We start from the raw sequence: 115,343 nt of genomic DNA on the forward strand, positions 1-115,343 counted from the left end.
GCTTAAAAACCGTCAACTTATTCTAGGACGGGACATGATTAACAATCAGGGAATGTAACCTTTAAATTTGCAATATGTGAAGAGTCTTTCTTGTTAACTATTATTATTCCAACCCTAAATGAATCTAAGTCTGGTTATCTGAAAAAGTTATTAGATGCTTATAAGCCAACGCCAGAGATAGAGATTGTGTGCGTTGACGGAGGAAGCCTTGATAATACCCTTGAGCTAATAAAAGTGGCTGGGGTCCGTTTAATCGAAACGGGTTTAGCCTCCCGGGCTGCTCGGTTAAATGTAGGAATTCAAGAAGCCACGTATGAGATGGTACTGCTAAATCATCCAAGAAGCCTAGTAGAAATAGCGGGTATCAAGGCATTAATCATGGCCAATAAGCACTTAAGTTGGGGGGCGTTTACCCATAGGTTTGATAATTCACACCCGCTACTTAGGTTCACCTCTTGGTACTCAAATTATATGCGGGGAGATAAGCGAGGCATATATTATTTAGACCACTGTATTTTTGCTAACAAACAACTTTTACTTGAAGTTGGCTTATTACCCGATATTGATATTTTTGAAGACACAGCACTGTGTTTACGCCTGAACAAGAAAGCCAAGGGCATACGTTTGCCTTATATTAGTGAAACCTCTGCAATTCGTTTTGAAACTGCTGGGATCTATTCGCAAGCCATAAAAAACCAATATATTAAGTGGCTTTATTATTTTAACCGTTCAGATAAAAAAATGAACAGCATGTATGAAAAAGGCTTAGAGCTAAACACTGAATATGAGGCAAACAAAAAACAAAAGTAGGTTTGATTTTTAAGGCTACTGAATTGTGACAAATAACATTATTTAGCTTTATATTCTTGATAGCTCAAAAGGAATTTAAGCCTCTGTGGTTAATTAGTGTGTCTAATAGAAAATAGTTTGTGCGGGTTATACCGCATCTTCACCTTCTTCACCGGTTCGAATACGTATGGCTCTTTCCATGTCATAAACAAATATTTTGCCATCACCTATTTTACCACTTTGTGCTTTTTCGATGATGACTTCTAGGCAGCGGTCGACCTCTTTGTCGGTGATAACAATTTCAAGTTTAACTTTTGGTATAAAGTCGACCTTATATTCAGCGCCTCGATAAGTATCGATATGGCCCCTCTGTCTTCCGTATCCTTTCACTTCGGTAACGGTAAGGCCTGAAATACCTGCTTCCAATAACGCTTCTCTTACTTCGTCTAGCTTAAATGGCTTAATTATCGCTTCAATCTTTTTCATGGGTTATTCTACTTCTCACTATTCTCAGATAATACAAAAGCTTGTGATAGTTCTTGGCTATCTCTATTGATCCTATAGAATTGATTTATATCATTTAATTTACAAATTGTTAACAAAACTTTTGATAATTAAATGCATTACTAGATAGACCAAAGAGTGAATAACATGAAATAATTGTTCACTGTTCCTTAAATATCCCCAAAGAAAAGTAATCCACTATGAGTATGATAAAACGTCTGATCCTGCTAATAACTATCACCTTTGTTAGTGTTGGTATTGATCAAGGCACTAAACTGTTTGCCGCTGAAAATTTACCTAAATATGAAATGACGAGTTATCTTGCTGATACTTTGCGCATTGGTTACGTTGAGAATACGGGCGCTTTTTTAGGTTTAGGCAGTGATTTACCTGATAATGTCAGATTTTGGATATTTGTTTTTGCTGTCGGTGTGATTTTACTGGCTTTGTTAATTTATATCATCAGAACAAAAACTCAAACCGCTTATGCTTTGGGGTCTTTGTCACTTATTTTCTCTGGTGGTATCAGTAATTTTTACGATAGAGCTATGAATAACGGTGCGGTGATTGATTTTTTAAATATAGGGGTAGGGTCATTAAGAACGGGGATATTTAACGTAGCTGATATGGCCATTATGTTAGGTGTTTTTTTATTATTGTTTGCTAAAGAAAAGCAGGATACACCTCCTAAAGGCGCATAATTTTGTCTGTTAAAAAAAGCGTCAAAAAGGGTGTTTATCAATCGCCTTTGAGTAAGCTCTATTCTAGGCAACAACCTAAGGTGAAAGCCAAAAAGGGCATGGCTAGACTATTGTTGATCTATGCTGAAAATGATCCTAAACGCATTGCTGCCTTGATTCAAAAATGGATGAGAGAGTGAAATGAGTATCTTAAGTGATGATATCAGGTCTTGAGAGTAAGCATTTAATGCAGTTAGAGATAGGTACAGAGAATGAATGTAAACAGTGATTTTATTTTACATCCAAATAGCGAATTTGAGTGAAAAAATGAGTTACAAACATTGTTTTTAAATGATGTTAAATTATCTGCTGAAGATCAAAACGTGCTCAAAGCGTGTACAACAGAAGATCATGAATCAGTTGGTTTAATAGGCTGTTTATTAAATGATGGTACGTATGTCAATAAAGCAAGGCTCATTATCGCTAGCAACAATCAATACAATGATGAGTTAGCATATAGGGCAACCGCGCTTTTATCTTGTACAGAAAGCGAACTTCAGGCACTTATTGAGGTTTTATCTGATATTTACATTATGAAGTTTGAACAGATAAGCGCATACGAAAATAGAGTCTATGGAATACTTTTTGACGTACTAAACTAATACCCTAGCTCAAATAGGGCTGGAGTTTCACTAACTGTAGCACTGTTGTCACGATAGGCTTGACACAATGCTACCTATAAAATCTGGTTAGGTTTAATATTCAATTGAGTAGAAGGTGAAAATGAATCGCTACCTTATGGCTGTAATGGTTTTAATTATGTTTGGTTTGCAATCCGCTTGCAGTACGTCAGTATCACAAGACCCCAAGTCTACAAAAAACACAAATAGTCTTATTGTTATTGCTTGCAATGAGTTCGAATGGAACGATGTTGCAAACCTAGTTGCTCCATACCAAAGTGACATCTTACAGGTGGCTTTGTTACATCAGGCGCAATCAAGTGGTTATCGTTTATCAGCCGCTGCAGAGCAAGCTTTGGCTGATGGCGAGCACATGCCGAGTTCAGTTAAAGTCTTGCTGCAGTCTATTGTCGATGCAAGGTGTTAATTTGACTCGATTTCTAATGCTGTGTCTTCAAAGTCAACTCCATCCCAACCAGTCTTCATGAAGTTTCTTATATTGCCATGATCACTACCTTCTGGGTGTTTAAGTACATCATCTCGGTAGTAGGTACCAAATAAATGTAGAGTTTGAGCTTCTGTTAATTGATTTAACTTTGCAAAGTAGAATATCTTACATGAGCCTTCGTTAGTGCCAGCTAAATTAGTTAAGTCACCGTTGGAAAATTGGCTAGGTGTATAATTGTAATGGTTATTTATCACATCCATCACTTGGGCAAACTCCACTTGGGTGGGCGCAGTTTTTACTTGGTTTAATAAGTTTTCAAGAGTCATTAACATTCCTAAATGTGTGATTGGTTACATACCTTGATCGTTATGGTGCAATCAATATGTTTGAGTAGTTTATTTACAAAATTGGGGACTTGAATTTGACAGTCTGGGGCAGCAGGATTCACTTTTACTAAAATATCGCATTGCTCTAATGTAATTTGCTGACGAACAAAGAAAATATTAAGGTCATCTAAATTATCTAATGATGCATTTACAGGCACTAAACCTATAACGTCATGGCTATCAGAAATTGGAGCATAGCTTGCCCCGTTTATCTCCCTTTTAAGGGTAATACCTTGAAACTTGTCTAGTTTGAGCAAACGAAAAAAAACCTCTGTCTTGATATTAGTTCTCCTAATCTTAAGGCTTCAATTGATTAACTTTCATATTCGAGTGGGTCGCTAACCTGATTCTCACTAAAGGCTTCTAGCCTTTCTTGGCAAGCGCCACACTTTCCACAGGCTTTTTCGCGGCCGTTATAACATGTCCATGTTTGGTTGTAGTCTAAGTTCATTTCTAACCCAGCCGTTAAAATTGCGGTTTTACTGACGTCTAGGTAAGGCGTGACAATTTCGACAGCTTCATAGTTTGCAATGGCACATACGTCATTCATTTTATGTACAAATTCTGGGCGGCAATCAGGATAGATAGCATGATCACCTGAATGGGCACCATAGAATACTTTATTAGCATTAATCGATACCGCATAACCCACAGCCATAGATAACAAAATCATGTTACGGTTTGGCACCACTGTGGTTTTCATGCTGTCTTCTTCATAATGGCCTTCAGCTACATCAATATCAGATGTGAGCGAAGAGCCACCAATGAGTTGGTTTATAGCCGAAATATCAACAATTTTGTGGTGTACACCTAAATTTGAACAAGCTCTTGCGGCATACTCTAGTTCTTTTTTATGTCTTTGACCGTAGTCAAATGATAAGGCAAAAACGTCGAAACCTTGTTTAACTGCGAGGTTTAGGACAGTAAAAGAGTCCATTCCCCCGGAAAAAATAACCACTACCTTTTGTGACATGGGCTTTGCTTCTTTATAATCAGATAATAAGGTTTATTTTAAGTGATTTAACGGTGAATTCCCACAGCGGGAGGCAGCTAGATCCAAAGGAAAGTAATTGAGTTTGTATAAAATTAATGAAGTGTTTGAGTCTTTACAAGGGGAGGGCAGTTATACAGGCCTTCCCTCAATTTTTGTACGCCTACAAGGGTGTCCTGTTGGGTGCCCTTGGTGTGATACTAAGCACACATGGGAAGTCGACCCTGACTCAATAGCCACTAGCACTAGGGTCATGGCTGAAACCAGCGAGTCAAATAGTTGGTTTGAACAAACAGCGCAACAATTGATTGAGCTATTTGAGCGCTATGGTTATGTGGCTAAGCATGTGGTTATTACGGGCGGTGAGCCATGTATGTATGATTTAACCGAATTAACATCTTATTTAATTGGCCTTGGATACTCAGTTCAGATTGAAACAAGTGGCACCTATGAAATACATTGCCATAAAGGTACTTGGGTAACGGTTTCGCCTAAAGTGAATATGCCAGGTGGTAGGCCCGTACTTAAAAGCGCCATGTTAAGAGCTAATGAAATTAAGCACCCAATTGCCATGCAAAAACATGTTGATGAGTTGGACCAAGTATTAAGCTTATTAGAGGATGGGTCTACGCCACAAATTTACCTGCAACCGATTAGTCAGCAGAAAAGAGCCACAGAGCTTGCAATTAAAACCTGTATCGCCCGCAATTGGCGTTTGTCTTTACAAACCCATAAGTTTATTGGCATTGAGTAATTAAATATTGCAAAGTGTTAAGTTCGCCATGTGGCATTGGTTACCTATTTATTATGGTAAATATTAATTGAAGTTTATCCTTGGACTTATTATATGAGTTTTTTATATAAAATCAGTACGTTACAAATATTTACGCTTATATTGGGGTTTAGTTGCAGTGATACCAATGGTGCATCTTGGAAAATCACTTATCCAAGCCCAGATGTCGATTCAGATATTATGACGACTTACCCTGTAGAGTTGTTAACCCTAGCACTGGATCAAACTGGGGTGAATTATGAGTTAAATCCTTCTAGTAACCAGTTAACTAAGATAAAAGCATTAAACCGTCTCGAAGATAACCGTGAGGTTAATTTAGTGTGGGGTATGACTAGTATTCAACGGGAAGAGAATTTACACCCCATACGCATTCCTCTATTCAAAGGATTAATTGGATGGCGGCTATTATTAATACGTGACGATATGTCTGAGCGTTTTAAATATATTCAAAGTCTAGAGCATTTGATTAAATTATCACCTGTCCAAGGAAGAGATTGGCCAGATACAAAAATACTAAGATCTAACGGATTCGACGTAATAGTTAACCAAGGGCAGGGTAATCTTTTAAATATGTTAGCTACAGCGCAAGGAGATTTTTACCCCCGTTCATTAGCTGAAATTTGGCATGAACTCGAATCCCTTGAAGGAACTAAAGGGTTATCTGTTCAACCAACATTGGGGATACGTTATCCTGCCGCTGTTTATTTTTTTGTGAACAAAAATAATAGCCCTCTAGCACATTTGATTGAAGTAGGTTTAGAGAAAGCCATTAAAAATGGTAATTTTGAAGAATTGTTTTTGAAAACCTTTCAGGGTTACATTGAAAGAGCAGATTTGAAAAATAGAAATTTTTATTACTTAGAGAATACTTTTTTACCTAAAGACACACCTTTGCAGCGTGAAGAGTTGTGGTTTCAACAGGAGCACAAATGAATATTTTACTAAAACAAATGGTAAAGTTAACGTCATGCTTAGTGGTGTGCTCTATAACCAGTAGTTGTTCGGTATTAGGTTTTGCCGCTGATATTGGGCTGGCTAATGTATTAGAGCCGGTTCGAGATGCGAATACCAATGCTACTTCAAATCAAAAGGTCGTGAACCGTTCTCGTAACCAGTTTCCACTTGTTTTCACCGTTGAGGGAATGAAACAAGACGCAAAAATTATTAGTGGTTTTTTGGGCAGCTATAAAGCCAGCGCTTCGGATACTCAAGAGAGTGAATCACAACCACAAAAAGTCACTGGCTGTAACCATGTGATTGAAGGCAAACAGCAGTGTTACCCTAGTAGTTATTATCAAGATATGTATATTAAAACTAGTAGCGGCGAGAAAGAATTTTAGCGGTACCGCGAACCTTTTCTAGGTTCAAGGCGAGATATTAAACACTCTATTAAATTAAGGTTGAGGTGGGATGAAAAGTTCCCAAGGGGCTGTTAGTGCCAACCCCTTGGGATTTTATCAAGGTAGCTTGATACTATTTTTTCTTGATCACTGTAACGTTCATTTCTTCGACTTTTTTGTCGGATAAGAGTGATGGAGCGTTAAAGAGTAAGTCTTCGCTGGTGCCTGTTTTCGGGAACACCATAACTTCACGAATAGAGTTTTTCTTACCTAACAACATCATTAGACGGTCAATACCCCAGGCGATCCCGCCATGTGGTGGCGCGCCATAATGGAAGGCTTTATACAAAGTACCCACACTTTTCAGCATCTCGTCTTTGTTGTATCCCATGTTTTTATAGGTCGCTTCTAATATCTCAGGTTTATGGGCACGGACTGAGCCCCCACCAATTTCGTAACCATTTAGCACCAAATCGTATTGCTGGGCGATGATAGTGCCAATTTCGTCGTCTTTGCCGTTCATGTGTTTCTCTATGTCGGCAATAGCTGGCATCGAGAACGGGTTGTGGGTAAAGGTCCATCTGCCATCATCTGTTTTCTCAAACATAGGGAAATCAACTACCCATGCCGGTCGCAGCTCTTTAGGGTCGATTAACTTGAGCATTTTGCCAAGCTCTTGGCGCACTACATCCAAGGCCTTGTTTGCCACGGCATAACTGGCCGCCGAGAAAAACACCACGTCGCCAACTTGGGCGTCGCTAGCTGCAATTATTTTAGCTGCTATGTCTTCCCCTAAAAATTTAATGATTGGCGATTGCAGATCGTCTTCGTTGACAAATATATACGCAAGTCCACCCAGGCCATTTTGCTGGGCCAGAGCTGTAAGGTTTTCGATTTGTCCTTTGGATAAACGCTTACCGCCTTGTTCTTCGGCAGACACCTTAATGCATTTAACAATACCGCCTTGTTCAATTGGCTTACTGAACACTTGGAAGCTGGTATCTTTAACAATGTCAGTGATGTCTTGCATTTGCAGGCCAAAACGCAAATCAGGGCGGTCACATCCGTATTTATCCATGGCGTCTTTGTAAGTGATGACTGCAAAGTCATGTAACTTCCATTTTTTACCATAAATTTTTCTCACCACTGTATTAAACATCTTAGTGTTTAAGTCGATGATATCCTGCATGCTGGCATAGGCCATTTCGATATCTAATTGGGTAAACTCTGGTTGACGGTCGCCCCTTGAATCTTCGTCTCTGAAACAGCGGGCTACTTGGAAGTACTTTTCGTAACCGCTGACCATGATCATTTGTTTAAACTGCTGGGGGGCTTGTGGCAGCGTATAAAATGCGCCCGCTTCTTTGCGACTTGGTACAATAAACTCTCTAGCACCTTCATCGGTTCCAGCACTTAAGATAGGCGTTTCCATTTCTAAGAAGCCTTCATCATCAAGCATATCTCTAATGAGTTTGATCACCTTATGGCGGTCGATAATGACTTTGCGGACTTCTTTGTTTCTGTGATCTAAATACTTGTGCTGAAAGCGAATGTTTTCGTTGGTTTTTGTGGCTCTGGCGATTTCAAAAGGCAAGCTTCTCGCTAGGTTTAAAATCTCTAGCTTGCTTGTTTCAAGCTCAATAGTACCGGTTCTTAAACCAGGGTTGTAATCGTCTTCTCGGCGCTGAACTACGATACCAGTCGCTGCTATCACCGATTCAGCTTTTAAGGTAACTAGTTCATCAAAGTTAGGGAAGCTTTCACGACTCAAGCGTACTTGGAATATTTGGTAGCTAGAATCACGCAAATCGATGAACATTAAATCACCGTGATCTCGGACACTGGCGACCCAACCCGACAGGGTGACTTCTTGAGAAAGTGATTGCTCTGATAATTCAGATATTTTATGGGTACGATAGTGATTTTTAACAATAAGTGGCGTTTCAGGCAGCACTTCTTCTGCTTGTTTCACGCTTTGCTTGTCGCTGCCTTTTACTGTGTTTTGCACATTGTCGCTAGATGCCGAGGCATTACTGCTGCCAGAGGCATTCACAGCGTTTAAAATACCTTCTCGAATGACTTTACCCGACGCGCCTTTACCAATAATGGCAATGACTTTACCCACTAGAATTCCGGCTTTACCTTGGTTACCGGCTTTTATGTCGCTGGCAATGGCGGCATTATTCTCGATAACAGTATCAATCGCGTCAGCTATTTGCTGTTCTGAAATACTGTTTTCTTGGAAGTACTTTTTATAATCAAAACTTGCGTCTTTTAAATATTCGCTAACGGCTTTTTGTACCAATACTGAGTTAACTTTACCGTCTTTAAATTGGCTGAAAATATCCGTAAGCACTGCCGTGTCATGGATGTTTTTGTAGTCGTCAGCCGGGATCACATTCACTAAGGTACGGGCGATAAATAACGGGTCTTTTAGGACATGGTTGATATCCATAAAGGTTTTGGCACGCACTGCTTCAGCCGTAAAAAACTTAGCATCTTGGGGCACTACACCCCCTTCGATCAAGATAGACTCAATGGCAAAAGGTAAGGTCTCTAAATCCACTTCAATTGCGCTGACTACCTGTGAAATATCCACAAAGGGTAAGTCTGGCTCAGAGATAAAACGGTAATCCGCTTCAAACTCTTTTTTACGCATGACTTTAGTTTGTTTTAGTTCTTCATCCCATAGCACTGTGGTTTGGTCAGGGCGAAATACTTCGTGCTCAATATAATAGTTAAGCTGTTTTTCAACTTCTTCTTTTAACGATTCGACCATAAACTTAAATGAGTTTAAGTTTTTGATTTCAGTTCGTGGGTTGAGGTCGTTGGTATGTCTTTTACGCAAAGACACAGACACATCTGACTTAAACTCACCTTTTTCAAGGTTAGCCTCAGAGATACCAATACCTTGCACTATACGCTGAATATATTGAGCGTAGGTAGACGCATCTTCGATGTTGCGCATACAAGGATCTGTCACGATTTCAATAAGCGGCACGCCTGCTTTATTGAAATCAACCAAAGATACATCTCGTTCATGCATAAGCTTAGCGGCATCTTCTTCAATATGTACTTGAGTTAAACTAACGGTAAATTGTGAACCATCTTTACGGAAACACGACACTTCACCATCTGGGATTACCGGATTATGAAATTGGGTGATTTGAATATTTTTGGGATTGTCAGGATACTCGTAATGTTTACGGTCCCACGAAATCACCGGATTGCTAAAAGTAGACTTAACTGCTTTGCCGAAATAAATGGCTTTAGTAATGGCTTCTTTGTTGATGGCAGGTAGTACACCCATTTGCCCGGTACACACAGAACAGATATTGTGATTAGGCGTATCAGACTCTTCATTTGGACACGCACAAAATAACTTAGTTTTAGTGTTTAAGCGCACATGAGTTTCAAGACCAATAACCAGTTCTAGGTCGTGTTTTTCGAGTAAATCGTTTAAATAATCCAGTTCCATTATAGTGTTTCTTCTAGCAAGTGAGCGAACTGTAAAACACGCTCATCGTCGGTTTTAGCTGCTGTAATTTGAATACCTGTAGCGGTACCATGGGGCACGGTTAAGGTGGGCAGTTGCCCTAGACTAAATCCAACTGTGAAGGCATCGGATAAATACATAGCCATGGGATCTTTAAGACCGTCTCCCACTTTAGGCGGTAAGCCTGGTGTCACCGGCGATAACACAATATCCACATCATTAAAAAAGCCTTCGAAATCTGCAGAAAGCTTGTCTCGAACCGCCAAACTTTTAAGATAAATGGCGTCTGAGAAACCCTGAGATAACACTTGGTTACCGCCAACTATTCTGCGCTTGCTCTCTTCGGAAAAATTCTCAGAGCGGGTCACTGCATAACTTTCAATTAAGTTTTCTGCCTCGATACGATTACCGTAATTGGTGCCATCTAGTCGTGACAGGTTAGATGCGGTTTCTGCCATGGCTAAAATGTAATAGGTTGAAATTAACGCCTCTGCATCTATGAAATCGAGAGGTTTAACTTCTATTCCTTTGGCTTTTAATTTTTCAAGGGTCGCCATAAAGTCAGCTTTAATAGATGCGTCCATCGCATCGTTTTCAAGCAGGTTTTTAAAGTAACCAACTGTCTTAACACTGCCAGTATCCGCTAACCCAGCTTCATTTATTGGCGCTGACTCATAGGTCGTTTGGTCTTTAACATCTTTGCCACTTATAGTGTTAAGCACAATGCGGATATCTTCTACGCTTTTTGCTAACGGGCCCACGCAATCGGTTGAGGAGGCATAAGCCATTAAACCATAGCGAGAAATACGACCATAAGTTGGCTTTAAACCATATACTCCATTGTAACCAGCGGGTTGTCGCACTGAACCACCTGTATCGCCACCGATTGAAAATACCGTATAGTCCTTAGCGACATTTACCGCTGAACCACCACTTGAACCGCCTGCCACTAATGCCGAATCTTTGGCATTGTTAACTGGGCCAAAAATACTATTTTCATTAGATGAACCATGACCAAAGCTATCACAGTTTTCTTTTACAATTGGAATCGCCCCCGCATCGATAAGCTTTTGAATCGCACTTGCGGTATACGCTGATTTATATTGTTTTAGAAAATCAGAACTGGCAGTGGTAAACGTGCCTTGTAGCATAAAGACATCTTTGACCCCAAAAGGTATGCCTTCCAGTAGTCCTATGTTTTCTCCATTAGCAATTTTTGTATCCACTGCTTGGGCTTGTTTTAGTGCGTTTGCATCAAGCAAAGCATTAACACTGCCGTGGGAGTTTTGTTTTAGCAAATCGAGTCGTTGCTGAACTAAATCAACACAGCTAATTTGCTTGCTGATTAATTGTTGGTGAATGTGTTTTATTTGAGATTGCATAGGTTAGGCTTCTATTACTTTTGCCACGACTAAATAGCCGTTTTTTTCTTGAGGAAAGTTTTCTACTATGAGCTGTTTTTCTAAGTCACTTGCTTGAACAACCATGTCTTCTCTAAGCTGTTCAATAGGTACTGCGTTCTGATTATTATTACCCGATGAGCCAGTAGTCGATAAATCAGAATTTTTAATCACTTCAAATAACTTATTAATTGTCTCTGAAGGCTTTGCGCCTTTAATACTCGACAATACATCGACAGTCATAGTTTTATTCATTGTTATTTCATTACCTTGTGGCATTTTCGTGCAATAAGCACATCTAACTAACCAAAAAAAACCTTCCGGATTTGGAAGGTTTTTTGTTTTTAAATACTGAGAAACCTTCCGAACCTAATAGTTAAGATTATTACCATTCCAATTATTATTTAACGCGTTGTTTAACATTACATTTGGCTCTATTAGGTACAGGTGGTTGAATTGCAAAGAAGTATACACTAATTCCTATACCAAATTTACCATTTTTAATGGCTGTTTGGAGCATACCTTATGCACTTTTTTATGAAGCGTTCGCTTTGTTTATTTATGCGCTGTGCTTATTTTTATTCTCTTCGTTTACGGGCCATAGCTTCGCCACAGAGCATTCGCTGCGCTCATGGCATCCATGCCTTTTTTCAAACAGCATCCTTGCTGCTCGATTTACTTTTTGCCAACAGCAGCAAAAAGTAAACAAAAAGTGCCGCGCTCCACAAAACTCTTCTCCCAATTTTAATTGAAATTTAGCAGGTCGCTTTTCATGCGTTCCCGACGCACAAAAACTCAATTGGCTATCCATGCCAATTGCCCTACTAAATTTTCAATAAAACTGGCGAGTATTCAGTCACGAAAAAATCAAAAGCATGCGCTTCGCTCACTGTCATCTCGGTAACTGCGTCCTGCGTTACCCTACCTTCCACCATCCTTGGTGGTTCCATGACATTTTTCACTCTAACCCCTTTGAGCTAGTGACTCTTTCTTCAACAGCCAAGAAAGAGTAACTAAAAAAAGGCCGCGCTATAACCAAGTTCTTATGCCTGCGCGACTTGTCAAATGCAGGCCGCAATGATTTGTTCAGTACAATTTATTGCTTCAATTATACCCTTGTAATTTATCCTGTATTTGCCCACCTTGCTCAGCGAACTTGGATACGCGATAAAATCAAAAGCATGGCTAAAGGAGTGGGTATGTGGTTAGTAAACATACAAAAGAATAGATAGAACTTGTAGGTTGGGCTTTAGCCTGAAGAATCCCCACAGCAATGAATAGTAAGTGATTGAAATTTGGTATTATTTATTTCACAACAAAATAACAATAACCAAACTCAACCACTATGAAAGTACTATCAGATTTATTTACCCTAGATTCAAGTGTGTTAGACCCTCGCATTACCACATCACTTTTTACTGCAGCCAAGAGTGTTGTAAATGGCTCAGTATTAGCTTTAACGGCATTAGGTCGCAATGTGGCTAGCGATAATGGTGTAATGGAGAAACACAGTATCAAACGCGTTGATAGATTGTTAGGCAACCCTCGTCTACACGATGTTATTCCACAGTATTATCAAATCATTCAGAAATTATTTATTACTGAGAAACATCCGTTGATCCATATTGATTGGTCAACGGTGTACAACTATAACTTCGTGATGTTAAGAGCGGCCATCTCGATTAAAGGTCGAGCCATTGCATTGTATGAAGAAGTTCACCCTGAAGAGCAACATGCTCAACCAGCGATCCATAAAAAATTTCTAGTGGCACTGGCTAAACTATTACCGGCTGATTGCGAACCTATTATCTGTACTGATGCAGGGTTTAAAATACCTTGGTTCAAGGAAGTACAACGATACAATTGGTATTGGCTGGCCAGAACGCGGGGCACGGTGAAATGTAAATTTGAAACAGAAGAAGAGTGGCATTACGTGAGTCATTGCCATGCTTGGGCAACATCCAAAGCTACCGAACTTCCTCCTTTCGCTTTGTCTAAATCAAGTCAATATAGTTGTCGTGGGGTGTTGTTCAAAGGTAAGAGCCAACAACGACATAATCTAAATCGCAAAGGTGTGGTGACGAAAGACAATATTAATAAGCGTCATAGTAAGTCTGCCAAAGAGCCATGGTTTCTAGTATCAAACCTCCCTGAAACTCAATACCCACCTCACCAGTTGGTAAGTTTATATAAGCGCAGAATGACTATCGAAGAATCGTTCAGAGATTGCAAAAATGAATATTACGGACTGGGATTATCGCGCAGTCTAAGTCGTTGTGAGAAACGACTACAAGTTATGTTACTGGTGGCAATGATGGTACAGTTTTATCTATATTGTGTTGGTAAAGCGGCTGAAAATCAGGGATACCATCTGCACTTTCAAGCCAACACCATCACTAATAGAAGAGTGTTATCCTATGGATACTTGGGATTAAGGCTTATTAAACATAGGCGTTATGATGTTTCAAAGGAAATGATACTTGATGCAATAAAGGCTCTTGTGGAGGATGCGAAATGTTCATGAGCCTGTGGGGATCCTTCAGGCTTTAGCCCATCAGCTTATGTAGCGGCGATTATTTTGTTGTTTTTAGTGGAGTTAAAAATAGACTGATTCAATTTATGTCATTGTTTTTAATAGAGTTAAAGTGGTGGCTGCAAATATAATATTCTGTATTTATCCAAAGTAGTGGTTTCTATATGGCCAGCCAATAAAAATTCCCCTTTGAAAACCAATAAGTATATGAAAAGATGAAACAAATTAATTGCCAGAATCATTATTCCGTTTATTCCTAAAGTGGCTTAAACGTGCGGTCTGGCTAATATACTGTTATGTTTCTGAAAGGAGTCTTTGATAATTCATGGCGAAGAGAAAAATATTAACCATCGGATTTTCGCTTTGTGATGAAGCTACCGAAAGCTGTGACTTTAACTCTGATCTATCTCTGCTAGATTGGGATATTATTCTATTTAAACCAGATATAAGCGATTTTTTAAGTTATGAATACACATACAAAGGCAAGCCCTGTCTTTCTGACGACAGCTCCTTTCAGCTTAAGGAACAAGCTGAACATTGGCGTCGAGAAATAAAGGCAGCAGTAGAAAGTGGAAAACTGGTAATTGTCTATTTATCTGACTTAAACGAGATAAGCATTGCAACCGGGGAAAAAAGTTTTTCAGGCACAGGAAGAAATCAAAAGACAACAAGAATTGTTACCGATTACAACAATTACCACACGATCCCCTTGGATGTAAAGCCAGTAAAAACTAATGGTGTGGAAATAAAACTATCTGCAAAAAATTCTGAGGTGATATCAGCGTACTGGCGCGAGTTCTCATCTGTTTCCACATATAAAGTATTGTTAAATGATGAGATCAAGCCATGCTTGGTCACAAAGCATGGTGACAAGGCTGTTGGCACAATTGTAAGAACAAAGAACTCTACTGGTACTTTGGCGCTACTGCCTGATATTGATTTTTACTCACCCCAATTTTTTGATGAGGAAGACGAGTGGACTGCTGATGCAAAGCAATTTGCCGCTAGGTTTATTAAAACAGTTGTAGCACTTGATAAGTCTTTACGAGGTTCTGGCGAAGTAACTCCCGAGCCAGAATGGGCCAAAGAGATTGGGTTCAAGTTAAAAGAAGAAAGTATAACAACTGAAAAATTATTAAAAGTAGAGACAAAACTTGAATCAATTCAGGCTGAAAAAGAGGTTCTTATTGGAAAAATTAAGGACTTAGGCCGACTTAGAAACTTATTGTTCGAAAAAGGAAAGCCATTAGAGTATGCAATTCTAGATGCGCTAAAAATAATTGGTTTTGAAGTGTCGCAATATGAAGATGGCGAGTCGGAATTTGACGCTGTTTTTGAATCTAAGGAGGGGCGATTAATTGGAGAGGCCGAAGGTAAAGATAGTAAGGCTTTAAATATTGATAAGCTCAGACAATTGGCACTCAATATACATGAAGATTTGGAGCGTGAAGAAGTTGAATCTCCTGCTAAATCCGTTTTGTTCGGGAATGCGTTTAGATTAGTTCCACTTGGTGAAAGAAGTGAGCCTTTTACTACAAAATGTATCTCAGCCGCGAGCACTAGCTCAACTGCCTTAGTTTTTACGCCTGACTTGTTCCGGGTCGCAAAATATTTATCAGATAATCGAGATAGCCGATTTGCGACAAAGTGCAGGAAATCGCTCATGACCACCATTGGAAGAGTAGTGTTTCCAGAAACCCCAAAAATAGGAAGTAAGCCCTAAATATGTCACAAGGAATAAAAGGGGTCAGATCCAGATTAAGTACTATATTCTTGTAAATGGATATTTAGGGATGATTAAAAGTGCCAAGAAAACCAAGGGCATCTTTTATAGCATGGATGCGACTTATGCCCGATTCGACATTAAAGGGTAGGTATTCTTAGGTTCAGAATGTTTGTGGAGCACGGGCCTTTTTGCATACTTTTTGCGACTGTTGGTAAAAAGTCTGTCGAGCCTCAGCAATTTATGCAGACATCCATGATAATAAAAAGCCAGCAAAATGCTGGCTTAGAAACTGTCAACTTATTCTAGGATGGAATAAATCATTAATCCTAAAACTTTCAAGTGTTAAGTGTAAGTACACTTGTCTTACTAATACGATGACGATAAATTTCTCGAAGATATTTAATCGCATTCTTCACATGATTGACATCTAAACGAATATCGTTAATTGATACAAAGTTTTGCGGACTTTCGATTAACTCACGATATTTTTTCTCGTACATTGGTTTAATAGCATACCAATTTGTATCAAGAATTTTTGCTGGGTTTTCATAAGCCGTAAAATACTTGTCAATAATAGAATCATCAAATTCATCTTCTTGAATCATATTGATAATGGCTTGATCGATTTCATTTGTATACCGATACTCATCACGAGCAAAACAACGCTTCATATAAGCTACCATGAGAGTTAAAAAGTCATCACTTAAACAAGGGCTCTTAGCAATAAGTGTCGTCAAAGATAAGTTTGCCGATGCGCCTATTACCAATGCATAACGCTTCAAGGTTGTATTAGGAAACAGTTTATTCAAATGCATTTTTAGTCGATTTAATGCTGTGAACGACAACTTATAGTCTCGCGGTAAAGAGATAATCGATACGATAGACGAACAGTTTTTAAAGAAGTGCAAATGATTTAGTGTACTTGCATCAAACCCACTTTTTCGATATTCCTTAATGGCGTCACGGTACTTTTCTGATTCCACAGGCAGTACACTTACCCCTTCAATCGCAGAGGTGGCAGAGTTAAAATGCGGTAACTCTATAGAGCGGCAGAACAAATCATCTATATCTACGCTATCTTGGCGAACATCCTGATTCACTACACTTTCAGCATAAGCAATAGCGACAGGGCCTGCTAAGCTCATAAATAAGTCATTGGCATCAAGACGGATTGTTTCAGAGATATCAATACCCGCTCGACGGAAATAATCCTCATCATAATCGGTTGTGACAGCTTGAGCGGTAAGAATGTTAAAAATTTGCTGAGAAATGTACTGGTTTGCATATTTTTCCATTAAATTAACATCTATGCTATCAGCATCACCGCCATTTTCTTCTTCTGCATAACGCATTATATCGTTAGATATCAACATCATAGAGTTCCAAGGACGAATGCGCCCCATTACATCGGCTGGTAACTCGTCATTATTTCGCTCTTCATTGTAAGAAAAATTCCATTCTTCAGAGATATATTTTGTTAAAAGACGACCTGCATTGATGTGAAGGGCTTCAGATATATCTACATTTTTTCCTGATATATTCGGTAATATACAAATACCAGACGTAAAAATAGGTTCAAATACAAAACTATGACGCTTGTCGGCAAGTTGATTTTGCCCCGAATGATAATCAAATGTTTTACTGAGATAAGAAAACTGCTGTGCCAAACCAAATTCAGATGCCATACCCGAACCAGTCCCTCCTCCGGCACTAAATATATAGAAGTAAAGGCGAGATTGATTCGCTTTGATACCACACGAATCAACAAGATAAGAATGAAGTTGTCTCCATTCTTCATTTATAAAGGTTGTCGCATCTTTATTAAGAATAATTTTAGCTAAATACTGACCTAATATAGGTGCATTACCTGCTCCACCAGCATGAACCTCAGAAAGGTCCATAAACTGCAGCTTTTTATATTCCTCTAAAAACTGGACGCGACCTTCATCATTAGAAAAACGAATTCGGCCTTCTATGTCTTTATCTAAGTCGCCCAATAAAACAATTGGCTCAATGAGGAAAACAGGCTTAAATCCTTCTTTATTCTCCATTGGTAAGTGCTTACGAATCCAGCGTAATGGACGAAATTCTTGCTCGTTATCCGTAAGATCTTCGTTTTCCACTTCTTTCATATAATTCGCCCTTGCTTCATATACTAAAGAAGCAAGGTCTAACGCAATATTAGAACCACAGCGCCCTAAACCAATAAGACAAACAGAAGGAAAAAAACGATCTGTGACGTCTTCTTCATCTGTTATAGGAGGATGAATTTTGTTTCGGACGGCATCTAAGTTTCCTAAAATTTTTTCTAGATTTGTCTCTGTAAAATAGAGGTGTTCTATTGGCGTTTTTTCTTGGCTCATGCGGCATCCTTATTCAAAGCAGTTTTTAAAAGAAGCTGTGTGTATTAGTAAATTAATAACAACTAAATATGTAGGCTAAGAAGTAACCGGATATCTAATTTTATTTCTACAAACATTATCATCCTTGTATGAAAATGACACTAATATGCTCAGTTGGAATATAAAATAAATACAAATTTTGTACAATTGAAGTTGACCAGTACATCCTGCGAAAGAATAAATAGTTATCATGGGGGCCCACCAAATTTATGCAATATGCCAATAATTTGATGGGGAAATTGTAGCTGCAGTAGGTTAAAAGCATCGGCTTCGTCATTGATTAATCAAGAGTGTGAGGCAGCTAAACTGAGGTTGTAGTCGAGTGTTTGATTTGTGAGGCTCTCCCAGGCTGCGAGCCTATTGATTGAAAAGCCAAATGCAGCCTATATTTAGAGAACGCCTGATTGAAACGATTTTTATGAATATTTCTAAAACTTAGATTTAAAATAAATGGATAAATTTCTGACTTTATTACTAATAGAAAGATTATCAGTTTGATAATCAATGTTTATGATTTTGTACTCTAATCCGAACGCATCATTATCATTGTGATCATAATCTAGACTCAATGCATAATACACATTGTTATCATCTAATTGATTATTTTCATTGGACAGTGCTGTGGTATCTTTTTTTATATTCATCCTCCATGAAGAGACTCCTAAGTGGCCATATAAGGTAAAATTCTTCAGTAAATTTACCCCATACTTGATACCTATATCGAATGACTTTGTTGTTAAGTGGCTATCTTGTTCTATCGATTCTTCATCAATGTAACTACCGACAGACTCCTTGTAGTCATTTAAGGATAGTTCTAACTTTAAGTTTTCAATTAACCTATATTCAGCTCTTATCCCTAGTGAAAAATCATCTCCTTTTACTGAATCATTACCATTAAAGCTTGTACGTTGATGTGACTGGCCTAGTGATATATCTAATGAAAGATCTTTAGAGGCAAGGGCGGAAAAAGATAAAGTTGTAAAAACAACACCTAAAAATAATATTTTCATACAGTTCCATTTAGAAAAAATAATATGCAATTGTGTACTAGAAGCCTGTCAGTTTATGGCTAAATATTTTGCCATAAACCATTGGTTTAGTGAAGTATTTTAACTACATCGGGAGTCTCTTCTAAGTAGCCAAAATGTAATTCCACTTTATTTGGCAAGTCGTGCAGGTATTAAAATTTGGTCGGAGCGAGACTTTTCTCGTTTTTGAAAAAAAAGAGCTTCGCCCAGCAGGGATGCTGGGCGAAAATTCACAACGGATTACGCTGAACGAAGTGAATAATTACTTTTGTCTTTGAAACTCACTGGTTTCAGCCCAATTTGGCCAGTCATCAGAAGATAAAAGGTCATAACCGACTTCAAATAGCAACTGTGCATCTTCCTCTATACCTGATAAATCCAAGCTTTCACGGAATTGATCGCAGACTTGGTGATAACAACCCCTAACGATGACATTAGTTCGTTTACGATATTGAGCGGTTGCTTCGTCAATAGGTACCTCACCGCCTTTAGCGTAAAGTGCAGGCACGCCTTGTTTAGCGAAGCTGAAGTGATCAGAACGATAATAGTATCCTGCTTCTGGGTGCCCTTCCTCAACAAGATAGCGATTTTGGCGTTTTGCAGCTTTTGCTAGGTAGGTTTCTAGCTCTGATTTACCCATACCAATAACGGCGACATCTTTGGTTTTACCCAGTACGCTCATGGCATCCATATTGATATTTGCCACTGTTTTGTCCAGTGGAACAATAGGGTGTTCAGAGTAGTACTTTGAACCTAATAGACCTTGCTCTTCAGCGGTTACAATCAAAAATGTTGTTGAGCGTTGCGGTTTAATATTTAAGTTTGCATAGGCTTTAGCCATGACTAAGGCAGCAGCCACTCCAGTGGCGTTGTCATGGGCGCCATTATATATTTGGTCGCCTTCTTTGGTTTCGTCTTTACCTAGGTGATCCCAATGTGCGGTAAATATTACGTGTTCATCAGGGCTATCTGCACCAGGTAATGATGCAATAACGTTGTAACTTTCAGACGTTTTGAAACTATTTTTAACGGTTACTGAGGCTTTTAAGTTTAATGCTTTGTTGTAAGGGCCTGCTTTAGCAAGCTCTTTTTCAGCAGTAAAGTCTAGCCCAGCATCAGCAAATACTTTTTGTGCAGACTCCAAGGTTAACCAACCCTCAACGGCTACTCTATCGGCATTGCCATTTTTGCTGACTAACCCATACTGTGCTCCGCTCCAGCTATTGGCTACCACAGACCAACCATAAGATGCAGGTTTGGTTTCGTGAACAATAATGGCGGCTTCTGCTCCTTGGCGACTGGCTTCTTCATATTTGTAGCTCCAGCGTCCATAATAGGTCATGGTTTTGCCTTGAAACTTACCACTTGCTGGATTTTCGAAGCCTGGATCATTAACTAATATCACGACGGTTTTACCTTTTACATCAAGGCCTTCGTAGTCATTCCAGTTATATTCTGGGGCATTTACGCCGTAGCCAACAAAAACTAAGTCTGATTCTTTAAGCTCAACTAAGTTCTGTTCTCGTTTAGTAGAAGCAATCATGCCTTCTTTATAGGCGAAATGGTTGTCGCCGATAGTAAGGGTCATATCTGGATCTGCAGTCATTTCTATCAATTCAACGGGCTGCAAGTAACTATCACCATTACCCGGTTGGTAGCCAAGAGCTTTAAATTCAGACACTAGATAATCAAGGGTTTTTTGCTCACCAATGGTGGTGGGGAGGCGGCCTTCATATTCATCAGACGCTAAGGTTTTAATGTGCGTCTTTAAGTCTTGGGTATTAATTTGCGTGTAAACTTCATCAAAATTGTCGACTTGGGGTGTTTCTGTAGTTTGACTATTTTGACAAGCAGATAATGTAAAAATTGTGATTAGGCTAAGTGCCCACATCATGTGGCAAGTTTTCATGAAATTGCTCTTGTAGTTTCAAAGTTAAGTGATTATAAAGCGTCTTTTATACCCATGCTATTTTATTTGTTAGGTGACATTACCCACTATGTTTTGGTTAGATGACTTTATAAAACAACTACCTATGTTGCCTTTGCAACAGCTTGAAGATAATTTTGAGTTGACTCAGTTTTCTGACTGGCCAAATGCAGCGGGCTTAAATCTGTTAAAAAAATATATTCCCGATCCCCTTACTGATATACCAGAGTTTGTATGTCAGTCTGAGCTTGTCGCAACAGACAAGTACTATGAACAAATCATTTACGAGCAAGGCGTCATTCCTACTAGGCCCAGTGGCTGGCATGACTTATTCAATGGTCTTATTTGGCTGCAGTTTCCTAAAACTAAGAGGTTACTTAATGAGCTGCATATAGTGGACATTAACCAGTATGGAGTATCGCCTAGAACCTTGAGGCGCAATAATTTAACACACTTTGATGAATGTGGTGTGGTAATTACCTATCAAGCGAGTGCAGCAAATAGGGAGTTGATAGCGGCACTAAAGTCACATCAGTGGCAACAGGTGTTTGTTGAAAATAGGCAAAAATGGGGTTTGGAGTTAAATAGTTTTATGTTTGGCCATGCAAACTTAGAAATGTTGTTAAACCCATTTATTGGGTTAACAGGAAAGTGGCTGGCCGTTGAGGTTGATGAAGAGTTTCAAAGTTTACCCTATCAATCACAATTGTTAGCAGTAGACACTAAGCTGAACTCTTTGATTAAAGAGCAACATATTTTTTGTGAAAAGAAACCTTTGTCGCCGCTACCTTTGTTAGGCATCCCAGAAGTGTGGGATGCCAACTTAGCACCAAGCTTTTATGAAAATACAGATTACTTTAGGCCTAAGCCTCAAAGTAGCAGCATCAACGCCCAAGCACCCCAGATTACTATATAGGGGGCGGTGGCTATGATGTAGGTTTTCTTGATGGGCAGTTGTGTCCACTGGCTTAAACCAACGGCAATTAAATACATCACCCATATAGACTCTAAGCGAACAGATTGAGCCAGTGAAAACCACGGAGAGCTCATTTCTAATCCAAAAATAAAAGCCAATGATGTAGGCCCTAAACTTATTGGAGATAATTGAGGGTCTTGTGAAAAAGCTAAAATAATTAACGCAATGATACTAGTGAATATAGATGGAATACTGGTCCACCATGCAAAACCATACCAATCGGTATAACCTTGAACACATTCTTCATCTGACTTAGTGGTGATATTTAGATATAAAGCCAACACAGCATTGGCAATAATGTTCGCTAACACAGCGCCAATTAGGCTGGCCCATAAAAGTTGTGGTTGGTTCATGGCTTTAGCCATATTTTCTTGCTCAAGTGGGCTTAAATCGCCAGCCGTTGATTGGATCACCAAGTCCCTATACCAATCAAAATCTATGAAGCTAAAGTATAAATAAATGGGTATGGCGGTTATTAGTGAGATAACTATAAAGGGTATCCAAGACCAATTGTGAGTTTCTTTAATGGTGGCAAATACTTGATTTGGCTTAATAAAAACATCTTTCATGGCCTGAAATGGATTACTGACTGGTTGCATATAACTCCCCGAATAATGATTTAGTGAAACACTTTTTTATTTATTTCTTATTGTTACATAATTTTTTTACTGAACGCATGTAATAATTTTTTGATTTGGGTGACTATAGGTCATGTCAGTTTTGAAACAGGAATATGGAATGATAGAAATTAAGCAGTTAGCAAAGAAGTTTGCCGTTGAAAACCCCAAAAAACTCAGTGAGCAAGAAAAGAAAGACCCAAGGTTAAAAGGGCGATTTTTTCATTCGGTACAAGATGTTTCTTTTAGTTGTCAAAAGGGCGAGGTTTTGGGCTTGCTTGGGCCTAATGGTGCCGGTAAAACCACCACTTTGCGAATGTTATCTACTGCCCTGAAACCTGACTCAGGGAGTGTTGAGATTAGTGGTGAAAATGTTTTGACTCATCCTGTCATTGCCCGTAAAAAAATAGGATTTTTATCGGGTACTACAGGGCTTTATGGCCGTTTGACTGGCCGTGAAAATATTCATTACTTTGGTCAATTACATGGCATGTCGGAAGAACTTATCGCCCAGCGTATTGAAGAATTAGCAGATTTATTAGATATGCACACATTTTTAGATAGGCGTTCTGAAAATTTCTCAACGGGCATGAAGCAAAAAATAGCTATCGCAAGGGCTGTTGTGCATTCTCCAGAATTAGTTATTTTGGATGAGCCTACAACTGGGTTAGATATTATGGCGACTCAAACTGTGCTTAATTTTATCAGAAGGTTAAAGGCACAAGGTACGCCCGTTATTTTCTCAACACACCACTTAGATGAAGTAGAAGAATTGTGCGAAAAAGTCACAGTTATTGACCAAGGTAAGACCATGTTTGATGGTGATATTGATACATTTAAAGGTTTGGCTGATGGTTCGTTACATCAGTCATTTATGGCTGCCATCCAAACAACAGCTAGCGAATAGGGAGATAGGAATATGTGGTTAGTTTTTTTTAAAGAGCTCAAAGAGTTACTCAGAGATCGTAAAACCTTATTTTTTATGATTGCGCTACCCTTACTTATTTTCCCTGTTATTTTTGGTATAGCTGGCTTTGTTAGTAAACAGGCGATTGATAAAGCAGAAAGTAAAATCCTAAATTACGGCATTGTTGGTGCAGAGTATGCGCCAGATATTGTTGAAGAGTTACAACAACCCGATAAGTTCAACTTAATAGACATAGCTGCAGATGATGATTACAAAACCATTATTCGCAATGAAACCGTGGACTTTGTATTGGTGATCCCAGAAAACTATTCAAATGACGTACTTCAAAATGGACAGGCAACTATTAAGTTGTACTTTAATGATGCTGGCCTAAACCTTGTTTATAGACGGGTTAATGAAATAGTAGAAAGTCAGTCAGAGCTATTTCAGCAAAGTGCATTTTCAACCTTAGGGCTAAATGAAAGCCAGCAGGACGCCTTAATTAAGCCTATCGAGCTAGAAAGGGTAAATACAGCCGATACTCGTGAAAATTGGGGCGAGAAGATAGGTGGAATGCTTCCTTATCTGTTAATTATTTTGTGCTTGCAGGGTGCTATGTTCCCAGCAACAGATATTGGCGCAGGTGAAAAAGAAAGAGGTACATTAGAGACCTTGCTTATTTCCCCTATTGATAGAAACAAAATTGTATTAGGCAAGTTCTTAACAATTAGTTTTGCTGGTGCTATGACAGCCTTGATTACTGTGGTGAGTATGGCCATTTGGGGGCTGGTGCTGAGTCAAGGCATGGCGATTCAGATTGTCGCTGATTTTATGGCGCAAATAGGCATTCTAGATTTTGTCTTAATATTCTTAATGTTAGTACCTGTAGTGGCGATATTTGCTGCTGTGTTACTGAGCATTTCTATTTATGCCAAGAGTTTTAAAGAAGCACAAAGTTACATGGGGCCTATGATGATATTTGTTATTGTGCCTATTATGCTGTCTATTTTACCAGGGGTAGAATTGAAAGGTGGCTGGGCTTGGGTACCAATAACCAATGTGTCTTTAGCTATGAAAGAGCTGGTGAAAGGCACAATGGATTATTTTCAGTTATTTGCTATTTTTGGCTCAACTGTGGTTATCGCAGGTGCCTTATTTGCTTTTTGTGTGTACTGGTTTAACAAAGAGAAGGTGTTGTTTAGATAAGGTTTACAAAGTATCAAGGCTTAGTTTCTTTTGCCTTGATACTTTGGGGTTTAAAAAATGCTAATTAGTATTTAGCGCATAAATTTGCTGGCTGTCTTTTTATATCAGCCAGCCCACTTCTCCCCATCCACATACTAGTTAATTTTAAATACTGACTTTTTCCTCGCAATATAAGTTGTTTGGATTGAATAGCATCGTTTAATGCTTGCCATCCCATATAAACTTTTGTCAATGTTTCTACCGATGCCTCTATTTGTACGTCAACATTGAAATTATTATCTATTATGCAAAGCTCAATTTCATTTTGGGTGAAGACTAACCAAGTATGCTGAAACTTAGGCTTTTGCTCTGGCATATAAAAATTAACGACAAAAGGCGTGGGGAGTTCTGGATGAGGCTTTGCACTGCGACGAATATTCCACATTAAGTGGTCAGCATCTATATCCAATAAAGAGGGTTCTATTTGTAGCCACTCTTGGCTCCACATAGCCATATCTTTTACAACTGCACATAATGCATGGCCGGCGGGAGTTAACTGGTATTGGTCGTAAGTGTGTTTTTGTTTTTGTTTGGTAATTAGGCCGCGACTTTTGAACTCTTTTAAACGAGTCGATAGTAATGTTCGAGACATTCTGGATACGCCCCTACTTATATCATTAAACGAGCTGGCACCGAACATGAGCTCTCGTAAAATTAATACCGACCAGCGAGTGCATACAAATTCTGCTGCGAGCGCTAACGGACAATACTGCCCATAACTTCCTGTTTTACTCATATCATTTCCTAGTTTGTTAGCTTGAGAATCATTTTATTACGTAGCTAATTATTGTAGCTAGTACACTTTTTAGACTGGTTGTAGCAAAAATGCCATGAAATACTGACACGGATTTTAATATTGAATTAGTCGTTAGCCCCTCTTGACCCAAGTCATACTTGTTAGTGAGGAAGCTTAGTATTGAAAAGGAGAGTTAATATGAAAATGTCTAAAAAATGGTGTAAAAACGTGGCCAAGTATTTGGTAATTATTTGGTATTTTGCTTTAGGTATTAGCCAGGGGGCGTTTGCTGATGTAATTACCCAATGGAACCAAACCAGCTTAACAGTTGTAACCAATGTCAAAATGTCTCCAGGGCATGCTAATAGAGCTATAGCATTGGTACACACAGCTATATATGAAGCATGTAATGCAATTACGCAACGTTATGTAGAGAGTGAGTTTGCGATTAAAGCTCACCCTCAAGCTTCTATTGAGGCCGCGGTAGCTAGTGCAAGCCACCAAATGTTACTGGCTATTGTTCCTCAACAAGCAGATGTAATAAATCAAGCTTATCAAGAAGCCTTAGGAAAGCTCTCAAATGGGGCTGCTAAGCAAGACGGTATTCTAGTTGGCCAAAGTGCGGCTAAATCTGTGCTTCAGAACAGAGAGGGGGATGTGGATGCTTACCCTGATACGTACCGGCCTATTACGAGTGCTGGTATATATGTACCAACTACTTTACCTGCGGCTTCTTTCTGGTCAAAGCGTATACCTTGGCTGTTAACGTCTGTTAGTCAGTTTCGTGCTGCGCCCCCTCCTCAGTTAGAAAGTGTTGACTGGGCTCGTGATTTCAATGAAGTTAAACGATTGGGGCGAGTTGACAGTCAAAGTAGAACGGCAGAACAAACTAAGGTTGCCAAGTTTTGGCAAGCTACTTTGCCTCCAATTTACCACGGTATTATTGATTCGGTTGTGAGTATGCCGAATAGAGATATCACACAAAATGCGAGGTTTTTTGCTGCATCCACCAGAGCAATAGACGATGCATTGATAGCGGTATTTGAAGCCAAATATTACTATCATTTTTGGAGGCCAATAACCGCGATTAGAAATGCTGACATAGATAATAATCCAGACACTAGTCTCGATCCAAGTTGGCAGCCTTATATTCCCACGCCTATGCATCCTGAATATCCATGTGCACACTGCGTCGTAGCATCAACACTCGGCAATGTTATAAAGGCTGAACTAGGTAATATACCCACACCTATACTATCCACGCAAAGCTCTACAGCTAATAATGAGCAACGTAGCTGGGACAATATAGATGAATTTATGCAGGAGGTATCAAGTGCACGAATCTACGATGGTGTACATTATCGTTTTTCAACAGAAGCAGGTGTAAAAATGGGGGAAGAAATAGCGCGCTTAGCGGTAAGAACTTATTATCAATAACTATATGTTTAGTCGAATGCAAGAAAAAGGTCCTTAAGGACCTTTTTGTGATTGTTTGGTATTTTTGAACAATATTAGAGACTCAGTCTCGGCAAGCCATTGCCGCAACGACGCAATTCTTTCCGGCTTGTTTAGCTTTGTATAGAGCCTCATCGGCTCGAGAAAAAATCCCTATTTGTGAGTCACCCTTACGATAAGTGGCTGTGCCAATACTGCTAGATATATTGTGCTTAGCGAGTAGAGGATCATTTGAAATAGCCATCCGTACACGTTCAGCTATTAAGCTATTCACCTTGTCGTCAGCATCTGGTAATAAGCAACAAAACTCGTCACCTCCAAACCTAAAGGCGAAATCTGACTCCCTTAAACTAGACAGTATGGTATTTGCGCAAGCCACTAATACTTTGTCACCTTCATGGTGACCATGAGTGTCGTTTACTTGTTTAAAATTATCCATATCCATCACTAGCAGCCCGAAAGGCTCATGACGCCTGTCTGCCTGATTGGCTAGCCTAGCAATAGTTTCATTGTAGCTTGCACGGTTTCCCAATGAGGTTAAGAAATCCTTCATGGCAAACTGCTTCATTTTATGGTGTTCTAATGCGTTCTTGAAAGGGTAGCTAAAATTCATATGCATTTGCTGCAAAATTTGCCAAGCGCGAATGGAAACTGGCTGGCTAAAAGTGTAATGCATAGTGGCGAAGTTTATACCTAAGTGGGTACAGTTTAGCGATTTGATATAAGGTTTTTGAGGCGTCTTGCCAAAGCATACTTGATTGTCTTCAAACTGGATTTTTAACTCTGACAATTGTAGTGTGGTACTCAACTGTTCAAAGTAGAGTTCGCTAAGCTCAGTTAAATCAATGGTTGTGAGTAATGTCTGTATAAATTGGTTGAGCTGATTATGATCGAGTTTATGCCTTGACTCCTGGCTAGATGGCTCAAGGTTAAAGAATGAATCTTTAAGACTAGAGTCATATACTTGATTAAGTTGCTCCAACATATTCTCCTGCCAAAATTTTGGCGACTTGCTTGACTAAATTTATTACTTGTTGGGCATTGAGCAAATATTGTGCCTACTGCAAAGTTTTGATGTTTTCGTTTCTTTTTTAATCATATTAGATAGGGAAAAATATCGTAATGCATGGAAATCTAGGTAATGTTCTTATTTTAATGTCAGTGGCTGTAGTGGCCGTCTGGTTATTTAAACGAATCAACCTTCCCCCTATTTTGGCTTATTTGTTTTGTGGCATCCTAGCCGGGCCTGATCTACTTTCTTTGTTTGAGCATCCTGAAGATATGCAAAATTTTGCTGAGCTGGGGATAGTATTTTTACTCTTTTCATTAGGGTTAGAGTTTTCGTTGCCAAAAATGTTAGCCATGCGGCATTTGGTGTTTGGTGTAGGCTTAGGGCAGATGTTACTGACCACACTTGTATTCATGGTGATCGCTTATCTTATTGGGTTTGATATAAAAGCATCTCTGGTCATTGGTGGTGTAGTGGCGCTTTCATCAACAGCTATTGTTATAAAGCAAACTAGTGACTTGGGCATTCTAAATACACCAAGAGCTCAAATTGCAGTGAGTATTTTGTTGTTACAAGATTTGGCTGTGGTTCCGCTATTGATACTGGTGCCGTTGCTCGCTGCTGACTCTGAACAAAGCTTAAGTATTGCTATATCTATGGCATTTCTTAAAGGAGTCTTGGTCGTAGGGATTTTATTATCCATAGGAAAGTGGGTGTTGCCTAAAGTATTTAGTGAGGTAGCACGAACCCGCACTGATGAGTTGTTTGTACTCACTACAATTATGGTGGCACTAATGGCTGCGGGACTAGCCTTTTCATTCGGTTTATCTATGGCTCTTGGGGCATTTCTAGCTGGAATGATGTTAGGAGAGAGTCAATATAAACATCAACTAGAAGCCGATATTCGACCATTTCGCGATATATTAATGGGCTTATTCTTTATCACCATAGGGATGCGTTTAGAGTTACATAATATACCAGGTCAAATACACTGGGCACTTGTGGGTTTAGTAAGCATTGTAATATTAAAAGTATTACTTATTAGAGTGTCTGCTTGGATCTTTAAATTAGGTAGCCAAGATGCTTGGGCTGCGGGGATTAAGCTTTGCCAAATGGGTGAGTTTAGTTTTGTCATTGCTGCACTTGCGGTAGATCATAATTTATTAACTTCAGAGCAAGGCTCTTTATTGTTAACTATAGGTGTTATCAGTATGGCTTTTACACCTTGGTTAGTGGATAAAAGCCCTGTTTTAGCCAAAGCGTTTAGTCCAGAACCATTACCCGATTGCAAAGGTGCAGAGCAGCTTTCTTCTCATGATAAAGAATTAACTGATCATGTGCTCATATTTGGTTTTGGGCGAGTAGGGCAGTCAGTTAGTCGACTCTTAAAAATAGAGGCGATACCTTACATGGTGGTTGATGCCGATCCAACTCGAGTACAAGAAAGTCAAAGTGCGGGTGAGCCAGTCTATTTTGGTGATGTTAAGCAAAAAGATATCTTACGAGCGGTTGGTATAGAGCGAGCTAAACTAGTGTTGATCACCTTTGATCAGCATGACAAGGCGATGGCAGTCATTCAGTTAATCTCAAGTTTATATCCTGATTTACCCATTGTAGTGAGAACCCGTAAAGACTACCGCATGGATGAGCTCTTAAATGCTGGCGCGACTCAAGTGGTCCCAGAAATTATAGAGGGGAGTTTAATGTTGGTCACTCAAGTGTTACAGATGTCTGGTGTGCCCATGTCACGAATTTTAAAGCGAGTTCGTAAAGAACGAAAAGGCCATTATGGTAATATGCACGGCTTTTTTCCTGGTGAAACTACTGAGATGGATTATGTTAAGCAAGACAAGTTAGAGTTTATGCACGCAGTTATTTTAACTGCTAGTGCCTTTGCGGTAGGTAAACCTTTGCATGTTCTCGATACACAGCGCATGCGAATTAATATTAAAGGTCTCAGGCGTGATAACAATGAATTGCCTGCCCCAGATGGCAATATAGAATTACTAGAAGGTGATGTGTTAGTGATTACCGGAAAACCCCGAAGAGTAGAAAGAGCAGAACGTTTTTTATTGGAAGGACATTAAAATTTTAGTTGAGAGATACCTCTAGAAATAATGGAACGACTGTTATGTATTAGTGTGCAATGTAAATTAAACATTGCACAATAAATAAACAACACTATACTGTATGTATAAACAGTTGTTTTTTTTGGAGGGCTTTATGTATAAACATTTCAATCCTATCAATTATGCTAATAGTTATTTTGTAGATTCAGAACGCTATTTTGAGAGCGACTTATGTACTCAATCTCAAGTTAGCTCAGAGCTTGAAAGTGGCGAGAATAGCGTGTTATCTCGAATGGAAAATCTTAGAGCTTTTGCTAGGCAACAACGGCATAAAAAGTTAAAAGCCGAAGGGATGCAAACTAGTTTTTGTTTTTAAATCTTGGTTGGAGTTCAAATTTTATACGCAGATTTTAAGGCCTGCTGCACCTTCACCATAGGAGCCATACCCCTAGCTCTCTGTTTGCCTCTAGTGTATTTGTTACGCCTGACTTTAAAAATTAGAGTTACATATTTTCCTCAGCCTATGAAATTAGCTTAATCGACTAATAAAATAAGCCATTCGCCGTGAAAAGCTTTAAACTAGACAGATATTTAAGGTTGCTTTAGCCAACTATTACCTAGGATTACTATGATCAATAATGATGTATTACGCCGAGTGCGTTATATTTTCGATTTCAATGATGCAAAAATGATAGATATTTTTGCTCAAGCTGACTATCCCGCCACAGTTGCACAGTTGCATTCTTGGTTACGAAAAGACGATGATCCGGCATTTGTTGAAATAACAGATATTCAATTTTCATTATTTCTAAATGGCTTGATCAATACTAATCGCGGTAAACGAGAAGGAGTTGAAGCGCCAGTTGAGCGTAGGCTTACTAACAATATTATTTTTATGAAGTTAAAAATAGCATTAAATATGCAAGCTGAAGCTGTATTAGAAGCAATGGATTTAAGTGGCTTTAAAATAAGTAAACATGAGTTAAGTGCGCTATTTAGAAAGCCTGAGAACCGACAATATCGTGCTTGTAATGATCAAATATTACGTAATTTTTTAAAGGGTTTACAATTAAAAATTCGGGGTGACAGTTAACTTATAAGCCACGATCTGCCCCAATTATACAAGGACTAAACGTGATGGTTTTTGTACTAGTTTAGCTTTTGTATGAGTGGGGGCCTATCAACAATACTAAATAGATAAGAAGCTGCGGAGCTCTTCTTGTCTTGCTAGGCCATCTTTCATTCCTAGGTTGATAAGTTCACGACAAAATTCTTTTTCAAATAATAAGTAACTTAGTAGGCTAGTGTCTGACTTATCATGCAAGCCTAACATTCGAAGTAACATTTTTATCCCTGAGGGCATTTTATGAAAGTGCTTTGCGGCCATTTCATTAAAATTAATTGATGGGTTCACAACCATACAGTCTATGGTTTTTAACTGAGTTTGTTGCTGTTGTTTGTAGGTCATATGGGCGATGGTTTGATTAATTCTGGTTAGTCTTTCTAAATCTGCATTGAGCGTATCTGCGAAAATAGTATCTAGTAAGTGGCCAGCAATCGCTATGCTACTTGGGTATCTACTCATATCTGTAAATCGTGAGCGTTTTTCTGGTTGTTCAACCCCAATGATGAGTATTTTTTCAGCTCCTAAATGTATTGCGGGGCTTAGGGGGGATAATTGATGTACTGAACCATCCCCCATAAATTCTCCCATCATTTTTACAGGGGGAAATAGCAAGGGTATAGCAGAAGATGCCATTAAATGTTCTGAGTTTAACGTGCAGGGAACCCCTCGTCTCTTTTCTCTGTACCAAGGCTGTATATCATTTTGGCCTTGATAAAAGCTAATAGAGTCATGGCTTGAATAGCTAGAGGCATTGATGCTGATTGCTCGTAAGTAACCTCTGGATAAATTGCGGTCTATGCGATGAAAGTCTAATCGTTCACGAATTAGTCGCCTTAGAGGTTGATTATTCAATAAACTAGATGGGTTCTTTTGACTTTGCTCTGTTTGAAAACTACTTAAGAAATTAAGCGATAAATGTTTAAAAACATCGCGGATCCCACTGTCATAGACCTGGCGAGTGTTAAAGTTTTTCCAAACCCACTCTAGTTTTCGAAGGCCTAAATGATAACAAGATGCATAACAAGCTAAACCTGTAGCATTAATTGCACCAGCAGAATTTCCACAAACAACAGGAAATGGTAAGCCCTGATTTCTCGGTAAAAAAGTACCTATGGCTTTTAATACACCTAGTTGATAAGCGGCTCTGGCGCCGCCACCTGATAATAATAATGCGTATTGATTACGGTCTGACAACAACTTTTCCTTACAAAATGAGGCTTAAACCTTCTGCTGCTGCAAACAGCTGTAAATCAGCACCACCTATTTCTATGACATCTTGACAGTGACTTTCAATTTCTGCAATTTCGTCATCTGTACGGATGTGATCATGGCTATATAAGGCCATACGTTTTGCTCGACACCCCATAGCTAATTTAACTGCTTCCTCTGCGACAGAATGCCCCCAACCAGCTTTTGCTGGCATGTCTGCTAGCATATATTGGGCATCGTGGATCACTAAGTCTGCGTCTTGACTGAAACTAACCCAGTCTAAGAAATCAGTATTCTTTTTGTAAGGAGGGTACAACTCATTATCTGTAATATACGCCACTTTTTTGCCATCCGCTTGTACACAAAAAGAGCTGCCGCCGCCAGGGTGGTTCATGGCTAGTCGTGTAATGGTTGCTGATCCAATTTTCCAACTATGAATATCTTCGTCTTGGGGCACAATTTTTATATTGGAGCGTAAAGTTTTGTAATCAACAGGGAAATAACTACCACTCATTTGTTCTAGAATCGCGTTATGTTCATTGTGTGTGGTTTGCCCTGGGGTAATCAAAATATTTCGATTAGGTTGATAGATAGGGGCGAAAAAAGGAAACCCTTGTATATGATCCCAATGATTATGGGTAATGAGTAGATGAATATCATTGGTTTGCTTGATGAGTTTGTCACCTAGCTTTTTTATCCCAGTCCCCGCGTCCAAAATAATATCTGTGCCATCATCTAAATTGATGTGTACACAAGCAGTGTTACCGCCATATTTGATAAATTCTGGCCCAGGAGAGGGGCAGGAACCCCGCACACCATAAAAGGTTACTTGCATTTATTGTCTCATTCCGAAATAGATTACATCCGTGAAGTTAAACATTATCACTAAAGCATAGGCCTATTAAGTATAAACTTAAAATTAATCGTATGAGGTAAAGTAATTGAGTCCTGACATATGACATTATTTACTTAATAAAAAAGCGCCCTAAGGCGCTTTTAGTTTACCGATTTAAAAGGGGGCTTTTTATAAAGCACTCACAAAATTTACTAACTCGTTTAACTCTAGTAATTGTTTTTCACCGCTTCTACGGTTTTTGTATTCTACTTTTTGTTCGTCTAAGTTACGCTCACCAATAACGATTGTATGGGGAATGCCTATTAACTCCATATCGTTAAACATGACGCCTGGGCGTTCTTTTCTATCATCAAACAACACTTCAATTCCTGCCTCAGTTAGCTGAGTATAAAGGGCTTCGGCTGTTTCTTGAATACGATGCGATTTATGCATATTCATTGGGATTAACGCTATTTTGAAAGGTGCGATAGCATCAGGCCAAATAATACCGTACTTGTCATGGTTTTGCTCTATGGCGGCGGCTACAATACGAGATACGCCAATACCATAACACCCCATGGTGAGTATTTTATGTTTACCATTTTCATCTAAAACACCACAGCCTAATGCTTGAGAGTACTTGTCACCAAGTTGAAAAATATGTCCAACTTCTATTCCCCTCTTGATCTCTAATGTTCCTTTACCATCTGGTGATAAATCACCTACTTCTGCATTGCGAATATCTGCAACTTCAAAGCTTGCTACATCCCGAGACCAGTTTGTTCCTGTGTAATGAAAGTCAGTTTCATTGGCTCCACAAACGAAATCAGCTAAGTGGGCTGCGTCTCTGTCAACAATGACAGGTACTGGTAAACCTACAGGGCCAATAGAGCCTATCGTACAGTTTAATGTATCTTCAATTTGTTGCTCAGTTGCCATAGTCAGTGGTGCCAATACACCTGCTAATTTCTCTGCTTTGATTTCATTGAGTTTGTGGTCGCCACGTAAAACTAAGGCCACTATACCTTGCTTGCCTGCATCATCTGGTTCAGCTAAAACCACTAAAGTTTTTACTGATTGACTAGGGGGGACATCTAAATATTTTGAAACTGCTTCAATAGTTTTTTGATCAGGTGTAGCTACCTTTTCAAGAGGCTTGGTGGCTGCGGGGCAATCTCCTTGAGGCGCAAGTGCACTTGCCATTTCAATATTAGCGGCATAATCAGACTGATTACTAAACACAATGTCGTCTTCACCTGATTCAGCCAATACATGAAACTCATGTGAGGCACTACCTCCAATGGAGCCATTATCAGCGATTACTGGGCGGTAATTTAAGCCGATTTTTTCGAAAACTTTACAATAAGCCTGAAACATAGTGTCGTAGGTTGATTCAAGACAGCTTTGATCCATGTGAAAAGAGTAAGCGTCTTTCATGGTGAATTCACGGCCACGCATAATGCCAAACCTAGGACGCACTTCATCGCGAAACTTTGTTTGTATTTGGTATACATTTAGAGGTAACTGTTTGTAGCTGCTTACTTCATTTTTAACCAAGCTAGTGATGACTTCTTCGTGTGTTGGACCTAATACGAAGTCTCTAGAATGCCTATCTTTTATCCTTAGTAGCTCTGGACCATACTCGTCCCAACGACCAGACTCTTGCCATAGGTCAGCGGGTTGAACAACGGGCATTAATACCTCAATTGAACCGGCGTTATTCATTTCTTCACGCACGATATTGGCGACTTTATTTAAAACACGCAATCCAGATGGTAACCATGTATAAAGCCCTGATGCTAATTTTCTGACCATACCTGCACGTAGCATTAACTGGTGGCTAATAACTTCTGCATCTGCTGGGGTTTCTTTTTGCGTCGATAATAAATATTTACTTGTGCGCATGAAGGTAAATGTCTCTAAGGGTTGAAGTGAAAAATGGCCGACATTCTACCAGTAGGTTCTCATCCGCCAAAGCCATATTTTAGCTATCCATAAATTATTTTTTTTGAACGGTTAGCACTATGTTTACCTGCTTGGAAACTCTCCATTGAATATTTAAATCATACAAGCTCATGCCGTATATCTTATCTGGCTCTGTGGTCTTATGATAAGCCGGTCTGGGGTCTTGAGCTAACACCTCTTTAACCAGTGTTTTTAAGCTTGGATAATGGCTTTCTAGCTTGCTTAATTGATTAAATGCGTCATTTGAAAACTCAACCTGCATCAATTCTGGTGCGGTCTGCGCTAACTCGCTCTTCGCTTCAATTAGGTTGTCGGCATAGGGCACGTAAGGCTTAATGTCCACGATGGGGGTTTCATCAAGCAAATCTATCCCGCTGACTCTCAAACAAAGTTGATTATTGTGACAGTCTACAGAGGCGAACTTTACAACCGACATGCCTATGGCATTTGGGCGAAATGTACTGCGACTAGCGAACACGCCTTGTTTCTGGTTGCCACCTAAGCGAGGTGGGCGTACCAGAGGTTTAAACCCTTGCTCAGCGGTTTTATGAAAATGAAAGAGTAGCCATAAATGGCTAAACTTTTCTATTCCTCGTAAGTAGTTCGGGTCGTTAAATTCTTTCTCAAACTCGATAACACCTATGGCGCTTTGTACTAAACCGGGCTGCCGTGGGATCGCAAATTTTTCTTGATAAGGAGTACGGATTTTGCCTATTGGTTGGATGGCAATATTCATGTTCTTCGTTACTGAGTTAACTAGGTGTTTGGATTATAAGGATATAAATAAATAAAAACAGGCATAACCCTTTGATGGCAATCTTATAATCCTTTGGATACCATGCTTTTATTCTGATCCATAAGGTTGTTATTTGTGTTTGAGCTCAAGGTTTCTAAAAGTCATTTTTTATCTCACATTTTTTTGAAAGAGTTGATAGACGAGCATGGGTTAAAGTCATTTACGCTAGCTGATGATGCCATTTTTTCTGTTGAGCCTATTTCTGGTGGAGCGCATAGCGATAAGCTCTTGCCGGAGTCAGATGACAATAAAGTTTTCGAAAAATTACTGATATTCTGTGAAGGGTTGCATTTGCAACAATTACACCTGATTAGTCTTGCATTGCATGATTACCTAGAAGCTGCCATTTATAACGTGGTGCGGGTTGATGGCGTCTCAGGGTTTGCAATTTGTGCTCAGGTCAAGGTTGTCCAATCACAAGGGATTAAAGCTCAAATTGAAAAGGTTGCTAACCAATTGAGTGTTGAATTATGTTGGTTTAATCAGGTTCCCACTTTAACTCAACCTGGGCTGTTACTTATGGATATGGATAGCACAGTCATCGCGGTCGAGTGTATTGATGAGATTGCAGAGTTAGCGGGTGTGGGTACTGAAGTTTCAGAAGTCACGGCTCGTGCTATGAAAGGTGAATTGGACTTTGCTCAAAGTTTACGTACCAGAGTGTCATGTTTGCAGGGAGCCGATGAAGCTATTTTGCAGCAAGTTCGCGATGCATTGCCATTAATGCCTGGCGTCGCTAACTTAGTTGAGATACTGAAAAAGTATAATTGGAAGGTAGCTATTGCATCGGGTGGTTTTACTTACTTTGCGGATTACTTAGCGCAAAGGTTAGCCCTAGATGCAGCGGTTGCAAACGGATTAGATATAGTTGATGGTAAATTAACAGGCAACCTTGTTGGGCGTATTATCGATGCAGAGGTTAAAGCAGAGACTTTAGACACATTAGCTAAGAAGTGGGATATTCCTGTCACGCAAACTATTGCTATGGGTGATGGTGCAAATGATTTAGTCATGATGAATGCCGCTGCATTAGGTGTAGGGTTGCATGCTAAACCTGTTGTCAGAGAAAAGGCCGATATGGCTATTCGAAGAGGTGGGTTAGATACTTTATTGTGGGTGTTGGCTGCGAACTAAATATAATAGAACCTCAAAGTAAACATACCTTGAGGTTCTTTTATCTGCATTAGATTAGCGGGGCGTGCCTAACACTATACCTTTCGCCATATATATATCGTCATACATCAGACCTCCATTACCATAGGGCTTTTTAATCGAACCAGTGTTACTAATGGTCATAAAGTAGAGCAATGGTAATTCTCGCTTCATCCTAAACTTCGCGTATTCAAATGCTTTTTCTTGTTCAACAAACTCGCCACCACGGACATATAAATCATAACTTTGCCCACCCTCATCATGGGGTGCGTTATTAATCACGTACCATAGTTCGTACCACTGTTGGGTTTCTAATGGTTTAGCTGGTCGTTGTGATGTTAGATGAGAAATATTGTGGTAAGCCTTGTTGTCGCCCATAACCATTAGCGTACCGTCATTTTTGTAGCCATTGGATTCGAATTTATCTGTTACTCGGATCATAGGCTCAAAGCTGTTGTAATGGTTTTCTTGAATGTCACTAGGGGATAAGTTACTCAATCCAAATGAGTGGTTGTTAGGAAAATACTCTACTTTGATGCGGGTATAAAATGTATATGTTTCACCTAGTTCTACTACTTGAGGGAGTGCTTTAAACGTGATGGCTTTTCTATTTCCAATCACTCCCTCTGCCGCAGGTTTCTTTATTAAATAATGATTGTTTAAGGCTAGTTCTTTACGCACCTCAGTGACTTGAGGCTTATCAACAAATGGGGTTGTTTGATTATCAGTATCCATTTTCTGCCATGTTTTGATGGCGTTAGGCTGCTCAAAATCATCTATGGGTAGCCATGGGCTTGCAGTGTTTATAGAGGTACATTGGGCTAATAAACACATCATTAAGCTACTAAATATTAGCTTCAAAAAAATTTTCATGGTAAATGCTACTTTAAGTTTTTAGTAATTGCTCTATACCCACCTGTTTTATTTTGTGGGTTGGCGGTGTTTTGTGGTTGATCAAGATGACACTTTCGGTGAATTCAAAACGGCGTAATACTTCGTCAGTCACATCAACTAAATCACCGATGCCAGACACGTTCCATAATTGGTCTTCTAGTGCTTTTGCTTTGTGTAGAGCATAGATACCTACGTACTGCAGTTCAGCTTGCATGGTTTCAAAGTCGGGTCTTCCGGTAGGGCCAAGGAACACCTTTATCGCAATAAATTGCCCTCTTTGTAGGGCTTGTGCGATAAACTCTCTACGATGTTCGGTGCTGGTAAACTGCTCTGAAAATGCGCTTTCTATTGCATCCTTTGTTGTTTCTTGACTGGGGTCAAAAGCAACAAATAGCTCTCGCATGTCTGGCTTGTCACTGGGTCGTTTAGTTTTCATCGTGTGAGTAATAAACTCATGTTGCGATTTGTTACTTCTAAATATGGGATATAAATTAACCATATCGAGTTCTGTCTGAAACGTTAGTAAGTTATAAATTCGGTTTTTCGTTACACCAGTAGCCGCAGCATCTGCTATGTAATTAGTCGCGTCCTTACTGAGGAAAAATGCTGTGTTGACTATGTTTTCTGTATAAATATTACGTAAAGCCTCACCAATTCCTGGCACCTCTTCTTCATCTCTGAAAGACTTTAATTTTGAACGATTAGATTTTATCAATGCTTCAAAAAAGCGCTTGGCTGTTTTATTTTCATCAGTCACAACGTTTTGTAAATGTAATACATACCTGTCTTTTGAGACATTACGAATAACGTAAGGTAAATCCGACAACGTAAATTTATTGGTAACTTTTTGTAGCTGCGGAAAGGTTAAGGAAATTTGTGTTTCCTTAGAAATCGACAAAGGAGCGTTCAATTCAACCCTCAAACCCAGAGTAGAAAAGTCTTCTGTGTTCCCTTCAAAAACATTATTTTCAATTTTTACTTTTACAGAGGTGCGCAGTAAAAATCGAGTTTCACGTCTTTGGTTAAAGTACTTGAAGCGATAAACGGTAACCACTGCTGGAGGTTTATTTCTAGGGTGGCCAAATATTTTTAATTTTGCTAATTGTTCCCGTTTAACTGGGTGTTTTTGATAATGTTCTGTGCTTATGTCGTCTGTCACATTGGTTAAAACAGCAATATAAGACAGATTTTTCAATCTCGACATTAGACGAGGGGAAGGTTTCTGATTTTGTTTTTTTACATTGTCGTTAATTGAATTTGAAATAGACAAAGGACGATAACTTTGTGTAGGAACCATATCAGTTAACTGTAATTTATAGATACGCCAACTCACTTTGCGAGCCCCAAATCCTAAAAATAAATTTTTTAAAGCGGGTCTTTTATCTAATTCATGATGAGTTGCAGAATAGAAATAAATCTTGCCATCATTAATGTGATTAAACACATAAATAAATAACTCTTGTTGGCCTTTATTAAGGGATAGAGCATGTTTTATGCGGTCCTCAGTTAATAAATAGCCAATTTTTAGATCTTGTATTTCATTGGCCCAATACTGAATTTCTTCCCTATTACAATCATTTGCCAAAGCATACCTAGGGGTGTACTCACCATCTACACAGTCTATAAAAACTGGAATCGAAGCAAAGTTTGGAATGTAATATTGTTCGTAGGTTTTATTTTGAATGGCTGTAAAGGTGTTGTCTAAATTAACTTTATAGCGTCTTTTATTACCATGAATAAAATGCTCAAAGAACTTGTCAAATACAGGGTTAGGGATATCAAGTTGACGTATTAAATTAATTCGTTGGTCGTGTTGAGCCGACTCTACGTTTTTGATTACATAGGCAATACCTTGGCGTTTATCTAGCGAGTATTCTTTCTCTAGGCCTCTAAATTGGATCGAAAGCCGTTCGCCCTCTTTTAGCAAGTGCTCTTTACTGGTTTTAACTTTCAAACCGTTAACAGAAATATCTATGGTGGTGGCTTGTACGCTTTTATTTTGACTCGTAAACATTTCAATACTGACTGAAAAGTTCATTCTTTCTTCGCCCCTTTGAGCGAAATTACCAAATTTTAGAAGCGGCGCCCTATAAGTCTTACTTGTATCTGTTTCTTTTGGGGGGCTATTCTTTTCATTTTTGGCCTGTTCCTGATCTTTTTTGTGCATAACCCGATAGTTGTTTTCGGTGTTAGTCACTGCCTCATAGACGCCAATAGTATATTCGCCAAAAATCCTTACTTGTCGTTCAAATGTTTCAATTGCTATATCATCTAAGTAATGAAGCTTATTATGGTGCTCAAAAGATCTACATTTTCCTGACACTAAACCTCGTAAGTCAATTAAGCGGGTACATGGTCGAGCTAGACGCATAAGCTCCATTTTAATTAAAAATCGTTTTTCTTTGGGAATTGCAGACGCGACTTGATTGAGTACTTGGTTAAACTCAGGCTCATGTATCATGGGCTTAAGTTGTTCAATAATGTTGGCGTATTGTTCTATATCTTGGCTCATGGAATAGGATTTAACTTATAATATTTGTTATCGGTCTTATCTCAGAAAAGTTGATTTGTTTTTATCTGATAATTTTTCGCAATTCATTCTATAAAATATGATAATTAATTGATAATCATCAAATTTAATATCTTAAATAAAAAGACAAAAATAATATGGCGAAACAAAAAACTGCCTATGTGTGTTCCGATTGTGGAACAGAGTATCCCCGTTGGCAAGGGCAATGTAATGATTGTAAGGCATGGAACACTATCAGCGAGTTTGTAATTGCTAGTAGTGCTAGTTCTAGTCGTAATCTAGGCGGTTATTCGGGCCAAACCCAAGCTGTGGTTGAGACATTAGATAGCATTGATTTACAAGCGTTACCTAGATTTGAGTCTGGATATAAAGAACTAGATAGAGTGCTGGGTGGGGGAATAGTACCAGGCTCTGCCATGTTAATTGGGGGCTCACCAGGGGCAGGTAAAAGTACTATGTTGCTTCAAGTTATGTGTCAAATGGCAAATAATAAGAGTGCGCTGTACGTCACCGGTGAAGAATCTTTACAACAAGTTGCTTTACGGGCGCAGCGCTTAGGTTTAGCTAAAGATAAATTGAAATTACTCGCCGAAACAAACGTTGAGACCATCTGCCAATTAGCTTTGCAGCATAAACCTGAGCTTATGGTTATAGATTCTATTCAAGTTATGCAAGTTGCCGATGTTCAGTCTGCACCGGGCAGTGTATCGCAGGTAAGAGAAAGCGCAGCCTTTTTAACACGCTTTGCTAAGCAGCAGCATATCGCAATGTTTTTGGTAGGGCACGTGACTAAAGAAGGCAGTTTAGCAGGGCCTAAGGTACTAGAGCACTGTATTGACTGTTCAATGATGTTAGAAGGCGAAAGTGATAGTCGCTACCGTACCCTTAGAAGTAACAAAAATAGGTTTGGTGCGGTGAACGAACTGGGTGTTTTTGCTATGACAGAGAAAGGGCTGCGTGAAGTCAGTAATCCCTCCGCTATATTTTTAAGCCGAGAAGAACAGCAGTCTCCTGGTAGTATTGTTATGGTGGTATGGGAAGGCACTCGGCCACTCTTAGTTGAAATACAAGCTTTAGTTGATTATTCGCAAATGGCGAATCCTAAACGAGTTGCTGTTGGCTTAGAGCAAAACCGTTTATCTATGTTGTTAGCAGTATTGCATCGTCACGGCAATGTACAAATGAATGATCAAGATGTGTTCGCTAACGTGGTGGGTGGGGTAAAGGTAGCTGAAACAAGTGCTGATTTAGCGTTATTGTTAGCTATCGTATCCAGCTTTCAAAATAAAACCTTAGATAAAGATTTAATTGCATTTGGTGAAGTAGGATTAGCGGGTGAAATTAGGCCGGTGCCAAATGGTTCAGAACGGATTAGTGAGGCCGCAAAGCATGGCTTTAAACGCGCCATAGTTCCTAAGGCTAATGTGCCTAAACAAGGAGTGGTTGGGATTGAGATTATAGGTGTGTCACGGTTATCAGATGCCCTTGAAGCATTATAAATTGCACTTTTTAATAATGTTCAACACAATTTGAATGTAATGAACATTATTCACTTTTTAGCAGCCAGCTATATGCTTTCTAGATGTAGCTCTACTTGTTTCAGTTCATAATCTAAAAGGCTGTTGATAGCCTCCATTGCACTACTTGCTATGATGAAAAAAGTATCAGATTTAATCTTTACTTTAGTACAGTCTATGAACTCCAATTTTATAGTTGAAGTAAGATTTAAACACTCTTCTGAAGCTTTAAGTAACAACTGAGACTGTTCTTTTGAATGGGCTCCTTTGTTTTTGAATTGTTTAAATACAGTAGAAGAAAGTTCTGTAATCTTTTTTTCTAAATAACCTAATTTCACTTTATCTACTTGGGTACTTGCCCCTGTAGCCGCAATAGCTACTCCCATTGCTCTAGATTGCCCAATATACTCTGCCGTAAAAGGTAGCTCTCTCCATAGCAACGAAATATTAGGTAGTGACTCAAAGGAGCTTTTATTAAAATGTTCGTGTTCTGCTAAGTCTTCGAATAAGTAAAGTAAATTAGCTATCAGATGGGTATGCTGGATGAAACTCTTCTCTAGAGTTAAATTAGCTGCCGAGTTTTCTAACCTTGGCCAGTGATCGGAAAATCCAAGCCAGCGTTCTTGATTGGTTATGAATGGCTCAGAGTTTAGTTCTTCTATTAGTGGTTTTAATTGTGTTTGAATTCCTGTTATGACTTGCTTCGCTTGTTGGTCACCCTTGATATTCGCAGCGTTTTTACCTCGGTGTTTTTGTAACAAAGAGATTAATAATTTTAGCCTTTTCACTTTTGTTAAAATATGCCGATTTTGTTGCAACTCTCGTTTGTTTTTTAAACCATTTAATATTAGTAGTGATACAGCGATAATTGTTAGCCCTGTGAGCATGAACGTAAGATTCACTAACGGTTCTCCTTGGTTGAAGAAGTTACATTTTTGAGATGTTGGGCTAATTCTGTTGTTTGTTCAGCAATTTTTGCATTGGCTTGAGATATCCCAACTACCTCAGATAAGTGCTTTGATATTTCTTTTGTGGCTATATTTTGTTGTTCAGTATTTGTAGATATTACTGTTATCTGGGATTTCACTTGGTCCGACTCTGAGAAGATGTCGGTTAGGTTATGTTTAGCTTCATCGGCTTTTATTACACAAGCTTCGGTAAGGTCAAAAACTTTTGACATACTAGCTTCCACACTGGCACTGCGTTTAGTAACCCCTCCCATACTTCCAATTATATTTGTTGCTGTTTCTTGACTCACACTCGCTAAGGAGCGCACTTCATCGGCAACTACAGCAAAGCCTCTTCCTTGATCTCCAGCTCTTGCAGCTTCAATAGATGCATTTAATGCAAGCAAATTGGTTTGTTCGGCTATCTTCTGAATATCATTAGTTAGTGTTAATACATGTTCACTACTTTCGTTAAGCTCTTTAATTGCAGAGAGTGTTTGAGCTGCTTCTTGCGTGACAATATCTATCTCTGTACCTAAGTCATTTAATTGCATACTGCCATTTTGCGCTAAGTCGCAAGCTTTTGTTGCTGAACATTCAACGGTTGATATTTTTTCCACTACATCTTGCAATGAATTACTCATTTGCGTAACTGCTGCTGCGCTTAAATTTGTAGAGTCTGATTGTTTAGTGACGTTATCTGATACAGCTAAAGCAGACGCGGTCACTTGTTGTGATGAATAGCGAATTTCAGCTACTTGTTCTGTAAGTTCCGCTATGCGCCTATCTGCTTCTCGAACTAAAGTATGGAACTGACTATCTATATCATTGAAAAAAATGGTGTTACAGCTAAGTTCGCGGTAATCATGTTCGGCCTTTGCTGCTTCAGATAACTGTAAGTGAAAACTACGTAAATCATTCGCAATACAGATAAAAGAGGCACTTACGAGCCAGATAATGAGAGCACCAACAAACCAATTAACTAGGTAATGGTTATAATACTCATCTTGGATCAGGTACAGAACTGAAAATACCACGATAACCCAGATACTTATCAGGCTGACTTTTACGCTCATTAGCTTAAACGTTAAGGTAAGTGGATAAGCTAACAAGTTTTTCATTATATTCCTATCTAGCCAATCAATAGCTAAAATTGAGAAGCTTCTTTTTAATTTCCTAAGTCTCAAAACTTTACTGCTAAATTCCGGTAAATAAAATTCTTTTTTAATAGGAGGTATAAATTTTTACTCTAAAAAAAACCGGCAATTTTCATTGCCGGCTCTCAATATAGCTTTAACTCGCTTAGAAGCGTTTCTTAACTGTTACTCCGAATGTTGCAGGTTCAGACATATAAGCATTCAATTTTCCTTCTTGTAAAGGGGCATTAAAATTAGTTCGATTGATATATTCTTCGTCTAGTACATTGCGTCCCCAGGCTATTAAATCCATATCGTATTCTTCAAAGTTCATGAAAAACCTAAAGTTGACGACATTGTAAGCGTCTTGCACCGCGTAAGGGTCATTACTGCCGTCAAGTACAATGTCGCTAGTATGGCTAAAGTCACCTTGTACATACGCATATATTCCATCGGAGATCTCAAAGTCTTTCTTCACGCTAACTACTGCGTAATGCTTAGGCTCACCACCTGGTCTGTCACCTGAGCGATCACAGAATTGATCATCTTCATTTTGACGACCAGGGTCGTCTATACCTGTATGCCAAGTGTAAGCCACCCAACAGTTTCCACCTTCGAATGTTTTATATTCGGCATCAACAAAAGCGTAAGCAAGGTTAACTTCTAAATCTTCAATCGGTAGCCATGTTGCTTCTACTTCAAATCCAGATATCTCGTAATCACCAGCATTTTGTAAGTTAAAGCCGTTCCCTGTAAAGGTATTCGCTTGGAAGTCTTCCACTGTAGTGTAATGAGCTGCAGCATTAACTCTTAGGTTGTTTTCTGGAAAATCTTTTTTGATGCCAATTTCTAGTGACTCTGATGTTTCAGCATCAAATAGTGGATCAAATCCATCGGCTATGCGGTCGGTGTTGGTTCCACCAGATTTATAACCAGTACCGTATGAGCCATACACTAAGGTGCCACGACTAGGCTGCCAACTCAGTTTTAGTGAGCCGGTGATTTGGTCGTCTTCGATGGTTTCAATAATATCCGAGCGACTTGCGGTGGTTGCGCCAAGAGACTGAAATCCCCAACCTGCAGTTTGGAAGGGTAAAAGAGCAGCTAGATCTTCAGCACTAGGTGCTTGTCCACCTGCTAAGGCTGCACCAATATTACCTGCGGCAACACCAGCAGCGCCTGCTCCTATAATTAACTCAGTGGTGCTGTTAAAAAACTCAGGTGACTGACTACCATCAGCAAGGTTTTCACTAAAAATGGTGGCTAAGTCTTTTGTTTCGTCTGTGTAACGTAACCCGGCGGTTAAGGTCAATGTGTCGCTTAACTCATAGTCAAATTGTCCAAATACAGCATAACTCTCATGTTTTTGTTTTGCTTGGTGGTCGAACCCCGTTCCGGCTGGTGCTGCATCTGCCACAGGTGCTACGGCGCCACCAGTGGCTGCACTTATGGCGTTAATACCAGCAAATAAATCGTCTAATGCGCCCCCTAACGAAGACATATAAAACTCATTGAAGAAGGTGTCTGTATATAAGCTGTAATCTAAGTCTAAATCTTGAGTAAAGTAGTAGGCGCCTAAAATATAGTTTAGGTTATCACCCGTATAGTCGATGCGTATTTCTTGAGAGAACGAGCTCTGTTTGGAGTCATTGTAAGTTCCGAACAAATTAGCATCGGTGAAGTCTGTGTCGATATTATCGAAAGACTCAAAATTTCGGTAAGCAGAGATTGAAACGAGTGTGTAGTTTTCATCTAGCTCCCAATCAACTTCTGCAGATAACCCTTTATCTGTCATGGTTGACTCAGGTAAAAAAGAAACGGCCACTTCTCTATCGTAGAAGGCATCACCACCGGCAAACACTGTACCACCTAATAATGGTAAAGCTAGGTCAGAGCCAATCTCACCATCTGGATTGATGGCGGCATTGCTTAATTGAACCGGTGCCCCACAGCAAATTTCATCGATATCAGCATAGTCAGCAATAATACGTACAGATACATCATCGTTCGGTGTATACAAGGCTTGAACGCGCGCGCCCCAACGGTTTCTATCGTTCAATAAATTTTTGCCCGTTTCTGAGCCATTTCCCACACTGTCTATGGTACCGTCTCGTTGACTACCAAATGCGGTGACACGAAAAGCCAATACATCTTCTATGGCTGAAATCGAAGTGGCCCCAGATAAATTCAATAGACCATAATTACCGACAGTAGCTTCAACAAAACTATCTCCACCATCATGACTAGGTGCTACTGTTGATACTAATATAGCTCCAGAAGGGGTGTTTTTACCAAAAAGGGTACCTTGTGGGCCACGCAATACTTCAACTGCCGCCACGTCTACTAGGTTATTGATCATAGAGTTCTGACGAGCGCGATACACTCCATCGACATATAAGCCGACCGAAGACTCAAGGCCAAAGTTTTGAGACGAGGTGCCGACTCCGCGAATTGAAAAGCTTGAGTTGGTAGCACTTTGGCTTTGAAATGCCCCTAGACCAGGAACATTAGTTTGTAGGTCATACATGTCTTTTATGACGGCTTCAGCCATTTCATCACCCGTAAATGCTGTGACTGATACGGGAACTTCTTGCAGGTTTTGAGTACGCTTTTGTGCCGTAACTGTGATGGTTTCTAAGGCTGTTTCAGGCTCTGCTTCTTGAGCGATAGTTGAAGCGTGATTTAGTGTGAAGGTCAATCCGATTAAAGCAGCTAAGGCTTTAGGTTTAAAATTCTTAGGTAGCTGTTGTTTCATAGTGGCTCTCTTATTAGCTAGTAATACAAGTCTAGTTTTCACTTTCTACTTGAGATTTTTTTGATACTTGAATCAATTTCAGCGTCACTGCTCTTTCGGATTCACTCATCAGACCTGTACCTTATCAAGCTTACCAATAACAAGTAAATAATAAGTTTAATAAATGTTAATAATATTATTTTAACTTAACCTATAAGTTACATTTATTGGTGTTAGAAAATGTCTATAAAATTTAGGCCAACCCCAGTAAAAATAAATGGTTGCCTGTAAAAGCAACCATTCCCTAGTTTTTACTATAATCTAAATAAATGATTTTTGATTAAAATAATAAATTCAACTAATAATGATATTGCGAATAGTATCAAGTGAAGTAGATACATTTAGTTGGAAATCATGTGGCTGAGTTTTACATAGTTCGTCATGGACAGGCGTCTTTCGGAGCGGAAAATTACGATAAATTGAGTGACTTAGGCCATCAACAAGCTAAATGGCTAGGGGACTATTTTAGACGTAAAAATATAAATTTTGACCGTGTTTTTAGAGGCGATATGGTCCGCCATAAAGAAACTATGGAGGGGATCCTTACATACGCAAACAATAATCCAACCGAGAATATTGACCTTGGGTTTAATGAGTTTGACTTTCAGAACATAGTCGATGCTTACTTATCACTTCACCCCGAGCAAACTTTAGCTGCTGATTCAGAGCCTGCACTGTTTTACCGCCTTCTTAAGCAATCAATGCTGTCGTGGTCACTAAATAAACTACCAACAGAATCTCTAAATGAGACATGGGGAGACTTTAAAACTAGGGTTAATAAAGCGTTAGATGCAGTGTGTGATACCCAGTCTAAACTTCCCATTTTAATCGTTAGCTCCGGAGGAGTTATTTCGATGCTATTAAGTCTAGTGTTGGAGTTAAAAACTCATTATGTGATGGAGTTGAACATGCAAGTACGCAACACCAGTTTTACCCATTTTTACTTCAATAAAAACGGCATACGGCTGTCTAGTTTTAACAATATCCCACATCTGGAAAATTTGCATAAACCAGACGTCATCACCTTTAGTTAAAAGGAAAATTTTATGAATTTTGAATACTCAGATAAGTCTCAAGAGTTAATTAAACGTTTAGAAGACTTTATGGATGAACATGTTTATCCCATAGAACAGGAATACACTGACGCAGTGCATAATAGCGAAGACCGCTGGACTACGCCGGCAGTAATGGAGGAGCTAAAACGAAAAGCTAAATGTGCCGGTTTGTGGAATTTGTTTTTACCTAAAGATTATCTACCTTATGGTGCGGGGTTGAGTAACCTTGAATATGCTCCCCTGTGCGAAATCATGGGGCGCTCATTGTGGAGTGCGGAAATCTTTAATTGCAGTGCGCCAGACACCGGAAATATGGAAGTATTAGCACGTTATGGCTCAGAGGAAGACAAGCAAAAATGGTTAATACCTTTACTTGAAGGTGAAATTCGTTCTGCTTTTGCAATGACAGAGCCAGCGGTTGCCTCATCTGATGCGACTAATATCGAAACCTCTATTCAAAGAGATGGTGATGAATACGTGATTAATGGCCGTAAGTGGTATACCAGTGGCGCCATGAATACGAACTGTAAAATTATGGTGGTGATGGGTAAAACTGATCCAAGTGCGCCAAAACATCAGCAACAATCTCAAGTTCTAGTGCCTTTGGACACGCCTGGGGTTACTGTGGTTAGGCCTTTGGCTGCTATGGGGCATTATGATGAACCTATTGGCCATGCAGAGGTATTGTTTGAAAACGTAAGAGTGCCTGCTGCAAACTTACTCGTTGGTGAGGGCGAAGGGTTCGCGATTGCACAAGGACGTTTGGGACCTGGGCGAATTCATCATTGTATGAGACTTATAGGGTGTGCGCAGCGAGCCTTAGATATGGCGTGTGAACGAGTTGAAAGTAGAATTGCATTTGGTAAACCTTTAAGTAAACAGCAGTCCATCAGAGAGCGAATTGCACAAATGCACTGTGATATTGAGCAAGCGAGGCTGCTGACATTAAAAGCTGCCGACAATATGGATAAACACGGGAATAAAGTGAGCAAGAACATTATTGCAGCTATAAAAATTGTTGCTCCAACTATGGCATGTAAGGTCATTGACCAAGCTATTCAAATGTTTGGTGCAGGTGGAACCAGCCAAGATTATGTGTTGTCTGCGACTTATGCGTATGCGCGAACTATCAAGCTTGCCGATGGTCCAGACGAAGTTCACATGATGCAATTAGGGCGTAACTTGATTGCAGAAAAAAATGCTTAGGCCCGAAATGTTAATGAGTAATTTAAGGACCTTATGATGAGCAATATTACCGCTGTAGATAAACTAGATGAGCTAAAACTCACTGAATATTTAACCCAGAATATTGATGATTTTAGTGGTCCATTGAAAGCCACTAAGTTTGCTGGAGGGCAGTCTAATCCTACGTTTAAATTAGAAACGCCTAAAACCACTTATGTGCTTAGACGTCAACCTCCAGGCAAACTGCTTAAGTCTGCCCATGCCGTAGACCGTGAATATCGAGTGCTAGATGCGTTAGTAGACTCTAATGTTCCTGTCGCTAAGGTCTATCACTTGTGCGAAGACACGTCCTTAATTGGCAGTATGTTTTATGTGATGGAATACGTGGAAGGCAGGGTGTTTTGGAATAGTGCGCTTCCTGAAATTTCAGACAAGCTTACCCGTACGCAAATGTATCAAAACATGGCTGAGGTTATGGCTTCGCTACATAGCGTTGATATAGAAAAAGCAGGCCTACATGATTACGGCAAGCCAGGAAATTATTTTGAACGCCAGTTTAGCCGCTGGAGTAAACAGTATCAGTTATCTATAACTCAAGATACTCCAGAGATGGATAAGCTTATTAGTTGGCTTGAGAAAAACCTACCCGCTGACGATGGCAAAGTGTCTTTGGTGCATGGCGATTATCGTATGGATAACTTGATGTTTCATCCGAGTGAGCCAAAAGTTATTGCTGTTTTAGATTGGGAATTGTCAACTCTAGGGCACCCTTATGCTGACCTTGCTTATCAATGTATGCAGCTACGTTTGCCTGATAATGTGGGTAAGGCCACAGGGCTTGGTGGTATTGACCGAGCGAAACTAGGTATACCTGATGAGGCTGATTATGTTGCTAGCTACTGTGATTTGATGGGTATCGATAAAATCGAAAATTGGAATTTTTATTTGGCATTTAGCTTTTTTAGGTTAGCTGCGATTGCGCAGGGTGTAGCGAAGAGAGCTGAAGATGGCAATGCTTCAAACAAAGAAGCACAAGCAGTGGGAGGCATGGTAAAGCCTCTTGCCCAATACGCCTTGCAATTAACCCAGTAATAATTAGGAAAACGTAATGAAAGCGATAGTTTGTAATGAATTTGCTTCTGTAGAAGCACTAAAGTATCAAGAAGTCCCCGATCCTAAAGCCAAAGAAGGGCAAGTGGTAGTCGACATTAAAGCGGTGGGCGTGAATTTTCCTGATGGGCTATTAGTTCAAGGGTTATACCAAATGAAACCGGCTTTCCCATTTATACCCGGTAGTGAAGTGGCCGGTGTTATTAGTGAAGTCGGTGAAGGGGTGAGCCATTTAAAAGTAGGGATGCGTGTTATCGCCCTGTGTATGCTCGGAGGCTATGCTGAAAAAGTAGCTTGCCCAGCAACCCATGTATTACCCATACCTGATGAAATTCCAGATGAAGAAGCAGCAGCTTTAGTGACAGCCCATGCTACTGCCCATCATGGATTAAAACAAAGAGCGCAAATCAAACCAGGCGAAACGTTATTGGTCACTGGAGCAGCTGGTGGCACTGGATTAGCTGCGGTGCAAATTGGTAAAGAAATGGGAGCAAAGGTGATTGCTGTTTGTTCTACCCAAGAAAAGCTAGATATCGCTAAAGCAAATGGCGCTGATATTCTGATTAATTACACAAATACTGACCTGAAAACGGCTATTAAAGACGTCACAAATGGTAAAGGTGTTGATGTGGTTTATGAGTGTGTAGGCGGAGATACGTTTCATGCTTGTTCACGAAGTATGGCTTGGAACGGTCGCTTGTTGGTGGTGGGCTTTGCTGGAGGGACCATACCAGAACTTCCAGTAAATTTATCTTTAGTAAAAGGGTACTCGGTGGTTGGAGTATTTTGGGGCTCATTTACCCAGCATCAACCACAAGACTTTGCTGCAAATATGCAAGAGCTGTTAACTTGGTATGTGCAAGGAAAAGTAAAGGTAGTGGTGGATCAAGTGGTACCACTTAAAGATGCTAAAGACGGTTTAAACAAAGTTATGAACCGAGAAGTAAAAGGTAAAGTTTCACTCAAGCCGTAAATTACCAAATTTGAGATGAAAAAAAGGCCTCAAAAGAGGCCTTTCCACGGTAATTACTTGATTCAAAGTAATATACCCACCATGTTGAACTGCTAGTTCATGGTAGAACGAACTTAGTTCAAATAGTTAAAATCGGTCGTATAAAGCCGCACTATTTAATATTGTAGATCGAGATAAGTTGTTGCCATCATTACAAGAAATATTAGCGTAATGCTCTTTTAGTTTTGATTTAAAATCTGGCTTTACATGTTTCAGTTTTTTACCTAGCTCACCTTTGTTATCAGCTTTGACTATGGTGCAATTGTTTTCAAATGTTTCGCCAATATTAGCTTGAGCATAACCGCTACTTAATGCAGTAATACAGGCAATAGTGAGAGACATTCTAACTGTTTTCAACATGGCTAGCTCCTAGGATTTTTTCTTTCAAATTTAATTTGAAACGCTTTATCTTTTCGATGCATCGATTAAAGCTCAAACCACAAGATTTAAAAATCTATATGAAAATACATAGGTATGGTGAAATATATCATCTCTATGAAAACGCTATTTTGTCCTATTTTAAGAATGGCTGTCTTTGTTGTGTTCTTTATCTATAACGATTTGATTAAAATAATTATTTTTAATTTGTTACAGTGGGTGTCTCTGTAAGTATTTCGCAAACTAAAACTCCCCCAACAAATCAAGGCTGAAAGGTGGGGGATGATAAGCAGCAAAAGCTCAAAGTTAGCTATTGATGCTATATCACTTGTAGAGCCATAGCTATAATTGCAAATGGGTTTTCCACTTTACGTTCATTGATAATTAATTGCATAGTAGATCCCTTTCATTGTTATGCTAACACTTTGTCCTAGCCGCATTTTTTTGCGGCGAATTTAAGCAACTTGTTACAAGCAATTATTAACTGACGCTGCCTTTGGTTTTATTTATATCTACTAGAGTTTTCTCCAAGTAAGTAAAAGTAAGCATTATCGCAAATTGTAAACAAGCGAAAATAACAACAGAGAATGGTGAACTTGATAGCATGCTTTCTGTTATTTTTTCTGAACTGTTAGCCAAATAAATATCCACAAATACTAGAAAAAGGAATAGTCCTGAAACATAAAGAACAACCTTGATTTTTGCACTTCGCAGCTTTTTGATTACTTCATCATCACTCATTTAAAACTCCTTTTTAATTTTTGCTCGTAACAGTATATTGGCCAGATCGCACGTTTAAGCCTCTGTAGGAGTAAACGGAATAATGATCCTGGCACTTAATTTATTTCATCTTTTCACATAGTCATTGGTTTTCAAAGGGTAATTTTTATTAGCTTTCCATCTAGATACCACGACTCTGGATAAATACAGGATATGAAACTTAGCCTCACCACTTTTAACTCTATTAAAAACAATGCCTTAAGCTAAACCGTTTTTACTTTGAATAAAAAAGTGTCAATGACACATTTTATCTTCGCAATGTACTCTGATTTATACCATTAAATTATCTGATGATGTTGTTCTTAAAAATCAATTATCTTTTATGTTTCTTTTTGATAATAATTCTCATTATCAAATTAAAACTGTTATTGAGTAACACATTATGAAAAAGACAATTACCTTTGCTTGTTTACACTTTACCGTAGCGTTTACGGTCACTTATTTATTAACTGGCAGTGCAGTTATCGGTGGTGCAGTGGCCCTTGTTGAGCCAGCTGTTAATACAGTTGTATTCTACTTTCACGAACGTGTATGGAAAAAGTTTGAAAGCCAAGAAACCAATAAAGTTAATGACAATTCTGAGCAGGGTTTCTCATCAAATGATATGACATTGGCATCTTAACTTGCCAAGGTTAAGGTTAGAGGGGGAGGTGGGCTTTTAGGTTTTTAATAACCTAGAATGTCTTTGTTTGGCATTTCACCGCTGAAAGGGGGTGCATTCCTCTAAAAGGTTGGAAGTTAATAAATAGTGGAATACGCCCCCTTTATTCCTAGTAAAAAGTTTACTCTGACCCTAGTTACTCCCTCCCGAATAGTTTTAACTTTATAAATATGGTAGGTGCCATATAGCTTTGGCTTGTTTTGCTAAATATTTTTGCCTGGCATTTAGATTATCTTGATTCCACTTTTGAAAACCAAAACGCTTAGTTAACTCATATCTACTGGCTTTATAAACTTCTGATTTTGTATCAAAATCTTTGTTACCAATAATTCGGTTTTTATCTGGTTCTAGTAATGTAAAGTTACCTAACCTGTAAATGAAACTTTCTTCAATGTCTTTAGGAAAATCATTACTCCATTCTTCTGATGGGTTTTCAGGTAAAACATGTTCTAAAGAGCCATTATCAAACTCAAAATCTATTACATGATCGGATAAGTGGTTTTCGATGCTATAAATAATATAACGAGCTAACTTAGCAGACCGTTTAGTTCTGATAGATTTAGAATAAAAGTTACGTTCAAAGTCTTCATCGTTGCCATATAACGATTGTAAAATATTAAATATATCTCTTGCAGTTTTTACTGTGCCTGCATTGATTGCTTTACAAGCATCATTATATTTTGATTCAAGAGCATTAGGGTTTAAGCCCGAGATAACCATATATCTAAAAGATATGACTGAACAAATTCTTAATGTACCTATCCAATCATCATGATCTAAATATAAATATGCATTTATCAATAAGGGGTAACACTGAGTTACATTAAATAAATTCAACTCCCTGATATGTTTTTTTACTTTTTCATCACCTTCCCACAATTGATGATTAGCATCACTTAACGCGGCATAAACTTCGGAAACCTCACTCATACTATTTAATAGTTCAAATGCAGTTTTAGGGGTATTTATATATCTTTTTACTGTTTTAAATAACTCTTTTTCTTGAATTAATCCATTTTGCATCATCCAATAATGACGTAGGAATTTTGGAAATCCTGAATATGAGACGTGATTAATAGTCACATTCCAAATATTTTTAACATGACTTTTATCTGATTCATCTACAATCGAAAATAAGTAATTTTTAAGTAGGTCGGTGACAGATAAATCTAACCCCCTATCATTTAAAGTTTCAAAAATGAGATAAGCACTTAAGTCATCTGTGGCTGTAATTTGAATAAATAATAAGCTGTCTGAAATGTACTCAACAAAAGAGATTAATGATGAAACATCTTCATTTTTAAATACTTCTTCTTTAATCAGCTCTTTATAATAATTAAAACACTCAAAAAGTAATTTATTGCTTTTAATTGCAGATTTGATGTTTATAGGCTTTCTAAAGTTAGTCAAGTATGTTGAGAAGAATGGATTATTACTTTCATTTAACTCTATTTTATTTTCATAATTTAATGAAGACAGTGATTTTTTACCAATAAAATCAGTAATTAATAAATCTATTCTTTTTTCATTATTTTCGACATCAATTTCTCGTTTTACGAGACCTTTTAATGTATCAACAACAGCCAAAACTAAGATAGTAAGTGTTGTTAAACGTTGTTGCCCATCAATAATGTCGTATTGCTTTTTATGTCTAGAAACTAATACGACTGACCCCATATAGTGCTTAGACTCATTTTGTCTGTTTGCATCTATATCTAACCAAAGGTCATGCCACTGGGTTTTATTCCACGAATAATCTCTTTGATATAAAGGGACTTTGAATTTATTGTCACCTTTGATTATTCCACCAAAAGTATCAGTCTCTGCATTTAAAAAATTTTCTGCTGACAATACCAACTCTCCTTGTAAAAACTAACGCCGCCATCAGTGGCGGACTAGCTGTTTATTGTTTTGTGCATCAATGGCGTGGCCATGCAAAATAAGAGCGACGGCTAGGCTGTGAAAGCCTCGCAGTGGCTAAGCTGCATAGCCTTGTTATGTTTTGTTGAAATATTCATCTGGATTTAAAGTGATATATCTTTGCAACAAAATCGGCTCATGCCTGTCATTCAAATGAACTTTTGCTTGTAAAACATATGCACCGTTTGCAAGCTCCTTTAAAAGGAAATTGTTTTGTCTTTGCGATCTACTTTGTATAGGTTCTGGATAGCTCTCGTGTAAAAAGTATTCTACGTATTTAACATTATCCAGCGCACCCTTATAATATGAGTCAAGTTTGACTCGAATATCATAGTGCGGTAATCCTTCTAATCCAGTTCTTTCCTGAAATTCTGCCTGCTTATGCTCTCTTAGAAAAGCAGCATGATTAAGGTAAACATAATCTGCTGGGAGTTTCTGTGATGTATTTAGCTCAGTTTTCTGCACCTCCCCTGATTCAAAGGCGACTTTAGAAGGCTCAACGGAAAGCTCAACGAATTCATTTACTTTGAAAGAAAATCCGCTCCCCGATTTCTTTGCAAAAGTTAGAAGATTCCACGCAAAAATTAGTGCTGACACGATGATTAAAAACTCAAATAGCTTAAATATATGTTCCATTATGATCCTGATGGTCATCGTTAATAGTTCTAAGAAAAATAAATATAACAGTATATTAGCCAAGCCACACGATTGAGCCGTTCTAGGAATAAACGGAATAATGATTCTGGCATTTAGTTTATTTCATCTTTTCATATAGTTATTGGTTTTCAAAGGGGAATTTTTATTGGCTTGCCATGTAGATGCCACGACTCTGGTTAAATACAGAGTGTTGTATTTGCGGCTTTCAAAATAACTTGATTAAAAACAATGACCTAAGTTAGGTGATGTCTATTATTTAATAATTTCCAATTAAAAACAGCAAAATATTTATCGCTAGGTGAGCTGACGGGCTGAAGCCCGACCTACCAGTTTTATATGCTTTTTTCTGTGATTAAAGGGAATGTTCGGTATGTGTAGCAGATGATGGTTGAGCAGTGCGAATGTTATGTAAGCGTAGCGCATAGGTAATTCAAGGGAGTTAACTAAGAAGGCGCAGTACTTATCTAAACCTCAACAATCAAAAACAAAAAAACGAAGCCTAAGCTTCGTTTTTTTAACAGTTTTAATGAAACTAGTAAGTTTTACTTACTGTGCCTTTGTTTTAATACGCCAACCACATCAGACAGATTCAAGTCACTGGCTTGAAGCAATACAAGTAGGTGATATAGCAAGTCGGCGGATTCGTTTTTAAGTTCTTCTAGGTCTTTTACTGTGGCGGCTAGGGCGGTTTCTACGCCTTCTTCACCAACTTTTTGAGCAATGCGTTTTATGCCTTTGCTGTAAAGATGGGCTGTGTAGCTAGAGTCGGCATCGGCACCTTTACGTGAGGCAATGACTTGCTCTAAGTCTGCGATAAAGCTTATGTCAGCAGATTGGCTGTCGAACCAGCAGGTTTCTGTACCTGTGTGGCACGTGGGGCCAATTGGGTTGACTAGCGCTAGGATAGAGTCATTGTCACAGTCGCAGGTGATTTCCACTAAGTTAAGGCTGTTGCCTGATTCTTCACCTTTGGTCCATAAACGTTGTTTAGAGCGGCTAAAGAAGGTGACTAGCCCAGTATCAAGGGTTTTATCTAGGGCGTCTTGGTTCATGTATCCTTGCATCAATACTTTACCACTTACGGCGTTTTGTACGACACATGGGATAAGGTTGTCCATTTTATCCCAGGCTAATTTTTCGACATTTTGCTTTGTAATTATCATCTTAATCTCTTATGGCGATATCTTGCTCGCGCAAGTAGGCCTTTAATTCTGGAATAGGAATTATACCTTTGTGAAATACCGAGGCGGCGAGTGCGCCATCAACATCAGCTTGTTGAAAAACATCGGTAAAGTGCACTTTTTCGCCGGCTCCGCCAGAGGCGATTAAAGGCACGGTACAGTTAGCGCGAATAGCTTTTAATTGGGCAATATCATAGCCTTTGCGAACGCCGTCTTGGTTCATGCAATTAAGTACTATTTCACCGGCACCGCGTTTTTGAACTTCTTTTACCCAGTCGGCTGTTTCCCAAGCGGTAACTTGAGTACGGCTTTCGTCACCTGTGTATTGGTGAACTTGGTATTTCCCGGTTTCTGCATTAAAAAAGCTATCTATGCCTACTACTACGCATTGTTGGCCGTAGGTGTCGTGCAGGCGAGTAATAAGCTCAGGATCAGCCAGAGCAGGGGAGTTGACCGATATTTTATCGGCACCCATTTCAAGTATTTTGCCTGCATCTGCAACGGTTTTTATGCCGCCGGCCACACAAAATGGAATATCGATAACTTGGGCTATGCGCGTAACCCAACTTTTATCCACTACGCGTTGGTCGCTTGATGCGGTGATATCATAAAAAACTAACTCATCGGCACCTTGTTCAGCGTACTGTTGAGCAAGTGGCACTATGTCGCCAATGATTTCGTGATTACGAAATTTAACTCCTTTGACTACCTTGCCGTCTTTTACATCTAGGCAAGGGATAATACGTCTAGCTAACATAACAGGCCTTATTTAACTCGGGTTAACCAATTGTGGGTGTCTGGCGCTTTACCCCATTGGATATCATTTAGCGCTTGGCGTAACTTTTGGGTGATTGGCCCGTGTTCACCGCTACCTACTGTGTGCTCTTTATCATTGTGAATAAGGGTGCCAACAGAAGTTAGTACTGCAGCTGTACCCGACAAGGCCGCTTCTACACCAGGTTTTGCAGCCCGTTGTAACAGCTCATCAACCGACAACTGGGTTTCGGTAACTTTCATCCCAAGGTCGGCGGCTAAGGTTAGAATAGAGCTACGAGTTACGCCGTGTAGAAAGCTTGAGTCGAGTGCTTTGGTTATGATTTCGTTGCCATCTATGAGTAAGAAGTTAGCTGCGCCTGTTTCTTGTACATCGCCGTTAGGGCAAAACAAAATTTGGTCTGCTTGTACCTCTTCTTTAGCGGCAATAATGGGCCCTAGTGCGCTGGCATAGTTACCACCACTTTTTATCATGCCCATGTGCGGCGCACAGCGCATGCCGGTTTCGTCTAGTAATACTCTTAGTGGCTTAGCGCCCCCTGCAAAGTAGTCACCTACTGGTGAAATCAGCACATACAACATAGAGTTAATACTCGGTGCTGCTGCTTTACCAATAGCGGCTTCGGTACCAATATGGGTTGGGCGAATATACATTGAGCCTGGAGGCTCAGGGATTTCGCTACTGTACTGACTCACTATGTCTAAAATCATTTGTGACACTTGAGACTGGTCAATATCAGGTAAAGAAAGCAAGCGGCTGCTTTGATCAAAGCGGTCAATGTTTTGATCCATGCGGAAAATATGCACACTGCCGTCAGCATGTTTAAAGGCTTTTAAGCCTTCAAAACAGGTACTTGAATAATGTAATACGTGAGCGCCGGGGTGCAATTGAATGCTATTGGAGTCAACAATTTCAGGTGTGCTCCACTGGTTATTTTCAAAGGTAGCGAGAGCCATTTTAGGCATAAACACTGTACCAAAAGCCGCCATGATAATTTCCTAATTCGTTATATAATTTTGTTATTCGCTTGTTTGTCTATTGTAAAGCAATCTTAGGGTTAACTTGTAGTATTCCAGCAAGATATTGCTTGCTCGACTGTAAACTTACCTTCTAGTAAGGCTCGCCCTAAAATTACGCCACTTACTTTAGTGGGCTTGAGTATGGCAATGTCATCAAGCTTGCCTATACCACCAGACGCTTGCCAACCTACAGTTGGGAAACGCTCGGTCATTTCTGTGTATAGCTGGTGGTTAGCGCCTTGTAAGGTGCCATCTCGGCTGATGTCGGTACACAGCACATGTTTGGCACCCACTGATAAAAAGTCTTCGAGTAGGGCTTCTATTGATACCCCTGAGTTTTCTTGCCAGCCGTGAGTAGCAATAAACTTGTTACCTGACTCATCAATATTAATATCTAAAGCGAGTACTATGGCATCGGCACCATATTTAGTGATCCAACCTTTTACGAGTTCAGGCTCTTTAACTGCCAACGAACCAATTACTACGCGCTTTACGCCTATCTCTAGGAGTTGGGCTACGTCTTGCTCGCTACGAATACCGCCACCTGCTTGAAACTGCATACGGCCTGTGGCCACCATTTTTGCAATTAAATCTAATTGGCGTTTACTGGTATCTTTTGCACCTGTTAAATCAACAATATGCAACCATTCAGCCCCTTGATCTGCGTAGCTATTTACTACATCAATAGGGTCTAATTTGTATTCTGTTTTTTGCTCGTAATCGCCTTGGTATAAACGTACGACTGAACCTTCAATTAAATCTATGGCTGGGATGATCATATTTTATTTACTAACCTTTCTCATTCGCTGGGTTTATAACTCAATGAAGTTTTTTAATAGCTGTGACCCTACATCGCTAGAGCGTTCTGGGTGAAACTGCACACCAAAAAAGTTGTCTTTGTGTAGGGCGGCTGAAAAGTCCATGCCGTATTGGCAGCTTGCCATAGTAAAATCTGAGATACCGACAGCAAAACTATGTACAAAGTAAAAGTAGCTGTTGGCATCTATGCCTTTAAATAGGGGCGCGTCTGCTACAGGGGTAACGGTATTCCAGCCCATGTGAGGCAGGCGTAAATCACCCACTTGCATGCGTTTTACTTGGCCTGGTATTAAACCTAGGCACTCGGTGCTCTCGGTTAAGCTTTCTTCTGATGCTTCAACCATTAACTGCATACCTAAACAAATGCCAAGTACTGGCTGGGTTAACTTTTGTACACAGCTAACCAATTGCTTTTGTTTTATGCTGGCCATAGCCGCGTTGGCACTGCCTACGCCGGGTAAAAATACCTTGTCGGCTGTTTGAATCACTTGAGTGTCATCACTCACAGTCACGTTTACACCTAAACGTTCGACTGCAAATTTCACCGAAGATATATTGGCGCACCCTGTATTCACTATTACTATTTGCTGTGCTTTCGTCATTACAAAGCACCTTTACTGCTTGGTAATGCTTCACCTTGCTTATGGATTGCTTGGCGTAATGCCCGGCCAAATACTTTAAACAAGCTTTCTACCTGATGGTGCGCATTGCCCTCTGTGGTAGACAAGTGCAGCGACAGTCCCATGGCTTGTGCTATCGAATAGAAAAAGTGAGGCACCATTTCAGTTGCCATTTCGCCTACTTGGTCACGGCTAAATTCTGCTTCAAATTTTAGGTGAGGGCGGTTAGAAATATCTAAAATACATTCTGCGCGGCATTCATCCATAGGTAAGGCAAAACCAAAACGGCCAATACCACGTTTGTCGCCTAGGGCTTTTTTCATGGCTTCACCAAGGGCAAGGGCGGTGTCTTCTACACTGTGGTGGTCATCTATGTGTAAATCACCATCTGTGGTGAGTGTTAGCTCAAAGCCACCGTGGGTGGCTATTTGATCTAGCATGTGATCAAAAAATCCTAACCCTGTTTCTATGGTTGATTTTGCCGTTGAGTCTAAATCAACAGTAACGTTTATATTGGTTTCTGAGGTTTTACGGACCACAGTGGCCACTCGGCTTGATGCAAGTAGTTGCTTTTCTATGGCCAGCCAGTTGTTATCATGTGGGTGATATTTAATACCGACTATGCCCATGTTTTCTGCAAGCTGCATATCTGTGTCGCGGTCGCCAATCACAAAAGAGCGAGTAAAGTCGACTTTACCTTGCTGTAAGTAGTCTTTTACTAAACCCAGTTTTGGCTTGCGACAGGTGCAGTTGTCTTCGTCAAAGTGAGGGCAAATGAGTACGTCGTCAAACACCACGCCTTGGCTACTAAAAAAGTCCATCATTTTATTGTGGGGTAAATCAAAGTCAGCCTGAGGAAAACTATCTGTACCTAGTCCATCTTGGTTAGATACCATGACAAGACGAAACCCATTTTGTTGCAACTTAAGTAAGACGGGTAATACTTGTGGCTCGAAAACCAGTTTTTCTAATGTATCAAGTTGTTTGTCGATAGCGGGCTCTTCAACTAGGGTGCCGTCTCGGTCGATAAAAAGAATAGGCTGCTGGCTCATGCTAATGGTTCCTGCTGTGCAAAAAAGTCTGTCAGTAATGACAAAAGCTTTTCATTTTGTTGTTGATTGCCAAGGGTAATGCGAAGGCAATTATCTAAATTAATTTGTTTTGACTGATCGCGTATCAAGACTGAGTTGGCGACCAAAAAGTCCATTATTGCTTGTTTTAATGGGTGACGAAATAAAATGAAATTCGCTTTATCATCGCCCACAAGTGTTACTTCTGGAAACTTGGTTAATTGCTGTTTCAAGTGTTCTTTTTGGCCGTGCAAATAGTCTACTTGCTCGGCCATTAACGCTAGCCCCTTTGGGCTTAAGGCTTGTGCGGCAATTTGCGCTACAGGCTCTGGCATAGGATAAGGAGCAATTACCTTCATTATGCTTTGAATTACATCTTGATTTGCCAAGGTAAACCCACAGCGAATCCCTGCTAAAGCAAAGGCTTTAGACAGTGTCCGCAGTACCACTAGGTTAGGATATTGCGCCAGTTCTTTTGTCCAAGTATTGGCGGCATCAAACTCAATATAGGCTTCGTCTACCACAACCAGCGCTGAGTCAGCAAAGTGCTCTAGAACTTCAGTTAACTGTGCTTTATCTACCGATGTGCCAGTTGGATTATTAGGCGAGCAAATAAATACCAGGTTAACCTTGTTTTTGAAGGTTTTTATGGTGTCGATATCTAATGAAAAATCTTCATTTAATACCGCTTTACTCACCCCTACATTGCAGGTTTCGGCACTGATGGCATACATACCATAAGTAGGTGGGCAGATTAAGATGCTGTCTTTGCCTGGTGTGCAAAACGTACGAATCAGTAATTCAATCCCTTCATCTGCGCCGCGAGTGACTACTATTTGGTCTTTCTCAACGCCTGCATATTCTGCGTAAGGCAAAATAACACTTGGTGGCTGACAGTCTGGATAACGATTAAAGTGAGCTGGATCGACGTCGTAATCGTTGGCAAAAGGTGACTCGTTGGCATTTAGCCAGATTTCGCTGTCGCTGTCACCGCCCGCAAAAATGCGGCGTGCTGACTCATAGGGCTTTAAAGCCTTAAGGTTTTCGCATACTAGTTTGTTGACTAACTCACTCATTCTGTCACCTCAGTGTTTAATCTAAGGGCTACGGCTTGTCTGTGGGCGTCTAAACCTTCGGCATCTGCAAGGTCCATAATGGCGTTGCCAATATTTTGAAGCCCTTGGTAACTCAGTTCTTGCACTGTAAATCTGCGCATAAAATCTGCTAGGCCTAAGCTAGAGTAATTGCGAGCATAGCCATAGGTGGGCAATACGTGATTGGTGCCACTGGCGTAATCTCCCGCTGACTCTGGCGACCACTTGCCTACAAATATTGAGCCGGCATTGGTAAGTTTACCTAAGCTGTCACGGGCATTTTCTATTTGTACAATTAAGTGCTCGGGTGCATAGCGGTTACTTACTTCAAAGGCTTGCTCTAGGCTGCCTGTTAAAATGTAACGGCTGTGCTTGACGGCTTTTTCGGCAATTTCTTTACGGCTTAGGGTATCAAGCTGTAAGTCTACCTGCTGTTTTACTGCTTTGATTAAGGTTTCGCTATCAGACACTAATACTGCTTGTGAATCAGCGCCGTGCTCTGCCTGAGACAGTAAATCAGATGCCACAAAAACTGGGTTGGCGTCTTTATCTGCAATCACTAGCACTTCAGATGGGCCAGCTGGCATATCGATAGCAGGGCCTGCTGGAATGCGGCTTACTTGTTGTTTAGCTTCGGTGACAAAGCTATTACCTGGCCCAAATATTTTATCGACTTTAGCAATAGACTCAGTACCTAATGCCATAGCAGCAATGGCTTGTGCGCCGCCTACTAGGTAGATTTCGTCAATGCCACAAAGACTGGCTGCGTAGCGAATTTCTACTGCGATTTCACCATCTTTATTGGGTGGCGTACACAATACTTTGCGAGGGCAGCCCGCTACTTGTGCTGTTGCCCCAAGCATTAGCACAGTTGATGGTAGTGGCGCAGTGCCCCCTGGAATGTATAAGCCTACCGATGCCAGTGGTGCATGTTTAAGCTCGCATACCACTCCTGGGGTAGTTTCTACTTCTATGTCTTCTGGATACTGAGCTTCATGAAACGCGTAAATATTGGCGTACGCTTGGTCTATGGCCCATTTAACTTCTGGCTTTAATGCGCTAGCAAAGGTGTCTTGTTCGTCTTGAGCAAGGCGTAATGATTCAAGCTTAGCCCCGTCAAAGCGTTCGGTTAGTTGCTTTAAGGCATGATCGCCATGGTCTGCAACTTGTTGAATAATATCTGCAACCGCCTCACTTAAAGAGCGGTTATCAGACAAGGCTGGTCGACTTAGTAATTTAGCTTGTTGCTCAGAATTTAAATTGGCCCATATTTCCATGATTAATACTCGCTTAGTATCTTAAGACATCATTTTTTCGATTGGCATAACAAGGATAGAACTACATCCTAGTGCTTTTAGTTTTTCCATGGTTTCCCAGAATAAGGTTTCTGGACTTACTACATGAATCGCCACTGCGTCATCGTTACCGGCTAGCGGCAATACAGTTGGGGTTTCAGAGCCTGGTAATAAGCTTTTAACTTGCTCTAAATAAGCTTTAGGGGCATGCAGCATGATGTATTTGCTTTCTTTCGCCTGAGTGACACCATCCATACGGGGTAGCATTTTATTAATTAACGCTTGTTTTGCTTCTGGCATGTCGCCAGCACGTTGAATGAACACAGCTTTTGATACGAATATTTCGTCAGCTTCTTGTAAACCGTTAGCTTCTAACGTGGCGCCAGTAGACACTAAGTCACAAATTGCATCAGCAACACCAGCACGAGGGGCAACTTCAACAGAACCAGTTAACATTACGGTACTGGCGTTGATGTTTTTCGCTTTGAAAAAACGCTCTAGTAGGTAAGGGTAAGTTGTAGCAACTTTTTTACCTTCTAATGATTCTATGCCTTGATAATCCATCTCGTTAGGCACTGCGATAGATAAACGGCAACCACCGTAGTCAAGTCGTCTTAGCTCTTTATATTCAGCTTTTTTGCCAGAGGCTTGGCGCTCTAGCATTTTTTCTTCTAGTTCATTTTGTCCGATAAAGCCTAGGTCAACTACGCCATCCATCACTAGCCCAGGAATGTCGTCGTCTCTCACTAATAGAAGGTCAATAGGTTGATTAGTCGAGTGAGCTATTAATAACCGGTCGCGAATTTGTAATTTAATGCCAATAGCTTTTAACAGTGAAATACTGTCATCACTTAAACGGCCTTTTTTCTGTATTGCAATACGAAGTCTGTTGTTATCAGTCATCTTTTATTCCGATTAAATATCAATAGTTAATTGTCAAATTGATGTGGCTCAACTCTGGCTAATGTGTACCTATTTCAGTACAAAAACCTTTAAAAATGAAAAACCCCCGAAAGTCGCCTTCCGGGGGTTTAGAAAAATTCTGCGCCGCTAGAAGGATTCAATACACCTTCCAGCCCAAACCTGAAAGGTTAAGCTTTATGATGGTGATGAATAGCTTGCAGTACGTTTTTCAAAATTTTGTCTTACCCTATCGTGGTTAGTGCGTAAATATTTGCTACGCCCTAAATTATGGCGCATACATTATGCAATCGGCCTAGTTAATGCAAGGGGATTTACAGGGAAAGTGCCTGCTTTCTTACAATAAAATCAACTATGATAGGTTTGATTGAATGAAATGCTTATTTTGTTGTCCAATTATTGAGCGTTTATTCATTTTGACTGAAAGGAGAGAGGCAAATGGTGAATGATTTATTGTTTTCAGTATTACCTCGAGAAGGTAAAGAGCCAATCGCCCACGACACCCAAAAAATTGAAAAAATAGATAAGATAGCAAGGGCGCGAGCATTAAAAGAGGAAGATGAAAAACTAAAAGGTCAACAACAAGACCCTAACGGAAGAAAGCAAAATCAGGCAAAGCAAGAGCCTGATGAGCAAACCGCTCAGAAAGATGACGCTAAACAAAGCCAAGATACCGCCCCTAAAAAGCCGAAGGGCCCCAAGCATTTAGATGTTTATGTTTAGCCTTATTAGCAGAGGTTTACTATCTGGAAGGAAATTTTGATAGATAAGCCATGACCTAGTCTGATGAGCAGTTTTGAGAGAAAAACTGAAGTTGATCCATCTCAATTTTAAAGTTGCTTTAAACAGCTAAATCTAGACATGAAGATGGCTGCTCTTAAGGTATAGCGGACATCTTGCGTGCATACTTCAAGCTTTCATGCGCGCAAGTTTCTCCCATTTAAACAGTATTTTTGTTTTTACACAGACGCAACTACGACAATGCTTCGTCAAAAGGCTTATGAGTTTCTTTGTACGCAGGTCTTTGCCGGATTCTAAAAATATATGCAGCAACCTTAGGTGATGGCGTAAACATTCCAAAAGTAACTGCAGAGTCTAGTAATCCGCCGAAAACGACGTCTGCTGCTGTAAATTCTTCTCCCAAAGCCCAATCTTTTTCTGGCGTCATCGTTTCAATAGCCTCCAGGACTCGGGCTTTATCGCCCCACCCAGCGGTTGCTGAATTAGGGTGCTCGATGTTTGAAGCCGCTAAGGTTAATGCTGGCTCAATGGTATTTCCAGCAATAAATAGGTATCGATAATATAGTGCTCTTTGATTGGAATCTAAAGCAGGGGCGAGCTTCTTATTAAAATATTTATCAGCAAGATATGCACATATTGCCGCTACTTCTGTAACAACGACTTCGCCATCTACCAGTGTAGGCAATTTACCCATTGGATTAATAGTTTGCAGATCGCGCAGCTCTGGTGAATCTTCTGCAAAATTAACAATAATTTGTTCATGTTGTGCGTCTAACTCTTTTAATATCCAGTCAGTTGTAATTGCTCTACTCATTGAGTTGTAATAGTGCTTCATTTCGTGATGCTCCTTTGTGGATAAGTTCAATTGTCAAGATATGGTTGAAATTGGCTAGGTGCTTTTAAAATTCTAAGCTCTAGCAATTGAAATGAAGTATACTCGTAATATATGCCACTTAATGACACATTAAATTTATGGCGAAGACAAACTTTAAAAGCCGTGTCGAAAGGCGAAGCCGTCTCCTTGGTATGCTGCGTTCGGAACAGCATTGGACCACATCTGATTTACGAGCTCACCTACAAGTTAGCCAACGAACCTTGATGCGCGAACTAGCAAGCTTGAAAGATGAGGGATACCCTATAGAGTCAGATAGAGGTCGGGGCGGAGGTGTTCGTTTAGCAGGTCGATGGGGTATTGAACGGCTTATGTTAAGCCACAAGGAGGTGATTGAATTATTATTGGCGCTCGCAATCGTTGAGTCACTAAATTTCCCCTTCATGACAAGTAATTTGCAAGTCATTAAGCAGAAGTTGTATCAAGCATTTCCTGAAAATCAGCGTTCTAAAGTAAGCAGAATCCGAAAGCGGATATTTGTAAGCAAACATTTTAGGAGCGCAGCAGCATATCAACCATCAGATGCCCACATTGATATATCACAGGCTATATGTGAATCTTTTCTTGAACAACGTTGTTTGAATATTGATTATATCTCGGAAGACAAGCGATGTTCTTCGAGAACCATAGAGCCTCATTATCTTATGCTCGCTTGGCCTGTTTGGTACATCGTTGCTTGGGACCACCTTAGAAATGCACCTAGAATTTTTCGTATAGATAGGATAAAAAATACTAAAAAAGTAGCGTCAAAGAGTTTTAAGCTTCGACCGGAATTAATTGCGGACGACCCTTATGAGCATCATTTCTCATCAATTTAATTCGTTTTAATGTATCAAGTAAATGTCTGCTATTGGTACTAGGTCGCCTTTAGGTTTCGTAGCTGCCCACTCATTCTTAAATCATTAATGTCAATGATTCGAATTGTCAGCATTGTTTGGCTCTGATAATCAGCGGGTTTTATGCCGAGCCATTCAAATTTATGATGCCTTTCTCCTAGGCTTCAATCTTATACTCAGTCCACTAATTATCAGTAGCTACAGGCAGAGTATATGAGCAATTCTATTACAGTTACCCAAGTTTGGATTGAGAAGTCTAATGTCGCGAACACTAAAATTATTGAAAAAAATATAGATATTGACCTACTACAAGAGGGTGAGGTTTTACTGAAAATCGATTCATTAGGGTTTTCTGCTAACAATATTACCTATGCTGTATTTGGAGATAAAATGGGATATTGGGGCTTTTTTCCTGCCTCTGATAACTGGGGGATCGTGCCTATGTGGGGCTTTGCTACAGTGATCAAATCTAACCATTTGGATGTGCAGGTAGGTGAAAAAGTATACGGCTATCTACCCATGGCTTCTCACTTAATCATTAAAGCTGGTAAAACCTCTGCCACTCACTTTTTTGATGTTAGCGATAAACGTAAAAGTATTTCTCCGGTATACGATAACTATGTGCGCTGCGCCACAGACCCTGGGTATCAAGCTAGTAGAGAAGCGTGGCAATTAAACTATCGCCCTTTGTTTATGACATCCTTTGTATTAGATGATTTTGTTGGTGAAGGGCTAGCTGAGCTCGTAAACCCTGTTGTGCAGATTTTTGTTACCAGCGCCTCAAGTAAAACTGCCTATGGCACGGCCCATTTATTAATGAAGCATAAGCAAGCACGTGGTTTGAGTTATAAGGTGATAGGGTTAACATCTACACATAATAAGTCTTTTACCGAATGTTTAGCCTGCTATGACCAAGTAGTTACTTACGATGACATTGATACATTAGATGGAGGCAAACCTAGCTGGGTTTTAGATTTTGCGGGCAATAAAAGCTTATTGCTTAAGTTGCAGCAAGGGTTTGCTAAAAACTTAGGTAAGCTGATTTTGATTGGCTCTACCGATGTGGATGCCCAGCAAAACAAACCTCAAGGACATCTAAATAGTGAGTTTTTCTTTGCGCCAAGCCAAGTGAAAAAACGTACTAGCGAATGGGGCCATGAAGGCTTTGCAGAGTGTTATGCAAAAGCATGGCAGAGTTTCGCACTGCATATGAATGATAAGGTGAAAGTAGCTGAGTATTCTGGCGTAACCGCTATCGAGAGCCTTTATCACACTGGGCTTGAAAACAAGCTTAATAATGTAGAAATAAATGTTTTGACTTTTTAAGGAGGGGGTATGGCTTTTTACACTCACGGTATTGTTAACTAAATACCGTGAGTGACTACTAAAACTATGCTAACAATAATTATCTATTTAAAGGTGTGTTCAGCAGATTCCATTTGATGTTCAAGAGCTACAACATACTAAGCCTCTGCTATTTTCATTGTTACTGCCCTCAGCAGAACTATTTTTTCAGACTGACACTTTTTGACTGTGTTGAAAGGGGGTTCTATTTCCTAAAGTTAGTGGCGACATAATCTTTACTCACTACTTGATTAATGTTATCCAAATACCTGTTTTTATTACCAATAAGTAATAAAAATTAGATGATTGTTAAATAATATTTAATCCCATTGTAGTCGTTTATTCAGAACTGGATACCCTGATCACTTTATGTTCAAATGTGTTCACGGTTGCTTAATTTGATTGCTTGTTAAGCTTAGAATTATTTCTCGCATTAGGTTTAAATTTTCTTGATAAACTCTCTCTCATCCATGCAAAGGCTTCCACTAATATTGATTAGTATATGGTTTGGTATTTTTCTATATCAAGGTGAGCCATTGTCAATACTGCAAGAGTACGGTGCATTTGCTTTTTTGGGGGTGCTTGGAGCAATTTTTGCCAATGCGACCGGAGCGGGTGGCGGTGTAGTATTTATCCCTTTCTTTAATCAATTGGGCTTTAATGTCGAAGCTTCTGTTGCCACTAGTTTTGCTATTCAGTGCTGTGGTATGACAGCAGGGGCTTTAACTTGGTATGCATATTTCACGCAACTTAAACGATATAACATTGCAGATGCCCGGGATTGGCAGACCTTGCCAAACGTCTTGCTTTTAGCGGTTCCCGCTTCGATTATTGGTTTGTGCTTAGTTCAATACAATTCTCAATCTTTAGCTCAATTTAGTGACCCAAATACTTTGCACCTAGGGTTTGGAATTTTTTCTATATGTTTATCTCTGGCAATTATTTGTAGCGTGTTTCTGGTTAAAGTACAAAACTTTCAAATACGCTTAAGTTTGTATGATTATATAGGGTTAGTTGTTATTGGCTTTGTAGGCGGAGGCATTACTGCTTGGTTGTCTATCGGAGTTGGTGAGTTAATCGCTGTGTATTTGATAGTGCGTGGTTTTAATGTGGCTTTTTCTATCGCTGTTGCAGTGATTATTAGTGCCTTTACTGTATGGGGGGGGATTGTATATCACTTAATTGTTACAGGCGCTGTATACTGGCCGGTAGTTTTATTTGCCGGGGCGGGGGCTATCATTGGGGGCGTTTTGGCTAAAAGGTTAGTTTTATATTTTTCGCCGAAAAATTTAAAGTTGTTTTTTGCTAGTTGGATATTTATCTTAGGCGTATCCTCTCTACCTTTCTAATGACCTGAACGTTCTCATTTTGTGATGTGGACATTGTTAGGCAATTAAATTTTATTTGTTGGCTTGTTTGAAACCCATTAAAGATTACTCTATCCAAAACATTTCTTTGGCGAAAAAAACAAAGAACTTGACGATGAACTCTGCCGTTTTTGACCTGATTATAGTAGAAGAGCCTTTAGAGGTTTGGTTTGGTTTTAGCACTAAAAATGCGCCACCTGCTGAGCTACTGTATACCACTATGCGCACCCCGGGTGATGATATAAACCTAGTATTAGGTTGGTTGTTTTGTAGTGGCATTATTCAAAATGTATCTGACGTATTTTCTATCGACTACACTGGCACAGGCAGATTAAAGCGACACACCACTAATCGTATTATGGTTACCTTTTCAAAAAGGGTTGATGTGAGTCAGTTTAAAAGAGCTGATGTGGCGAACTCGGCTTGTGGTGTATGCGGTGAGCAGAGTATTGAAAAACTGCTAGAAAAGCTGCCTAAAAAGGCGAACTCTGCAACCAAACAAAATAGTATAACTGTTCAAAGCGTTTCTAAATTGGTTGCAGGTTTAAGTGAGCGACAACCGTTTTTTGAACAAACAGGTGGCAATCATGGTGTGGCCCTGTTTAATTATCAGGCTCATATACTTGATGTACGTGAAGACGTTGGACGTCACAACGCTTTGGATAAGCTCATTGGTGCCAACCTTGGTAAGATTACTAATTCGAATCACAATCTCGCAGGAGTGGTTTTAAGCGGTCGAGTGGGCTTTGAAATGGTACAAAAAGCTGCGATGGCTGGTCTTAACTATATTATTGCTTTGGGTGCTCCATCTAGCCTAGCGATTGATTTAGCTGAAGATTGTGATATTTGCCTATTCGGCTTTGTGAAGCCGGAGCACTGTAATTTATACACAGGTGGACACCTACTAAGTGATAATCCTACCCACCAAGGAGTGTGATATGACAACTAATAAAATAGCGATTAAAAACTTACAGGTCACCCCTCAAAAGCAATGGGCAGCAGGTATACCTGCCGTAGTCTCTGCCTATAAAAATGTGGGTGGTAAAGTAGGCCCAATAAAAGGCACCCGCTTGTTAACTCATTTAAATCAAATTGAAGGGTTTGATTGCCCCGGTTGTGCTTGGCCTGATCCTCTAGGAAAGCGGGCTACGTTTGAATTTTGTGAAAATGGCGCTAAGGCTATCGCAGATGAAGCAACGAAAGACATTGTCGATGCGAGCTTTTTTGCCAAATACAGTGTTGCAGAGCTTAAACAAAAATCAGACCGATGGTTGAATGCCCAGGGCAGATTAGTTGAACCTATGTTTTTGGCTGAAGGGGCCACTCACTACAAACCCATCAGTTGGGACATGGCTTTAGGGTTAACCGCTACCCATTTAAGTAAGTTGGCCTCGCCAAATGAAGCGGCTTTTTATACCTCTGGCCGAGCGAGCAATGAAGCGGCATTTTTGTATCAATTATTTGTGCGTCAGTTTGGTACCAACAACTTACCCGATTGTTCAAACATGTGTCACGAATCTAGTGGCGTGGGTCTTGGTGAAACTATAGGTGTGGGTAAAGGCACTGTTTCGTTAGAAGATTTAGAGCACGCTGAAGCCATTTTTGTATTTGGTCAAAATCCAGGTTCAAACCACCCAAGAATGCTAGGCGCACTGCAAGACGCTAAACGTAATGGCGCTAAAATTGTCTCTATAAACCCCCTAGATGAAACAGGCCTTAAACGTTTTAAAAATCCCCAAGAGGTTAGTGGTGTTATTGGTACAGGAACAGAGTTACGTGATTTACATTTACCAGTAAAAATAAATGGTGATGTGGCTTTATTGAAGGGCTTGTGTAAGGCCTTGATTGAAAGGGATGAGTCAGGTTTAGATATATTAGACAAAGACTTTATTGCTGAGTATTGCCATGGTTATGACGCATTCAAGCAAGATATCTTAGCATCCTCATGGGATGACATTATTAAGCATAGTGGCTTAACCCTAAGTCAAATTAATGAAGCGGCTGATATTGCGGCGTCTTCTAAAAAGACGATTTGTTGCTGGGCTATGGGGGTCACACAACATAAGAATGCAGTGGCTAACATACAGCTAATGACAAACTTTTTAATGTTGCAGGGAAATCTAGGTAAGCCAGGGGCGGGAGTGTGTCCAGTGCGCGGCCACAGTAATGTGCAGGGTGACCGAACCATGGGGATTTGGGAAAAACCAAGTGATGCTTTACTTGATGCTTTGCAACATACCTATCAATTTGAGGTCCCTAGAGAGTTTGGTTATGACGCTGTAGAAACCGTTACCGCCATGGCCGAAAACAAGCTTAAAGTGTTTTTTGCCTTAGGCGGAAATTTTTATAGGGCCATGCCTGATCACTTATTAACTAAGGATGCTTTGGCAAATTGTGAATTGACAGTGCAGCTATCAACTAAGTTAAATCAAAGTCATTTGTATACTGGTAAAAACGCTTTAATTATGCCGGTATTGGGGCGAACTGAAATTGATACTCAAGCTTCTGGCGTTCAAACTGTTACCGTAGAAAACTCTATGGGAGTCGTGCAAACCTCCCATGGGAAGATCTCCCCTGCATCGAACTTATTAAAAAGCGAAATTGCCATAATCGCCGAACTTGCAGATTTAACCCTAGATGCTAGTCACATAAACTGGCTGGGTATGAGAGATGACTATAGTTTAATACGAGATGGCATTGCTAAGGTTATCCCCGGTTTTGAAGACTTTAACCGTCGTATAGATGAGTTAGGTGAGTTTGTATTACCTAATGCCGTACGAGACGCCCGCAAGTTTGCCACTGGCACCCAAAAAGCCAACTTTATCGTACATCAAATTGAGCCCATAGCGGTCCCCGAAAACTGTTTATTGATGATGACAATTCGAAGTCATGATCAGTTTAATACAACGGTTTATACCAATAATGATAGGTACAGAGGGATCCATGGTAGCCGTAAGGTTTTCTTTTTAAGTGGCCAAGATATTAAAGCTTTCGGATTTGAAGCGGGTGATATAGTGGATATTCACAGTCATTGGCCTGACGAAAATATTAAAACTCGCACTGCAAAAGGCTTTACTTTAGTCGAGTTTGAGATACCTCAAGGATCATCTGCTGCCTATTATCCCGAAACCAATGATTTGATACCACTTAGTAGTGTGGCTGAAAAAAGTAATACGCCAGCATATAAGTCTGTGGTGGTAAGTTTGACTGCAGCCAGCTAATAAATTGTAGAAGTAGATATGCAACTCAAGATAGAAAGCAACGCTGAAGTTTGCTTTCTATCTTGGTAGGCTTTGTTTAGATGAGGTTATGAGTCAGCACGGCTTACAAATTTACTTTCAGAAGTACTCACTTTAATTTTTTCACCACTAGATATGTATTCAGGAACTTGTACCACTAAACCTGTGCTTAGTGTGGCAGGCTTAGTTCGAGCACTTGCTGACGCACCTTTTATGGACGGGTCGGTCTCGGTGATAACAAGCTCAACGTTGGGGGGCAATTCAATACCGACAGGTTTACCTTCAACTAATAGAACCTGTAACCCTTGAGTGTCTTCTGTGACAAAAGGCAGCTCTTCACTGATTGTGTCTTTGTTTAAGAAGTAAGAAGTATAGTCTTCACTGTCCATGAAGACATATTCATCACCGTCCACATAAGAAAATGTGACTTTACTACGATGGAAATCTACGAGATTTAATACTTCGTCAGCTTTGAAACTTTCATCCGCTTTAGCCCCTGTTCCTACTTCATATAAACGCATACGATACAAGCTAGCACCGGCTCGGCCACTTGGGGTTAGTTTGTTGATTTCTTTAACAAGGTACACTTTACCGTTATGTTCAACTGCGGCACTTTTTTTAATTTCACTGGCTTTAGGCATAGAAATGGCTCTTAAATTATTTGCGGGAAAAAATAACATGAAAAGTAAATCTAGCAAAATGGTAGCTGTATTTTCAGGGTTTTTAATTTTTCTGAGTTTTTTATTTACCGTTTGAATGATGGTAAAGTGTCAGGTAAAGTCACAATGCAGAGTGTATTAACTAAAGCTGAAGGATCTTAAAATGAAAATTTTACTACCAAGTATATTAGTTAGTTTAGTTTTATCAGGCTGTAGCAACTTTTCACCAGAAATTGCTGATAATAACTTTAGGTTTGAAAATTTTAGGCGTTTACAAAATTACGACATTGAGCTTGTTTATTTGATGTGTGAAAACCAAAGGCCAGTGTCTTGGACCTCGCCAAAGCAATTCAAAAGTGGTGCTCATGATCTTTGGGTAAAAGCTAGGTTTGGTGACAGTGAGTCAATGAACTTAGCTAAAGAAGCGGTAGTTAATTTTAAAGTAACGCTAGATGAGGGTAAGGCTTACATGCTAAACAGAAAGATTACCGAAGATAAAGATTCTGTAGCCCTTTGGATCCAAGAATCTCAAACAGGCATAGTCGTATCTGAAGTGATTACTGAAGAGCTTATTTTGCCTCCTTTCGTAGGAAATTTACGACAACAACAATGTAAATCTGGAAGTGTCTAAGAGTTAGTCATTTAATAGGCTATTTACTTTGTTTTAAGTGGTAAGGCGTTTTAGCCTAGGTTATTCGCCTGGAGTAAAAAACATCGATATTACATTCGATATTTTACGAAGAGACGTTGAGTCTTGTTCTTGCCATTGGCTGAAAGAGCCAATACTTTCACAGCAAAGAATTCCTGTAGGTGAAAAGTCTTGGTGTAGTATGTAATCAAGAAGTGAATAGATATCATTAGGTATAAAGTAATCAGCGTTGAAACATTCTGTTGAAGGGTGATTTCTTGCGTCTGATGCCACAATATGTTCATTTTCTAAAATTGCGTCAAAGTATTCTGGAAAATCAGATTTACTTAAAATTTGCCCAGATGAAAACTCATGGGTTTGACGATCAAAACACATTAAACATTCTATTTTTTGATTGTTATCTTGTAGTCGCCAAATACTGGTGCGATTCGCGCCTTCAATACTTTCACAAGTAGCAATACATGCTTGCTTAAGTTTATCTGTATTAGATTTGTCGGGGTGACTCATGGTAATGGTTAAGTCAGTAATGGGATCCATAAATACTTCAAAGTAAATTTATCTTTTGGCAGGTTATATTCTAACCTACCGTTATTTTAACTCAATTCAATATGTTCTTTTAGTCGCAGGTAATCAGCGATTACTTAGACTTACAAAGAATAACACTCGTTTGCAGGCGAAGTATTTGGCATAATTAAACCATCTTATTTTTATCATGTCCTTTTTTTAAGGTGCTATGCCTAGTATTTCACAAACTTTCTCTGAAACTGGCGATCTTTCATCAGCGATTTCTGGATTTACGCCACGTCAGGCACAAACCGATATGGCGAATGAAGTGGGCCGTACGATTCAAGAAAAATCAAAGTTGATTGTCGAAGCCGGTACAGGAACGGGAAAGACCTTTGCTTATTTAGTGCCTGCCATATTGTCCAACAAGAAAACCATAGTCTCTACGGGCACTAAAAACTTGCAAGAGCAACTTTTTCATCGGGACTTACCCTTAGTCAAAAAAGCCTTAAATAGTAACGGTAAGATAGCCCTACTAAAAGGTCGCTCTAATTATTTGTGTATTCATCGATTACGTCAGCATGGTGGTAATAGCACCTTGTTGGAGCGTGAAACACTATCGGAATTAACTCAAGTAAGGCAGTGGTCATCAAGTACTAAAACCGGTGATATGGGAGATTTAAAATCTTTAGCAGAGGATGCGAAGGTTTTACCTTTTGTAACCTCAACGACTGATAACTGCTTGGGTAAAGATTGCCAAGATTATGAAGATTGTTATTTGGTCAAAGCTAGACGCAAGGCCTTAGATGCAGATGTGGTTGTGGTCAATCATCATTTGTTTTTTGCCGATATGGCATTAAAAGATACTGGATTTGGTGAGCTCATTCCCGAAGCAGATTTAGTCATATTTGATGAAGCTCATCAAATACCAGATATAGCGAGTGAATACTTTGGTGAAACGTTCTCAAGCCGACAAGTTCAAGACATAAGTCGCGACATAGATGTGGTTTATCGCACCACCCTAAAAGATGCTAAACAAATACAAACTGCCGCTGAAAAATGCAAAATGATAGCTGCAGATTTAAGGATTTTATTTCCTGAAAATCCTCACAAAGGCAATTGGCGACAAATGTTGCTTCGAGATGATGTGCAAACTCAAGTCAGTAAACTAACTGATTGCCTTGGGGTGTTGTATGAGGTGACTAAATTACATATTGGTCGCGATAAAGACCTTGATAATATCTTCGAGCGCATCTCAGAAGCTAAGGGTAAGTTGTCTCGTTTAATTGATACCACCAAACTAGGGGTGAGTTTGTGGTACGAAACTACAAAACGCCACATAGTACTGCATTTAACACCTTTGAGTATTGCTTCAAAATTCGCTGATTTTATCGCTGAACCTAAGCGTAGTTGGGTGTTTACCTCTGCCACCTTAATGGTGGATGAAAGTTTTACCCACTTTCAAAAGCAAATGGGTTTAGATGATGCTACTACCTTGTCATTAGATAGTCCTTTTGATTATCCAAAACAGGCTATTTTATGTGTACCAAGATTTTTACCCGAGCCTAACGCTCGAGAAATGCGCGCTACCTTAATTGATATTTCGGCTAAATTAGTAAAAGCCAGTAAAGGACGCTGTTTTTTGCTATTTACTAGTCATGCCGCCCTTAACGCTGTAGCTGCTCAATTAGAGGATAAAATAGACAACCCTATTCTTGTTCAAGGCACGACTACCAAAAGAGCTTTATTAGAGCGTTATATAGAAAATAAAAACGCAGTTTTATTAGGGACGGGGGCGTTTTGGGAAGGAGTCGATGTGCGGGGAGAGGATTTAACCTGCGTGTTAATTGATAAATTACCTTTTGCCTCACCAGATGACCCACTATTGCAAGCACGGATTGATGACTGCAGAAAGCAAGGGGGCAACCCTTTTGCACAATTACAAATTCCCCAAGCAGCAATATCTTTAAAGCAAGGTGCAGGCAGATTGATCAGAGATGAAGACGACAAAGGGGTTTTGGTGATTTGCGATAATCGATTAGTTACCAAGGACTACGGGAAGATTTTTATGGGGAGCTTGCCTGATATGCATCGTACTCGGGACTTAAACAAAGCAATTGAATTTTTGCATACTATCCATGGGGAAAATCCGTGAATTTATTAGTGATTGATACCGCTACTGAAGCTTGTTCAGTAGCGGTACAAGTAGATGGCAAAATCTACAACCGTTTTGAGATTTGCCCACAACAACATAGTCAACGAATTTTGCCTATGATTGATGAAGTATTACACGAAGCTAATATAACTTTAAAAGAGTTGGATTACTTGGGGTTTGGAAGGGGCCCTGGAAGCTTTACTGGTGTGCGGATTGCTACAGGAATTTTGCAAGGCTTGTCCTTGGGCACGGGCTTAAAAGTGGTAGGTATTTCAACCCTAGCTGCCATGGCGCAAGAAGCGAGTGACAAGTTTAAAGTTAATCATGTGTTTGCCGCAATTGATGCTCGCATGGCTGAAGTATATTTTGCTGAATATGCTTTTAGTGAAGGGATTGTAAGATTGATAGCTGAAGAGAGTGTATTACCTCCAGAGGTTGCCTTACCTGAAACAGCAGAAAATTGTGAATACCTAGGAGTGGGGACGGGGTGGGCTGCCTATGAAGCTCTAGACGTCGATAATAAAGTCAATGTCATCTCTGATGTGATATACCCAAATGCTTTGTATATGTTGCCATTGGCGTTGGCACAAATTGAAGCGGGATTAGCCGTTGATGTTGAAGATATCCAACCTGTATATTTACGAGATAAAGTTACTTGGAAGAAACTACCTGGACGAGAGTAAGTATTCAGCTTTAGTTTTTGGAACGAAATTTGTATGGATAAACGGCTAAACATGGCCTCAAATATAGTTTGAGGCAATATATTGCCCATACGTTAGGACGTTTTTTTGGCCATAGACTCACTCTCAAATGCTTTAAGAGCACCGGATTTATCTCGATCTTCTCGGGATAAAAACCGTGGTACTAAACCTATTCAAGACGAAAGCTCTGCTAGTTCGCCTTCAAAAGTTGAGATTATAAGAGCGGGTAGCCCTAAAGCATTCGCGCAAGCCGATAGTTTTAATCAAAATTCTGCCACTCAAGCGGGAGCAACTTTGAACGAAAAGTCTGCAATTAACGCATATCAAAGTATTGCTAAAGACCAGCAACGAGAAGGGATACAACTGCTTTTAGGTGTTGATACTTTCGTTTAGCTGTCACTAATATTCTCTATAATTTTTTACTTGTGAGATAACTTGAGAGTTGTGTCCGATAAAAAACCGTTAAATTCAGCCACAGTTCAGTTAGAATTAATAAAATATCATGAAGTTTAATAAATCAAGAAGGCATATATGAGCATACGAGTGAGTTTATTGTTGTTAGCTATGTTTGTCAGTGGTTGTGCAACTTTTCCAGAAGAATTACAAGTTGACGATGCTTCTCAATTAGTAAGTTATCAAGATGCCGCGTCTAAAGCTGAGCTGGTTAAAGGTAAAACAGTTCGCTGGGGTGGGGCAATTGCTAAAATAGAGAATAAAGCGGATTCAACTGTGCTAGAAATGGTTCATTATCCTCTTACTGGTTACGGTAAACCTATTTCTGGAGATGAGAGCATTGGCCGTTATCGTATTACGGTAAATGGCTTTATGGATCCTATGGTTTACCAGGTTGGTCGCCTTATGACATTCACAGCTGAGCTAAATGGTTTAGAAGAAGGCTTAGTGGGTGAGCATGAATACGTATTTCCGAGTGCTACTGCTTTACAACACCATTTATGGAAAAATATCCAAAGAGTTAACATAAGTAGTGTAAGTATATGGCCTTACGGGTTTGGCTATGGGCATTATTCCAGAGGGTTCCATAATCGATTGATTATACGGGGCTCTACAAACCTCCATAAAAAAGGCTCAAGGCCTAGTGGAGCGACAACTTTACCTAAGCCTATAAAAGTGAAAAGTCAAAAAAAATAGCGGTGGCCTATGGCCACATATGGCATAATAACGCAGTGAAAGCGGCAGGAAGTTGCCGCTTTTTTGTGTTTGAAATAAAGGGTATTAATGCAACAAGCTCTGGAGTTTTCGTTAAACAATCTCACTATACGTGGGATAGGTTATGGCGATCCAAACAAGCAACAGATTTTAGCTTTACATGGTTGGCTTGATAACGCCGCTAGTTTTGAACCACTTTCTAAGTACCTTAATGATTATTATATAGTAGCAATTGATCTCGCTGGTCATGGTTTATCGGACCATAGAGATGCGGGGGCTCATTATCACCTAATCGATTTTGTTTATGATTTACAAGAATTGGTGGAGTCACAAGGCTGGACCTCTTTGGTGTTAATGGGTCATTCGATGGGGGGAATTATTGGCTCTTTGTATAGTGCTTGTTTTGGCGAAAGAGTGAAAAAGTATATTTCTATTGAATCATTCGGACCTTTGACTAAAGAAGCCCATACGAGCCCCTCACAACTAAGAGATTCTATTATTAGTAGACTCAAAGCTCAAAAGAGTAAATCAAGGCACCCAACTAATTTTGAACGTACTGTCGAAGCTAGAACAATGGTTGGAGATATTACTTCTGATTCTGCGCGTCTATTAGTGGCAAGAAACACCCGTGAGATCAGCGGTCAATTGCGTTTTACAACGGATCGACGATTAAGAACGTTATCGCCAATGAGACTGACCGCTCCACAAGCAGAAAGTTTTTTGCGTAATATTCAATGTCCAGTCTTGGCGGTAATGGGGAATGCTGGTTATCAGTCAATGGCAGAAGCCTTTCATACAAGGAAAGATTGGGTTGCTGATTTGGAATTTCATATCCTTGAAGGGCATCATCATTTACATATGGATAGCCCTAAAGTAGTAGCTGATGTTATTGACAGTTTTATAAAAAGTTAAACTTGTTAACTACTTGTTGATTACTATTTTTAAAAAATTAGGTATCATTAAGGTAGTGGTCCAACCTGTTGTTTTGGTTATAGTGCCTTCAGGTGTGTGGTTTGTGTAGTTTTTATATTTTATTCCCGGAGGCGTAGTGGAAAAAATTTGGTTAAATAATTATGACTCTGACATTTCTAAAGAAATAGATGCAGATAAGTATCCATCTCTTGTGGATGTGTTTGAGCAGTCAACTGCGACGTATGCTAATACCGTTAGCTATATTAATATGGGCAAGAGTATTACCTTTGCTGAGCTCGATCAGCTATCTAAAGATTTTGCAGCCTATTTGCAAAGCATTGGCCTCAAGAAAGGCGATGCAGTAGCTATTATGATGCCTAACTTATTGCAATACCCAGTGGCACTATTCGGTGTTTTAAGGGCGGGTATGACAGTGGTGAACGTTAACCCTTTGTATACAGCGAGAGAGTTACAACATCAATTAAACGACTCTAATTCTAAAGCTATTGTTATTGTAGAAAATTTTGCATGCACTTTAAGTGAAGTGATTGCTGATACAGCAATTGAGAAAGTGCTGTTAACGTCAATTGGAGATATGTTGCCTACCGTTAAAAAATGGGCTGTAAATTTCGCTATTAAATACGTTAAAAAAATGGTGCCTAGTTACAACTTACCAGAAGCAAAACCATTTTTAAAGGCTCTAAATATCGGTGCATCTGAAACCTATACACGACCAACCATAACTGGCAAAGACTTGGCCTTTTTACAATATACAGGTGGAACGACTGGGGTATCAAAAGGCGCGATGTTAACCCATAGAAACGCTGTGGCTAATTTAGAACAGGTAGCCAGTATATTAGCGCCTGTTGTTGTGCCTGGTAAAGAAAACGTTGTGACGGCATTGCCTCTTTATCATATCTTTGCACTGCAAGCGAATTGCTTAGCTTTCATAAAATTTGGTTGTCCAAATCTATTAATTACTAACCCAAGAGATATGCCTGCGTTTGTAAAGGCATTGAGTAAATATCCATTTACGATAATAACAGGCGTTAATACATTATTTAATGGCCTGCTTAACACTGCGGGTTTTTCTGATATTGATTTTACCAATGTCAAAATATCTTTAGCGGGTGGTGCAGCAGTACAAAAATCTGTAGCCGAGCGCTGGAAAGCCACAACAGGACACGTGTTATTAGAAGGTTATGGGCTCACCGAATGTTCCCCTGTGGTGACTGTTAATCACCCATCCTTAAAAATTTATAAAGGCTCTATAGGCATGCCTGTGCCATCCACAGATATTAAACTTGTGGATGATGACGGTATTGAAGTTGCCCTTGGTGAGTCTGGTGAGATGTTAGTGAAAGGCCCTCAAGTTATGTCAGGGTATTTGAATCGTGAAGAGGCCACGAATGACATTATAAAAGATGGTTGGCTTGCCACAGGTGATATAGCAAGATGCGATGAAGATGGCTTTTTCTATATTGTCGATCGTAAAAAAGATATGATTTTGGTTTCAGGTTTTAACGTGTACCCGAATGAAATTGAAGATGTGACTGCAATGCACCCAGACATAATAGAAGCCGCAGCTGTAGGTGTGCCCCATGAAAACTCTGGAGAAATCGTAAAAGTTTATGTTGTGAGTGAAAACGAAGCGTTAACAGAAGATGATGTGATAAAACATTGCCGTGAACACCTAACTGGGTACAAAGTTCCTAAAAAAGTTGAGTTTAGAAACGAGCTTCCTAAAAGTAATGTTGGTAAGATACTCCGTAGAGAGTTAAGAGATGAATAAAGCCTAGTTAAACTAGTTTAAATTTCAGATAAAAAACCGGCTTTAGCCGGTTTTTTATCTGTTACCAGCCGATTTTGGACCCCCATGCAATATACTTTTATAACAGACACTCAGGCATTAAATGATTTTTGCCTGCAAGCGAGCAAAGAGCAAGCCATTGCTGTAGATACTGAGTTCGTTAGAACCCGTACTCTGTACCCCAAACTTGGCTTGATTCAAATATATGATGGCAAGCAATTAGTTTTGGTTGACCCACTCAGTATTGATGATTTTTCAAGTTTACAATCATTGTTGACTAACCCAAAGGTCGTTAAGGTTTTACACTCATGCTCCGAAGATTTAGAAGCATTTTGGCACGCTTTAAAAGTGGTTCCAGCGCCAATTTTTGATAGTCAGTTTGCAGCGAGCATTGTGGGTATGGGTCCTGCATTAGGTTATGCAAAATTAGTTGAGATGATGCTAGGGGTAGTGGTTGATAAAGGTGAGTCCAGAACAGATTGGATCGCTCGCCCACTAAGTGAACAGCAATGTGTATATGCTGCCAATGATGTGTTGTATTTATTCCAACTATATCCAGAATTAAAAGCCAAAGTGGAGCAACAACAAAAGTTGCCATGGGTTTATGCAGAAATTGAACAGTTAGCCCGTAAAAAACAATCAGAGTTACCATTAGATGCAGTGTATTTGACGGTTAAAAATAACTGGAAATTGTCAGGCAAACCCTTGCTTACCTTGAAACACTTAGCAGCGTGGCGCACAAAAACTGCCAGAGAAAGAGATTTAGCGTTGAATTTTGTGGTACGTGAAGAAAATTTAATAGAAATAGCTAGGCGTCAACCTATCACCAAAAATGATCTCAGGGGAATACAAGGTATGAACCCCCATGAAATAAGAATTCATGGGCAAACTCTGCTTGCTATCGTCTCTGAATGTGATGTAGTTGACCCTGCCTCTTATCCAGCAAATATTGAAAGAATAAACTTATTTCCAGAATATAAAAATACACACGCTCGAGTTAAAAAAATATGCGAGCAAGTCGCTACAGAACTTGAGGTGCCTATAGAGTTAATGGGGTCAAAAAAACAATTAAACCAATTATTTAAATGGTGTTGGTTAAACTTTGATGAAACCAAAGCGTTAGGGTTAATGCCCGATTTATTAAGTGGTTGGCGCAAAAAATATTTAATTCCAGAACTTCTTAAAGTAGATAATTTAAAGACTGCTATAAGCCAAATTGAGGAAGCTGAATAATGTTATGTGCAGTGTACAAAAGCAGTAAAAAGCAGGAGACATATCTATATGTACCCGGAAGAGACGATTTTTCTAAGGTACCTGATGCCTTAATGAAAACCTTTGGAACGCCTGTGTTTTTAATGATTATGCCTTTAAAAAAAGACCGTCCTTTAGCTCAAGTTGATATTAAAAAATTACGTAGTGAGTTGACAGTTAAAGGCTACTATTTACAGCTTCCCCCACCATCAGAAAATCTATTAAAAGCGCATTTAGCACAAAATACAGCAAATTAAAGGAAGGGCTATATGTTAACGAATAGAGTTATATACAAACATGCCACTGTATTACTTAGTTTGTTGCTAGTAATGTTTAGTGGTAATAGTTACGCAAAGAAAAGTTTTGAATTATACGTCCAAGAATTGAAGCAAGAAGCGGTATTAAAAGGTCATGATCCTGTTTTCGTTGATACTGCATTTTCAGCAGTTAGCTATAGAAAATCGGCAGTTAAGGCTGATAAAAACCAACCTGAGACGAAGATTACCTTAGATACCTATCTTGCAACCAGAGTGCCCGATTGGAAAGTTAAACAAGCAGTGCAACTGTTGGCTGAAAATGAGCAGGTGCTAGATATTATTGAGCAGCGATATGGTGTACAGAAACGTTTCATTGTTGCCCTTTGGGGAAATGAAAGTAACTTTGGAAAGTATATGGGGGAGCACCCAGTACTGAATTCATTGACAACTTTGGCATACGATGGTCGAAGAGAAGACTTTTTTAAAAAGCAAATATTTGCAGCGTTAATCATAGCCGAGCAAGGACATATTAAGTTAGAAGAGTTTGTGGGGTCGTGGGCTGGAGCGATGGGACAGACACAGTTTATGCCAAGTTCTTTTTTAAACTATGCCGTTGATTTTGACGGTGATGGTAAAAAAGATATTTGGTCTAATAAAGCAGATGTATTTGCTTCAATCGCCAATTACTTAAAATCAGAAGGCTGGAGCCAGCAGTTAACTTGGGGGCGACAGGTTAAATTACCCACAAACATTGATGGTGATACTATTGGCCTATCACGCCAAAAAATGCAAACTTTAGAACAATGGGCCGCATTAGGGGTGACTCGACATAATGGCAAGGTACTTCCAAATGCTGCTATTAAGGCTTCTTTAATCGCTCCTGATGGCATTCAGGGTAGGGTATATTTAGTATATGAAAATTTTCACACCTTAATGAAATGGAACCGTTCTAGTTATTTTGGTGTGTCGGTGAGTTACCTTTCAGAAAGAATAAAAAAAGGTTTTTAGGTTCATGAATCACTATAAACACATTGGTAACGACGGCAAAGTTATACCTTTACCGGTTGGTAAAGTGGTGTGTGTGGGGAGAAATTACCTGAAGCACATACAAGAATTGAATAATGAAGTACCAAGTGAGCCTTTATTATTCATGAAACCTGCAACTGCATTGTGTCCGCTGCATCAACCTATCGTCATCCCCAAAGATAAAGGCCCTTGTCATAATGAACTAGAAGTGGCTGTGCTGATAAAAGAGACTCTTACCCAAGCCTCAATTAAAGATGCAAAGGAAGCAATCTGGGGCCTAGGCTTAGGGTTAGATTTAACATTAAGAGATGTGCAAAGTAAATTAAAAGCCAAAGGTCAGCCTTGGGAGCGAGCTAAGGCATTTGATCATAGCTGCCCAGTATCTCAGTTCATCGAAAAGCAACATGTACTTGATTATACCAATTTAAGTTTTAGTTTAATGGTAGATGGAGATATCAGGCAGCAAGGAAATACTCAACACATGATGTACTCAATACTTGAGCTAATAGTAGAAATATCCAACCATTTTACTTTAGTCGCAGGGGATATTGTGATGACAGGCACCCCTGAAGGTGTTGGTCCTTTGTTTGTTGAAGACCACATAGAAGTAACCTTAGATAACCACTTTGCTGTAAGGACTTTCGTTGTTTAAAGATGTCATTTACTCTCAATTATACCTTAGATGCAGCTAATAGAATTTTAATATGTGAAGTACAGGGGCAAGTTACCACTCCTTGTAGTTTGGTACAGATATTCAAAACTACCGTTAAAATGGCTGGTAAACACCAAATTAAGAATGTTGTACATGACGTAACAGAGTCTATTATTCAATGCTCTAATCTTGAAATGGGGAAGTTTGTCATGGAAGTAAAAGAGCAGGGTTGGATCGCAGATTTGAAGATTGCGCAAATTGTAGAGGTGAATCAAGGTCGTCATAGCATGCTTCATAGATTGGCTAATAGATTCGATTTACCAATTAAAAACTTTACTTCCCGAAGTGAAGCTATGTTGTGGTTACTCTTTAATAAACAACATTTAAATTAACATTTGGAATATTTTAAAATTTACTATGAATAAATATTGGGAAGAGAAACTCCTAACAGATATGACAACGAGTGAGTGGGAGGGGATCTGTGATGGTTGCGCTAAGTGTTGCTTACATAAGTTTATTGACGATGAAGAAGCAAAAGAGGTAGCTACAACTGATCATATAAACCCTAATGAAGAAATTCATTATACCAATATTGCCTGTGGTTTATTAAATACAAAAAGTTGCGCCTGTACTAAGTATTCGGAGCGAACTAAGTTGGTGCCAGAGTGTGTAAAGCTCACTAAAGACAACCTTCAAGATATCTTTTTTATGCCTCCAAGCTGCAGTTATAGAAGATTACATGAGGGCCGAGGTTTACCAAGTTGGCATCCTTTACTACATAAAGGTAAAAAGTCAGCTATGCACAAGGCTGGTATGTCCGTAAGAGGTAAAACCATTGCCGACCATGATGTAGATTTAGAAAAGTTTGAAGATTATATTGCCATGTGGCCGTTGGAGGATCTTGATTAACACATCAGTTCAATTTGGAAATTGGTAATAGCGGCTTATCTAAAGTTATATAAACCGCTATTAGACTAGTTTTAGAAGCTTCTACTGACAAATAATCGATTGAATAACATGATTGCCCATATCACAGTATATATAGTAAAGATCACTATCATCCACTGGGGCATGCTCATATCAAATAACGCCCAATCAATATCACCACAGTCTCCAGTTGCCCCAAAGATATTAGGTAACCATTGATGAAGTGGTGCCCAGGTTGGAAAGTTAGGCACAATTTCACAGGTTGCAAAAAATGGGTTGGTAGCAGTTTGAATATCAACATGTTCCATGGCTAGCCGTAGTCCCCAAATAGCGGCTACTCCCCAACCAACAAAGCCGATTGCTCTCGTTATGACATTATTCAATATCGTTGCAGGCAGTGCAGAAAAAAGCACACCAAACACTGCTGTGCGTTGGTAAATACACATGATGCAGGGTTGTAAGTCCATACGATGTTGAAAATACAAGGCTACAACCTCTAAACCTAGAGCTGTCAGAAACAATAGCCCCCAAGACAATCTGGAGGCTGTAAAAGTTGAAAGTGCTAAAAACATCTGTAGTACTTTTTTGACAATTTCGCCATACCTTAATGAGTCGCCGGAGCTACTTCAGATATTGCGCCGCTATGGTGCTCAATCAAATTCATGTCGTACAACCAACTCGTAAGGTCATAAAGTCCAAAATAAGTAGCTGCAAGACCTGCTAAGGTTAATACTACTGTATAAGGCAATGCCATATAAACCATAGTGCCATAAGACAACCTAAGAAGAGGAGCAATGGCCGACGTCAACAAGAACAAGAATGCAGCTTGGCCATTAGGCGTAGCAACACTTGGTAAATTAGTACCAGTGTTAATGGCAACTGCTAACATATCAAACTGGTCTCTAGTAATAGTGCCATTGTTTAGCGCTGCTGTTACTTCAGTTATATACACAGAACCTACAAAAACATTGTCACTTACCATAGATAACAGACCGTTGGCTAAATAAAACATAACCAGCTGTGTTTTACCTTCAAAGGTAAGTACCCAATTGATTACTGGGCTAAATAGGCCTTGATCAATGATAACTGCTACCACACCAAAAAATACACAGAGTAGGGCGGTAAAAGGCAATGCTTCTTCAAAGGCCTCACCAATCGAGTGTTCATCTATTATACCGCTCATTGATGTAGCTAAAACGATAATTGATAGTCCAATCAGGCCCACAGCCGCTAAGTGACCTGCTAGGCCAATAACTAACCAAATTATAATTAATCCTTGAACGGCTAATCTTGCTTTGTCTTGGGTAGTTAAGTGCTCTTGAGTGTGCTTATCGTAGTCAGTTAATATGGTTCTAACTACAGGTGGTAATTGAGCCCCGTAGCTGAATAGTTTAAATTTTTCTACAACAAAAGTAGTGGCTAGACCTGCAAAAAATACAGGGATGGTAATTGGAGACATGCGAATGAAAAACTCAACAAAGTCCCACCCTGCTTTTTCAGCAATGATTAGGTTTTGGGGCTCACCTACCATAGTCATTACACCACCTAATGCGGTACCTATACCAGCATGCATCATTAAGTTACGTAAAAACGCTCTAAAATCCTCTAAATCATTGCGATTGGGGTGAGGCACGCCATCATCATGAGAGTGGTCGTGGTCTGAGTGAAAATCTTTACCTGAGGCGACTTTATGATAAATAGAATAAAATCCCAAGCCAACAGTAATGATTACAGCAACCACGGTTAACGCATCTAAAAATGCTGAAAGTAGAGCTGAAGATGCCGCAAAAGCGATAGACAACGCTATTTTATTCTCAAGTTTGAGTAGTAATTTCGTGAATAATAGTAGTAACAGGCCCTTCATAAAGTAAATGCCTGCAACCATAAACACTAATAATAGTACCACCTCAATGTTGACGACTATTTCGTGTTTCATATGTTCAGGGGTTGTCATACCAATAAACAGGGCTTCAATCAGTAAGAGTCCGCCCGGTTGTAATGGATAACATTTTAGCGCCATGGCTAAAGTAAAAATAAACTCCAGTACTAAGGCCCAACCTGCCACATAAGGATTTATGATAAACAAAATGGGATTAATAACGAGAAAGGCCACAATTGCTTGTTTGTACCAATTTGGGGCTTTCCCCAAAAAATTGGCGGCTACTGCTTTAGATATTGACATTTGCATAAGCAAAAATTCCTTGCTGAATATTATAGTTTTCGAATCAACCAGAGTCAGAGTGTAACCAAAAAAACTGACAAAATCCTATACTTGATATGTAAATAGGTTAATTTTAACTGCTTTTTAACAATTGAGACTTAACATATTAAAGATTCATTGTTACCAACAATTATGATCTGGTACAATCAGTCTTGGAAAATTACAAAAACAATAATGAATAAGTGAGTTATTGATGATCTATAAAGCACAAAGCCCTGCAGGTTTCGCAGAAGAATATATTGTGGAATCTATTTGGAGTGGACGCTTTCCCCCCGGTACTATTCTTCCTGCTGAACGGGAGTTGTCTGAATTAATCGGTGTTACCAGAACAACGTTACGTGAAGTCTTGCAGCGTTTAGCTCGTGACGGTTGGTTAACCATACAACATGGTAAACCAACTAAAGTAAATAATTTTTGGGAGACCTCTGGGCTAAATATTTTAGAAACTTTAGCTCGATTAGATGAAGATGGAATATCTGAGTTGGTTGATCATTTACTCGCCGCAAGAACCAACTTAAGTGCTGTGTTTATACGTGGAGCAATTCGCCATAATCAAGAAAAATCTATTGAAATTGTTAAAAAAGGCCTTGAAATCAATGACGATAGCCAGACCTTCGCAATAAAAGATTATCAAATTAATCATGATTTGGCTTTTGCTTCAGGAAATCCCGTTTATGTATTAATGATGAACGGTTTTAAAGGGCTATACGCCAGAATTGGTAGTTATTATTTCTCTAACCAGAAGTCTAGAGATTTAACCAGAGACTATTATCAGCAGTTATTAGAGTTGGCTGAAGCTAGGGACTACGAAAAGGTACAATTAGTGGTCCGTAATTATGGTATTGAAAGTGGCAAACTTTGGGGAGCTATGAGGGCAGACATGCCCAAAGGTCTAGTAGATTAATCTTTTTGTAAAGTGATTAAAAAATTACTTAACTCGCTTGCTTGGGCTTTGGTTTTTAATTCACAGCAGGATCGCTTAGTCTATTGCTCTTTTACACTTAGTAATTCATGTTAACAAAAATTAAATCTTTGGTTTGCTCAGTAATTTACTAGCCCTTTTTACAAGAAGAGTGTAGGTATACCCGCAAACACAATTTTAGGATGGATAACTAATTCTGAAAACTGTATGTTTTACCTTAGTATCATTATTCGTATTTTTAAGAGAGGCATTTCAAATGCTAGATTTTAGGTTAGCTTTTTTAATTTTGATTCTAGCAAGCTGTGCAGCACAACCCGATTTTTCTAGTAACAATATAACCCCTGCTTTAGATTGGAAAAGTGACGATTTTAAGTTAGTTAATGTTCCTTTGAAGGATGAAATTTTCTTCCTAAAAGATGACAAGAAACAGCAGTTCTTGTCTTATTACTATGCCCCTGAAAATCAAGATGTAGAAGGCCATATACGTCTTAGCAATTATTTAAGTGAGTTTATTAGTGGGTTTTCCTATAAGGGGGATACCTATAATGCGGACTTAGCATCAACTAAACATGCTGGTAATTGTTTGTCTCTGGCTATTTTAACTAAGGCATATGCGTCATTGGTTGGTCTTAAAATTGAATACCGTCGTGTTAATTCTGCCCCTATTTATGCTCGGGAGGGGGGGCTGATAACCATTTCTTCTCATGTCCAAACTCATGTACATGCTCCTAGAAATAGTGACGTCAAGAAGGGCAGCTTTTATTTTGCAAAAACTATTATCGATTATTTTCCATCTGCTAGGGGGATGGTAGGCGATGCAGTTAATTTTGCAGATTTCGTTTCTATGTATTACCAAAATTTAGCTGCGATTGAATTAGCCAATAAAGATTATGATAAAGCTTACTCACTATTGGCAGCTGCAATAGATATATCACCTGGCAATGTTGAAACATTAAATACATTGGCCGTTTTATACAAACTATCAGGTAATACAACTAAAGCAGAATCGATTTATCAGTATGTGTTAAATCATACGCAAGGCTCGGTGAGTGCTTTAAGTAATTATGTAATCTTATTAAAACAATATGAGCGAAATGATGATGCTGTTTTATATACAAGTCGCTATCGAGATATTGAAGATGATAACCCTTATCGTTGGTACGATTTAGCCAATCAGGCCTATGGGCTTAAAAATTATCAAGGTGCTTTAGAATTATATAAAAAGTCGTCAAAAATGGCGCCTTACTTACATGAAAGTTTTTACGGTCAAGCCAAAGCGTATTTTCAATTAGGCAATATCCAAAAAGCCAAACTTGCAATGAAAAAGGCTGTACAACTGGCCTACACTCCAAAAGAAGAAAAACTATACTCGGCCAAGTTGCAGATATTAGGAGCAGCTAATTAGTTGTGGCATCTTAATTAATTTAACCAAGATAGACCCTATGGGAAGTGATTGAAAACCATTAGAGGTTCGTTTTAAAAACTCAACTATCTTAGATAAGTTCCGGTAATAATAAATCTGGCCATAAACTATCTTCAAATTGGGCCTTAAAAAAGCCTAAATGGCCTACTCGCTCAACCCCCATATCAGTTGGTGTTAGTTCACTTAATTGCTTATTTTTATGAGTGAACAAAGCATGCAAATCTCGCATATTGGTAACAGACAACATTTCATCGTCGGTAAAGCATATGGAATGTAAAGGAGTGTTGGTTTGTTTAAAAATCAGCCTTAGTTTATCTGTTTCAACCCCTACGCAATATTCTGGGTGCAAGCACCATTTACGCCACTGAAACATCACTTTTTTAGGCAAGTTGCCAATAATTCCTAATTTCTTGCCTGGAAAGTAACCACATAAAGCTGTACTAATGGGGGCAATAAAATACCAAAATAACGGTGCTTTTTTCCTTAAACTAGCAGCGTTATGTTTCCAATAACCTGTTCCAGAAGAAATAGTGATCACCTTGCTAACAAGTTCAATATTTTCAACTAATGGAAATACTTGGCCTCCTAAACTATGGCCTATCCAGAATACTGGAGGCTTGATTTCAGTGGAGTCTATTGGCTGTTTAAGGGCAAAGTTTAATGCTGCAGAATAGTCTTGCTGTGCCCAATCAATAATGTCGCAATCATAGTACTTTAAGTGTTGTGTTTTACTTTCACCTATCCCTCTGCAATCAAAGGTCAATACCGCATAACCTTGTTCTGCTAACCAAGTGGCAATAGGGCGGTAGTAAACCTGTTCTACACCCATTGCAGAAGCAATGACTATCCTGCCTTTAACGGCATCGAGTACGTGATCTTGGGGCGTGAACCAATATGCTTGTAGGTTGTCGCCTGATTTAGTCTGCAAAGTAATGGAATGGATACTTTGACTCATATTCAGTCTACCTCATCGGAGATACTTAACTGTCTAGTAAATAAGTTCACCGCACAGTCACACATTTCATCTATATGGGTACGATCTGCGTAAATACCATCAATCAACAAACGTGCAATACCATGCATCGTGCCCCATGTTACTTGGGACAATCGTAACGTATTTTCATTGCTAGGCATAATCCCTTGTTTCTGCCAACTTTTAGTCATGTCTACTTGATGCTGAAAACTTGGAAAAGCCACGTCTTTGAGTGCTTGTGTTGCACTGTTTTGCTTCCATATAGTTCGGCCAAACATTAAATCGTATAGCTCTGGGTTGTCTGCAGCATATTGGATATAACCATGAAAAAATACTCGATACTTCTGTTGTGCACTTATGTCATCACGATTAAATATTAACTCGGCATCACTTTGCCAACGTTCAAAACCTTGCTCGGCAATGGTACATAATAACTGGTTTTTATCTTTAAAATGATGGTAGGGAGCTGTTCGTGATACACCTGCTCTGTCGGCTAGTTTTCGTAACGATAAACCTTCAACACCACTTTCTTTGAGTATTTGAGTGGCTTCATTAATCAGCGCGCTTCGTAAGTCTCCGTGATGATAGTTGGACTTATTTGAGCTCGTCTTTTTTGATGTTTTCTGATTCATATACGTCTATTAATAAATGTGATGTGAGTTATCTTGACAGTGTCAATATAAGCTATTATCTTGACGCAGTCTAGTTAGAGTTTTTGTTAGCTACTTTTAGCTAATATAAGGAGAATACCTGTGTCAGAAATTGACTTTTCAACATTAGAAACACTGTCTGTAAGCATTGAAAATCACATCGCTCATATACAATTGAGTCGTCCAGAGGCGTTAAATAGTATGGTGCCAGCCTTTTGGATAGAGCTACCTTTAGTGGTTCGTAAAATAGATGCTGACTCCTTAGCCAGAGTGATTGTTATTTCGTCACAGGGTAAACACTTTAGTGCAGGTATGGATTTATCTGTTTTTACAAACATGGCTAAAGACTTTAAAGGTGAACCAGCTCGCCGAGCAGAAAGAACTCGCCGTTTGGTTTTAACATTACAAGATAGCTTTAATGCCATGGAAGAAGTACGTATTCCAGTTTTAGCCGCGGTACAAGGTGGTGTTATTGGTGGTGCGGTAGATATGATTTGTGCTGCCGATAGTCGTTATTGTACTCAAGACGCCTTCTTTACAATTAAAGAAACCGAATTAGGTATGACTGCAGACGTGGGGACATTGCAGCGCTTACCACACTTAATGCCTCAAGGTTTAATTCGTGAATTGGCGTATACGGGCCGCAATATGCTGAGTAACGAAGCCAAAGAGTGTGGATTTGTAAATCAAGTTTTTGCAGATCAGGCAAGCATGCTTGAAGCCGTGATGGAAATTGCCGTAAAAATAGCAAGTCACTCACCTATGGCAGTGGCTGGGTGTAAAGAGATGATCAATTACACCCGTGACCATGATGTCACAGACAGCTTAACTTATATGGCTACCTGGCAAAGTGGCATGTTTCAAATGCCAGATGTACAAGAAGCCATGGCCGCCAGCCAAGAAAAGCGTCTTCCTGTATATGCAGAACTTCACAAAAAATCATCAGGCTTGCAAGCCTGATTTATTTACCCAAATTTTTATAGGAGTATAATACTCATGACTACTACTTATTCAGAGCAAAGTACTAGTAAAGGGTTAGCTAAATATCCAAATTTGTTGAAACCTTTGGATTTAGGCTTCACCCAATTAAAAAACCGCGTATTGATGGGCTCAATGCATACTGGCCTTGAAGAAGCACCCAATGGCCACATTCGTATGGCGGCGTATTTTGCAGAGCGTGCAAAAGGTGGGGTCGGCCTGATCGTGACCGGTGGTATTGGCCCCAATGACGAAGGTGCCACCCATAAAGATACCCACAGATTAGATTCTGATGAGGCTATCGCGCAACATAAAATGATCACCGATGCTGTACACGAGCATGGTGGCAAAATCTGTATGCAAATTTTGCATACAGGGCGCTACGCATATAACCCAGCTTTAGTGGCGCCATCAGCAGTACAAGCACCTATCAACCCTTTCAAACCTAAGGCTCTGGATAGCGATGGTATTGAAAAACAAATTGAAGACTTTATAAATACCGCCTTACAAGCTCAAAAAGCCGGCTACGATGGTGTAGAAATAATGGGCTCTGAAGGATATTTTTTAAATCAATTTATCGCTGCTCGCACTAACCACAGAGACGATGAATGGGGTGGCAGTTACGAAAATCGTATTCGTTTACCTTTAGAGGTGGTGCGTCGAGTACGTGAGGCTGTTGGTGAGCAATTTATTATTATTTATCGCCTTTCGATGCTCGACTTAGTAGAAGGCGGATCGAGCTACGAAGAAGTAGTAGAGTTGGGGCAAGCCATAGAGAAAGTGGGGGCAACTATTATCAATACCGGAATTGGTTGGCATGAGGCCCGCATTCCTACTATTGCTACCAAAGTTCCTAGAGCTGCTTTTACTTGGGTAACGGCCAAGTTTAAAGAAGCTTTGTCTATACCCGTTATTACCTCAAACCGCATCAACACACCAGATGTGGCGGAGCAAGTGTTAGCTCGAGGTGATGCCGATATGGTTTCCATGGCAAGGCCATTTTTGGCTGATCCTGACTTTGTGATTAAAGCAGCAGAAGACAGAGCAGACGAAATCAACACCTGTATTGGCTGTAACCAAGCCTGTTTAGATCATGTGTTTGTTGGAAAAATGACAAGTTGTTTAGTCAACCCAAGAGCATGTCATGAGACTGAGCTTATTATCGATCCAGCCACAACTATTAAAAATATTGCCGTTGTTGGAGCTGGCCCAGCAGGTTTGGCTGCTGCGACAACGGCAGCACAGCGTGGTCATAAAGTCACTTTATTCGATGCGTCTTCAGAAGTGGGTGGGCAATTCAATATTGCGAAACAAATTCCTGGTAAAGAAGAGTTTTACGAAACCATTCGTTACTTCTCGCGCCAGTTAGAGTTACACAATGTTACTGTTAATCTGAATACTCGGGTCGATGCTAGTGAGCTCAATAATGCCGGTTTTGATGATGTTATTTTAGCGACGGGTATCAAGCCAAGAACACCGCCTATTGACGGTATCGAGCACAGTAAAGTATTGGGTTACATAGATGTTATCGCCAACAAAAAGCCTGTAGGTAATAAGGTGGCCATAATAGGGGCTGGTGGTATTGGTTTTGATGTATCTGAATACCTATCTCATGCAGGTGAGTCCACTAGTCTGAATATTCCTGCCTTCATGAAAGAATGGGGCATAGATATGACCTTTGGCTCTCGTGGTGGTATTGAAGGAATTAAAGCTGCACCTACTCCATCACCCCGTGAAATCTACTTACTGCAACGTAAAGAGACGAAAGTCGGCGCTGGCCTTGGCAAAACCACTGGTTGGGCACACAGAGCAGGCCTACTCAGTAAAGGCGTTAGCATGTTAGCTGGGGTTGAGTATCTAAAAGTTGATGACGAAGGCTTGCATATTAAAGTAAACGACCAAATACAAGTTTTGGAAGTAGATAATGTCATTATCTGTGCTGGACAAGAGTCACTGGTTGAGTTGGTTGAAGGTTTAACTTTACCTTATCACTTAGTTGGCGGCGCTGATTTAGCTTCAGAGCTTGATGCAAAGCGCGCTATTAACCAAGGTACAAGGTTAGCTGCAGAGTTATAAGTATTAATAAAAAGGCTAAGCAGTTAACTGCTTAGCCTTATCGTTAATGTGAGGGTGCAAAGCAAACCTAAGACAAGGTTTTTAACGCTTCACCTGAATACTGTTCTAGTTTATCCAATTCATTTTTGCGAATTTTATTAGACCATTCTGGATCTTGTAATAATGCGCGGCCTACTGCCACTAAATCAAACTCACCTTTATCTAGTCTTTCAATTAAATCGTCGATTGAGCGAGTGCTTGAATCTTTACCAGCAAATGCGCCAAAGAAATCATCATTTAAGCCCACTGAGCCTACCGTCATAGTTGGCTTGCCAGTGATTTTTTTAGTCCAGCCAGCTAGGTTTAAGTCAGAGCCTTCAAACTCTGGCTCCCAGTAACGTCTGGTAGAGCAATGGAATATATCGACGCCGGCTTCACTTAAGGGAAGCAAGAATTCTTTAAGCTGTTCAGGTGTCTCTACTAATCGGGCAGTGTAATCTTGTTGTTTCCATTGTGAGTAACGCAACATAATTGGGTAATCTTCACCCACAGCAGCTCTAATTGCTTTAATAATTTCAATGGCAAAACGGCTACGGTTTTTCATGTTGCCGCCCCATTCATCGGTGCGCTGATTGGTCCCTTCCCAAAAGAATTGGTCCACTAGATAACCGTGTGCGCCATGAATTTCAATACCATCGAACCCTAATTCTTTAGCGTCTAAGGCGGCTTGAGCAAACCCAGCTATCACGCTTTTAATGTGCTCAACTGTCATAGGTTCAGCCACTTTTTTGCCTGGCGATAATAGCCCTGATGGCCCAGCGCTTGGTAATTCCGGGAAAGGCGCTTTTTCAGGATTACGAGCCATACCCACATGCCAAAGTTGCGGCATGATTTTACCGCCCGCTGCGTGAACCTCATCCACTACATATTTCCAACCAGCTAAAGAGTCTACCCCATGAAATTTAGGAACATTGCCATCCATAGTCGCTACAGGATCGTTAATGGTAGTGCCTTCGGTTATTAGCAAACCGGTTCCGCCTTCTGCGCGGCGACGGTAATAACCCGCTACTTCTTTGGTGGGAATGCCATCTGGAGAAAAGCTGCGGGTCATAGGTGCCATGGCTATTCTGTTTTCCAGAGATAAACCTTTCATATTGAAAGTAGAAAAAAGTGCGTCTAAGGACTTACTCATAAAAATTCCTATTGTTTGGTGATTGAAAGGGGAGAGCGCTGAAGTTACTCAGGCTTATTGGTGATATCTGGCCACACAAAGTCGTTAGGGTCTTCTTGGGTGGGCTGTTGTTTGTTTACGGTAGACAAGTAGAGTTGTTCTACCTTTTCTCTGGCCCAAGGGGTTTTTCGTAAAAACTTTAAACTAGATTTAATAGACGGGTCAGAGGTAAAACAATTGATTTTTACTTCTTGCCCCATTTTTTCAAAACCTAACTGGTTCTCAAGGGTTTCGAGAATAGTTTGCAAGGTCAAGCCATGCAAAGGGTTATTTTTTTGTTGTTCTGCCATGTTTATGGATCATGCCTTGTTTACGGTACACGCCTTAATTGATTGAGGATATTGTCTGCTGAAAAATACCAAAAAAAAAAGCCCTGTTTAACAGGGCTTCCATTTACTATTTTGATGATTAGCTATTAAGCAAAGTTTGCCGCAGCAAAATCCCAGTTAGCTAGAGCCCAAAAACCTTCAAGGTACTTAGGACGAACGTTACGGTAATCGATGTAGTATGCGTGTTCCCACAAATCTACTGTAAGTAGAGGAGTAAGGCTGCTATCAGTCAGAGGAGTAGCTGCATTGCTAGTGTTAACAATATCTAGGCTACCGTCTGCTGTTTTAACTAACCAAGTCCAGCTTGAACCAAAGTTGTTTACTGCTTTGTCATTAAGTGCCGCTTGGAAGTCTGCAAAAGAACCCCATTTAGCATTGATTGCGTCAGCAAGTGCGCCAGTTGGTTCACCGCCGCCATTTGGGCTTAGGCTATTCCAGTAAAAAGTATGGTTCCATATCTGAGCAGCGTTATTGAATACACCACCCTCAGAATCTTTCACTATTTCTTCAAGGCTTTTACTTGCTAAATCAGTACCTTCTACTAAGCCGTTTAACTTAGTTACATAAGTTGCATGGTGCTTACCATAATGGTATTCCAACGTTTCAGCAGAGATATGTGGTTCTAGGGCGTTCTTTTCGTAAGGAAGAGCGGGTAATTCAAAAGCCATGTTAAATTCTCCATAAATGTGTGATGGGTGTTTTCTAAAATTAGAATATGTAAATGCTATTACTTTATTAGCTAATGTAAAAGCACTGCTTTGTTATTTGTTAAAACTATTTATCTCTTATAATGAATATTGCGTTTTATCTTGGTAATTCAAGTCATTAATTATGTAAACTTTAACGAATGTTTCAATAGCTTAGTAGAATGCTATTAATCAATCCTTGAAAACTGTAAACTTAGGGCCATATCAGCCATTAAATATTCAGACGAGAGTTCCTATGGAAACTATTGATAAAATTAAGCAACAAATTGAAGAAAACCCTATTTTGTTATACATGAAGGGCTCGCCTAAATTGCCAAACTGTGGTTTTTCAGCCCAAGCCTCCCAAGCGCTTATGAGTTGTGGTGAACAGTTTGCTTATGTAGATATTTTGCAAAACCCTGATATCCGTGCTGAGCTGCCTAAATATGCAGATTGGCCGACATTTCCGCAGCTATGGGTAGATGGTGAGCTAGTAGGCGGGTGTGACATAATTATGGAAATGACTCAACAAGGTGAATTACAGCAAGTGGTTAAAGAGTCTGTAGCAAAACGTGATGCTGAGAAACCAGCTGAATAAGTTTTGTTTAAGGTTTTAAAGACAAAAAATAGAGCCTTTATAGCTCTATTTTTTTGTCTTAAATTTAGATTTTAAGATTTAGGTGTTCCGATATTGCCAATGTTAGGGTTAGCCTTTTCAGCCGCCAGTACTCTTGTGTTTAGAATATCAATTTCATTGCTTAAATCATTAATACGATTAGTTAAGTTATTATTGGCAAGCGCAGTAGAAATCATCTTTTCTTTTAAACTTGCGAACTCTTGCTCAGTAGATACGGCAGATAAGTTCACATCATCGAGTTCAATGTTTAACTGTTTTACTAAACTAGCTTGGTTTTCTAATTGCTCTTGTAGTAACCCCAGTGTAGTTTGATTGTCGGCAGCATCGCTTTTAAGTTGCTTATCTAGCTTTTGAGAGGAGGCTTGTAAGCTAGCAACTGATTTATTTAGCGTGCCTATTTCTGCTTGATTTTTACGCCATGCAGAAGCCCAAAGTTTATCCATTTGCTCCCACAGTTCATTGGTTTTAGCTGTAAGCTCAACTACCTTCACCTGTAGAGCGGCTGCGGATTGATCCATATCTTCACCCGTAGCAGAAAGGCGGTTTTCTAGCTCAGTGATACGGGTTTGTGCTTGTTGTAACACTTCATATTGCAAAAACGACCAATATCCAAACCCAGCTCCTAGTAACAAAATTAAAAATAAAAAGCTCAACCACGAAGGTGAGTTTGTCTGTGCATTAGGTGTTTTATCTGGGGTGGGGCTTTTTTTGTTTTTGTTATTAGCCTGAGAGCGCGTGCGATGAAAACTATCTAGGTCATCTTTGTCTAAGGTAATGTTGGGGAAGTCCCCTCTAGTCTCGTTGGTCATCTTAGGTTTTATTATTCTTTTGAGTGGTTAATTATAGATTATACATAGCTGTAATAATAATGGCATAGGTCAAAGGTTCAAATTCAAATAAGCCTACTAGATTACATACTTTTATGTCATGTAATCTAGGTGCTACTAAGTATACCTATTACTTTTTGACCCATTTACCATTGGTCCACAGGTAATGACCCGAGCTGGTTTTGTTATAGGCTTTTTGAGCGGCAAGTTTTTCTACTTGTTGAACTGTTATTCCATTTTTCTGAGCTAATTTGGCATACACAGTTTTACGTTTTGCATTAATGTCATTTACTAGGCTCTGTACATCATCTGATGCTACCACTACGCCTAAATAACCATTGTCTTTTTCGCCCACAAGACCTTGTTGTTTCGCTTGATCTAGGTTGAGTGCAAAAGCGATGCTACTAAATAGCAAGCTGATAATTATCAGAGATTTAAAAAATACTTTGGTTTTCATAAAATTATTCCTAAGTTGCCTAAAACAAGCTGCTGTCATCACTGAATACGTCATCAAGCTCTTTATCTACTTTGACGCGTATTTCATGATCAATTTTAACGTTAATATTAATGGTAATGGGCTCTTTGGTTTCAACTTGTACGGTATGAGTACAAGCACCTATAAACCCTGTTGCCGTAAGCACTAAAACTGTTTTTTTCACTTTTTATCACCTTGATTGATTTTTTGCTCAATTGTATCGCCAACTGCATTTACCAGTCTTACTGACTCTAGCAATGAATATAAGTTTTCTTCGTGGCTATAGTTAAAGTTAACACTTTGGTTTTTATCTGGATTATTACCTTTTAAAGCAATATCAAAAAACACCCACCCATCTGGATTGAACTTAACCTTGCTCTCGAGTTGTGTAAAGTCTAGGTTTTCTAAAAGCGCTAATTCAGGCTGTTGCATTTTAATAGAATCAAATGAAGGGTTATTGTTAATGGTTAATTTACCTCCTGTTAGACTCGACAACCAACCATTGTCAACCATGAGCCCTTGTTGATTGATGTACATAGGTAAATTACCACTCACCTTGCCTGTAATCTTTATACCGGGTTGTTGCTGCAAGGCCACTACCTCCGCTAATTCTATATTGCTTAGATTGACATTAAACTGTTGTTCTCGGCCATCTAACCATAAATTTGGTATTAAAAACTCACCCTCGAATATATTACCTTTAACTTTTTGTAGCCCCAATACAGTATTTTTTGAACTAACACTGGCTGTAATGTCACTGATGGTAAGGCCCACATCAATTGAGTCTATGTATAGATTAGCGTTTGATAACTGAAGCCCCGCTGAATTGTATGTTACAGGCGTAAGGTAATTAATATTATTTACAAGGTAGTCTTGATACTTGACTGATAGGTTTTGAATACTAGCCTGACCTTTTGCCATCAACTCTTGTGAGTCTAGAGGTAGGGTTATATCAAGACTGGCTGAAAGCTTACCTTGGTTAATCTCTAGTGTATGTATAATCTGGGCTAGAGTATTATTTAACCTTGATATTGCCTGTTCAGGTATACCTATATTTACCTTTGCTTGTTGCTGGGTAACTTCGAGCACAAAGTCTTGCTCTAAGTTCACATAATGCTGGCTAGAGAGCTCTTCACTTTGTAAATTTACTTGTGCCAAATGGGTGATGTTTATGGGCTGAAAATTGATATTCTGAATCGCTAAACTTGTAAGGTTAGACTGACCGGTCACACTCATTGAATCGAGGTCAGTGATGTTTAAATCTAGATGGTTACTGAAGTTCTGTAGATTGAAACCTGTATCTTGTAATTGGACTAAATGGCTATCTAAGCTTAACTGTAAGTCATTGTAATGTTTGCCACTAACAACAAAATTACTCCTTGCTTGGTCAATATTAATAGTGTCTAGCTTTGCCTGTGAAATATGAATGTTTCCGCTCATTTCTAGAGAGTTTGCTGCGTTACTGTCGAATGTAAATCCGCTTGTGACTTCGGCCAAAGCTAAAGCTTTTGACTGCAAATTTTTAATTCTAATTTGCTGCTTATTATCAGTAATATTAAAATTTATTGTGTTTGCAGCGTTTGGGTTCTTAAAGTTTGATAGATCAACGTTAAGCTTACCCACTCCTTGAAAATCTACCATTTCTGCTGATAGGTTTGTCATGCTGGTGGTCTGAATATCAATCGGTTGCTTGAGAGTAAATTGATAGCCAACCTCCAGATTACCTGCTGTTTTGTAACTTAAGTTAACGAGTTCAAGTAACCGAATAATATCGACTTCATTTGTACTTTGTAAATCTATGATACTCAATTTAGGTATCTTGATTTCGTTGCCGCTGAGGGTGAATGGGGTGGGTATGAGTAGCGACAGCTGTGGGCTGTCACCATCTGCTAAATAGTTATGCACCATTGAGCAGTTTTCAAGTGATACTTGATTTGTTAATTGATTAACATCTATCTCGAATGAAAAGTCTACAAGGTTAATGTCAGTTATTAATGTTCCCGCAAGTACGAAATCAATTGGGCAATTTTTAATAGCAACATTACTGGATATGTTTAGGGCGTTTTGGCTGTGTAATGTTTGCCCGTCAAAGGTTAGCAAAGTGCTAATGATAGCTTGATCTAATGCTGCTTTTTTTAATAACTCGGGTTTACTTCTGGCCCACTCTTGTATCTGGGGAATAAACTTTTTTAGGTCAGATAAACGCCATTCAATGTCGGTCGTTAGATAGCTTGGGTTAACTTGGATTGTCGCGCTTAAATCTCCTGTTATCTTAACTTTTGTTTCTGCGACAGATTTAACAGTTAATTTGATAGGCTGCACTAAAACGTCAGAGTTTATATATAAACTGGTGATATTTAGCCTAGGTAAGGATTGAGGCAACGATAGGCGTTCGGCTTTCTGCTCTGAAGATGCCTTGATGTCTGAAGTTGCGGCGTTACTATGGTTTATGTGTATTTCTTCAATAGCCAAATCATTAGTCCACAGTTGCCAAGTCATATTTTCTATCGACAACTCACCCATAGGAGAGCTTACACAGGCTTCTTGAACTTTCAGTTTAAAAGGTAAAGCAAATGAAAAGTCTAAGCACTGAATGGTTATATTATGACTGTCGGTAAAGTATTCGATACTTTTAACCGCAAGAGGGCGTTTAAAAATGAACGCACATATCACTAAAATGATTAGCAAAAAAAAGGTAGTTAAGGTTTTAGCTGCCCATGTTCGCTCAAAAAAGCGTGTCATTAGTTTCCTTAGTGTTTTTATTAGTCCCGGTATTGTCAGACTAATGATATTGAATAAAGTTTATATAAGAGCAGTAAGAAGGACCGAGTGAAATTATTGTATAAGCGCGATTATTTATAAATAGGTAATTTCAATAAAAATATAGATTTGGCTGAAAATCTGTATCTATAAAGAGTTATGGGGTTTTAAGTTAACTGAGATGTATGAAGATGTGGGCGGTATGGCGTCCCCACCAGGAATCGAACCTAGATCTAAGCCTTAGGAGGGCCTTGTTTTATCCATTAAACTACGGGGACGTCGCAGTTAGCGATGCATTATGTCTTAGTCCTGAGTGGATTTAAACTGCTATTGTCTTGCTACAAAATCGTTTGCTTGAATATTCACCAGTAGTGCCCCTGTTGGTGATTTTACTATAGCGGTATCTGTAAACACTTCGACTACTGTGACCTTTTCGGGGTGAAGGTGAAATTGTCTACCTTGCTCACCTTGTGGCGAGTGATATTGATTCATTTTGAATAGGGTCAGCTTATCACCTTTTTTAACACCGTTTTGAAGTCCAATATTGATAATAAGACTTTCATTGCCTGTCTTAATCACTCTCCCAAATGCAGGTTGGCAACTGATGGTTTCTTCGATTTCTTGGATGCTTTGTTGTTGTAATTCTTGAGCGGCGAGTCCAAATTTTGAGTTCCAAAGTTTGTGGCTATTACTATCAATACTTTGATGCAAATCAAAATCCCATAATGCATTCATAGTTTTATGCTTTTGATAGATCATTTCTCCAGAATATCCATCATACATAGTAAGTGTAACGGCTAGATTACGAGTGACTTTGTCATCTGCCCACGGGTTCCAGTTTTGAGTGGGCGCTGTTTCAATTGAAAACTCGTTGATTTCGCCAAATATAACAAATTGACTGTTGGTTTTTCGAGATAATTCATAGGCAAAGGATTTTTGCTCACTTGGGTCTGACTTTAAGTAATAGGGTTCAATTTGTTTTATATAGCTAAATTGAGTGTTTTCTTGAGACGCAAGTTGTAGCCGGGTGGCAAAGGCTTTTCCAAAATCATATAAGTTGCCGGCTGCAGCTTGTTGCCGCTTTTGAAAGTCGTACCAAGTAGTGACTATGCTTTTTTTGTAGTCTGAAGCGGCACAGGTAGTTTCAATTGGGAATATATCGGCACGAATAGACACAGTTACATAGTCTTGATGATAAACTTCATTTATGAGCTCAATATGATTTACGTCGCCGGCTGAGGTGATTTCTAGGGTGTCATCTTTCAATAGACCATTTGCCATGATTTGCACATTTTTTACTGCTGCGCCAGAAAACAACAGGGCTTGCTTGATGGCTTCTTGGGTGGCGAGTTGCCGTGCTGCTTGCTTTTGGCCATCATGAATAACGGCTTGGCCACTTGCTTCAATCCATGTTGCTTGCGTGGTAAGGCTAGTTACCAATATAACTAGAAATAGAATTTGGTTTTTCACAGCTGGCATGTTTTGACCCGTTAAGTATTTGCAAAACCACAGAGACAATATTCTGTCAGAATATTAGGTTTCAATTTTAAATTGGGATTAAGCACAAATCGTACCTATCAAGTTTTTACACCCTTGTAGCTGGTTGGTTTTGGGTATGGTTATTGCTTTACAATTGATATGAGACTAATTTTAGGCGGTAAATCAATGTTGCTAAATTTCCAAAAGAGCTTAAAGGGCTGGATTTTAATTTTACCTATTTTTTTAATGGGTTGTACTAGTTGGTTTAGTAAACACGTGGAATGGGAAACAATAGAGCCTGACACTTACCCGGTTATTTCTGCTATTGGTTATGCACCAATTTCTGCTCAGCGTGGAGCAAATGACTCAGTGAAAATGCTAATGGCACTTAAAGCCTCTAAGTTGGATGCTTATCGAGAATTAACTCAACAAGTTTACGGACAAAAACTTGACGGTGATCAGTCGTTACAAAGTTTGGTGTTAGAGAACACCCAATTAGATAGTTCAGTTCAAGGAGTAATTAGAGGCGCAAGGGTGGTTAAGAGTTACCCGGTTGGTAACGATACCTATGCGACAGAATTAGAATTAGATTTTAAATTAGTAAATGATATTTATTTATCTACTGCTAGGCCTAAACGAATTAAAGATGTTCGTTATTATTAAGCTTAACTGTTGCTGTCTCGCTTTAATCTAGTCGTATTTTTTGAGATTGCCGTTTACTCAAATAGGTGATAAAACCATCACTTAATTGATTGGCATGTTGTTGGGCTAATTGGTCTGCAAGGTTACTATCTTGGTTTTCAATAGCGTCGATGATCAAGTCATGGTTATCCACCATCTCAGGTGGAGGGTTGTCGTTAAACAGGCGATAGTAAATTCTTAATGTCCTTTTTCCTTCATCCAAGAGTCGTTTGTACATTAAAGTAAAGTAGCTGTTTTGTGAGGCTTCACTTACTGCTATGTGAAATGCGTGATTACAGTCAATCATTGCGACCACGTCATGGGCGCGAACTGCTTCTTTAAACTTCTGGTTTTTATCTTTTATTAGCTGTAAGTCTGATTCTGTGCGGTTCTCAGCTGCTAAGCGGGTCACAGCCCTTTGAACTAGATCGAGTGCGTCCATAAAGTTAGGAAAGTCTTCTAGGGTTAGAGGAGACACTTGAGAGCTTTTATTCGGCAGAGTTTTAATTAGGCCATCAGCGGCCAAACGTATAAATGCCTCTCTTACTGGAGAGCGGGAGACCTCAAAACGCTTGGCCATGCTGTTTTCGTCTATGGTACTGCTAGGAGCTAATACTAGGGTGAGTATTTCTTCTCTAATGGTTTCGTAAATGGTAACAGCATTAGATACCTTGCTATTTGGGGCAGGGCTTTTAGGCATAGTATGATTTAACAAGTGTTAGATATTCTCTCGGTATTATAAAGGTGTTACGGCTAATAAGCAGTAGCACCTAGCCTTTAAGTTGCTCATTATTATTCTCAAGATAGCTCATGGCTTCATCGGCGGTAAAAAATAACTTCCCTGGGGCTAATGTTAACAAAATATCTGTCAATTTTAATTTATCTTGAATAATGCCTTTCACGTCTGACAGGTGCAGTGTTATGCCAGCTTCTCTTAAGTTCAAGATTAAGGTTTCTAGGGTCTCAAGGGCGCTTTCATCAATAGAGCTAACCGAGCTAAAAATTAATACAAGATTCTTAACTTCTTGGTTTTGTTCACACCTCTCCATAATATAGTTTTCAATGTATTGAACGTTGGCAAAAAACAAATTTTCGTCAATTCTTAAATACACACTGTGTTTTTGTGTTTTTACATTGAGGCGGTTCACGTTTCTGAAATAGCCGCCTTGTGCCCTTCCAACTTCTGCGATATGAGGATGGGTGGTTCGATGCATAAACAATATCATTGAACATGCAATACCCGCCCAAATTCCAATTTCTACCCCTAACAATAATGAACTTAGAAAGGTAAAAAGCAAACTAATGGCATCGGCTTTGTTAAAAGCCCAACAGCGCCGAATATGTTTAAAATCTATCATGGGCAACACAGACATGATCACGACTACCCCTAAAATAGCCTTGGGTAGGCTAATTAGATATGGCGTAAGAAAAAATAAACTTATGACTAATACCACAGCAGATACTAGATTTGCTACTTGGGTAACAGCACCGGATGCATAGTTCACCATAGAGCGGCTGACACTGCCTGCCAACGCAAAAGATCCTATTAGAGCCGAGCCAATATTGGCCGCTCCTAAAGCTAATAACTCTTGATTTGAGTTAATCTTCTCACGTCTTTTACTGGCAAGGGTTACCCCAGTGGCAATACTGGTTAAAAAACAAATTAGCGCAATAGATGCCGCTGGAAAGGCTAGTTCAGGCCAGTGAGCAAAGGTCAGAATATCAAGATTAATAGTGGGAAATGAGTTAGGAATTTGACCTATAACCGCTACATTGTAGTTGTCTTGCATGTGGAATTGACTCACTAAAATTATGCTAATGATGACCAATATAACTGGGCTAGACTTACTTAATGCTAATGCGATAGGGCCCGTTAGCTGCAGTTTTTCTAGTAAAGCAGGAAGTAGCAATTTACTAGACCAAAGTAAGATAATTCCTAGAATACTTAAAGTCATTACTGCCGAGTTAACTTGATTTAAGTGAGTGGCAGTAAAAATTAAAATATCTTTAAAGGATAATCCACTATTAGGCTGTAAACCTAGAATTACCGGGATTTGACTACTAGCTATGATGATCGCAGATGCGCTAGTAAAGCCACTAATTACCGGCTTGCTTATAAAGGTGGTTAAGCTTCCCAACCGCAATAAGCTAAGTAGTGATAAAAATATGCCTGTTAAAATCGTTAGGTTAACCCCTAGGCTTATATATTCTTGTGTGGTTTGTGGTGCTAGTTTGGTAATGGATGAACCTATTAACAAACTTATTAGTGCAGCTGGGCCAATCACTAATGTACGACTACTTCCTAAACAGGCATATATCAACAGGGGTAAAATAGCCGCGTATAGGCCATATTCAGGTGGAAACCCAGCAAGTTGCGCATAAGCTAATGATTGGGGGAGGGCAATACTTGCTGTAACTAATCCCGCCACACAGTCACTAACAAACATACCTGAATTGTAGTTTTTGAGTCGAGTCATCTGCGATTGCCTCATTGATTAGTAAATAACCCTACCTTGGTGTCCTTTATACCTCAATAATTGCTATTGTGTACAGTTATGTCGACAATTGTTTTTTATCCTGATATTCTTTTACCACTGAGTATTGATAGGTGACGACCAAGATGAAAGAAATTCGACAGCCAAGTTGGCAGGTTGCGTTAGTACCTATTATGAGCACTCTAGCTATATTGATGGTACAGATTTTAGTGTTTAAAGGGGCTCCGCACATACCTCTCATTTTAGGTATTGGTATTACCGCCATCTTTGGAATTTTACACGGCCATAAATGGTCAGGTTTACAACAGGGCATGCTATCAAGTGTTTCAGTAGCTTTACCTGTGCTTGGCATTTTTATGGTGGTGGGTATGACTATAGGTACTTGGATTGCCAGTGGTACAGTGCCGTTTTTAACTAAGGTAGGCTTGGAAATTTTGACCCCCACTGGCTTTTTACCTCTTACTTGTATTATTTGCGCCATTGTCTCGGTTTTTACGGGAACCTCTTGGGGCACAGTGGGCACTATTGGTTTAGCATTACTTGGCATAGGCGAGAGTTTAGGTATACCCAGTTACTTTACTGCAGGGGCTGTTGTCTCTGGTGCTTGGTTTGGAGACAAAATGTCTCCCTTGTCTGATACCACCAACTTTACAGCGGCCATCACAGGCACTAACCTTTACACACATATGCGCAATATGTTGCCTACTACTTTTCCAGCTTTAGTTATTTCTCTAATTATCTATACCTACTTAGGAAGCGCCTACACAAGTACCTTAGCTGAACTGGGTAATGTAGAAGCCCTAGACAAATTACTGTCTGAATCTTTTGTATTAAACCTTTGGGTATTATTACCGCCTTTGGTGATAGGTATATGTATATGGAAGAAAGTTGAGCCTATGCCTTGTATGTTTTTAGGTGTGTTTACGGCGAGTTTAGTTGCATTTTTTGTACAGGGTATGCCGGTAAACGAGATTTTACAGGTGATGATGAGTGGTTATGTCAGTGAAAGTGGTAACCCTGCCATTGATACTTTGTTATCTAAAGGTGGGATCATGTCTATGACATGGGTGATCACTCTTATTATGATAGCAATGGCATTTGGTGGGGTACTGCAAAAAACGGGATGTTTTGATGCTATTTTATCTAGTGTGATGCCATTTCTTAAGGGGCGCATCGGTTTGGTATTTGCCACTATGTTTGCAACTGTAAGTTTTAACTTTGCCAGCAATGCTTTTATTGCTTACACCATACCAGGGCGAATGTTTACTCCAGCATTCAGAGGACAGGGGTTTTCAAGCTGTAATGTGTCTAGAATACTAGAAGATGGAGCCACTATGAGCGCTCCGCTCATTCCATGGAATTCAGGAGCTGTGTTTGTATCTGGCACCTTAGGTATTCCTACTGTGCTCTATGCCCCCTTCGCATTTTGTAACTGGATATCTTTTCTTATCAATTTATTTTGGGGCCTAACTGGCTGGTTTATTCCTAAAGCCTCAGAGGCGGAGATTCAAAATTGGTGTCAGCAAAAAGCTCTGATTTTGCGGGACGGCAATATAATTGAAGCTACGCCTGAAAATACCCAATATTTAATAAGTAAATAATGCTGCCGAGTATTAGTGACAGCAACCCTTTTAGTGTGGAGAAAAAACGTGAAACCAACAACCGTAGCATATGTGCCTTCAACTCATGATAGCGAAAATGATCCTCGTAATGAGCATATAAAAATTTATGTAAATGGAGAGTTAGTTGACAAGGAAGACGCAAAAGTTTCTGTCTACGATAGTGGATTTTTATTAGGTGATGGGGTGTGGGAAGGTTTACGTTTGTACAAAGGGAAATTAGCTTTTCTTGATGAGCATTTAGAGCGTTTATATGAGTCGGCTTATTTTCTGGATATAGACATTGGTGTCAGTCGCGATGAAATGAAAGTCATTTTGCAGCAAACCCTTGATGCTAACAATATGACAGATAATGTACATGTGCGCTTAATGGTGAGCCGGGGTAAAAAGACTAAACCTTTCCAAGACCCACGTTTAAGCATTTTTGGCTCAACTATAGTGGTAATTGCTGAACATAGTATAATTAACTTGGAAACCGCTAACAATGGCGTAACTTTACATACCGTGCCTATTGTTAGAGGTTTGCCCACTACTCAAGACCCTAAATTGAATTGCCATAACAAGTTGAACTGTATAACAGCCCTTAATCACGCTTTGAAAGCAGGGGCGAATGAAGCACTAATGCTTGACCCTCATGGTTTTGTGAATACCTCTAATTCATGTAACTTTTTCATTGTGCGTAAAGGTGAGCTTTGGACCTCATCTGGTGATTATTGTATGAATGGTATTACTCGTAAAAAGGTAATTGAAATCTGTGAAGAACATGGCATCCCTATTAAATTAAAGAATTATTCTTTGTATGAAACCTATTCAGCCGATGAGGCATTTCTTACCGGGACATTTGCGGGGCAAACCCCTGTTACTGAAATAGATGGTAGGCAAATCGGTGATGGTAAAGCAGGCCCAGTCTTAGCCAAAATAAAGTCCTTGTATAAACAAAGGGCGACGAGTTTGTAATTTTAGGGCTCAAAATTATAGAATTAACACTTGCGCTTACTGATTGTGACAGGTTAGTAAGCCTTAGCTGCTCAATTAATTAAGCGCTGATACCGCCACTGGTAGAGCCGCCACGGGTTTTGCCACTCCTGTCGTAAGTCATTGATTCTTTAGCTCTAGATTCAAGTAGTAGGCTACGCAGGTGCTCAAGTCGGAGCTGACCTTGTTCTACAGCGGTTTGGTTGATTTGGGTGCGAAATTTACACTGACTTACTAATTCTTTTGCATCATCAAACAGGGAGGTAATTTCTGGGTTGTCTTTTAATTCTTGACTAGCTCTGCTGTATATCTTTGATATGACAAGATCTTGCTCTTGGATTGTGGCTAGTAATGTTTCTTTGGTATTAAGAAGTGATATTAAGGCTTCAGCATCTCTGCTACTAATAAGATGCAATTCTGTTTCCAGAATTTGTTGCAGTTCTTGGAGGTTTGTATTTTGTGCAGTAATTGTAGTTTTTAATTCAAGCATAAGAATAACCGGTGTTAAGATGATTATTCATTATGCTTTTTTTAGGCATCAGTACCAAATATTTCTGACTCAAGTGCTGATATTTTTTTAGCTAAGCTTTCAGCATTAACTGTATATTCACCGCTTTGAATGGCTTTCTTGAGCTTATCTACTTTCTCTTGATTAACCGGAGCTTCAGAGCCTCTCTTTTGAACTTGATTAAGCTGTTGCGCTGAAGATGTCAGTGATACTGAGTCTTGACGAGGCGCAGCCGCACTTTTTTGCGGATCAGCCAGTTGTGCTTTATCGTTATTTAAAGCTTGCTGTTGCTGACTCAACTTCTGGTTGTCTAGCGGTGCTTTAGGGCTACCGTTATTTACGTTGTTAATAGACATAATGACCTTCCACTACCTTAAATTTTGTCCTCAAATATTTTATCGGCCGCAACATCAAATAATTTAGTATTAAAAGCAAATTATTTAATAAATTACATAAAGCTTTGTTGTATATGCCTTTATTGAAACTACATATTTACTTCTACTTGTCCGGTATTGGTTACTTTAGCTTGTATGCGCTTATTTGAACGACTATTTTTTACTTGAATTGTGTCGCCCATTTTACCATCTTCTAATGCAATACCGCTAGTCTTAACTCGCATACTCTGTGAACCCGCTGAAATAACTACACTATCACCTTTGCACACATAACATAAGTTATGTGGGGCAACAGGACGACCCGCAGTGACTCTGCGCTTAATACGAGCACCTAAGACTTGTTCGACTTTAGAAAAGGTCGAGCTTCTTAGCCTTTTCACATCCATATTGACTATATTAACATTATTGGCAGTAAGGATAGTACCAGGGCTTACCGCACTTGAAAAAACAACCACCGATTGGGTTTGAAGTGCTTTAACAACCATAAATATGTACCAATTGTTAGATGGGCACTGGGCTTTAACCGTTATATTGGATTGTTTCAATGCTTCTGGGCTAGCCGTAAACTCTAAGCCTGAACTGCAGTGGGGAATATTTATTCGGTCGTCAATGGGCATAGATGAAACATCTATTTTATTCGTTGGATTAGGAGATAACTTCTGTAAAACGAATTGTTCTGCTTGAAATATAAGCTGTTGTTTAGCTAAATTATTTTCTGGTGCGGCCGCTACAGAAGTCAATGTAAAGCAAATAATTGCTATAAACTTGAGTGGACTTTGATAATAATGTGATTTTTTCATGTTCACTTGTCGTTAAGTTGTCTATGCTAGAGGCATTAAACCTCAGGTTTTAAACACAACCTATTGAGATAGTTGTATTCAATAGGCTAGGTAGAAAGCGTCAATTATTTGTTACGATATAAAGTTGTAAAGCAAATTACACGCCGGATTTAAATGAATTGGAGTTACATATGTCTGAAATCCTTAACTCAGTTAACCAACGTACGCAGTTGGTGGGTGAAAACAGGTTAGAGTTATTACTGTTCAAACTTAATTCAAGACAAAGGTTTGGTATAAACGTATTTAAAGTGCGAGAGGTTCTACAATGTCCCCCTCTAACTTCTATGCCCAAATTAAATGGCTTGGTTAGAGGTATAGCGCATATACGTGGTCAAACTATATCTGTTATTGACATGAGTTTAGCTACTGGAGGGAAACGCATTGAAGATGTGGAAAACTCTTTTATTATTATTGCAGAATATAATAGTTCAGTGCAGGGTTTTTTGGTGGGTTCAGTTGAACGTATTATTAATACCAATTGGCAGTCGATTATGCCGCCGCCAAAAGGTAGTGGTAAAGCAAGCTATTTAACCGCGGTAACAGAAATAGAAGACGAACTAATCGAAATTTTAGATGTTGAGAAAATTTTGAATGAAATATCTCCTGTCAATACCGACTTAAGTGATGACTTTGAGAGCACTATTGATGTTGAAAACGAAACTCAACAAAAAATTATTTTTATCGCTGATGACTCTTCTGTTGCCCGTAACCAAGTTAAAAAAGCTCTATCAGCTTTAGGCTTAGAAATTGAGCTTGCTAAAAATGGTTTAGAAGCACTTGAACGCTTGAAGGAAATTGGAGCTGAAACCGGTGATGTTACCGATAAAGTAGGTGTGTTAGTTTCTGATATTGAAATGCCAGAGATGGACGGTTATACCCTAACAGCAGAAATTAGAAATACTCCTGAACTTAAAAACTTACACGTGATTTTGCATACGTCATTGAGTGGCGTTTTCAATCAAGCTATGGTGCAGAAAGTAGGGGCCGATGACTTTATTGCCAAGTTTCACCCGGACGAGCTGGCAACGTCAGTGCAAAAATGGTTCGGTAATACGAAATAGATGCAGTTTTGTAAAAGGTGTTGCCCGCTAAAATGGAATCTTGTTTGTTAATAGAAAAGAAGTGGGTGGGATGATGGAAAAAGACCTAGATATAAAGCGCTACTCTTCTTTTTCGCAGTTTCTAGAGCAAGCTTGCGGCATAGTCTTAGGTAACAATAGACAATACCTAGTTCGCAGCCGTTTAACGCCTATTGTTAGGCAGTTACAGTTAGACTCTATTGAAGACTGTGTTGATAAAATTTTAGCTGGAGATAGTCGAGTTCGAGAACTCGCGGTCGAGGCTATGACCACTAACGAGACTTTATGGTTTCGTGACCAATACCCTTTCGTGTTGCTAGAAAAGGATATCTTGCAGCAATTCGCAACTAAACCCAGCCCTCTTAGAATTTGGAGTGCAGCTTGTTCATCTGGACAAGAAGCTTATTCAATTGCCATGACAATTCTGAATTTTAAGAAGTTAGGTAGTGGTCTTCGGTATGGTGCAGAAATAATAGGTACTGATATTTCTGACGAAATGTTACAACGGGCTAAACTTGCAGAATACGATTATTTGGCTATGTCTAGAGGCATAGAAGAAAAATTTAAGACTGAATATTTTGAACCAGTGGGTAGTGATAAATTAAGAGTAAAGTCAAATGTTAGGGCGTTAACGCAATTTAAACCCTTAAATTTGTTAGGCAGTTATCAATCACTAGGGCGTTTTGACATTATCTTTTGTCGAAATGTGCTGATCTACTTTTCACCTGAAGTTAAAAAGAAAATCCTGCAAAAGTTTGCCGCTTGCCTGCAAGAAGGCGGCATATTATTTTTAGGAGCATCTGAATCTATATCTAATTTAACAGATGAATTCACTATGGTTCGTTGCCAATCTGGCCTGTATTACCGGAAAAACCCCTCTTAAACCCCGTATTTCCGTTATTTTTCACTGAATGCCCCTCTCTGGCATAGGCTTTGCTTTGTCTAGTTCATAGAGGAGAAATACATGGCAATCAGCTTAGATAAATTGATGGGGTTTCATCATAAGGCTTTACAAGTTCGCACTGAGCGAATGGAAGTTATCGCTGGAAATCTCGCTAACGCCAATACACCGGGTTACAAAGCAAAAGATATTGATTTTCAGCAGGCGATGAAATCTGCACAGTTCAATCAAAGCCACAATCTAACCCGAACTCACGAAGGTCATATTAAAGGCTCAATGAAAGCCGTTGATGATTTGCAATTTCGTACCCCAAATCAACCTGATACAGGAGATGGTAATACGGTAGATGTGCAAATCGAAAGAAATACCTTCTTAGACAATGGCCTGCGTTATCAAGCTGGCATGGAATTTCTTAACGGCAAGATTAAAGGCATGAAAAAGGCCATCAGTGGAGGGCAGCAATAATGAGTCTATTTAATGTAATGGATATCGCTAGTACGGGCATGAGTGCACAGAGTATTCGTTTGAATACCACCGCCAGTAACGTTGCTAATGCGAACAGTGTTAGTAGTAGTTATGAAGATACTTACAAAGCTCGTCACCCTGTATTTGCCGCCGAAATGCAGCGTGCATCGCAAGAGCAAAGCGCTGGTTCTCGGGTGAATGTGCTTGGTGTGGTTGAGAGTACTAAACCATTACAGATTGAATACAGCCCTGGGCATCCAATGGCAGATGGCGATGGTTATATATATAAACCTAACGTTAACGTTGTTGAAGAGATGGCAGACATGATGTCAGCATCAAAAGCTTATGAGACTAACGTGCAGGTAGCTGATACCACCAAACGTATTTTTAGAAACGTGTTGAGACTGGGTCAAGGTAGTTAGTCAGGTGAGCAGTGATATGATTGATAGAGAGGATAGATTGTGGATACAGTAAATAATGGCTTAAACAGCTCACTTTATTGGCAGCCAGAAACCCCTGAAGTGGCTGATGACTCTAATCAGACCTTGTCCCAGGAAGATTTCTTTTCGTTATTGACAGAACAATTGGCGAATCAGGATCCTACTGCTCCCGTAGATAATGACCAAATGGTTGCACAGATGACTAGCTTTACTATGGCTGACGGCATAGATCAGCTTAATACTCAATTTAGTGACTTTGCTAGTTCAATGACATCAAATCAAGCGTTGCAAGCGTCAAGCTTAATTGGACAAGATGTATTGTTACAAGGTGATATTGGTTATATATCTGAAGAAGGCCAAAGTATTTCTGGTGTAGTAATTAGTGAAGAAACGATTCAGAACTTGGAAATTACCATAGAAAACGAAACAGGTGAGATTATTAAAACCATTAGTGCCGGCACACAAGCTGCGGGCAATATTGAGTTTAATTGGGATGGCACAGATGCAAACGGCAATTATGCGCCGGTTGGTAATTATGTTGTCAGTGCCCAAGGAAAAATAAGCGGCGAGTCGGTACAAATGCCAACCGCGATAAACAGGCATGTTGATAGTGTCAGTTTGGCGGCAAGTAGCCAAGGTATAATTCTTAATTTGGATGGCGATGTCAGTGTCACACTTGATGACGTAATTCAAATCGGTGGTTAACAGGAGTAATTAAATATGTCTTTTAATATAGCACTAAGCGGTGTATCAGCGGCACAGAGAGACCTAGATACAACAGCAAATAACATTGCTAACGTGAATACAGTGGGCTTTAAAGAATCCCGTGCTGAATTTGGTGATGTTTATGCACAATCCCTGTTAGCAGGTGGTAAAACTAAAGTGGGTGATGGGGTACTAACTCAAGAAGTTGCTCAACAGTTTTCGCAAGGTAGTTTGCAGTTCACTGAAAATGCGTTGGACTTAGCAGTAACGGGTACAGGTTTTTTTGCCACTGTACCAGATATAGATAACCGTGACTTTTCTTACACTCGAGCTGGGGCGTTCAAATTAAATTCTGACAACTTTGTGGTTAACTCAAATGGCGATCACTTGTTAGGCTTCCCAGTCAACACCGACGGTACTTCAGCTTCTGTGGCGTTAAGTACTACAGAGCCAGTTACCATTCCTGATTCATCAGGTTCACCTTCTGCCACATCAGAAGTCTCTCTTACAATGAATTTACCAGCAGGTGAAGAAGCAGTTAACCCTGCATTATTTGACCCAGATGATCCAACAACTTATAACTCAGCTACATCAATCACTGTTTATGATTCATTAGGTGACAGCCATGTGATGACCTATTACTTCATGAAAGATAGTACCGCTGCAAGCAGCAATGAATGGATTGGCGTAACTTATGTTGATGACCTTCCATTAGAAGATGGAGTGGAAGGAACCACTAATGAAGTGGGGATCACCTCTTTAGGAGATGGGACTGCTGGCTCTGGTGTTTCTGCCTTTAAAATGGTGTTTAGTAGTGGCGGTGACTTCACCTCAATGCAAGACTCTAATGGAGATGATCTTCCCTTAGGTGATGCACTTTCAGCTGAACTTGGTGCTGGTATATTGACGAATGGCT

Annotated in this window: 112 protein-coding genes, 1 tRNA gene and 1 other annotated feature (1 of these 114 running past the window's edge); of the genes, 57 read left to right on the plus strand and 56 right to left on the minus strand. The window is 39.5% G+C overall.

Features of this window, described 5'->3' with window-relative positions; translation table 11 throughout:
- Positions 1 to 90: 90 nt before the first annotated feature.
- On the plus strand, positions 91 to 810 hold the full coding sequence (locus EOK74_RS06010; protein ID WP_133469029.1) for a glycosyltransferase: 720 nt from the start codon (positions 91 to 93) through the stop codon (positions 808 to 810).
- A gap of 126 nt (positions 811 to 936) precedes the next feature.
- Here the strand turns inward: EOK74_RS06010 and EOK74_RS06015 are convergent, their stop codons facing one another.
- Positions 937 to 1,275, minus strand: a complete 339-nt coding sequence (locus EOK74_RS06015; RefSeq protein WP_133469031.1) for a P-II family nitrogen regulator — start codon at positions 1,273 to 1,275, stop codon at positions 937 to 939.
- Positions 1,276 to 1,493: 218 nt separating this feature from the next.
- Here EOK74_RS06015 and lspA point away from each other — a divergent pair, with 218 nt between their 5' ends.
- The 4 genes from lspA (at position 1,494) to EOK74_RS06030 (ending at position 3,080) form a co-directional block, all read left to right on the plus strand.
- A complete protein-coding gene (lspA, locus tag EOK74_RS06020) occupies positions 1,494 to 1,994 on the plus strand; it encodes a signal peptidase II (RefSeq protein ID WP_133469032.1) in 501 nt (166 codons plus the stop codon).
- A 2-nt stretch (positions 1,995 to 1,996) separates the two neighbouring features.
- On the plus strand, positions 1,997 to 2,173 hold the full coding sequence (locus EOK74_RS20815; RefSeq protein ID WP_166638723.1) for a hypothetical protein: 177 nt from the start codon (positions 1,997 to 1,999) through the stop codon (positions 2,171 to 2,173).
- Positions 2,174 to 2,314: 141 nt separating this feature from the next.
- Entirely contained in the window at positions 2,315 to 2,635 is a 321-nt protein-coding gene (locus EOK74_RS06025) for a hypothetical protein (protein WP_133469034.1), read from the plus strand.
- Positions 2,636 to 2,756: 121 nt separating this feature from the next.
- The gene (locus EOK74_RS06030) at positions 2,757 to 3,080 is read left to right on the plus strand and encodes a hypothetical protein (protein WP_133469036.1); all 324 of its coding nucleotides are present in this window, start codon (positions 2,757 to 2,759) and stop codon (positions 3,078 to 3,080) included.
- Here EOK74_RS06030 and EOK74_RS06035 read toward each other — a convergent pair.
- The 3 genes from EOK74_RS06035 to queC are packed head-to-tail and all read right to left on the minus strand — an operon-like array spanning position 3,077 to position 4,460.
- Entirely contained in the window at positions 3,077 to 3,427 is a 351-nt protein-coding gene (locus tag EOK74_RS06035; protein ID WP_133469037.1) for a HopJ type III effector protein, read from the minus strand. The genes EOK74_RS06030 and EOK74_RS06035 overlap by 4 nt on opposite strands.
- Before the next feature lie 8 nt (positions 3,428 to 3,435).
- Positions 3,436 to 3,744, minus strand: a complete 309-nt coding sequence (locus tag EOK74_RS20950) for a hypothetical protein (protein WP_239024033.1) — start codon at positions 3,742 to 3,744, stop codon at positions 3,436 to 3,438.
- Positions 3,745 to 3,800: 56 nt separating this feature from the next.
- On the minus strand, positions 3,801 to 4,460 hold the full coding sequence (gene queC, locus EOK74_RS06045; protein WP_133469039.1) for a 7-cyano-7-deazaguanine synthase QueC: 660 nt from the start codon (positions 4,458 to 4,460) through the stop codon (positions 3,801 to 3,803).
- A gap of 97 nt (positions 4,461 to 4,557) precedes the next feature.
- Here queC and queE point away from each other — a divergent pair, with 97 nt between their 5' ends.
- The 3 genes from queE (at position 4,558) to EOK74_RS06060 (ending at position 6,611) form a co-directional block, all read left to right on the plus strand.
- Complete coding sequence (queE, locus tag EOK74_RS06050; protein WP_133469041.1) at positions 4,558 to 5,232, plus strand: 7-carboxy-7-deazaguanine synthase QueE; 675 nt, start codon at positions 4,558 to 4,560, stop codon at positions 5,230 to 5,232.
- 93 nt (positions 5,233 to 5,325) lie between these two features.
- On the plus strand, positions 5,326 to 6,204 hold the full coding sequence (locus tag EOK74_RS06055) for an amino acid ABC transporter substrate-binding protein (RefSeq protein ID WP_239024034.1): 879 nt from the start codon (positions 5,326 to 5,328) through the stop codon (positions 6,202 to 6,204).
- Positions 6,201 to 6,611 (plus strand): hypothetical protein, encoded by a 411-nt coding sequence (locus EOK74_RS06060; protein ID WP_133469043.1) that lies wholly within the window; start codon positions 6,201 to 6,203, stop codon positions 6,609 to 6,611. The genes EOK74_RS06055 and EOK74_RS06060 overlap by 4 nt, the downstream gene beginning before the upstream one ends.
- 133 nt (positions 6,612 to 6,744) lie before the next feature.
- Here the strand turns inward: EOK74_RS06060 and gatB/aspS are convergent, their stop codons facing one another.
- From gatB/aspS to EOK74_RS06075, 3 genes are read right to left on the minus strand one after another with little or no spacing between them, the layout of a single operon-like run.
- Positions 6,745 to 10,089, minus strand: a complete 3,345-nt coding sequence (gatB/aspS, locus tag EOK74_RS06065; protein ID WP_133469045.1) for a bifunctional amidotransferase subunit GatB/aspartate--tRNA ligase AspS — start codon at positions 10,087 to 10,089, stop codon at positions 6,745 to 6,747.
- Positions 10,089 to 11,489: an amidase family protein gene (locus tag EOK74_RS06070; RefSeq protein ID WP_133469047.1), complete on the minus strand. Its 1,401-nt coding sequence runs from the start codon at positions 11,487 to 11,489 to the stop codon at positions 10,089 to 10,091. Before EOK74_RS06070 ends, gatB/aspS begins: the two co-directional genes overlap by 1 nt.
- Positions 11,490 to 11,492: 3 nt before the next feature.
- Positions 11,493 to 11,762, minus strand: a complete 270-nt coding sequence (locus EOK74_RS06075) for a hypothetical protein (protein ID WP_133469048.1) — start codon at positions 11,760 to 11,762, stop codon at positions 11,493 to 11,495.
- 1,090 nt (positions 11,763 to 12,852) lie between these two features.
- Here EOK74_RS06075 and EOK74_RS06080 point away from each other — a divergent pair.
- Together EOK74_RS06080 and EOK74_RS06085 are read left to right on the plus strand one after the other, a co-directional pair.
- Positions 12,853 to 14,031: an IS4 family transposase gene (locus EOK74_RS06080; protein WP_133469050.1), complete on the plus strand. Its 1,179-nt coding sequence runs from the start codon at positions 12,853 to 12,855 to the stop codon at positions 14,029 to 14,031.
- A 334-nt stretch (positions 14,032 to 14,365) separates the two neighbouring features.
- Positions 14,366 to 15,763, plus strand: coding sequence for a hypothetical protein (locus EOK74_RS06085; protein ID WP_133469052.1), 1,398 nt, complete (start codon positions 14,366 to 14,368; stop codon positions 15,761 to 15,763).
- Between the two features lie 338 nt (positions 15,764 to 16,101).
- On the opposite strand, the gene EOK74_RS06090 is transcribed toward EOK74_RS06085, so the two are convergent.
- The 3 genes from EOK74_RS06090 to EOK74_RS06100 form a co-directional block, all read right to left on the minus strand.
- Complete coding sequence (locus EOK74_RS06090; RefSeq protein WP_133469054.1) at positions 16,102 to 18,129, minus strand: hypothetical protein; 2,028 nt, start codon at positions 18,127 to 18,129, stop codon at positions 16,102 to 16,104.
- 467 nt (positions 18,130 to 18,596) lie between these two features.
- Positions 18,597 to 19,178: an outer membrane beta-barrel protein gene (locus EOK74_RS06095; protein ID WP_133469056.1), complete on the minus strand. Its 582-nt coding sequence runs from the start codon at positions 19,176 to 19,178 to the stop codon at positions 18,597 to 18,599.
- 280 nt (positions 19,179 to 19,458) lie between these two features.
- The gene (locus EOK74_RS06100; RefSeq protein ID WP_133469058.1) at positions 19,459 to 21,105 is read right to left on the minus strand and encodes a M28 family metallopeptidase; all 1,647 of its coding nucleotides are present in this window, start codon (positions 21,103 to 21,105) and stop codon (positions 19,459 to 19,461) included.
- Between the two features lie 88 nt (positions 21,106 to 21,193).
- Between EOK74_RS06100 and EOK74_RS06105 the strand changes: the two genes are divergently transcribed.
- Positions 21,194 to 22,039, plus strand: coding sequence for a DUF3025 domain-containing protein (locus tag EOK74_RS06105; RefSeq protein ID WP_133469060.1), 846 nt, complete (start codon positions 21,194 to 21,196; stop codon positions 22,037 to 22,039).
- Here EOK74_RS06105 and EOK74_RS06110 read toward each other — a convergent pair.
- Positions 21,994 to 22,698: a YIP1 family protein gene (locus EOK74_RS06110; protein WP_133469062.1), complete on the minus strand. Its 705-nt coding sequence runs from the start codon at positions 22,696 to 22,698 to the stop codon at positions 21,994 to 21,996. The two genes, EOK74_RS06105 and EOK74_RS06110, sit on opposite strands and share 46 nt — an antisense overlap.
- 139 nt (positions 22,699 to 22,837) lie before the next feature.
- On the opposite strand from EOK74_RS06110, the gene EOK74_RS06115 reads away from it, so the two are divergent.
- Entirely contained in the window at positions 22,838 to 23,623 is a 786-nt protein-coding gene (locus EOK74_RS06115) for an ABC transporter ATP-binding protein (RefSeq protein ID WP_133469697.1), read from the plus strand.
- 12 nt (positions 23,624 to 23,635) lie between these two features.
- On the plus strand, positions 23,636 to 24,829 hold the full coding sequence (locus EOK74_RS06120; protein WP_133469063.1) for an ABC transporter permease: 1,194 nt from the start codon (positions 23,636 to 23,638) through the stop codon (positions 24,827 to 24,829).
- Positions 24,830 to 24,893: 64 nt separating this feature from the next.
- Here the strand turns inward: EOK74_RS06120 and EOK74_RS06125 are convergent, their stop codons facing one another.
- Positions 24,894 to 25,604 carry a winged helix-turn-helix transcriptional regulator gene (locus tag EOK74_RS06125; protein ID WP_133469065.1) on the minus strand — a complete coding sequence of 237 codons (711 nt, stop codon included), beginning with the start codon at positions 25,602 to 25,604 and terminating at the stop codon, positions 24,894 to 24,896.
- A gap of 198 nt (positions 25,605 to 25,802) precedes the next feature.
- Here EOK74_RS06125 and EOK74_RS06130 point away from each other — a divergent pair, with 198 nt between their 5' ends.
- A complete protein-coding gene (locus EOK74_RS06130; protein WP_205964536.1) occupies positions 25,803 to 27,041 on the plus strand; it encodes a vanadium-dependent haloperoxidase in 1,239 nt (412 codons plus the stop codon).
- A gap of 82 nt (positions 27,042 to 27,123) precedes the next feature.
- On the opposite strand, the gene EOK74_RS06135 is transcribed toward EOK74_RS06130, so the two are convergent.
- Positions 27,124 to 28,044 (minus strand): GGDEF domain-containing protein, encoded by a 921-nt coding sequence (locus EOK74_RS06135; protein ID WP_239024035.1) that lies wholly within the window; start codon positions 28,042 to 28,044, stop codon positions 27,124 to 27,126.
- A gap of 137 nt (positions 28,045 to 28,181) precedes the next feature.
- On the opposite strand from EOK74_RS06135, the gene EOK74_RS06140 reads away from it, so the two are divergent.
- From EOK74_RS06140 to EOK74_RS06150, 3 genes are all read left to right on the plus strand, one after another.
- Positions 28,182 to 30,155: a monovalent cation:proton antiporter family protein gene (locus EOK74_RS06140; RefSeq protein WP_133469067.1), complete on the plus strand. Its 1,974-nt coding sequence runs from the start codon at positions 28,182 to 28,184 to the stop codon at positions 30,153 to 30,155.
- 136 nt (positions 30,156 to 30,291) lie between these two features.
- Positions 30,292 to 30,513: a hypothetical protein gene (locus EOK74_RS06145; RefSeq protein WP_133469069.1), complete on the plus strand. Its 222-nt coding sequence runs from the start codon at positions 30,292 to 30,294 to the stop codon at positions 30,511 to 30,513.
- A 252-nt stretch (positions 30,514 to 30,765) separates the two neighbouring features.
- Positions 30,766 to 31,230 (plus strand): YehS family protein, encoded by a 465-nt coding sequence (locus EOK74_RS06150; RefSeq protein WP_133469071.1) that lies wholly within the window; start codon positions 30,766 to 30,768, stop codon positions 31,228 to 31,230.
- Positions 31,231 to 31,326: 96 nt separating this feature from the next.
- Here the strand turns inward: EOK74_RS06150 and EOK74_RS06155 are convergent, their stop codons facing one another.
- The 4 genes from EOK74_RS06155 to tsaA all read right to left on the minus strand — a co-directional run bounded on the left by EOK74_RS06155 (position 31,327) and on the right by tsaA (position 36,008).
- Positions 31,327 to 32,457 (minus strand): patatin-like phospholipase family protein, encoded by a 1,131-nt coding sequence (locus tag EOK74_RS06155; RefSeq protein WP_133469073.1) that lies wholly within the window; start codon positions 32,455 to 32,457, stop codon positions 31,327 to 31,329.
- A 10-nt stretch (positions 32,458 to 32,467) separates the two neighbouring features.
- Complete coding sequence (locus EOK74_RS06160) at positions 32,468 to 33,307, minus strand: MBL fold metallo-hydrolase (RefSeq protein WP_133469075.1); 840 nt, start codon at positions 33,305 to 33,307, stop codon at positions 32,468 to 32,470.
- A gap of 189 nt (positions 33,308 to 33,496) precedes the next feature.
- Positions 33,497 to 35,212: a proline--tRNA ligase gene (locus tag EOK74_RS06165; RefSeq protein ID WP_133469077.1), complete on the minus strand. Its 1,716-nt coding sequence runs from the start codon at positions 35,210 to 35,212 to the stop codon at positions 33,497 to 33,499.
- A gap of 94 nt (positions 35,213 to 35,306) precedes the next feature.
- Positions 35,307 to 36,008: a tRNA (N6-threonylcarbamoyladenosine(37)-N6)-methyltransferase TrmO gene (tsaA, locus tag EOK74_RS06170; RefSeq protein WP_133469079.1), complete on the minus strand. Its 702-nt coding sequence runs from the start codon at positions 36,006 to 36,008 to the stop codon at positions 35,307 to 35,309.
- A 135-nt stretch (positions 36,009 to 36,143) separates the two neighbouring features.
- Between tsaA and serB the strand changes: the two genes are divergently transcribed.
- On the plus strand, positions 36,144 to 37,202 hold the full coding sequence (gene serB, locus EOK74_RS06175) for a phosphoserine phosphatase SerB (RefSeq protein ID WP_133469087.1): 1,059 nt from the start codon (positions 36,144 to 36,146) through the stop codon (positions 37,200 to 37,202).
- Positions 37,203 to 37,256: 54 nt separating this feature from the next.
- Here serB and EOK74_RS06180 read toward each other — a convergent pair whose 3' ends face one another.
- Both EOK74_RS06180 and EOK74_RS06185 read right to left on the minus strand, forming a co-directional pair.
- Positions 37,257 to 38,093 carry a hypothetical protein gene (locus EOK74_RS06180; protein ID WP_133469089.1) on the minus strand — a complete coding sequence of 279 codons (837 nt, stop codon included), beginning with the start codon at positions 38,091 to 38,093 and terminating at the stop codon, positions 37,257 to 37,259.
- A gap of 13 nt (positions 38,094 to 38,106) precedes the next feature.
- Positions 38,107 to 40,626, minus strand: coding sequence for a PilZ domain-containing protein (locus tag EOK74_RS06185; RefSeq protein WP_133469091.1), 2,520 nt, complete (start codon positions 40,624 to 40,626; stop codon positions 38,107 to 38,109).
- A 155-nt stretch (positions 40,627 to 40,781) separates the two neighbouring features.
- Between EOK74_RS06185 and radA the strand changes: the two genes are divergently transcribed.
- Positions 40,782 to 42,143, plus strand: coding sequence for a DNA repair protein RadA (radA, locus tag EOK74_RS06190; protein ID WP_133469093.1), 1,362 nt, complete (start codon positions 40,782 to 40,784; stop codon positions 42,141 to 42,143).
- 68 nt (positions 42,144 to 42,211) lie between these two features.
- On the opposite strand, the gene EOK74_RS06195 is transcribed toward radA, so the two are convergent.
- The 3 genes from EOK74_RS06195 to EOK74_RS06205 all read right to left on the minus strand — a co-directional run bounded on the left by EOK74_RS06195 (position 42,212) and on the right by EOK74_RS06205 (position 46,999).
- Positions 42,212 to 43,063, minus strand: coding sequence for a hypothetical protein (locus EOK74_RS06195; RefSeq protein WP_133469095.1), 852 nt, complete (start codon positions 43,061 to 43,063; stop codon positions 42,212 to 42,214).
- Positions 43,063 to 44,229 carry a methyl-accepting chemotaxis protein gene (locus EOK74_RS06200; protein ID WP_133469097.1) on the minus strand — a complete coding sequence of 389 codons (1,167 nt, stop codon included), beginning with the start codon at positions 44,227 to 44,229 and terminating at the stop codon, positions 43,063 to 43,065. The genes EOK74_RS06195 and EOK74_RS06200 overlap by 1 nt, the downstream gene beginning before the upstream one ends.
- A gap of 181 nt (positions 44,230 to 44,410) precedes the next feature.
- The gene (locus tag EOK74_RS06205; RefSeq protein WP_133469099.1) at positions 44,411 to 46,999 is read right to left on the minus strand and encodes a TonB-dependent receptor; all 2,589 of its coding nucleotides are present in this window, start codon (positions 46,997 to 46,999) and stop codon (positions 44,411 to 44,413) included.
- Between the two features lie 395 nt (positions 47,000 to 47,394).
- Between EOK74_RS06205 and EOK74_RS06210 the strand changes: the two genes are divergently transcribed.
- From EOK74_RS06210 to EOK74_RS06225, 4 genes are read left to right on the plus strand one after another with little or no spacing between them, the layout of a single operon-like run.
- A complete protein-coding gene (locus tag EOK74_RS06210; RefSeq protein WP_133469101.1) occupies positions 47,395 to 48,072 on the plus strand; it encodes a histidine phosphatase family protein in 678 nt (225 codons plus the stop codon).
- A 12-nt stretch (positions 48,073 to 48,084) separates the two neighbouring features.
- Positions 48,085 to 49,299 carry an acyl-CoA dehydrogenase family protein gene (locus EOK74_RS06215; RefSeq protein WP_133469103.1) on the plus strand — a complete coding sequence of 405 codons (1,215 nt, stop codon included), beginning with the start codon at positions 48,085 to 48,087 and terminating at the stop codon, positions 49,297 to 49,299.
- A 36-nt stretch (positions 49,300 to 49,335) separates the two neighbouring features.
- On the plus strand, positions 49,336 to 50,370 hold the full coding sequence (locus EOK74_RS06220; protein ID WP_133469105.1) for a phosphotransferase: 1,035 nt from the start codon (positions 49,336 to 49,338) through the stop codon (positions 50,368 to 50,370).
- Positions 50,371 to 50,386: 16 nt separating this feature from the next.
- Entirely contained in the window at positions 50,387 to 51,361 is a 975-nt protein-coding gene (locus EOK74_RS06225; protein ID WP_133469107.1) for an NADPH:quinone oxidoreductase family protein, read from the plus strand.
- Between the two features lie 126 nt (positions 51,362 to 51,487).
- On the opposite strand, the gene EOK74_RS06230 is transcribed toward EOK74_RS06225, so the two are convergent.
- Positions 51,488 to 51,760: a DUF3718 domain-containing protein gene (locus tag EOK74_RS06230; RefSeq protein ID WP_133469109.1), complete on the minus strand. Its 273-nt coding sequence runs from the start codon at positions 51,758 to 51,760 to the stop codon at positions 51,488 to 51,490.
- 498 nt (positions 51,761 to 52,258) lie between these two features.
- A complete protein-coding gene (locus tag EOK74_RS06235; protein WP_133469111.1) occupies positions 52,259 to 52,519 on the minus strand; it encodes a hypothetical protein in 261 nt (86 codons plus the stop codon).
- Between the two features lie 421 nt (positions 52,520 to 52,940).
- Between EOK74_RS06235 and EOK74_RS06240 the strand changes: the two genes are divergently transcribed.
- Positions 52,941 to 53,180, plus strand: a complete 240-nt coding sequence (locus EOK74_RS06240; RefSeq protein ID WP_133469113.1) for a DUF2061 domain-containing protein — start codon at positions 52,941 to 52,943, stop codon at positions 53,178 to 53,180.
- 201 nt (positions 53,181 to 53,381) lie between these two features.
- Here EOK74_RS06240 and EOK74_RS06245 read toward each other — a convergent pair whose 3' ends face one another.
- From EOK74_RS06245 to hisG, 11 genes are all read right to left on the minus strand, one after another.
- Positions 53,382 to 55,070, minus strand: coding sequence for a DUF262 domain-containing protein (locus tag EOK74_RS06245; protein ID WP_166638724.1), 1,689 nt, complete (start codon positions 55,068 to 55,070; stop codon positions 53,382 to 53,384).
- Positions 55,071 to 55,214: 144 nt separating this feature from the next.
- Positions 55,215 to 55,775, minus strand: a complete 561-nt coding sequence (locus EOK74_RS06250) for a pYEATS domain-containing protein (RefSeq protein ID WP_166638725.1) — start codon at positions 55,773 to 55,775, stop codon at positions 55,215 to 55,217.
- A gap of 563 nt (positions 55,776 to 56,338) precedes the next feature.
- The gene (gene hisIE / locus EOK74_RS06255) at positions 56,339 to 56,959 is read right to left on the minus strand and encodes a bifunctional phosphoribosyl-AMP cyclohydrolase/phosphoribosyl-ATP diphosphatase HisIE (RefSeq protein WP_133469119.1); all 621 of its coding nucleotides are present in this window, start codon (positions 56,957 to 56,959) and stop codon (positions 56,339 to 56,341) included.
- Position 56,960: 1 nt separating this feature from the next.
- Positions 56,961 to 57,734 (minus strand): imidazole glycerol phosphate synthase subunit HisF, encoded by a 774-nt coding sequence (gene hisF / locus EOK74_RS06260; protein WP_133469121.1) that lies wholly within the window; start codon positions 57,732 to 57,734, stop codon positions 56,961 to 56,963.
- Between the two features lie 8 nt (positions 57,735 to 57,742).
- On the minus strand, positions 57,743 to 58,741 hold the full coding sequence (locus EOK74_RS06265) for a branched-chain amino acid aminotransferase (protein WP_133469123.1): 999 nt from the start codon (positions 58,739 to 58,741) through the stop codon (positions 57,743 to 57,745).
- A gap of 68 nt (positions 58,742 to 58,809) precedes the next feature.
- Positions 58,810 to 59,550, minus strand: a complete 741-nt coding sequence (hisA, locus tag EOK74_RS06270; RefSeq protein WP_133469125.1) for a 1-(5-phosphoribosyl)-5-[(5-phosphoribosylamino)methylideneamino]imidazole-4-carboxamide isomerase — start codon at positions 59,548 to 59,550, stop codon at positions 58,810 to 58,812.
- Positions 59,551 to 59,583: 33 nt separating this feature from the next.
- The gene (gene hisH, locus EOK74_RS06275) at positions 59,584 to 60,192 is read right to left on the minus strand and encodes an imidazole glycerol phosphate synthase subunit HisH (protein ID WP_133469127.1); all 609 of its coding nucleotides are present in this window, start codon (positions 60,190 to 60,192) and stop codon (positions 59,584 to 59,586) included.
- A complete protein-coding gene (hisB, locus tag EOK74_RS06280) occupies positions 60,192 to 61,262 on the minus strand; it encodes a bifunctional histidinol-phosphatase/imidazoleglycerol-phosphate dehydratase HisB (protein ID WP_133469129.1) in 1,071 nt (356 codons plus the stop codon). The genes hisH and hisB overlap by 1 nt, the downstream gene beginning before the upstream one ends.
- A complete protein-coding gene (hisC, locus tag EOK74_RS06285; protein WP_133469131.1) occupies positions 61,259 to 62,356 on the minus strand; it encodes a histidinol-phosphate transaminase in 1,098 nt (365 codons plus the stop codon). The genes hisB and hisC overlap by 4 nt, the downstream gene beginning before the upstream one ends.
- Positions 62,353 to 63,651, minus strand: coding sequence for a histidinol dehydrogenase (gene hisD, locus EOK74_RS06290; RefSeq protein WP_133469133.1), 1,299 nt, complete (start codon positions 63,649 to 63,651; stop codon positions 62,353 to 62,355). Before hisD ends, hisC begins: the two co-directional genes overlap by 4 nt.
- A 21-nt stretch (positions 63,652 to 63,672) precedes the next feature.
- A complete protein-coding gene (gene hisG, locus EOK74_RS06295; RefSeq protein ID WP_133469135.1) occupies positions 63,673 to 64,572 on the minus strand; it encodes an ATP phosphoribosyltransferase in 900 nt (299 codons plus the stop codon).
- A gap of 97 nt (positions 64,573 to 64,669) precedes the next feature.
- Positions 64,670 to 64,785 (minus strand) — a sequence feature (His leader region).
- A gap of 243 nt (positions 64,786 to 65,028) precedes the next feature.
- Between hisG and EOK74_RS06300 the strand changes: the two genes are divergently transcribed.
- Positions 65,029 to 65,313: a hypothetical protein gene (locus EOK74_RS06300; protein ID WP_133469137.1), complete on the plus strand. Its 285-nt coding sequence runs from the start codon at positions 65,029 to 65,031 to the stop codon at positions 65,311 to 65,313.
- Positions 65,314 to 65,563: 250 nt separating this feature from the next.
- On the opposite strand, the gene EOK74_RS06305 is transcribed toward EOK74_RS06300, so the two are convergent.
- Entirely contained in the window at positions 65,564 to 66,166 is a 603-nt protein-coding gene (locus EOK74_RS06305; protein ID WP_133469139.1) for a glutathione S-transferase family protein, read from the minus strand.
- Between the two features lie 137 nt (positions 66,167 to 66,303).
- On the opposite strand from EOK74_RS06305, the gene EOK74_RS06310 reads away from it, so the two are divergent.
- The 5 genes from EOK74_RS06310 to EOK74_RS06330 all read left to right on the plus strand — a co-directional run bounded on the left by EOK74_RS06310 (position 66,304) and on the right by EOK74_RS06330 (position 72,991).
- A complete protein-coding gene (locus EOK74_RS06310) occupies positions 66,304 to 67,041 on the plus strand; it encodes a helix-turn-helix transcriptional regulator (protein ID WP_133469141.1) in 738 nt (245 codons plus the stop codon).
- A gap of 231 nt (positions 67,042 to 67,272) precedes the next feature.
- Positions 67,273 to 68,385: a DUF2855 family protein gene (locus tag EOK74_RS06315; RefSeq protein WP_133469143.1), complete on the plus strand. Its 1,113-nt coding sequence runs from the start codon at positions 67,273 to 67,275 to the stop codon at positions 68,383 to 68,385.
- Between the two features lie 488 nt (positions 68,386 to 68,873).
- Positions 68,874 to 69,752 (plus strand): sulfite exporter TauE/SafE family protein, encoded by an 879-nt coding sequence (locus tag EOK74_RS06320; RefSeq protein ID WP_133469700.1) that lies wholly within the window; start codon positions 68,874 to 68,876, stop codon positions 69,750 to 69,752.
- 133 nt (positions 69,753 to 69,885) lie between these two features.
- Entirely contained in the window at positions 69,886 to 70,707 is an 822-nt protein-coding gene (fdhD, locus tag EOK74_RS06325) for a formate dehydrogenase accessory sulfurtransferase FdhD (RefSeq protein WP_133469145.1), read from the plus strand.
- 1 nt (position 70,708) lies between these two features.
- Positions 70,709 to 72,991, plus strand: a complete 2,283-nt coding sequence (locus EOK74_RS06330; RefSeq protein ID WP_133469147.1) for an FdhF/YdeP family oxidoreductase — start codon at positions 70,709 to 70,711, stop codon at positions 72,989 to 72,991.
- An 86-nt stretch (positions 72,992 to 73,077) separates the two neighbouring features.
- On the opposite strand, the gene efpL is transcribed toward EOK74_RS06330, so the two are convergent.
- Positions 73,078 to 73,650 carry an elongation factor P-like protein EfpL gene (gene efpL / locus EOK74_RS06335; protein ID WP_133469148.1) on the minus strand — a complete coding sequence of 191 codons (573 nt, stop codon included), beginning with the start codon at positions 73,648 to 73,650 and terminating at the stop codon, positions 73,078 to 73,080.
- A 181-nt stretch (positions 73,651 to 73,831) separates the two neighbouring features.
- Here efpL and EOK74_RS06340 point away from each other — a divergent pair, with 181 nt between their 5' ends.
- Entirely contained in the window at positions 73,832 to 74,299 is a 468-nt protein-coding gene (locus EOK74_RS06340) for a hypothetical protein (protein WP_133469150.1), read from the plus strand.
- Between the two features lie 60 nt (positions 74,300 to 74,359).
- Here the strand turns inward: EOK74_RS06340 and EOK74_RS06345 are convergent, their stop codons facing one another.
- Positions 74,360 to 74,854 (minus strand): histidine kinase, encoded by a 495-nt coding sequence (locus tag EOK74_RS06345; RefSeq protein ID WP_133469152.1) that lies wholly within the window; start codon positions 74,852 to 74,854, stop codon positions 74,360 to 74,362.
- Between the two features lie 196 nt (positions 74,855 to 75,050).
- Between EOK74_RS06345 and EOK74_RS06350 the strand changes: the two genes are divergently transcribed.
- The 12 genes from EOK74_RS06350 (at position 75,051) to EOK74_RS06405 (ending at position 85,661) form a co-directional block, all read left to right on the plus strand.
- Positions 75,051 to 76,976 carry a DNA repair helicase YoaA gene (locus EOK74_RS06350; protein WP_133469154.1) on the plus strand — a complete coding sequence of 642 codons (1,926 nt, stop codon included), beginning with the start codon at positions 75,051 to 75,053 and terminating at the stop codon, positions 76,974 to 76,976.
- Positions 76,973 to 77,659, plus strand: coding sequence for a tRNA (adenosine(37)-N6)-threonylcarbamoyltransferase complex dimerization subunit type 1 TsaB (gene tsaB, locus EOK74_RS06355; protein ID WP_133469156.1), 687 nt, complete (start codon positions 76,973 to 76,975; stop codon positions 77,657 to 77,659). The genes EOK74_RS06350 and tsaB overlap by 4 nt, the downstream gene beginning before the upstream one ends.
- A 105-nt stretch (positions 77,660 to 77,764) precedes the next feature.
- Complete coding sequence (locus tag EOK74_RS06360) at positions 77,765 to 78,070, plus strand: hypothetical protein (protein WP_133469158.1); 306 nt, start codon at positions 77,765 to 77,767, stop codon at positions 78,068 to 78,070.
- 138 nt (positions 78,071 to 78,208) lie between these two features.
- Positions 78,209 to 78,826 carry a Slp family lipoprotein gene (locus EOK74_RS06365; RefSeq protein ID WP_133469160.1) on the plus strand — a complete coding sequence of 206 codons (618 nt, stop codon included), beginning with the start codon at positions 78,209 to 78,211 and terminating at the stop codon, positions 78,824 to 78,826.
- A gap of 87 nt (positions 78,827 to 78,913) precedes the next feature.
- On the plus strand, positions 78,914 to 79,756 hold the full coding sequence (locus tag EOK74_RS06370) for an alpha/beta fold hydrolase (protein ID WP_133469161.1): 843 nt from the start codon (positions 78,914 to 78,916) through the stop codon (positions 79,754 to 79,756).
- A gap of 136 nt (positions 79,757 to 79,892) precedes the next feature.
- The gene (gene fadD, locus EOK74_RS06375) at positions 79,893 to 81,548 is read left to right on the plus strand and encodes a long-chain-fatty-acid--CoA ligase FadD (RefSeq protein ID WP_133469162.1); all 1,656 of its coding nucleotides are present in this window, start codon (positions 79,893 to 79,895) and stop codon (positions 81,546 to 81,548) included.
- Between the two features lie 84 nt (positions 81,549 to 81,632).
- Positions 81,633 to 82,799, plus strand: coding sequence for a ribonuclease D (gene rnd / locus EOK74_RS06380; RefSeq protein ID WP_133469163.1), 1,167 nt, complete (start codon positions 81,633 to 81,635; stop codon positions 82,797 to 82,799).
- Positions 82,799 to 83,074 (plus strand): YcgL domain-containing protein, encoded by a 276-nt coding sequence (locus tag EOK74_RS06385; protein WP_133469164.1) that lies wholly within the window; start codon positions 82,799 to 82,801, stop codon positions 83,072 to 83,074. Before rnd ends, EOK74_RS06385 begins: the two co-directional genes overlap by 1 nt.
- A gap of 12 nt (positions 83,075 to 83,086) precedes the next feature.
- Positions 83,087 to 84,082, plus strand: coding sequence for a lytic murein transglycosylase (locus EOK74_RS06390; protein ID WP_133469165.1), 996 nt, complete (start codon positions 83,087 to 83,089; stop codon positions 84,080 to 84,082).
- A gap of 4 nt (positions 84,083 to 84,086) precedes the next feature.
- Positions 84,087 to 84,752, plus strand: a complete 666-nt coding sequence (locus EOK74_RS06395) for a fumarylacetoacetate hydrolase family protein (protein WP_133469166.1) — start codon at positions 84,087 to 84,089, stop codon at positions 84,750 to 84,752.
- 2 nt (positions 84,753 to 84,754) lie between these two features.
- Positions 84,755 to 85,144: a hypothetical protein gene (locus EOK74_RS06400; RefSeq protein ID WP_133469167.1), complete on the plus strand. Its 390-nt coding sequence runs from the start codon at positions 84,755 to 84,757 to the stop codon at positions 85,142 to 85,144.
- 25 nt (positions 85,145 to 85,169) lie between these two features.
- On the plus strand, positions 85,170 to 85,661 hold the full coding sequence (locus EOK74_RS06405) for a YcgN family cysteine cluster protein (RefSeq protein WP_133469168.1): 492 nt from the start codon (positions 85,170 to 85,172) through the stop codon (positions 85,659 to 85,661).
- A 71-nt stretch (positions 85,662 to 85,732) separates the two neighbouring features.
- Here EOK74_RS06405 and dsbB read toward each other — a convergent pair whose 3' ends face one another.
- Complete coding sequence (gene dsbB / locus EOK74_RS06410) at positions 85,733 to 86,251, minus strand: disulfide bond formation protein DsbB (protein WP_133469169.1); 519 nt, start codon at positions 86,249 to 86,251, stop codon at positions 85,733 to 85,735.
- Positions 86,252 to 86,283: 32 nt separating this feature from the next.
- Positions 86,284 to 87,867: a sodium/proton antiporter NhaB gene (nhaB, locus tag EOK74_RS06415; protein ID WP_133469170.1), complete on the minus strand. Its 1,584-nt coding sequence runs from the start codon at positions 87,865 to 87,867 to the stop codon at positions 86,284 to 86,286.
- 226 nt (positions 87,868 to 88,093) lie between these two features.
- Between nhaB and fadR the strand changes: the two genes are divergently transcribed.
- Both fadR and EOK74_RS06425 read left to right on the plus strand, forming a co-directional pair.
- Positions 88,094 to 88,804, plus strand: coding sequence for a fatty acid metabolism transcriptional regulator FadR (fadR, locus tag EOK74_RS06420; RefSeq protein ID WP_133469171.1), 711 nt, complete (start codon positions 88,094 to 88,096; stop codon positions 88,802 to 88,804).
- A gap of 274 nt (positions 88,805 to 89,078) precedes the next feature.
- Positions 89,079 to 90,227, plus strand: a complete 1,149-nt coding sequence (locus EOK74_RS06425) for a tetratricopeptide repeat protein (RefSeq protein WP_133469172.1) — start codon at positions 89,079 to 89,081, stop codon at positions 90,225 to 90,227.
- Between the two features lie 88 nt (positions 90,228 to 90,315).
- Here the strand turns inward: EOK74_RS06425 and EOK74_RS06430 are convergent, their stop codons facing one another.
- Both EOK74_RS06430 and EOK74_RS06435 read right to left on the minus strand, forming a co-directional pair.
- Positions 90,316 to 91,200 (minus strand): alpha/beta hydrolase family protein, encoded by an 885-nt coding sequence (locus EOK74_RS06430; RefSeq protein ID WP_239024036.1) that lies wholly within the window; start codon positions 91,198 to 91,200, stop codon positions 90,316 to 90,318.
- 2 nt (positions 91,201 to 91,202) lie between these two features.
- Entirely contained in the window at positions 91,203 to 91,850 is a 648-nt protein-coding gene (locus EOK74_RS06435) for a TetR/AcrR family transcriptional regulator (protein WP_133469173.1), read from the minus strand.
- 120 nt (positions 91,851 to 91,970) lie between these two features.
- Here EOK74_RS06435 and EOK74_RS06440 point away from each other — a divergent pair, with 120 nt between their 5' ends.
- Entirely contained in the window at positions 91,971 to 92,828 is an 858-nt protein-coding gene (locus EOK74_RS06440) for a crotonase/enoyl-CoA hydratase family protein (RefSeq protein WP_133469174.1), read from the plus strand.
- Between the two features lie 36 nt (positions 92,829 to 92,864).
- Entirely contained in the window at positions 92,865 to 94,922 is a 2,058-nt protein-coding gene (locus tag EOK74_RS06445; protein ID WP_133469175.1) for an NADPH-dependent 2,4-dienoyl-CoA reductase, read from the plus strand.
- 67 nt (positions 94,923 to 94,989) lie between these two features.
- Here the strand turns inward: EOK74_RS06445 and EOK74_RS06450 are convergent, their stop codons facing one another.
- From EOK74_RS06450 to EOK74_RS06460, 3 genes are all read right to left on the minus strand, one after another.
- Positions 94,990 to 96,093 carry an NADH:flavin oxidoreductase gene (locus tag EOK74_RS06450; RefSeq protein ID WP_133469176.1) on the minus strand — a complete coding sequence of 368 codons (1,104 nt, stop codon included), beginning with the start codon at positions 96,091 to 96,093 and terminating at the stop codon, positions 94,990 to 94,992.
- A 44-nt stretch (positions 96,094 to 96,137) separates the two neighbouring features.
- Complete coding sequence (locus EOK74_RS06455; protein ID WP_133469177.1) at positions 96,138 to 96,422, minus strand: VF530 family protein; 285 nt, start codon at positions 96,420 to 96,422, stop codon at positions 96,138 to 96,140.
- Between the two features lie 125 nt (positions 96,423 to 96,547).
- Positions 96,548 to 97,129: a Fe-Mn family superoxide dismutase gene (locus tag EOK74_RS06460; RefSeq protein WP_133469178.1), complete on the minus strand. Its 582-nt coding sequence runs from the start codon at positions 97,127 to 97,129 to the stop codon at positions 96,548 to 96,550.
- Positions 97,130 to 97,403: 274 nt separating this feature from the next.
- Here EOK74_RS06460 and EOK74_RS06465 point away from each other — a divergent pair, with 274 nt between their 5' ends.
- The gene (locus EOK74_RS06465; RefSeq protein ID WP_133469179.1) at positions 97,404 to 97,745 is read left to right on the plus strand and encodes a Grx4 family monothiol glutaredoxin; all 342 of its coding nucleotides are present in this window, start codon (positions 97,404 to 97,406) and stop codon (positions 97,743 to 97,745) included.
- 71 nt (positions 97,746 to 97,816) lie between these two features.
- Here the strand turns inward: EOK74_RS06465 and EOK74_RS06470 are convergent, their stop codons facing one another.
- From EOK74_RS06470 to EOK74_RS06495, 6 genes are all read right to left on the minus strand, one after another.
- Positions 97,817 to 98,593, minus strand: coding sequence for a hypothetical protein (locus EOK74_RS06470; protein WP_133469180.1), 777 nt, complete (start codon positions 98,591 to 98,593; stop codon positions 97,817 to 97,819).
- A gap of 148 nt (positions 98,594 to 98,741) precedes the next feature.
- On the minus strand, positions 98,742 to 99,068 hold the full coding sequence (locus EOK74_RS06475) for a YdbL family probable chaperone protein (protein WP_133469181.1): 327 nt from the start codon (positions 99,066 to 99,068) through the stop codon (positions 98,742 to 98,744).
- 19 nt (positions 99,069 to 99,087) lie between these two features.
- The gene (locus EOK74_RS06480; RefSeq protein ID WP_133469183.1) at positions 99,088 to 99,270 is read right to left on the minus strand and encodes a YnbE family lipoprotein; all 183 of its coding nucleotides are present in this window, start codon (positions 99,268 to 99,270) and stop codon (positions 99,088 to 99,090) included.
- On the minus strand, positions 99,267 to 101,828 hold the full coding sequence (locus EOK74_RS06485) for an intermembrane phospholipid transport YdbH family protein (RefSeq protein WP_133469184.1): 2,562 nt from the start codon (positions 101,826 to 101,828) through the stop codon (positions 99,267 to 99,269). Before EOK74_RS06485 ends, EOK74_RS06480 begins: the two co-directional genes overlap by 4 nt.
- A gap of 221 nt (positions 101,829 to 102,049) precedes the next feature.
- Positions 102,050 to 102,124: transfer RNA gene (locus EOK74_RS06490), tRNA-Arg, on the minus strand.
- A gap of 49 nt (positions 102,125 to 102,173) precedes the next feature.
- Positions 102,174 to 103,325 carry a flagella assembly protein FlgT gene (locus EOK74_RS06495; RefSeq protein WP_133469185.1) on the minus strand — a complete coding sequence of 384 codons (1,152 nt, stop codon included), beginning with the start codon at positions 103,323 to 103,325 and terminating at the stop codon, positions 102,174 to 102,176.
- Between the two features lie 186 nt (positions 103,326 to 103,511).
- Here EOK74_RS06495 and EOK74_RS06500 point away from each other — a divergent pair, with 186 nt between their 5' ends.
- Entirely contained in the window at positions 103,512 to 103,988 is a 477-nt protein-coding gene (locus tag EOK74_RS06500) for an LPP20 family lipoprotein (protein WP_133469186.1), read from the plus strand.
- Positions 103,989 to 104,010: 22 nt separating this feature from the next.
- Here EOK74_RS06500 and EOK74_RS06505 read toward each other — a convergent pair whose 3' ends face one another.
- Positions 104,011 to 104,721, minus strand: a complete 711-nt coding sequence (locus tag EOK74_RS06505) for a GntR family transcriptional regulator (RefSeq protein WP_205964538.1) — start codon at positions 104,719 to 104,721, stop codon at positions 104,011 to 104,013.
- 55 nt (positions 104,722 to 104,776) lie between these two features.
- Positions 104,777 to 106,483: a SulP family inorganic anion transporter gene (locus tag EOK74_RS06510; RefSeq protein ID WP_166638726.1), complete on the minus strand. Its 1,707-nt coding sequence runs from the start codon at positions 106,481 to 106,483 to the stop codon at positions 104,777 to 104,779.
- 143 nt (positions 106,484 to 106,626) lie between these two features.
- Here EOK74_RS06510 and nhaC point away from each other — a divergent pair, with 143 nt between their 5' ends.
- Together nhaC and EOK74_RS06520 are read left to right on the plus strand one after the other, a co-directional pair.
- On the plus strand, positions 106,627 to 108,102 hold the full coding sequence (gene nhaC / locus EOK74_RS06515) for a Na+/H+ antiporter NhaC (RefSeq protein ID WP_133469188.1): 1,476 nt from the start codon (positions 106,627 to 106,629) through the stop codon (positions 108,100 to 108,102).
- A 48-nt stretch (positions 108,103 to 108,150) separates the two neighbouring features.
- On the plus strand, positions 108,151 to 109,077 hold the full coding sequence (locus tag EOK74_RS06520) for an aminotransferase class IV (RefSeq protein ID WP_239024037.1): 927 nt from the start codon (positions 108,151 to 108,153) through the stop codon (positions 109,075 to 109,077).
- Positions 109,078 to 109,156: 79 nt separating this feature from the next.
- Here the strand turns inward: EOK74_RS06520 and EOK74_RS06525 are convergent, their stop codons facing one another.
- From EOK74_RS06525 to flgA, 3 genes are all read right to left on the minus strand, one after another.
- Complete coding sequence (locus EOK74_RS06525; RefSeq protein WP_133469189.1) at positions 109,157 to 109,585, minus strand: flagella synthesis protein FlgN; 429 nt, start codon at positions 109,583 to 109,585, stop codon at positions 109,157 to 109,159.
- A 41-nt stretch (positions 109,586 to 109,626) separates the two neighbouring features.
- Positions 109,627 to 109,959 carry a flagellar biosynthesis anti-sigma factor FlgM gene (flgM, locus tag EOK74_RS06530; protein ID WP_133469190.1) on the minus strand — a complete coding sequence of 111 codons (333 nt, stop codon included), beginning with the start codon at positions 109,957 to 109,959 and terminating at the stop codon, positions 109,627 to 109,629.
- A gap of 128 nt (positions 109,960 to 110,087) precedes the next feature.
- On the minus strand, positions 110,088 to 110,798 hold the full coding sequence (flgA, locus tag EOK74_RS06535) for a flagellar basal body P-ring formation chaperone FlgA (protein ID WP_133469191.1): 711 nt from the start codon (positions 110,796 to 110,798) through the stop codon (positions 110,088 to 110,090).
- 170 nt (positions 110,799 to 110,968) lie between these two features.
- Here flgA and EOK74_RS06540 point away from each other — a divergent pair, with 170 nt between their 5' ends.
- The 6 genes from EOK74_RS06540 to flgE form a co-directional block, all read left to right on the plus strand.
- Positions 110,969 to 111,898 carry a chemotaxis protein CheV gene (locus EOK74_RS06540; RefSeq protein ID WP_133469192.1) on the plus strand — a complete coding sequence of 310 codons (930 nt, stop codon included), beginning with the start codon at positions 110,969 to 110,971 and terminating at the stop codon, positions 111,896 to 111,898.
- Between the two features lie 70 nt (positions 111,899 to 111,968).
- Positions 111,969 to 112,799, plus strand: a complete 831-nt coding sequence (locus EOK74_RS06545) for a CheR family methyltransferase (protein WP_133469704.1) — start codon at positions 111,969 to 111,971, stop codon at positions 112,797 to 112,799.
- An 81-nt stretch (positions 112,800 to 112,880) separates the two neighbouring features.
- The gene (gene flgB, locus EOK74_RS06550; RefSeq protein ID WP_133469193.1) at positions 112,881 to 113,282 is read left to right on the plus strand and encodes a flagellar basal body rod protein FlgB; all 402 of its coding nucleotides are present in this window, start codon (positions 112,881 to 112,883) and stop codon (positions 113,280 to 113,282) included.
- Complete coding sequence (flgC, locus tag EOK74_RS06555) at positions 113,282 to 113,704, plus strand: flagellar basal body rod protein FlgC (RefSeq protein ID WP_133469194.1); 423 nt, start codon at positions 113,282 to 113,284, stop codon at positions 113,702 to 113,704. Before flgB ends, flgC begins: the two co-directional genes overlap by 1 nt.
- A gap of 39 nt (positions 113,705 to 113,743) precedes the next feature.
- Positions 113,744 to 114,427, plus strand: a complete 684-nt coding sequence (locus tag EOK74_RS06560; protein WP_133469195.1) for a flagellar hook assembly protein FlgD — start codon at positions 113,744 to 113,746, stop codon at positions 114,425 to 114,427.
- Between the two features lie 15 nt (positions 114,428 to 114,442).
- A protein-coding gene (gene flgE, locus EOK74_RS06565; RefSeq protein ID WP_133469196.1) for a flagellar hook protein FlgE crosses the window boundary here: on the plus strand, positions 114,443 to 115,343 show its 5' portion. It continues 479 nt past the right edge of the window; the window shows 901 of its 1,380 coding nt (coding positions 1-901); its start codon is at positions 114,443 to 114,445; the stop codon falls past the right edge of the window.

The sequence above is a fragment of the Paraglaciecola marina genome (assembly GCF_004360155.1).
Lineage (GTDB): Bacteria > Pseudomonadota > Gammaproteobacteria > Enterobacterales > Alteromonadaceae > Paraglaciecola > Paraglaciecola marina.

Bases quoted from the DNA above. Each gene is read 5' to 3' on its own strand.
- EOK74_RS06105 (WP_133469060.1), top strand. From the start codon at position 21,194: ATGTTTTGGTTAGATGACTTTATAAAACAACTACCTATGTTGCCTTTG.
- EOK74_RS06300 (WP_133469137.1), top strand. From the start codon at position 65,029: ATGGTGAATGATTTATTGTTTTCAGTATTACCTCGAGAAGGTAAAGAG.
- EOK74_RS06090 (WP_133469054.1), bottom strand. From the start codon at position 18,129: ATGAGCCAAGAAAAAACGCCAATAGAACACCTCTATTTTACAGAGACA.
- flgB (WP_133469193.1), top strand. From the start codon at position 112,881: ATGGCAATCAGCTTAGATAAATTGATGGGGTTTCATCATAAGGCTTTA.
- EOK74_RS06215 (WP_133469103.1), top strand. From the start codon at position 48,085: ATGAATTTTGAATACTCAGATAAGTCTCAAGAGTTAATTAAACGTTTA.
- EOK74_RS06390 (WP_133469165.1), top strand. From the start codon at position 83,087: ATGTTAACGAATAGAGTTATATACAAACATGCCACTGTATTACTTAGT.
- EOK74_RS06405 (WP_133469168.1), top strand. From the start codon at position 85,170: ATGAATAAATATTGGGAAGAGAAACTCCTAACAGATATGACAACGAGT.
- EOK74_RS06115 (WP_133469697.1), top strand. From the start codon at position 22,838: ATGATAGAAATTAAGCAGTTAGCAAAGAAGTTTGCCGTTGAAAACCCC.
- hisG (WP_133469135.1), bottom strand. From the start codon at position 64,572: ATGACTGATAACAACAGACTTCGTATTGCAATACAGAAAAAAGGCCGT.
- EOK74_RS06220 (WP_133469105.1), top strand. From the start codon at position 49,336: ATGAGCAATATTACCGCTGTAGATAAACTAGATGAGCTAAAACTCACT.
- EOK74_RS06120 (WP_133469063.1), top strand. From the start codon at position 23,636: ATGTGGTTAGTTTTTTTTAAAGAGCTCAAAGAGTTACTCAGAGATCGT.
- EOK74_RS06125 (WP_133469065.1), bottom strand. From the start codon at position 25,604: ATGAGTAAAACAGGAAGTTATGGGCAGTATTGTCCGTTAGCGCTCGCA.
- rnd (WP_133469163.1), top strand. From the start codon at position 81,633: ATGCAATATACTTTTATAACAGACACTCAGGCATTAAATGATTTTTGC.
- EOK74_RS06070 (WP_133469047.1), bottom strand. From the start codon at position 11,489: ATGCAATCTCAAATAAAACACATTCACCAACAATTAATCAGCAAGCAA.
- EOK74_RS06395 (WP_133469166.1), top strand. From the start codon at position 84,087: ATGAATCACTATAAACACATTGGTAACGACGGCAAAGTTATACCTTTA.
- EOK74_RS06315 (WP_133469143.1), top strand. From the start codon at position 67,273: ATGAGCAATTCTATTACAGTTACCCAAGTTTGGATTGAGAAGTCTAAT.
- hisIE (WP_133469119.1), bottom strand. From the start codon at position 56,959: ATGATAATTACAAAGCAAAATGTCGAAAAATTAGCCTGGGATAAAATG.
- EOK74_RS06510 (WP_166638726.1), bottom strand. From the start codon at position 106,483: ATGACTCGACTCAAAAACTACAATTCAGGTATGTTTGTTAGTGACTGT.
- EOK74_RS06525 (WP_133469189.1), bottom strand. From the start codon at position 109,585: ATGCTTGAATTAAAAACTACAATTACTGCACAAAATACAAACCTCCAA.
- EOK74_RS06200 (WP_133469097.1), bottom strand. From the start codon at position 44,229: ATGAAAAACTTGTTAGCTTATCCACTTACCTTAACGTTTAAGCTAATG.
- EOK74_RS06035 (WP_133469037.1), bottom strand. From the start codon at position 3,427: ATGACTCTTGAAAACTTATTAAACCAAGTAAAAACTGCGCCCACCCAA.
- EOK74_RS06030 (WP_133469036.1), top strand. From the start codon at position 2,757: ATGAATCGCTACCTTATGGCTGTAATGGTTTTAATTATGTTTGGTTTG.
- EOK74_RS06250 (WP_166638725.1), bottom strand. From the start codon at position 55,775: ATGGAACATATATTTAAGCTATTTGAGTTTTTAATCATCGTGTCAGCA.
- EOK74_RS06320 (WP_133469700.1), top strand. From the start codon at position 68,874: ATGCAAAGGCTTCCACTAATATTGATTAGTATATGGTTTGGTATTTTT.
- lspA (WP_133469032.1), top strand. From the start codon at position 1,494: ATGAGTATGATAAAACGTCTGATCCTGCTAATAACTATCACCTTTGTT.
- EOK74_RS06265 (WP_133469123.1), bottom strand. From the start codon at position 58,741: ATGGCGGCTTTTGGTACAGTGTTTATGCCTAAAATGGCTCTCGCTACC.
- EOK74_RS06205 (WP_133469099.1), bottom strand. From the start codon at position 46,999: ATGAAACAACAGCTACCTAAGAATTTTAAACCTAAAGCCTTAGCTGCT.
- flgA (WP_133469191.1), bottom strand. From the start codon at position 110,798: ATGAAAAAATCACATTATTATCAAAGTCCACTCAAGTTTATAGCAATT.
- EOK74_RS06330 (WP_133469147.1), top strand. From the start codon at position 70,709: ATGACAACTAATAAAATAGCGATTAAAAACTTACAGGTCACCCCTCAA.
- EOK74_RS06485 (WP_133469184.1), bottom strand. From the start codon at position 101,828: ATGACACGCTTTTTTGAGCGAACATGGGCAGCTAAAACCTTAACTACC.
- EOK74_RS06150 (WP_133469071.1), top strand. From the start codon at position 30,766: ATGATCAATAATGATGTATTACGCCGAGTGCGTTATATTTTCGATTTC.
- nhaC (WP_133469188.1), top strand. From the start codon at position 106,627: ATGAAAGAAATTCGACAGCCAAGTTGGCAGGTTGCGTTAGTACCTATT.
- EOK74_RS06370 (WP_133469161.1), top strand. From the start codon at position 78,914: ATGCAACAAGCTCTGGAGTTTTCGTTAAACAATCTCACTATACGTGGG.
- EOK74_RS06385 (WP_133469164.1), top strand. From the start codon at position 82,799: ATGTTATGTGCAGTGTACAAAAGCAGTAAAAAGCAGGAGACATATCTA.
- EOK74_RS06365 (WP_133469160.1), top strand. From the start codon at position 78,209: ATGAGCATACGAGTGAGTTTATTGTTGTTAGCTATGTTTGTCAGTGGT.
- EOK74_RS06450 (WP_133469176.1), bottom strand. From the start codon at position 96,093: ATGAGTAAGTCCTTAGACGCACTTTTTTCTACTTTCAATATGAAAGGT.
- EOK74_RS06015 (WP_133469031.1), bottom strand. From the start codon at position 1,275: ATGAAAAAGATTGAAGCGATAATTAAGCCATTTAAGCTAGACGAAGTA.
- EOK74_RS06500 (WP_133469186.1), top strand. From the start codon at position 103,512: ATGTTGCTAAATTTCCAAAAGAGCTTAAAGGGCTGGATTTTAATTTTA.
- EOK74_RS06425 (WP_133469172.1), top strand. From the start codon at position 89,079: ATGCTAGATTTTAGGTTAGCTTTTTTAATTTTGATTCTAGCAAGCTGT.
- EOK74_RS06060 (WP_133469043.1), top strand. From the start codon at position 6,201: ATGAATATTTTACTAAAACAAATGGTAAAGTTAACGTCATGCTTAGTG.
- EOK74_RS06130 (WP_205964536.1), top strand. From the start codon at position 25,803: ATGAAAATGTCTAAAAAATGGTGTAAAAACGTGGCCAAGTATTTGGTA.
- EOK74_RS06055 (WP_239024034.1), top strand. From the start codon at position 5,326: ATGAGTTTTTTATATAAAATCAGTACGTTACAAATATTTACGCTTATA.
- EOK74_RS06135 (WP_239024035.1), bottom strand. From the start codon at position 28,044: ATGTTGGAGCAACTTAATCAAGTATATGACTCTAGTCTTAAAGATTCA.
- fdhD (WP_133469145.1), top strand. From the start codon at position 69,886: ATGAACTCTGCCGTTTTTGACCTGATTATAGTAGAAGAGCCTTTAGAG.
- EOK74_RS06240 (WP_133469113.1), top strand. From the start codon at position 52,941: ATGAAAAAGACAATTACCTTTGCTTGTTTACACTTTACCGTAGCGTTT.
- EOK74_RS06470 (WP_133469180.1), bottom strand. From the start codon at position 98,593: ATGACCAACGAGACTAGAGGGGACTTCCCCAACATTACCTTAGACAAA.
- EOK74_RS06465 (WP_133469179.1), top strand. From the start codon at position 97,404: ATGGAAACTATTGATAAAATTAAGCAACAAATTGAAGAAAACCCTATT.
- fadR (WP_133469171.1), top strand. From the start codon at position 88,094: ATGATCTATAAAGCACAAAGCCCTGCAGGTTTCGCAGAAGAATATATT.
- EOK74_RS06345 (WP_133469152.1), bottom strand. From the start codon at position 74,854: ATGGATCCCATTACTGACTTAACCATTACCATGAGTCACCCCGACAAA.
- EOK74_RS06305 (WP_133469139.1), bottom strand. From the start codon at position 66,166: ATGAAGCACTATTACAACTCAATGAGTAGAGCAATTACAACTGACTGG.
- efpL (WP_133469148.1), bottom strand. From the start codon at position 73,650: ATGCCTAAAGCCAGTGAAATTAAAAAAAGTGCCGCAGTTGAACATAAC.
- EOK74_RS06075 (WP_133469048.1), bottom strand. From the start codon at position 11,762: ATGAATAAAACTATGACTGTCGATGTATTGTCGAGTATTAAAGGCGCA.
- EOK74_RS06110 (WP_133469062.1), bottom strand. From the start codon at position 22,698: ATGCAACCAGTCAGTAATCCATTTCAGGCCATGAAAGATGTTTTTATT.
- hisH (WP_133469127.1), bottom strand. From the start codon at position 60,192: ATGACGAAAGCACAGCAAATAGTAATAGTGAATACAGGGTGCGCCAAT.
- flgC (WP_133469194.1), top strand. From the start codon at position 113,282: ATGAGTCTATTTAATGTAATGGATATCGCTAGTACGGGCATGAGTGCA.
- flgM (WP_133469190.1), bottom strand. From the start codon at position 109,959: ATGTCTATTAACAACGTAAATAACGGTAGCCCTAAAGCACCGCTAGAC.
- nhaB (WP_133469170.1), bottom strand. From the start codon at position 87,867: ATGCAAATGTCAATATCTAAAGCAGTAGCCGCCAATTTTTTGGGGAAA.
- EOK74_RS06160 (WP_133469075.1), bottom strand. From the start codon at position 33,307: ATGCAAGTAACCTTTTATGGTGTGCGGGGTTCCTGCCCCTCTCCTGGG.
- EOK74_RS06400 (WP_133469167.1), top strand. From the start codon at position 84,755: ATGTCATTTACTCTCAATTATACCTTAGATGCAGCTAATAGAATTTTA.
- tsaA (WP_133469079.1), bottom strand. From the start codon at position 36,008: ATGAATATTGCCATCCAACCAATAGGCAAAATCCGTACTCCTTATCAA.
- hisD (WP_133469133.1), bottom strand. From the start codon at position 63,651: ATGGAAATATGGGCCAATTTAAATTCTGAGCAACAAGCTAAATTACTA.
- EOK74_RS06145 (WP_133469069.1), top strand. From the start codon at position 30,292: ATGTATAAACATTTCAATCCTATCAATTATGCTAATAGTTATTTTGTA.
- hisC (WP_133469131.1), bottom strand. From the start codon at position 62,356: ATGAGTGAGTTAGTCAACAAACTAGTATGCGAAAACCTTAAGGCTTTA.
- radA (WP_133469093.1), top strand. From the start codon at position 40,782: ATGGCGAAACAAAAAACTGCCTATGTGTGTTCCGATTGTGGAACAGAG.
- EOK74_RS06185 (WP_133469091.1), bottom strand. From the start codon at position 40,626: ATGAGCCAAGATATAGAACAATACGCCAACATTATTGAACAACTTAAG.
- EOK74_RS06435 (WP_133469173.1), bottom strand. From the start codon at position 91,850: ATGAATCAGAAAACATCAAAAAAGACGAGCTCAAATAAGTCCAACTAT.
- EOK74_RS06475 (WP_133469181.1), bottom strand. From the start codon at position 99,068: ATGAAAACCAAAGTATTTTTTAAATCTCTGATAATTATCAGCTTGCTA.
- EOK74_RS06165 (WP_133469077.1), bottom strand. From the start codon at position 35,212: ATGCGCACAAGTAAATATTTATTATCGACGCAAAAAGAAACCCCAGCA.
- EOK74_RS06455 (WP_133469177.1), bottom strand. From the start codon at position 96,422: ATGGCAGAACAACAAAAAAATAACCCTTTGCATGGCTTGACCTTGCAA.
- EOK74_RS06140 (WP_133469067.1), top strand. From the start codon at position 28,182: ATGCATGGAAATCTAGGTAATGTTCTTATTTTAATGTCAGTGGCTGTA.
- EOK74_RS06225 (WP_133469107.1), top strand. From the start codon at position 50,387: ATGAAAGCGATAGTTTGTAATGAATTTGCTTCTGTAGAAGCACTAAAG.
- EOK74_RS06095 (WP_133469056.1), bottom strand. From the start codon at position 19,178: ATGAAAATATTATTTTTAGGTGTTGTTTTTACAACTTTATCTTTTTCC.
- EOK74_RS06460 (WP_133469178.1), bottom strand. From the start codon at position 97,129: ATGGCTTTTGAATTACCCGCTCTTCCTTACGAAAAGAACGCCCTAGAA.
- hisA (WP_133469125.1), bottom strand. From the start codon at position 59,550: ATGATCATCCCAGCCATAGATTTAATTGAAGGTTCAGTCGTACGTTTA.
- EOK74_RS06310 (WP_133469141.1), top strand. From the start codon at position 66,304: ATGGCGAAGACAAACTTTAAAAGCCGTGTCGAAAGGCGAAGCCGTCTC.
- EOK74_RS06100 (WP_133469058.1), bottom strand. From the start codon at position 21,105: ATGAAAACTTGCCACATGATGTGGGCACTTAGCCTAATCACAATTTTT.
- EOK74_RS06350 (WP_133469154.1), top strand. From the start codon at position 75,051: ATGCCTAGTATTTCACAAACTTTCTCTGAAACTGGCGATCTTTCATCA.
- EOK74_RS06340 (WP_133469150.1), top strand. From the start codon at position 73,832: ATGAAAATTTTACTACCAAGTATATTAGTTAGTTTAGTTTTATCAGGC.
- EOK74_RS06235 (WP_133469111.1), bottom strand. From the start codon at position 52,519: ATGAGTGATGATGAAGTAATCAAAAAGCTGCGAAGTGCAAAAATCAAG.
- EOK74_RS06230 (WP_133469109.1), bottom strand. From the start codon at position 51,760: ATGTTGAAAACAGTTAGAATGTCTCTCACTATTGCCTGTATTACTGCA.
- EOK74_RS06180 (WP_133469089.1), bottom strand. From the start codon at position 38,093: ATGAAAATTTTTTTGAAGCTAATATTTAGTAGCTTAATGATGTGTTTA.
- EOK74_RS06080 (WP_133469050.1), top strand. From the start codon at position 12,853: ATGAAAGTACTATCAGATTTATTTACCCTAGATTCAAGTGTGTTAGAC.
- EOK74_RS06430 (WP_239024036.1), bottom strand. From the start codon at position 91,200: ATGAGTCAAAGTATCCATTCCATTACTTTGCAGACTAAATCAGGCGAC.
- gatB/aspS (WP_133469045.1), bottom strand. From the start codon at position 10,089: ATGGAACTGGATTATTTAAACGATTTACTCGAAAAACACGACCTAGAA.
- hisB (WP_133469129.1), bottom strand. From the start codon at position 61,262: ATGAGCCAGCAGCCTATTCTTTTTATCGACCGAGACGGCACCCTAGTT.
- EOK74_RS06540 (WP_133469192.1), top strand. From the start codon at position 110,969: ATGTCTGAAATCCTTAACTCAGTTAACCAACGTACGCAGTTGGTGGGT.
- EOK74_RS06085 (WP_133469052.1), top strand. From the start codon at position 14,366: ATGGCGAAGAGAAAAATATTAACCATCGGATTTTCGCTTTGTGATGAA.
- queC (WP_133469039.1), bottom strand. From the start codon at position 4,460: ATGTCACAAAAGGTAGTGGTTATTTTTTCCGGGGGAATGGACTCTTTT.
- EOK74_RS06545 (WP_133469704.1), top strand. From the start codon at position 111,969: ATGATGGAAAAAGACCTAGATATAAAGCGCTACTCTTCTTTTTCGCAG.
- EOK74_RS06445 (WP_133469175.1), top strand. From the start codon at position 92,865: ATGACTACTACTTATTCAGAGCAAAGTACTAGTAAAGGGTTAGCTAAA.
- EOK74_RS06495 (WP_133469185.1), bottom strand. From the start codon at position 103,325: ATGCCAGCTGTGAAAAACCAAATTCTATTTCTAGTTATATTGGTAACT.
- dsbB (WP_133469169.1), bottom strand. From the start codon at position 86,251: ATGTTTTTAGCACTTTCAACTTTTACAGCCTCCAGATTGTCTTGGGGG.
- hisF (WP_133469121.1), bottom strand. From the start codon at position 57,734: ATGTTAGCTAGACGTATTATCCCTTGCCTAGATGTAAAAGACGGCAAG.